This window comes from Bacillus sp. CGMCC 1.60114 (assembly GCF_042676365.1).
GTDB lineage: Bacteria > Bacillota > Bacilli > Bacillales > Bacillaceae_G > Bacillus_A > Bacillus_A rhizoplanae_A.
In genome coordinates this window covers 1,885-116,604 of sequence record NZ_JBHTHG010000119.1, presented here as the reverse complement: position 1 = coordinate 116,604, position 114,720 = coordinate 1,885, and the positions used below count along the sequence as shown (strand labels likewise).

118 protein-coding genes, 1 tRNA gene, 6 pseudogenes, 6 riboswitches and 2 other annotated features (1 of these 133 only partly in view) are annotated in these 114,720 nt (G+C 36.0%); of the genes and pseudogenes, 51 read left to right on the top strand and 74 right to left on the bottom strand.

Annotation, left to right across the window (positions count from 1 at the left end):
• A protein-coding gene (locus tag ACFQZ1_RS26120) for an NADPH-dependent FMN reductase (RefSeq protein WP_377885103.1) crosses the window boundary here: on the top strand, positions 1-466 show its 3' portion. Its footprint begins 80 nt before the window's first position; only the last 466 of its 546 coding nucleotides appear in the window; the start codon falls outside the window, past its left edge; it ends in the stop codon at positions 464-466.
• Positions 467-551: 85 nt separating this feature from the next.
• A complete protein-coding gene (locus tag ACFQZ1_RS26115; RefSeq protein ID WP_377885102.1) occupies positions 552-1,166 on the top strand; it encodes a DNA-3-methyladenine glycosylase in 615 nt (204 codons plus the stop codon).
• 44 nt (positions 1,167-1,210) lie between these two features.
• On the opposite strand, the gene ACFQZ1_RS26110 is transcribed toward ACFQZ1_RS26115, so the two are convergent.
• Positions 1,211-1,561, bottom strand: coding sequence for a YlbF/YmcA family competence regulator (locus ACFQZ1_RS26110; RefSeq protein WP_377885100.1), 351 nt, complete (start codon positions 1,559-1,561; stop codon positions 1,211-1,213).
• Between the two features lie 479 nt (positions 1,562-2,040).
• Positions 2,041-2,353: pseudogene (locus ACFQZ1_RS26105) on the bottom strand (DUF445 family protein); the annotation flags it as partial.
• A 140-nt stretch (positions 2,354-2,493) separates the two neighbouring features.
• Here ACFQZ1_RS26105 and ACFQZ1_RS26100 point away from each other — a divergent pair.
• A complete protein-coding gene (locus ACFQZ1_RS26100; protein ID WP_377885099.1) occupies positions 2,494-3,561 on the top strand; it encodes a YheC/YheD family protein in 1,068 nt (355 codons plus the stop codon).
• 50 nt (positions 3,562-3,611) lie between these two features.
• Here ACFQZ1_RS26100 and ACFQZ1_RS26095 read toward each other — a convergent pair whose 3' ends face one another.
• Positions 3,612-3,857, bottom strand: a complete 246-nt coding sequence (locus tag ACFQZ1_RS26095) for a hypothetical protein (protein WP_377885098.1) — start codon at positions 3,855-3,857, stop codon at positions 3,612-3,614.
• Between the two features lie 53 nt (positions 3,858-3,910).
• Positions 3,911-4,105, bottom strand: coding sequence for an alpha/beta-type small acid-soluble spore protein (locus tag ACFQZ1_RS26090; RefSeq protein ID WP_377885096.1), 195 nt, complete (start codon positions 4,103-4,105; stop codon positions 3,911-3,913).
• A gap of 254 nt (positions 4,106-4,359) precedes the next feature.
• On the opposite strand from ACFQZ1_RS26090, the gene ACFQZ1_RS26085 reads away from it, so the two are divergent.
• Positions 4,360-4,560 carry an alpha/beta-type small acid-soluble spore protein gene (locus tag ACFQZ1_RS26085; protein ID WP_377885095.1) on the top strand — a complete coding sequence of 67 codons (201 nt, stop codon included), beginning with the start codon at positions 4,360-4,362 and terminating at the stop codon, positions 4,558-4,560.
• Between the two features lie 49 nt (positions 4,561-4,609).
• Here the strand turns inward: ACFQZ1_RS26085 and ACFQZ1_RS26080 are convergent, their stop codons facing one another.
• From ACFQZ1_RS26080 to ACFQZ1_RS26060, 5 genes are all read right to left on the bottom strand, one after another.
• Positions 4,610-5,344 (bottom strand): amino acid ABC transporter ATP-binding protein, encoded by a 735-nt coding sequence (locus tag ACFQZ1_RS26080; protein WP_377885094.1) that lies wholly within the window; start codon positions 5,342-5,344, stop codon positions 4,610-4,612.
• A 27-nt stretch (positions 5,345-5,371) separates the two neighbouring features.
• Positions 5,372-6,073, bottom strand: coding sequence for an amino acid ABC transporter permease (locus ACFQZ1_RS26075; protein ID WP_377885093.1), 702 nt, complete (start codon positions 6,071-6,073; stop codon positions 5,372-5,374).
• Positions 6,060-6,866 (bottom strand): amino acid ABC transporter substrate-binding protein, encoded by an 807-nt coding sequence (locus tag ACFQZ1_RS26070; RefSeq protein WP_377885092.1) that lies wholly within the window; start codon positions 6,864-6,866, stop codon positions 6,060-6,062. The genes ACFQZ1_RS26075 and ACFQZ1_RS26070 overlap by 14 nt, the downstream gene beginning before the upstream one ends.
• Before the next feature lie 479 nt (positions 6,867-7,345).
• Positions 7,346-9,346 (bottom strand): ABC transporter ATP-binding protein, encoded by a 2,001-nt coding sequence (locus ACFQZ1_RS26065; protein WP_377885091.1) that lies wholly within the window; start codon positions 9,344-9,346, stop codon positions 7,346-7,348.
• Positions 9,343-11,097, bottom strand: coding sequence for an ABC transporter ATP-binding protein (locus tag ACFQZ1_RS26060; RefSeq protein ID WP_377885090.1), 1,755 nt, complete (start codon positions 11,095-11,097; stop codon positions 9,343-9,345). The genes ACFQZ1_RS26065 and ACFQZ1_RS26060 overlap by 4 nt, the downstream gene beginning before the upstream one ends.
• 753 nt (positions 11,098-11,850) lie before the next feature.
• Here ACFQZ1_RS26060 and ACFQZ1_RS26055 point away from each other — a divergent pair.
• Entirely contained in the window at positions 11,851-12,021 is a 171-nt protein-coding gene (locus ACFQZ1_RS26055; protein ID WP_377885089.1) for a hypothetical protein, read from the top strand.
• Between the two features lie 374 nt (positions 12,022-12,395).
• Positions 12,396-12,581 (top strand): hypothetical protein, encoded by a 186-nt coding sequence (locus ACFQZ1_RS26050; protein WP_377885088.1) that lies wholly within the window; start codon positions 12,396-12,398, stop codon positions 12,579-12,581.
• A gap of 62 nt (positions 12,582-12,643) precedes the next feature.
• Here ACFQZ1_RS26050 and ACFQZ1_RS26045 read toward each other — a convergent pair whose 3' ends face one another.
• A complete protein-coding gene (locus ACFQZ1_RS26045; protein WP_377885087.1) occupies positions 12,644-13,018 on the bottom strand; it encodes a hypothetical protein in 375 nt (124 codons plus the stop codon).
• Positions 13,019-13,456: 438 nt separating this feature from the next.
• Positions 13,457-13,636, top strand: a riboswitch (Lysine riboswitch).
• Between the two features lie 132 nt (positions 13,637-13,768).
• On the opposite strand from ACFQZ1_RS26045, the gene ACFQZ1_RS26040 reads away from it, so the two are divergent.
• On the top strand, positions 13,769-15,181 hold the full coding sequence (locus ACFQZ1_RS26040; protein ID WP_377885086.1) for an amino acid permease: 1,413 nt from the start codon (positions 13,769-13,771) through the stop codon (positions 15,179-15,181).
• Positions 15,182-15,265: 84 nt separating this feature from the next.
• Positions 15,266-16,378 carry an ABC transporter permease gene (locus ACFQZ1_RS26035; protein WP_377885085.1) on the top strand — a complete coding sequence of 371 codons (1,113 nt, stop codon included), beginning with the start codon at positions 15,266-15,268 and terminating at the stop codon, positions 16,376-16,378.
• Between the two features lie 87 nt (positions 16,379-16,465).
• On the opposite strand, the gene ACFQZ1_RS26030 is transcribed toward ACFQZ1_RS26035, so the two are convergent.
• The 3 genes from ACFQZ1_RS26030 to ACFQZ1_RS26020 form a co-directional block, all read right to left on the bottom strand.
• Positions 16,466-17,236 (bottom strand): NADH dehydrogenase subunit, encoded by a 771-nt coding sequence (locus tag ACFQZ1_RS26030; protein WP_377885084.1) that lies wholly within the window; start codon positions 17,234-17,236, stop codon positions 16,466-16,468.
• A gap of 1 nt (position 17,237) precedes the next feature.
• Positions 17,238-17,567, bottom strand: a complete 330-nt coding sequence (locus ACFQZ1_RS26025) for a PadR family transcriptional regulator (protein ID WP_377885083.1) — start codon at positions 17,565-17,567, stop codon at positions 17,238-17,240.
• Positions 17,568-18,043: 476 nt separating this feature from the next.
• The gene (locus ACFQZ1_RS26020; RefSeq protein ID WP_377885082.1) at positions 18,044-18,880 is read right to left on the bottom strand and encodes an alpha/beta fold hydrolase; all 837 of its coding nucleotides are present in this window, start codon (positions 18,878-18,880) and stop codon (positions 18,044-18,046) included.
• A gap of 516 nt (positions 18,881-19,396) precedes the next feature.
• Here ACFQZ1_RS26020 and ycaC point away from each other — a divergent pair.
• The 4 genes from ycaC (at position 19,397) to ACFQZ1_RS26000 (ending at position 23,302) form a co-directional block, all read left to right on the top strand.
• Positions 19,397-20,041 (top strand): isochorismate family cysteine hydrolase YcaC, encoded by a 645-nt coding sequence (gene ycaC, locus ACFQZ1_RS26015; protein WP_098308570.1) that lies wholly within the window; start codon positions 19,397-19,399, stop codon positions 20,039-20,041.
• Between the two features lie 177 nt (positions 20,042-20,218).
• Complete coding sequence (locus ACFQZ1_RS26010; protein WP_377885081.1) at positions 20,219-20,863, top strand: hydrolase; 645 nt, start codon at positions 20,219-20,221, stop codon at positions 20,861-20,863.
• On the top strand, positions 20,860-21,453 hold the full coding sequence (locus tag ACFQZ1_RS26005) for an antibiotic biosynthesis monooxygenase (RefSeq protein ID WP_377885080.1): 594 nt from the start codon (positions 20,860-20,862) through the stop codon (positions 21,451-21,453). Before ACFQZ1_RS26010 ends, ACFQZ1_RS26005 begins: the two co-directional genes overlap by 4 nt.
• Before the next feature lie 13 nt (positions 21,454-21,466).
• On the top strand, positions 21,467-23,302 hold the full coding sequence (locus ACFQZ1_RS26000) for an amidohydrolase (protein ID WP_377885079.1): 1,836 nt from the start codon (positions 21,467-21,469) through the stop codon (positions 23,300-23,302).
• A 219-nt stretch (positions 23,303-23,521) separates the two neighbouring features.
• Here the strand turns inward: ACFQZ1_RS26000 and ACFQZ1_RS25995 are convergent.
• From ACFQZ1_RS25995 to ACFQZ1_RS25980, 4 genes and pseudogenes are all read right to left on the bottom strand, one after another.
• Positions 23,522-23,789, bottom strand: a pseudogene (locus ACFQZ1_RS25995) (DDE-type integrase/transposase/recombinase); the annotation flags it as partial.
• Positions 23,790-23,853: 64 nt separating this feature from the next.
• On the bottom strand, positions 23,854-24,732 hold the full coding sequence (locus tag ACFQZ1_RS25990) for a LysR family transcriptional regulator (RefSeq protein ID WP_377885078.1): 879 nt from the start codon (positions 24,730-24,732) through the stop codon (positions 23,854-23,856).
• A 53-nt stretch (positions 24,733-24,785) separates the two neighbouring features.
• Positions 24,786-24,995, bottom strand: a pseudogene (locus tag ACFQZ1_RS25985) (DMT family transporter); the annotation flags it as partial.
• 445 nt (positions 24,996-25,440) lie between these two features.
• Positions 25,441-25,887, bottom strand: a complete 447-nt coding sequence (locus ACFQZ1_RS25980) for a MarR family winged helix-turn-helix transcriptional regulator (protein ID WP_377885077.1) — start codon at positions 25,885-25,887, stop codon at positions 25,441-25,443.
• Positions 25,888-26,658: 771 nt separating this feature from the next.
• On the opposite strand from ACFQZ1_RS25980, the gene ACFQZ1_RS25975 reads away from it, so the two are divergent.
• The gene (locus ACFQZ1_RS25975; RefSeq protein WP_377885076.1) at positions 26,659-27,231 is read left to right on the top strand and encodes a manganese efflux pump; all 573 of its coding nucleotides are present in this window, start codon (positions 26,659-26,661) and stop codon (positions 27,229-27,231) included.
• Between the two features lie 129 nt (positions 27,232-27,360).
• On the opposite strand, the gene ACFQZ1_RS25970 is transcribed toward ACFQZ1_RS25975, so the two are convergent.
• From ACFQZ1_RS25970 to ACFQZ1_RS25960, 3 genes are all read right to left on the bottom strand, one after another.
• The gene (locus tag ACFQZ1_RS25970) at positions 27,361-27,897 is read right to left on the bottom strand and encodes a GNAT family N-acetyltransferase (protein WP_377885075.1); all 537 of its coding nucleotides are present in this window, start codon (positions 27,895-27,897) and stop codon (positions 27,361-27,363) included.
• Between the two features lie 94 nt (positions 27,898-27,991).
• Positions 27,992-28,537 carry a GNAT family N-acetyltransferase gene (locus tag ACFQZ1_RS25965; protein WP_377885074.1) on the bottom strand — a complete coding sequence of 182 codons (546 nt, stop codon included), beginning with the start codon at positions 28,535-28,537 and terminating at the stop codon, positions 27,992-27,994.
• Positions 28,538-28,612: 75 nt separating this feature from the next.
• Entirely contained in the window at positions 28,613-29,872 is a 1,260-nt protein-coding gene (locus ACFQZ1_RS25960) for an MDR family MFS transporter (RefSeq protein ID WP_377885073.1), read from the bottom strand.
• A 105-nt stretch (positions 29,873-29,977) separates the two neighbouring features.
• Here ACFQZ1_RS25960 and ACFQZ1_RS25955 point away from each other — a divergent pair, with 105 nt between their 5' ends.
• Positions 29,978-31,714, top strand: a complete 1,737-nt coding sequence (locus ACFQZ1_RS25955) for an SgrR family transcriptional regulator (RefSeq protein ID WP_377885072.1) — start codon at positions 29,978-29,980, stop codon at positions 31,712-31,714.
• 6 nt (positions 31,715-31,720) lie between these two features.
• Here the strand turns inward: ACFQZ1_RS25955 and ACFQZ1_RS25950 are convergent, their stop codons facing one another.
• Entirely contained in the window at positions 31,721-32,218 is a 498-nt protein-coding gene (locus tag ACFQZ1_RS25950) for an Lrp/AsnC family transcriptional regulator (RefSeq protein ID WP_377885071.1), read from the bottom strand.
• Positions 32,219-32,498: 280 nt separating this feature from the next.
• Between ACFQZ1_RS25950 and ACFQZ1_RS25945 the strand changes: the two genes are divergently transcribed.
• Positions 32,499-33,428, top strand: a complete 930-nt coding sequence (locus ACFQZ1_RS25945; protein ID WP_377885070.1) for a DMT family transporter — start codon at positions 32,499-32,501, stop codon at positions 33,426-33,428.
• 115 nt (positions 33,429-33,543) lie between these two features.
• On the opposite strand, the gene ACFQZ1_RS25940 is transcribed toward ACFQZ1_RS25945, so the two are convergent.
• Positions 33,544-33,906 (bottom strand): MerR family transcriptional regulator, encoded by a 363-nt coding sequence (locus ACFQZ1_RS25940; protein ID WP_377885069.1) that lies wholly within the window; start codon positions 33,904-33,906, stop codon positions 33,544-33,546.
• 112 nt (positions 33,907-34,018) lie between these two features.
• On the opposite strand from ACFQZ1_RS25940, the gene ACFQZ1_RS25935 reads away from it, so the two are divergent.
• Positions 34,019-34,780 (top strand): SDR family NAD(P)-dependent oxidoreductase, encoded by a 762-nt coding sequence (locus ACFQZ1_RS25935; protein ID WP_377885067.1) that lies wholly within the window; start codon positions 34,019-34,021, stop codon positions 34,778-34,780.
• A gap of 262 nt (positions 34,781-35,042) precedes the next feature.
• On the opposite strand, the gene ACFQZ1_RS25930 is transcribed toward ACFQZ1_RS25935, so the two are convergent.
• Entirely contained in the window at positions 35,043-35,696 is a 654-nt protein-coding gene (locus ACFQZ1_RS25930) for an MBL fold metallo-hydrolase (RefSeq protein WP_377885066.1), read from the bottom strand.
• 560 nt (positions 35,697-36,256) lie between these two features.
• Entirely contained in the window at positions 36,257-37,384 is a 1,128-nt protein-coding gene (locus ACFQZ1_RS25925; RefSeq protein WP_377885065.1) for a cation:proton antiporter, read from the bottom strand.
• 315 nt (positions 37,385-37,699) lie between these two features.
• Between ACFQZ1_RS25925 and bcaP the strand changes: the two genes are divergently transcribed.
• A complete protein-coding gene (bcaP, locus tag ACFQZ1_RS25920; RefSeq protein ID WP_377885063.1) occupies positions 37,700-39,103 on the top strand; it encodes a branched-chain amino acid transporter BcaP in 1,404 nt (467 codons plus the stop codon).
• Positions 39,104-39,193: 90 nt separating this feature from the next.
• Here the strand turns inward: bcaP and ACFQZ1_RS25915 are convergent, their stop codons facing one another.
• The 3 genes from ACFQZ1_RS25915 to ACFQZ1_RS25905 all read right to left on the bottom strand — a co-directional run bounded on the left by ACFQZ1_RS25915 (position 39,194) and on the right by ACFQZ1_RS25905 (position 40,375).
• Positions 39,194-39,397, bottom strand: a complete 204-nt coding sequence (locus ACFQZ1_RS25915) for a hypothetical protein (RefSeq protein WP_377885062.1) — start codon at positions 39,395-39,397, stop codon at positions 39,194-39,196.
• An 85-nt stretch (positions 39,398-39,482) separates the two neighbouring features.
• The gene (locus ACFQZ1_RS25910; RefSeq protein WP_377885061.1) at positions 39,483-40,085 is read right to left on the bottom strand and encodes a DedA family protein; all 603 of its coding nucleotides are present in this window, start codon (positions 40,083-40,085) and stop codon (positions 39,483-39,485) included.
• Positions 40,086-40,096: 11 nt separating this feature from the next.
• Positions 40,097-40,375 (bottom strand): YkvA family protein, encoded by a 279-nt coding sequence (locus tag ACFQZ1_RS25905; RefSeq protein ID WP_377885060.1) that lies wholly within the window; start codon positions 40,373-40,375, stop codon positions 40,097-40,099.
• Positions 40,376-40,833: 458 nt separating this feature from the next.
• Here ACFQZ1_RS25905 and ku point away from each other — a divergent pair, with 458 nt between their 5' ends.
• Entirely contained in the window at positions 40,834-41,655 is an 822-nt protein-coding gene (gene ku / locus ACFQZ1_RS25900; RefSeq protein WP_377885059.1) for a non-homologous end joining protein Ku, read from the top strand.
• A gap of 90 nt (positions 41,656-41,745) precedes the next feature.
• On the opposite strand, the gene ACFQZ1_RS25895 is transcribed toward ku, so the two are convergent.
• Together ACFQZ1_RS25895 and ACFQZ1_RS25890 are read right to left on the bottom strand one after the other, a co-directional pair.
• Complete coding sequence (locus ACFQZ1_RS25895) at positions 41,746-42,525, bottom strand: DUF2935 domain-containing protein (protein ID WP_377885058.1); 780 nt, start codon at positions 42,523-42,525, stop codon at positions 41,746-41,748.
• A 94-nt stretch (positions 42,526-42,619) separates the two neighbouring features.
• Positions 42,620-43,009, bottom strand: a complete 390-nt coding sequence (locus ACFQZ1_RS25890) for a VOC family protein (protein ID WP_377885057.1) — start codon at positions 43,007-43,009, stop codon at positions 42,620-42,622.
• Between the two features lie 107 nt (positions 43,010-43,116).
• Between ACFQZ1_RS25890 and ACFQZ1_RS25885 the strand changes: the two genes are divergently transcribed.
• Genes ACFQZ1_RS25885 through cotJC form a run of 3 tightly spaced genes read left to right on the top strand, consistent with a single transcriptional unit; the run spans position 43,117 to position 44,186 of the window.
• Complete coding sequence (locus ACFQZ1_RS25885; protein WP_098308201.1) at positions 43,117-43,332, top strand: spore coat associated protein CotJA; 216 nt, start codon at positions 43,117-43,119, stop codon at positions 43,330-43,332.
• A gap of 20 nt (positions 43,333-43,352) precedes the next feature.
• Positions 43,353-43,604 (top strand): spore coat protein CotJB, encoded by a 252-nt coding sequence (locus ACFQZ1_RS25880; RefSeq protein WP_377885167.1) that lies wholly within the window; start codon positions 43,353-43,355, stop codon positions 43,602-43,604.
• A gap of 12 nt (positions 43,605-43,616) precedes the next feature.
• Positions 43,617-44,186 (top strand): spore coat protein CotJC, encoded by a 570-nt coding sequence (cotJC, locus tag ACFQZ1_RS25875; RefSeq protein ID WP_377885056.1) that lies wholly within the window; start codon positions 43,617-43,619, stop codon positions 44,184-44,186.
• A gap of 272 nt (positions 44,187-44,458) precedes the next feature.
• Here the strand turns inward: cotJC and trpB are convergent, their stop codons facing one another.
• Complete coding sequence (gene trpB / locus ACFQZ1_RS25870; protein ID WP_377885055.1) at positions 44,459-45,655, bottom strand: tryptophan synthase subunit beta; 1,197 nt, start codon at positions 45,653-45,655, stop codon at positions 44,459-44,461.
• 86 nt (positions 45,656-45,741) lie between these two features.
• Positions 45,742-46,006, bottom strand: a binding site (T-box leader).
• 262 nt (positions 46,007-46,268) lie between these two features.
• Here trpB and ACFQZ1_RS25865 point away from each other — a divergent pair.
• The 3 genes from ACFQZ1_RS25865 (at position 46,269) to ACFQZ1_RS25855 (ending at position 49,058) form a co-directional block, all read left to right on the top strand.
• Positions 46,269-46,859 (top strand): DUF2441 domain-containing protein, encoded by a 591-nt coding sequence (locus ACFQZ1_RS25865; protein ID WP_377885054.1) that lies wholly within the window; start codon positions 46,269-46,271, stop codon positions 46,857-46,859.
• A gap of 184 nt (positions 46,860-47,043) precedes the next feature.
• Positions 47,044-47,300, top strand: a binding site (T-box leader).
• A gap of 55 nt (positions 47,301-47,355) precedes the next feature.
• Positions 47,356-48,714, top strand: a complete 1,359-nt coding sequence (locus ACFQZ1_RS25860; RefSeq protein ID WP_377885053.1) for an amino acid permease — start codon at positions 47,356-47,358, stop codon at positions 48,712-48,714.
• Between the two features lie 215 nt (positions 48,715-48,929).
• A complete protein-coding gene (locus tag ACFQZ1_RS25855) occupies positions 48,930-49,058 on the top strand; it encodes a hypothetical protein (RefSeq protein ID WP_377885052.1) in 129 nt (42 codons plus the stop codon).
• A gap of 16 nt (positions 49,059-49,074) precedes the next feature.
• On the opposite strand, the gene ACFQZ1_RS25850 is transcribed toward ACFQZ1_RS25855, so the two are convergent.
• Positions 49,075-50,064: an ABC transporter permease gene (locus ACFQZ1_RS25850; RefSeq protein WP_377885051.1), complete on the bottom strand. Its 990-nt coding sequence runs from the start codon at positions 50,062-50,064 to the stop codon at positions 49,075-49,077.
• Position 50,065: 1 nt separating this feature from the next.
• On the bottom strand, positions 50,066-50,962 hold the full coding sequence (locus tag ACFQZ1_RS25845) for an ABC transporter permease subunit (RefSeq protein WP_377885050.1): 897 nt from the start codon (positions 50,960-50,962) through the stop codon (positions 50,066-50,068).
• A 256-nt stretch (positions 50,963-51,218) separates the two neighbouring features.
• Here ACFQZ1_RS25845 and ACFQZ1_RS25840 point away from each other — a divergent pair, with 256 nt between their 5' ends.
• Positions 51,219-52,349, top strand: a complete 1,131-nt coding sequence (locus ACFQZ1_RS25840; RefSeq protein ID WP_377885048.1) for an LCP family protein — start codon at positions 51,219-51,221, stop codon at positions 52,347-52,349.
• 102 nt (positions 52,350-52,451) lie between these two features.
• Here the strand turns inward: ACFQZ1_RS25840 and ACFQZ1_RS25835 are convergent, their stop codons facing one another.
• The 10 genes from ACFQZ1_RS25835 to cdr all read right to left on the bottom strand — a co-directional run bounded on the left by ACFQZ1_RS25835 (position 52,452) and on the right by cdr (position 61,056).
• On the bottom strand, positions 52,452-53,903 hold the full coding sequence (locus ACFQZ1_RS25835; protein ID WP_377885047.1) for an RNA-guided endonuclease InsQ/TnpB family protein: 1,452 nt from the start codon (positions 53,901-53,903) through the stop codon (positions 52,452-52,454).
• 295 nt (positions 53,904-54,198) lie between these two features.
• Entirely contained in the window at positions 54,199-54,978 is a 780-nt protein-coding gene (locus ACFQZ1_RS25830) for a sulfite exporter TauE/SafE family protein (RefSeq protein ID WP_377885166.1), read from the bottom strand.
• A 113-nt stretch (positions 54,979-55,091) separates the two neighbouring features.
• Positions 55,092-55,571, bottom strand: a complete 480-nt coding sequence (locus ACFQZ1_RS25825; RefSeq protein ID WP_377885046.1) for a DsrE/DsrF/DrsH-like family protein — start codon at positions 55,569-55,571, stop codon at positions 55,092-55,094.
• Positions 55,572-55,679: 108 nt separating this feature from the next.
• Entirely contained in the window at positions 55,680-55,976 is a 297-nt protein-coding gene (locus ACFQZ1_RS25820) for a rhodanese-like domain-containing protein (protein WP_377885045.1), read from the bottom strand.
• Between the two features lie 16 nt (positions 55,977-55,992).
• Complete coding sequence (locus ACFQZ1_RS25815) at positions 55,993-56,361, bottom strand: rhodanese-like domain-containing protein (RefSeq protein WP_377885044.1); 369 nt, start codon at positions 56,359-56,361, stop codon at positions 55,993-55,995.
• Positions 56,362-56,824: 463 nt separating this feature from the next.
• Positions 56,825-57,052, bottom strand: a complete 228-nt coding sequence (locus tag ACFQZ1_RS25810) for a sulfurtransferase TusA family protein (RefSeq protein WP_377885043.1) — start codon at positions 57,050-57,052, stop codon at positions 56,825-56,827.
• 69 nt (positions 57,053-57,121) lie between these two features.
• Positions 57,122-58,252 (bottom strand): MBL fold metallo-hydrolase, encoded by a 1,131-nt coding sequence (locus ACFQZ1_RS25805; RefSeq protein WP_377885042.1) that lies wholly within the window; start codon positions 58,250-58,252, stop codon positions 57,122-57,124.
• Between the two features lie 48 nt (positions 58,253-58,300).
• Complete coding sequence (locus tag ACFQZ1_RS25800) at positions 58,301-58,870, bottom strand: sulfurtransferase TusA family protein (protein WP_377885041.1); 570 nt, start codon at positions 58,868-58,870, stop codon at positions 58,301-58,303.
• A gap of 87 nt (positions 58,871-58,957) precedes the next feature.
• Entirely contained in the window at positions 58,958-59,221 is a 264-nt protein-coding gene (locus ACFQZ1_RS25795; RefSeq protein ID WP_035432943.1) for a metal-sensitive transcriptional regulator, read from the bottom strand.
• Positions 59,222-59,391: 170 nt separating this feature from the next.
• A complete protein-coding gene (gene cdr / locus ACFQZ1_RS25790) occupies positions 59,392-61,056 on the bottom strand; it encodes a CoA-disulfide reductase (RefSeq protein WP_377885040.1) in 1,665 nt (554 codons plus the stop codon).
• A gap of 250 nt (positions 61,057-61,306) precedes the next feature.
• On the opposite strand from cdr, the gene ACFQZ1_RS25785 reads away from it, so the two are divergent.
• The 6 genes from ACFQZ1_RS25785 (at position 61,307) to ACFQZ1_RS25760 (ending at position 67,114) form a co-directional block, all read left to right on the top strand.
• Positions 61,307-63,523 carry an MMPL family transporter gene (locus tag ACFQZ1_RS25785; RefSeq protein ID WP_377885165.1) on the top strand — a complete coding sequence of 739 codons (2,217 nt, stop codon included), beginning with the start codon at positions 61,307-61,309 and terminating at the stop codon, positions 63,521-63,523.
• A 212-nt stretch (positions 63,524-63,735) separates the two neighbouring features.
• Entirely contained in the window at positions 63,736-64,809 is a 1,074-nt protein-coding gene (locus ACFQZ1_RS25780; RefSeq protein WP_377885039.1) for an ABC transporter permease, read from the top strand.
• Positions 64,809-65,522, top strand: a complete 714-nt coding sequence (locus ACFQZ1_RS25775; protein ID WP_377885038.1) for an ABC transporter ATP-binding protein — start codon at positions 64,809-64,811, stop codon at positions 65,520-65,522. Before ACFQZ1_RS25780 ends, ACFQZ1_RS25775 begins: the two co-directional genes overlap by 1 nt.
• 226 nt (positions 65,523-65,748) lie before the next feature.
• The gene (locus ACFQZ1_RS25770; protein ID WP_377885164.1) at positions 65,749-66,117 is read left to right on the top strand and encodes an HsmA family protein; all 369 of its coding nucleotides are present in this window, start codon (positions 65,749-65,751) and stop codon (positions 66,115-66,117) included.
• 73 nt (positions 66,118-66,190) lie between these two features.
• On the top strand, positions 66,191-66,589 hold the full coding sequence (locus ACFQZ1_RS25765; RefSeq protein WP_377885037.1) for a DUF2871 domain-containing protein: 399 nt from the start codon (positions 66,191-66,193) through the stop codon (positions 66,587-66,589).
• Between the two features lie 42 nt (positions 66,590-66,631).
• A complete protein-coding gene (locus ACFQZ1_RS25760) occupies positions 66,632-67,114 on the top strand; it encodes a CcdC family protein (protein ID WP_377885036.1) in 483 nt (160 codons plus the stop codon).
• Between the two features lie 314 nt (positions 67,115-67,428).
• On the opposite strand, the gene ACFQZ1_RS25755 is transcribed toward ACFQZ1_RS25760, so the two are convergent.
• Complete coding sequence (locus tag ACFQZ1_RS25755; RefSeq protein ID WP_377885035.1) at positions 67,429-68,163, bottom strand: MerR family transcriptional regulator; 735 nt, start codon at positions 68,161-68,163, stop codon at positions 67,429-67,431.
• Between the two features lie 473 nt (positions 68,164-68,636).
• Between ACFQZ1_RS25755 and ACFQZ1_RS25750 the strand changes: the two genes are divergently transcribed.
• The gene (locus tag ACFQZ1_RS25750; protein ID WP_377885034.1) at positions 68,637-69,839 is read left to right on the top strand and encodes a macrolide family glycosyltransferase; all 1,203 of its coding nucleotides are present in this window, start codon (positions 68,637-68,639) and stop codon (positions 69,837-69,839) included.
• Between the two features lie 54 nt (positions 69,840-69,893).
• Here ACFQZ1_RS25750 and ACFQZ1_RS25745 read toward each other — a convergent pair whose 3' ends face one another.
• The gene (locus tag ACFQZ1_RS25745; RefSeq protein WP_377885033.1) at positions 69,894-71,309 is read right to left on the bottom strand and encodes a SpoVR family protein; all 1,416 of its coding nucleotides are present in this window, start codon (positions 71,307-71,309) and stop codon (positions 69,894-69,896) included.
• Between the two features lie 159 nt (positions 71,310-71,468).
• Between ACFQZ1_RS25745 and ACFQZ1_RS25740 the strand changes: the two genes are divergently transcribed.
• The gene (locus ACFQZ1_RS25740; RefSeq protein WP_377885032.1) at positions 71,469-71,810 is read left to right on the top strand and encodes a DUF952 domain-containing protein; all 342 of its coding nucleotides are present in this window, start codon (positions 71,469-71,471) and stop codon (positions 71,808-71,810) included.
• A 41-nt stretch (positions 71,811-71,851) separates the two neighbouring features.
• On the opposite strand, the gene ACFQZ1_RS25735 is transcribed toward ACFQZ1_RS25740, so the two are convergent.
• The 3 genes from ACFQZ1_RS25735 to ACFQZ1_RS25725 form a co-directional block, all read right to left on the bottom strand.
• Complete coding sequence (locus ACFQZ1_RS25735; RefSeq protein WP_377885031.1) at positions 71,852-72,412, bottom strand: nitroreductase family protein; 561 nt, start codon at positions 72,410-72,412, stop codon at positions 71,852-71,854.
• A 172-nt stretch (positions 72,413-72,584) separates the two neighbouring features.
• Positions 72,585-73,991, bottom strand: coding sequence for a sensor histidine kinase (locus ACFQZ1_RS25730; RefSeq protein ID WP_377885030.1), 1,407 nt, complete (start codon positions 73,989-73,991; stop codon positions 72,585-72,587).
• Complete coding sequence (locus ACFQZ1_RS25725; protein WP_377885163.1) at positions 73,978-74,664, bottom strand: winged helix-turn-helix domain-containing protein; 687 nt, start codon at positions 74,662-74,664, stop codon at positions 73,978-73,980. The genes ACFQZ1_RS25730 and ACFQZ1_RS25725 overlap by 14 nt, the downstream gene beginning before the upstream one ends.
• 183 nt (positions 74,665-74,847) lie before the next feature.
• Here ACFQZ1_RS25725 and ACFQZ1_RS25720 point away from each other — a divergent pair, with 183 nt between their 5' ends.
• The 5 genes from ACFQZ1_RS25720 to ACFQZ1_RS25700 all read left to right on the top strand — a co-directional run bounded on the left by ACFQZ1_RS25720 (position 74,848) and on the right by ACFQZ1_RS25700 (position 80,077).
• The gene (locus tag ACFQZ1_RS25720) at positions 74,848-75,480 is read left to right on the top strand and encodes a hypothetical protein (protein WP_377885029.1); all 633 of its coding nucleotides are present in this window, start codon (positions 74,848-74,850) and stop codon (positions 75,478-75,480) included.
• A 264-nt stretch (positions 75,481-75,744) separates the two neighbouring features.
• Positions 75,745-77,271 (top strand): spore germination protein, encoded by a 1,527-nt coding sequence (locus ACFQZ1_RS25715; protein ID WP_377885028.1) that lies wholly within the window; start codon positions 75,745-75,747, stop codon positions 77,269-77,271.
• Positions 77,268-78,350 carry a Ger(x)C family spore germination protein gene (locus tag ACFQZ1_RS25710; RefSeq protein WP_377885027.1) on the top strand — a complete coding sequence of 361 codons (1,083 nt, stop codon included), beginning with the start codon at positions 77,268-77,270 and terminating at the stop codon, positions 78,348-78,350. The genes ACFQZ1_RS25715 and ACFQZ1_RS25710 overlap by 4 nt, the downstream gene beginning before the upstream one ends.
• Before the next feature lie 13 nt (positions 78,351-78,363).
• Complete coding sequence (locus ACFQZ1_RS25705) at positions 78,364-79,455, top strand: GerAB/ArcD/ProY family transporter (protein WP_377885026.1); 1,092 nt, start codon at positions 78,364-78,366, stop codon at positions 79,453-79,455.
• 58 nt (positions 79,456-79,513) lie between these two features.
• Complete coding sequence (locus ACFQZ1_RS25700) at positions 79,514-80,077, top strand: PCYCGC motif-containing (lipo)protein (protein WP_377885025.1); 564 nt, start codon at positions 79,514-79,516, stop codon at positions 80,075-80,077.
• Between the two features lie 47 nt (positions 80,078-80,124).
• On the opposite strand, the gene ACFQZ1_RS25695 is transcribed toward ACFQZ1_RS25700, so the two are convergent.
• Positions 80,125-80,289, bottom strand: coding sequence for a hypothetical protein (locus ACFQZ1_RS25695; protein WP_377885024.1), 165 nt, complete (start codon positions 80,287-80,289; stop codon positions 80,125-80,127).
• A gap of 288 nt (positions 80,290-80,577) precedes the next feature.
• Between ACFQZ1_RS25695 and ACFQZ1_RS25690 the strand changes: the two genes are divergently transcribed.
• The 6 genes and pseudogenes from ACFQZ1_RS25690 to ACFQZ1_RS25665 all read left to right on the top strand — a co-directional run.
• On the top strand, positions 80,578-80,835 hold the full coding sequence (locus tag ACFQZ1_RS25690) for a YhdB family protein (RefSeq protein WP_377885023.1): 258 nt from the start codon (positions 80,578-80,580) through the stop codon (positions 80,833-80,835).
• A 177-nt stretch (positions 80,836-81,012) separates the two neighbouring features.
• The gene (locus tag ACFQZ1_RS25685) at positions 81,013-81,912 is read left to right on the top strand and encodes an LCP family protein (protein ID WP_377885022.1); all 900 of its coding nucleotides are present in this window, start codon (positions 81,013-81,015) and stop codon (positions 81,910-81,912) included.
• Positions 81,913-82,078: 166 nt separating this feature from the next.
• Positions 82,079-82,510 (top strand): disulfide formation protein C, encoded by a 432-nt coding sequence (locus tag ACFQZ1_RS25680; protein ID WP_377885021.1) that lies wholly within the window; start codon positions 82,079-82,081, stop codon positions 82,508-82,510.
• Complete coding sequence (locus ACFQZ1_RS25675) at positions 82,510-82,926, top strand: thioredoxin family protein (protein WP_377885020.1); 417 nt, start codon at positions 82,510-82,512, stop codon at positions 82,924-82,926. Before ACFQZ1_RS25680 ends, ACFQZ1_RS25675 begins: the two co-directional genes overlap by 1 nt.
• A gap of 74 nt (positions 82,927-83,000) precedes the next feature.
• A complete protein-coding gene (locus ACFQZ1_RS25670) occupies positions 83,001-83,216 on the top strand; it encodes a DUF1540 domain-containing protein (protein WP_377885019.1) in 216 nt (71 codons plus the stop codon).
• A 96-nt stretch (positions 83,217-83,312) separates the two neighbouring features.
• A pseudogene (locus ACFQZ1_RS25665) lies at positions 83,313-83,576 on the top strand (PfkB family carbohydrate kinase); the annotation flags it as partial.
• Between the two features lie 37 nt (positions 83,577-83,613).
• Here ACFQZ1_RS25665 and ACFQZ1_RS25660 read toward each other — a convergent pair.
• Positions 83,614-85,065, bottom strand: a pseudogene (locus ACFQZ1_RS25660) (RNA-guided endonuclease InsQ/TnpB family protein).
• Between the two features lie 169 nt (positions 85,066-85,234).
• Between ACFQZ1_RS25660 and ACFQZ1_RS25655 the strand changes: the two are divergent.
• Positions 85,235-85,555: pseudogene (locus ACFQZ1_RS25655) on the top strand (PfkB family carbohydrate kinase); the annotation flags it as partial.
• 10 nt (positions 85,556-85,565) lie between these two features.
• Here the strand turns inward: ACFQZ1_RS25655 and ACFQZ1_RS25650 are convergent.
• From ACFQZ1_RS25650 to ACFQZ1_RS25640, 3 genes are all read right to left on the bottom strand, one after another.
• A complete protein-coding gene (locus ACFQZ1_RS25650) occupies positions 85,566-85,838 on the bottom strand; it encodes a hypothetical protein (RefSeq protein WP_377885018.1) in 273 nt (90 codons plus the stop codon).
• Positions 85,839-85,925: 87 nt separating this feature from the next.
• Positions 85,926-86,699, bottom strand: coding sequence for a L,D-transpeptidase (locus ACFQZ1_RS25645; protein WP_377885017.1), 774 nt, complete (start codon positions 86,697-86,699; stop codon positions 85,926-85,928).
• A gap of 392 nt (positions 86,700-87,091) precedes the next feature.
• Positions 87,092-87,961: an SDR family oxidoreductase gene (locus ACFQZ1_RS25640; protein WP_377885016.1), complete on the bottom strand. Its 870-nt coding sequence runs from the start codon at positions 87,959-87,961 to the stop codon at positions 87,092-87,094.
• Positions 87,962-88,193: 232 nt separating this feature from the next.
• Between ACFQZ1_RS25640 and ACFQZ1_RS25635 the strand changes: the two genes are divergently transcribed.
• The 4 genes from ACFQZ1_RS25635 to ACFQZ1_RS25620 all read left to right on the top strand — a co-directional run bounded on the left by ACFQZ1_RS25635 (position 88,194) and on the right by ACFQZ1_RS25620 (position 93,368).
• Positions 88,194-89,495, top strand: a complete 1,302-nt coding sequence (locus ACFQZ1_RS25635; protein ID WP_377885015.1) for an NCS2 family permease — start codon at positions 88,194-88,196, stop codon at positions 89,493-89,495.
• Between the two features lie 89 nt (positions 89,496-89,584).
• A riboswitch (SAM riboswitch) is annotated at positions 89,585-89,690 on the top strand.
• Positions 89,691-89,780: 90 nt separating this feature from the next.
• A complete protein-coding gene (locus tag ACFQZ1_RS25630) occupies positions 89,781-90,893 on the top strand; it encodes a sugar ABC transporter substrate-binding protein (protein ID WP_377885014.1) in 1,113 nt (370 codons plus the stop codon).
• Positions 90,890-92,374 (top strand): sugar ABC transporter ATP-binding protein, encoded by a 1,485-nt coding sequence (locus tag ACFQZ1_RS25625; RefSeq protein WP_377885162.1) that lies wholly within the window; start codon positions 90,890-90,892, stop codon positions 92,372-92,374. Before ACFQZ1_RS25630 ends, ACFQZ1_RS25625 begins: the two co-directional genes overlap by 4 nt.
• A complete protein-coding gene (locus ACFQZ1_RS25620) occupies positions 92,358-93,368 on the top strand; it encodes an ABC transporter permease (RefSeq protein ID WP_377885013.1) in 1,011 nt (336 codons plus the stop codon). Before ACFQZ1_RS25625 ends, ACFQZ1_RS25620 begins: the two co-directional genes overlap by 17 nt.
• 38 nt (positions 93,369-93,406) lie before the next feature.
• On the opposite strand, the gene ACFQZ1_RS25615 is transcribed toward ACFQZ1_RS25620, so the two are convergent.
• The 19 genes from ACFQZ1_RS25615 to tenA all read right to left on the bottom strand — a co-directional run bounded on the left by ACFQZ1_RS25615 (position 93,407) and on the right by tenA (position 109,559).
• On the bottom strand, positions 93,407-94,261 hold the full coding sequence (locus ACFQZ1_RS25615) for a patatin-like phospholipase family protein (RefSeq protein ID WP_377885012.1): 855 nt from the start codon (positions 94,259-94,261) through the stop codon (positions 93,407-93,409).
• Between the two features lie 157 nt (positions 94,262-94,418).
• Positions 94,419-95,564, bottom strand: a complete 1,146-nt coding sequence (kdpDN, locus tag ACFQZ1_RS25610) for a KdpD-like non-kinase potassium sensor (protein ID WP_377885011.1) — start codon at positions 95,562-95,564, stop codon at positions 94,419-94,421.
• Between the two features lie 215 nt (positions 95,565-95,779).
• Positions 95,780-96,361 (bottom strand): K(+)-transporting ATPase subunit C, encoded by a 582-nt coding sequence (gene kdpC, locus ACFQZ1_RS25605; protein ID WP_377885010.1) that lies wholly within the window; start codon positions 96,359-96,361, stop codon positions 95,780-95,782.
• A gap of 18 nt (positions 96,362-96,379) precedes the next feature.
• On the bottom strand, positions 96,380-98,479 hold the full coding sequence (gene kdpB / locus ACFQZ1_RS25600; protein ID WP_377885009.1) for a potassium-transporting ATPase subunit KdpB: 2,100 nt from the start codon (positions 98,477-98,479) through the stop codon (positions 96,380-96,382).
• Positions 98,480-98,492: 13 nt separating this feature from the next.
• Positions 98,493-100,160: a potassium-transporting ATPase subunit KdpA gene (kdpA, locus tag ACFQZ1_RS25595; RefSeq protein WP_377885008.1), complete on the bottom strand. Its 1,668-nt coding sequence runs from the start codon at positions 100,158-100,160 to the stop codon at positions 98,493-98,495.
• Positions 100,161-100,179: 19 nt separating this feature from the next.
• Positions 100,180-100,260, bottom strand: coding sequence for a K(+)-transporting ATPase subunit F (gene kdpF / locus ACFQZ1_RS25590; protein ID WP_336483473.1), 81 nt, complete (start codon positions 100,258-100,260; stop codon positions 100,180-100,182).
• On the bottom strand, positions 100,260-100,361 hold the full coding sequence (locus ACFQZ1_RS25585; protein WP_377885007.1) for a signal peptide protein: 102 nt from the start codon (positions 100,359-100,361) through the stop codon (positions 100,260-100,262). The genes kdpF and ACFQZ1_RS25585 overlap by 1 nt, the downstream gene beginning before the upstream one ends.
• 98 nt (positions 100,362-100,459) lie before the next feature.
• Positions 100,460-100,603: riboswitch (cyclic di-AMP (ydaO/yuaA leader) on the bottom strand.
• Between the two features lie 240 nt (positions 100,604-100,843).
• A complete protein-coding gene (locus ACFQZ1_RS25580) occupies positions 100,844-101,080 on the bottom strand; it encodes a hypothetical protein (protein ID WP_377885006.1) in 237 nt (78 codons plus the stop codon).
• Between the two features lie 17 nt (positions 101,081-101,097).
• Positions 101,098-101,499 (bottom strand): hypothetical protein, encoded by a 402-nt coding sequence (locus ACFQZ1_RS25575; RefSeq protein WP_377885005.1) that lies wholly within the window; start codon positions 101,497-101,499, stop codon positions 101,098-101,100.
• A 93-nt stretch (positions 101,500-101,592) separates the two neighbouring features.
• Positions 101,593-101,739, bottom strand: a riboswitch (cyclic di-AMP (ydaO/yuaA leader).
• A gap of 95 nt (positions 101,740-101,834) precedes the next feature.
• On the bottom strand, positions 101,835-102,647 hold the full coding sequence (thiD, locus tag ACFQZ1_RS25570; RefSeq protein ID WP_377885004.1) for a bifunctional hydroxymethylpyrimidine kinase/phosphomethylpyrimidine kinase: 813 nt from the start codon (positions 102,645-102,647) through the stop codon (positions 101,835-101,837).
• Positions 102,648-102,661: 14 nt separating this feature from the next.
• The gene (locus ACFQZ1_RS25565; RefSeq protein WP_377885003.1) at positions 102,662-103,681 is read right to left on the bottom strand and encodes a thiazole biosynthesis adenylyltransferase ThiF; all 1,020 of its coding nucleotides are present in this window, start codon (positions 103,679-103,681) and stop codon (positions 102,662-102,664) included.
• Positions 103,674-104,444 (bottom strand): thiazole synthase, encoded by a 771-nt coding sequence (locus ACFQZ1_RS25560; RefSeq protein WP_377885002.1) that lies wholly within the window; start codon positions 104,442-104,444, stop codon positions 103,674-103,676. Before ACFQZ1_RS25560 ends, ACFQZ1_RS25565 begins: the two co-directional genes overlap by 8 nt.
• Before the next feature lie 2 nt (positions 104,445-104,446).
• Positions 104,447-104,650: a sulfur carrier protein ThiS gene (thiS, locus tag ACFQZ1_RS25555; RefSeq protein WP_377885001.1), complete on the bottom strand. Its 204-nt coding sequence runs from the start codon at positions 104,648-104,650 to the stop codon at positions 104,447-104,449.
• 15 nt (positions 104,651-104,665) lie between these two features.
• Entirely contained in the window at positions 104,666-105,775 is a 1,110-nt protein-coding gene (gene thiO / locus ACFQZ1_RS25550) for a glycine oxidase ThiO (RefSeq protein WP_377885000.1), read from the bottom strand.
• A complete protein-coding gene (gene tenI, locus ACFQZ1_RS25545; protein ID WP_377884999.1) occupies positions 105,759-106,388 on the bottom strand; it encodes a thiazole tautomerase TenI in 630 nt (209 codons plus the stop codon). Before tenI ends, thiO begins: the two co-directional genes overlap by 17 nt.
• Positions 106,389-106,398: 10 nt before the next feature.
• Positions 106,399-107,400, bottom strand: a complete 1,002-nt coding sequence (locus ACFQZ1_RS25540; RefSeq protein ID WP_377884998.1) for an ABC transporter substrate-binding protein — start codon at positions 107,398-107,400, stop codon at positions 106,399-106,401.
• A complete protein-coding gene (locus ACFQZ1_RS25535; RefSeq protein ID WP_377884997.1) occupies positions 107,397-108,149 on the bottom strand; it encodes an ABC transporter permease in 753 nt (250 codons plus the stop codon). Before ACFQZ1_RS25535 ends, ACFQZ1_RS25540 begins: the two co-directional genes overlap by 4 nt.
• Positions 108,146-108,895, bottom strand: a complete 750-nt coding sequence (locus tag ACFQZ1_RS25530) for an ABC transporter ATP-binding protein (RefSeq protein ID WP_377884996.1) — start codon at positions 108,893-108,895, stop codon at positions 108,146-108,148. Before ACFQZ1_RS25530 ends, ACFQZ1_RS25535 begins: the two co-directional genes overlap by 4 nt.
• Positions 108,864-109,559, bottom strand: coding sequence for a thiaminase II (tenA, locus tag ACFQZ1_RS25525; RefSeq protein WP_377884994.1), 696 nt, complete (start codon positions 109,557-109,559; stop codon positions 108,864-108,866). The genes ACFQZ1_RS25530 and tenA overlap by 32 nt, the downstream gene beginning before the upstream one ends.
• A gap of 81 nt (positions 109,560-109,640) precedes the next feature.
• Positions 109,641-109,741: riboswitch (TPP riboswitch) on the bottom strand.
• Positions 109,742-109,800: 59 nt separating this feature from the next.
• Positions 109,801-109,908, bottom strand: a riboswitch (TPP riboswitch).
• Between the two features lie 409 nt (positions 109,909-110,317).
• On the opposite strand from tenA, the gene ACFQZ1_RS25520 reads away from it, so the two are divergent.
• Together ACFQZ1_RS25520 and ACFQZ1_RS25515 are read left to right on the top strand one after the other, a co-directional pair.
• Entirely contained in the window at positions 110,318-111,484 is a 1,167-nt protein-coding gene (locus ACFQZ1_RS25520) for an SH3 domain-containing protein (RefSeq protein ID WP_377884993.1), read from the top strand.
• Positions 111,485-111,490: 6 nt separating this feature from the next.
• The gene (locus ACFQZ1_RS25515) at positions 111,491-111,826 is read left to right on the top strand and encodes a hypothetical protein (protein ID WP_377884992.1); all 336 of its coding nucleotides are present in this window, start codon (positions 111,491-111,493) and stop codon (positions 111,824-111,826) included.
• 318 nt (positions 111,827-112,144) lie between these two features.
• On the opposite strand, the gene ACFQZ1_RS25510 is transcribed toward ACFQZ1_RS25515, so the two are convergent.
• The 3 genes from ACFQZ1_RS25510 to ACFQZ1_RS25500 all read right to left on the bottom strand — a co-directional run bounded on the left by ACFQZ1_RS25510 (position 112,145) and on the right by ACFQZ1_RS25500 (position 114,720).
• Entirely contained in the window at positions 112,145-113,296 is a 1,152-nt protein-coding gene (locus ACFQZ1_RS25510; protein ID WP_377884991.1) for a DUF3965 domain-containing protein, read from the bottom strand.
• Between the two features lie 315 nt (positions 113,297-113,611).
• The gene (locus ACFQZ1_RS25505; RefSeq protein ID WP_377884990.1) at positions 113,612-114,031 is read right to left on the bottom strand and encodes a CBS domain-containing protein; all 420 of its coding nucleotides are present in this window, start codon (positions 114,029-114,031) and stop codon (positions 113,612-113,614) included.
• A 617-nt stretch (positions 114,032-114,648) separates the two neighbouring features.
• Positions 114,649-114,720, bottom strand: a tRNA-Glu gene (locus tag ACFQZ1_RS25500).

Here is a 114,720-nt window from a genome sequence, read left to right as displayed (position 1 = left end):
AGCAGCGTTTATTCCCGAAAATATTGATTATAATATTTATAACGGAATACAAGAACTTCCTCATTTTAATCCAGATATTGATCGCATTCAGGCACCAACTGCTGTTGAAGACTTTCGAAAGACACTAGCTGAAGCGCATGCACTCATTATCTGCACCCCAGAGTATGCAAAGGGTGTACCTGGAGTCTTGAAAAATGCATTAGAATGGCTTGTCTCATCAGCTGAACTTTACAAAAAACCAGTGGCTGTTATAACAGCTTCTCCATCAATTACCAGCGGAGACAAGGCACATGAATCTTTACTACTTACACTAGGTATGCTGGATGTTACTATTGTTCAAAATGGATCGGTTCTCATTCCATCTGTTGGAACTAAATTTAATAATGATGCTACAGTCACAGATGAAGAAACAAAGCAAGACCTTATTTCTCTCATCCATGGTATACTGCAAGAATTACATGATTGATTTATAAAACAATTCATTTTAAGCAGCATCCATATGAAAGGATGCTGCTTTACTCATTTAAAGTCTTACGAAAGGAATTTGCTAAATGAAATGGCCACTTTCTTGGTATGAAGGTGATACACTAGATGTCGCGAAGCGATTGCTTGGACACAAACTCGTTCACGTTGTTAATGGAGTAAAACGAAGCGGAATCATTGTAGAAGTAGAAGCCTATAAAGGACCTGATGATAAAGCAGCACATAGCTATGGAGGTCGCCGCACAGAACGAACGGAAATTATGTACGAGTCTCCTGGCCACGCTTATGTATATCTTATTTATGGTATGTATCATTGCTTCAATGTAATTACAGCACCAGAAGGTACACCGCAAGGAGTACTAATTCGGGCATTAGAACCAGTAGAAGGTATTGAAGATATGAAGCAAGCAAGATACGGGAAAACAGATATTACAAAATCGCAGTTCAAAAACTTAACAAATGGACCTGGTAAGCTATGCAAAGCAATGGGAATTACGTTAGAGCAAAAAGGACTGCTGCTCACAAGTGATGAGTTATATGTTGAACGGGTTACTGAAGACCATCACCTTTCTCATACATACGACATTACTGCAGGTCCCCGCATTAATATTGATTACGCAGAAGAAGCGGTGCACTATCCGTGGCGCTTTTACTTTGAAGGTCATCCCTTTGTTTCTAAATGAAAAAAGCACTTCCTAGTTCATTAGGAAGTGCCTCTTTCTTATGATTACATGAATGCGTTATATAAGTCTTCAAGCGGCTTCATGATGATTTTATTTAAATCGCCGATTAAGACATTCAGACGTTGCTCTGCTTGCATTAAGTTTGTGATTTTTACATTTTGTTGTACTAATGCTACAACTGCTTGCGCCTTTTGATTGTCTTCTTCTGTTAATTGCTCACCTTGCATCATTTTTTGTTGAAGCTCCATTTGCATCATACGGAAACGATCAAATAATTGTTTCGCCTCTGCATCTGCTTGTACTTCTGCATAACTTACTTTTAATGCTTGAAAATCTGGATTTTCTGTAATTACTGTTTGTAGTTCATAAGCAACATCATGCATGTTTTTTGCCATTATATATATCCTCCTTGCAATGTGATTCAATATCACATTGTTTATATGTTTTCTGCCCTTACATACTCTTCTTACGATATCAGACTATGTAGGATATGTGAAGTAAATTCCCTTTATGACATTATAATTAATGAAAACTCCCGCCACTTATCTCCTTCAGATCTTGAAGTGGGGGGTTTCTTGTCAATTTTCCGATAAAGTGAAACTTTAATCAGTGGGGGTTTTCTTCATCCCCTACTGATTATCAGCCTTCACCAATCGGGCGCATGCCAGCAGTTTATCTCCCACCTAACTTCTTTAGAAAAGCGGAAGCGGCTCGCTCAGAATCGCAGGGCGTTGGGGCACCCGACAGAGAGGCGCTTTTTGCCTCGTCCGAGGGGGCGAAACGACCGGAGATTCTAGTCGCTAGAGCTGGACAATGCTTTCACTGAATTTTAAGGTGGGAGTATTACTGCCCGCGAATAGCGGGATAAACCACATACAGTCTGTTCCACTTTCACAAAGGAAAGAATACTTTTCACAACAGCTTCTTTTGAAATGAATGCTTCTACTTCCTTCACTTCACGCTGTTTCAGCTTTCCCATTCCTTTCTCATGACATCAGATAGTAATTCCTTCTTCCCATCTTGTTGTAAAAACTGAATAACTTCTGGCTGCAACCGGTCGACTAAACTTACATTACCTAAGAACATACCAACTAAATGTAATAATGTACCACGTGATGCAAAAAATCATCAATCATTTTAGCGAGACGTTGTTTTCCTTCTGGACTTTCAAAGAAACTAACTGCTCTACAATGCTCTATCAAACGAGGTACTAGCTCTCTATCAAAAATATTATTCATTAGATTCGAAGCAGTTGGTATAAGACACATTTCTTTGAATATTACTCAATTAGATACATGTTTAACGCTATATAAAAGGAGGTTTTTTTATGGTTCTTGGACTTTTAACGTCCCGTTTCCATCATGAGAGAGAGTTCTACACAGAAATTGCAAAGCGTGCACGCGCCCATCATATTGTTGTTGTACAGTTTACTCCCTTTAGCATCGACCCAAAAACAGAGCATGTCAACGGACTTCTCTATGATACCGATAAACAAGATTGGGTAGAGCAGCAATTCATGATTCCATCTCGTATATACAATCGATGCTCATACAAAGATGAAAAAAATGTTAAAAAAGCACTTCCTATCATAAATTGGCTTCATAGCCGCCCGGAAACAATATTTTTAAATAACGATCTTCCAAATGATATAAATGTGTATGAAGTTCTTACAAAAAACAAACAACTAGCACCATATGTACCTGTAATAAAACAAGCAAGTAAAATAACCACGTTACAGCTATTACAAACAAAAAAAGATGTGATTATAAAGCCTTTGCATTCATTTTCAAAACAAAATATGTACCACATTTTTTATCGAGATCGCACATTTCACGTTACTACATTAGAACGAAATCGCTTTCCAACAAAATCATTCCAAACAAAAGATACATTTTTATCTTGGTTACAATCATTACTTCAAACACGTGATTATACAGTACAGCCTATATTGCCTCAGTCAACATCTCCTGTTCATATTCGATCTATTTTACAAAAGAATAGCGAAGGTACATGGGAAGAAAAAGCAAAAGTGATTCCAATAGACAACACGCCTTACTCTTTCTTATTTCCTCTTACAGAGCAAACAAGGTTTACTGCATTTAAAAATTTGCAACATCGCTTATCAAAAATTGATTTTACATTATTACAGGATAGTCTACACGTTATTACGAAAGAAACACCTCGAACTTTAGAAAATGCCTTTTCTCACCTATTTGAATTAGAGCTCTCTCTTGTATTGGATGCAACTGGTGCTGTTTGGTTATACCAAGTAGATGCAAAACCTACTTATACACCCTTTATTCAACATAATACGGATTTTGCTGAAAAAGTGTACACAGCACCTCTTCGCTATTATCAATCATTACTTTCTTCCAAAAAGAAACAGGAACTGTAAGCTGAAGATGTAAAATAAAAATCCGTCTCAACTTTTGCTGAGACGGATTTTTATATAAGCTGTACAACTACTTCTGTTTGTTTTTCACATATAGGACAATATAAAAGATGAAGGCAATATTGCTGTGAATGATGCGGGGATAATCCATCCACTTCCTCTAGCAGTTCTTGATCCATATAGGCACTATATGGACCGAGATAATCAACCGTTTTCCCGTAATCTTCAAGTGCACTCGTGCAAGTAGGACAAGTATACGCTTTATATTCTAATGCATTACAAAGCGGACATATCGCCATTTTGATTCCTCCAAAAAAGGGACGGTATTCCCGTCCCCTATAGCCATTTTGATTTATTTTTGGAAACCACCTAAATGTTGCTCTGCATAAGATACAAGACGTTTTGTAATTTCACCGCCAACAGATCCGTTTGCGCGTGATGTTGCATCTGGGCCAAGTTGTACGCCAAACTCAGTTGCGATTTCATACTTCATTTGATCTAAAGCAGCTTGTGCACCAGGAACTGCAAGACTATTGTTTCTAGCCATGTTATATCACCTCCTTGTATTGGTGTATTCATAGTATGTAAAAGCGTATTATTTCTATGCAAACAAGACATTTGTAATTTTTGGCATTATTTAATTTTACAAATTTTACAAACTAATATTTCGCATATCTTTCTACGTATCATCCATACTATGATTACAATCACTCCACACGATGGATTAGCGCCAAACGGGGCGAATCTGGTTCAACTCCAGCTAATCCAACCAAAACACTCACTCTAAGGAGGATATTTTCTATGACAAACCAAAGTTCTAATCAACTAGTAGTACCTGGTGCAACTGCTGCAATCGACCAAATGAAATATGAGATTGCAACTGAATTTGGAGTAACATTAGGTGCTGATGCAACAGCTCGTGCAAATGGTTCAGTAGGTGGAGAAATTACAAAGCGTTTAGTAGCAATGGCTGAACAAAGCCTTGGCGGATTCCAAAAATAAATATATATGGCAAAAAGGTCTCAAGCATCGCTTGAGACCTTTCTATTTTCTACTGTAGCATTTGTAAAAATCTCTTTGTCCGTTCTTCTTTCGGATGTACCAGTACTTCTTCTGGTGTGCCTTGTTCAACAATCACACCGCCATCCATAAAAATAACACGATTCGCAATTTGATGAGCAAAACGCATCTCATGCGTTACAATTACCATCGTCATTCCTTCTTTGGCAAGCTCTCTCATTACCTTTAGCACTTCTTGCACAAGTTCAGGGTCAAGCGCTGATGTCGGTTCATCAAATAAAATCACTTGCGGCTCCATCGCAAGCGCGCGTGCAATACCTACGCGCTGCTGTTGTCCACCTGAAAGCTGAAATGGATATAAATCCATCTTATCACCGAGTCCAACTTTTCTAAGAAAATACTCCGCTTTTTCTTTTGCCTTCTCTTTTGAAACTTTCTTAACAGTTACAAGGCCTTCCATCACATTTTCAAGTGCTGTAAAATGCGGGAATAAATTGTGATGCTGAAATACCATACCCGTTTGCGTGCGCAACTGCACAATATCGCGCTTTGTCACCTTTTTCGAAAAATCGAGTGTTTCATCACCGATACGAATTACACCGCTATTAGGGGTTTCTAATACGTTTAGACAACGAAGGAATGTTGTCTTACCAGAACCAGAAGGTCCAATAATAACAACAACTTCACCCTTTTCTACTTCCATATCAATATGCTGCAGGACGGTGTTATCACCGAAACTTTTTTGTAAATGTTGAATTGAAATCATGTAAACCAAAACTCCTTTTAGCAAGGATTATTTTAAAGTATAACGCTCTGTTCGTTTTTCAAGAATTTGCTGCACAATAGATAATAAGAAACAAATTACCCAATACATCAGTCCCGCTTCTGTATACACAACCAAGAATTCATAGTTTGTCGCTGCAATTTCCTGCGCTTTCCGAAACATTTCTGTTACTAAAATTAATGACGCAAGTGATGTATCTTTAATCAAACTAATAAATGTATTGGAAAGAGGCGGAATCGAAACACGTGTTGCCTGCGGTAAAATAACGCGGCGCAGCGCTTGCGAGTACGACATACCAATTGTATACGAAGCTTCCCATTGCCCTTTCGGAATCGATAAAATAGCAGCTCGAATAATTTCTGAAGCGTACGCTCCGACACTTAACGAAAAACCAATGATCGCTGCTGGAAAGGAATTAATTGTAATTCCTATTGTCGGAAGTCCATAAAAAATAATAAATAACTGAACAAGAAGCGGTGTACCGCGAATAATAGATACATAGATGCGTGCAATCCATTCTAATACGCGATTTCCAGAAATGCGGCATAGTGCTGTTAACGTTGCTAACACTAAACCAATTGCAAATGAAATCAATGTCAGCGGTATCGTATCAGAAATAGCACCCTTCAGCATAGGCATGAAGGATGCTTTTGTTATATCAACCCAAACAGAAAACCGATCTAAATCAAATATAGCATTACTTAGATACATCTTTACCAAACCATTTCTTCGAAATTTTGTCGTAAGTGCCGTCTTTTTTCATATCATCTAACGCTTTATTTACTTCAGCAACAAGTTTGTCGCTACCTTTACGGAACATCAATCCGCTTTGTGATGCTTCTTTTTCTGTATCAACAATTTTTACTGTTGCATCCGGTTTTGTTTTTAAATAGTTTAATACAGATAAACGATCATTAATTGTTAAATCAACACGACCAGATTTTAATAATTCAACCGCTTGGTTAAAGCCTTCTACACCAACGATTTCCGCACCATTTTTCTTCGCAATGTCAGTAAAGTTACTTGTTAAAGATTGTGCTGCTTTTAAGCCTTTTACATCTTCGAATTTCGCTGGTTTGTCTTTATCTTTCGGAATGACAAGTACTGCTGAAGAAGATACGTATGGTTTAGAGAAATCATATTTCTTTTGGCGATCTTCGCGAATCCCAACTTCGTTTGCAATCATGTCAACACGCTTTGCGTCAAGCGAAGCAAATAAGCTATCCCATTGTGTTTCTTTAAATACTGGTTTCACGCCAAGGCGCTTTGCTACTTCTTCTGCAATCTCAACATCAAACCCTGTTAATTTTCCACTCTCATCATGGAATGTGAACGGCGGATATGTACCTTCTGTTCCAACAACAATCTGTCCGCTCTTTTTAATTTGATCTAATGCATCTTGGCTAGGGCCCTGCGCTGTATTATCTTTTGTTTGTTTTCCGCAACCTGCTACAACTCCCACAACCAATAATGCAAGTACGAAAAATGAAAGTATTTTTTTCATAATGACAATCCTCCAAGTATTCTGATAGGAATTTAAGAACAATATTGATTATTGTATTCAATCTTGCGATATTTTTCAATCAAAATGTTCTCAATTAGTGTATCCTATTCGTTCAAAATCAAACAAATACATGGATAAATGTAGGAATGAAGTTTTATTTAGAGAGGATTCTGAAGCAAAATAGCTAATATACAGCACAATTATTTGGTATGTTTTTACAAATATTATATTATGAAAACGAGAGATTCATGAAGCATACCCCTACAAAAAAAGAACTTGCCAGGGCGGCAAGTTCTTCAAGAATCTAACGCACAATATCCAATCATTCCACATAACAACAAAAAGAAAGCAATGTTAAAGGTAACCGATAATTCCTCCATTTGTATTCCCCCTTTATCAAAAAAATATCATATCGACAAAGGAAGAATACATCCTACTTATAAACATTGTTTTAAATTTTTCTGAACATTCTATGAACTCTACGCACTTTGACTACCTGCAATTTGCGTTTTATACATTTCATAATAACGCCCCTTCTTGGCTATCAACTCTTCATGTGAACCTTTCTCAAGGATTGTTCCGCGGTCCAGTACAATAATTTGATCGGCACTTTTAATCGTTGATAACCGGTGGGCAATAATAAATGTTGTTCGCCCTTTTTTCACAACTTCAAGCGCCTGTTGAATCATTGCTTCTGTTTCTGTATCAATACTGGATGTTGCTTCATCCAAAATTAAAATGGCTGGATTAAATGCAAGTGCGCGTGCGAAGGAAATAAGCTGCCGTTCACCTGCTGAAAGCGTACTCCCTTTTTCCGTTACTTCTTCGTCGATGTTGTTTGCAAAACGTTCCGCCCCAACATCACGCAGCGCCTTCACAATTTGTTCCTTCGAAATTCGTTCTTGCTCTAAACTCACATTTGAAGCAACAGTCCCTGTAAATAGGAACGGGTCTTGCAGTACAATTCCCATATGCTCACGAAGCGCTTGTTTTGAAATGTCCTTTATATCGTATCCATCAATTATGATGTTCCCTTTTCGAAATTCGTAAAACTGAAAGAGTACATTCATAATCGAACTTTTTCCTGATCCGGTATGACCAACTAACGCAACCGTTTCTCCTTGCTTCGCTTCAAAGGAAATGTTTCGCAGAACTTCATCTTTCCCGTTATAAGAAAACGAAACATTATTAAAACGAACATTTCCTCGTAAACGCGGGATATGCTCCTCCTGCACCGCTTCTCCCTTTTCATCTAACAATTCAAACACACGCTCTGCGGCCACGCGCGCTTGCTCTAGATTCGCTAACTGATTCACCATGTTTGTAATTGGTGAAAATAATCGTGTTAAATAATCGACGAACGCGTATAGTACACCTAATGAAATCATCCCTGCTGCACTTAATGAGGCACCGCCAAAATACCAAATCACACCTGTAAACGCGATATTACGAAGCACCCCTACTAAGTTGTGAGAAGTCGCTGCATTTAAACTTAAAATTTTATTTTGATACATATAATACTCTTCATTTAGCTGTTCAAATTCCTGTTTTACCGCACGTTCTTGACGAAACGCTTGAATCACAGGCATTCCTTGAATTGATTCATTGACCGTTCCATTAATATCTGATAAACGCGAGCGCATTTTATGATTGTATCCAGACGCATACTTACGGTAAAAAATAGCCCACACGCATAAAATCGGAATAAGGATTAAACACATGAGCGCAAGCTTCACATCTAATAAGAATAAGGCAATGAAAATACCAATAATGTAAATAAAGCTAGAAAAGAATGTCGACAATACTGTTACATAAAACTCTCGAATTGCCTCCGTATCATTTGTCACACGAGAAACAATTTTCCCCGCTGGCAAATGATCAAAATAGCGAATCGGCAATGTTTGAATGTGAGAAAATACTTCTTCCCGCATGAGTTGAATAATTTTATTCGCTGCTTTTTGCAAATAAAATTGTTTCCCGTATGCAAAAAGAGATACAACAACTAAGAGAGCCAAATAACCACTCCCCAGTAAGAATAGCCGTTTTATTTCTGGTTGATAAAACGAAAAGATTTCCTTACCTGTAAGTTTAGTTCCTTTATATACTTGCGTTGCCTTTCCTTTCTGAATCGTAATCATATTCCCTTTCACAGAGCGTGTTCCTTCAAATGAAAGTTTTTTAGGTATAAAATAATAATCACGACCAATTTGAATAATGCGAACTTCTTTTCCTTTCTGTTCTCCTGCTTCAAATCGATCGCCTCGTTTATACCAAACACCGTTATAAAAAACAGCGTCTTCTCCTTTTATCGTTTCATACCACGGTTTTTCAATGCCAACAATATGTTCATCAATCATCGTTTTCGCAACAAACGGCCCAGCTAATTCAGCAATAACAAAAATAAACAACATCGCTAAAGCCACTCCAATCGTTGCTTTTACTTTCATCGCATATTGAAATAATCGTTTTCCAACGCTCATATTCTCACCTCACCTTCTATTTCTTCTCCCTGTTGCCTTTCAAACTGCTCTGTATACCAGCCGCCCTTTTGAATAAGCATGTTATGCGTTCCTTCTTCAATGATTTCCCCATCATCCATCACGAGAATCCAATCAGCATGCTCTACAGCGGACAGACGATGCGTTGTAATAATTGTTGTTTTATCACTGCGCTCTTTCCGAATATTTTCAATGATTGCAGCTTCTGTTCTCGCATCAACTGCTGATAACGAATCATCTAAAATTAAAATTTCCGGCTTTTGAATTACTGCTCGTGCAATGGAAATACGCTGTTTTTGGCCTCCTGATAGCGATACACCTTTTTCCCCAACAAGTGTTTCCAATCCATCTGGCAAAAACTCTAAGTCTTTCTTGAAAGCAGCAATTTCAATTGCCTTTTGCAGCTCCTCTTCACTTGCTTCTCGGTTACCGAATAAAATATTTTCCCGTGCTGTTTTCGAAAAAAGGATGTGTTCTTGCGGAACATATCCAACCCAACCTAACACATCATCAATGTGTATATTTTGAAGTGATACACCGGATACTGTGATTTCCCCTGTTCCTAATGGATACTGACGAAGAAGCTGCCGAACGAGCGTTGTTTTCCCACTTCCCGTTTTTCCAACAATCCCAAGTGTTTCTCCTCTATTTAACGAGAACGATACGTTTTTCAAATTTAATTTAGAAGATGTTGGATACGAAAAGAATACATCTTCAAAATCAATACAGTCTGGCTGATGCAGACGTAATGGTTTCTTTACATTTTTTACATCTTGCTTATACGCTAACGTTTCGTTTACTCGATCAAGTGAAGCATTCCCGCGCTGCATCACGTTAATAAGCTCACCAATCGCAAACATCGGCCAAATCATCATGCCAAGGTACACATTAAACGATACAAGCTCCCCAAGGGTTACCTCATTTTGAAATACTAAAAACGCTCCGTACACAAGACCGATTAAATAACTCATCCCAACGAGCATTTTTACGGTCGGTTGAAAAAGCGAATCAATTTTTGCGACTTTCATATTCTTTGCATACACATCTGTTGCTAACGTACGAAAGCGCTTCTCATCTTCTTTTTCCTGTACATATGCGCGAACCACACGTACACCTGCAATCGACTCCAGCACTTTATCGTTCATAGCTCCAAAAGAATCTTGAGCAACTGTGAAGCGCTCGTGTAATTTCTTTCCATAAGCACTCACTGCATACGCCATAATCGGAAGCGGCAATAAAGCAGCGAATGTTAACTTCCAACTAATCGAAAACCCCATCATAAGCACAATTGTGAGCATATATAAACTCGAATCAACGAGCGTTAAAATACCAAATCCGGCTGTCATGGCAATGGCTTTTAAATCATTTGTTGCCCTTGCCATTAAGTCACCTGTACGGTTTTTCTGATAAAAAGTTGGCGTCATCTTCAGCAAATGCCCCATAAATTTGGAACGCATCGTTTTTTCAAGCACAAATGCGCCGCCAAATAAATGATATTGCCATACATAAGAAAGTACATAACCCGCAGTTGCTGCACCAAGTAACATCCCTACATACTTCATAATCCCGGCGTTTGTTAAATCTCCGGCTTTTATATCATCAATTGCCAATCCAATTAACTTTGGCGGAATAATCTCGACCACATTGACAATAAGTAAACAACAAATGGCAATGCTGTACCTTTTCCAATGCGTCTTAAAAAACCACGTTAATTTTTGTAATACAGAAAACAATATAACCTCTCCCTTCTCATTGTTGTGTAAACATAGGCTCGTTATCCACTATCCAGCGTCTCCGTTTTTACCATTCGCACCTCATACTTTTCCATCGTCATTCCTTCCTTTCTCAAACTGATTTATTTATTGAAACTATACAAATGTATAGAAACAATCTAAAAAAAGAGACAAAAAAAGCATACCGTCGCTTTGACGATATGCGAAAAACGCATAAAAGCGCACGTCACGACACACGCAACGTACGCTTTCCTTTTCAATTAAAAAGAAGCGCTATTTGTCCGTAGAGGTTGCGTGATGATATTTATTGTTTTCATTGTGTAAAACGCCTAAGTTAATCATATTTACAATTACAATCATCACGCACACCTCCTTCTTCTTTTATTTTCCATTTTTAATTTTATAACTTTAAAGACTTTTCTGTCAATTATTTTTTCATTTTTATGGAAAATAATTTTTAAGCAAAAAACTTCCCAGAAATCACTTTCAGAAACATCTCATTTAATTTTTTTCAAACCTCGGACGATCACCTTATCCCTCACTCTTACAAATCACTATTTTTATGAGGGCTTATTGAAGAAAGATCTAGTCATAAAAGTCTTGAATCTATGACGCATGAAAAGTAACAGTATTAAATTTAATGTAATCTATAAATGTAAGTAGAAAATAGTTGCTAGCACTACATTTCCTCAACACAAACTCTCTATCATTTTCATATACTATATTAACTTCTGAAAGAGAGGAGGCGTAACATTGAACGGCTTAACAGAAGGCGACAAAATCCGTGTCTTTTCAGCTGGACGTGAAATTGACGGCCAAGGTGTTTTCCTTCGTATAGAAAATAACTTCTTAATCTGGGTTGACAATCATGCTAATATAAACATCACAAGCTTAGATACAATTAGCATCCGTAAAGTTTCCTAATCACTTATAAAATGTTCTAAACGATGAGTCTATATCAAAAGAAGTTATATAAAACCTTTTTGAATAAGCTCTTGTTTTATAATACGTTTTATACTTTTTATATGACTAATGGTGAAATACAAAACATTCACCATAGCAAATGGCTCTGTTCAGATTAACGGATGCATAAGGTATTCGTAAGAATCTTGAATCTATGCCACATGAGAAAATAACAGGATTGAATTTACTGTAACTCTATAAAGGTGAGTAGAAAGTATTTCTACTCACCTTTATATTTTATAAAAATAGTTTCTAGCACTACCTTTCACACACACACACTCTCTCTACCTTTTTCATATATATATATTAACTTCTGATAGAGAGGTGGTGGTCACATGGCATTAACATTAAACGGCTTAACAGAAGGCGACAAAATCCGTGTCTTTTCAGCTGGACGTGAAATTGACGGCCAAGGTGTTTTCATCCGCATAGAAAACAACAATTTCTTAATCTGGGTTGACAGTCATGCTAATATAAACATCACAAGCTTAGATACAATTAGCATTCGTAAAATTACCTAATCACCCATAAAGTGTTCTAAATTAGCTTCTAGCATAGAATAACAGGGTCTATTCAGAAAGAGTTATATCCCCTCTTTTTGAATAGATTCTTTTTTTATAATACGTCGTACACTATTTATATGACTAATGGTTAAATCATAGTCTACGTTAATCCAATATAACCATTCGTTTGTACACTCAATAAAGATACCCTCCGTACTCGTCTCCCCTTCTAGTACTTCAATCTTATCTCCTAATGAAAATAAAGGCGGCAACGCACTCTTTTCTGTTTTTTCACTTAAATCCCTTTGTATGTTATAGAGTAATCTCATACATCGTTCTAAAGAAGCTGCGAGCTCTTCATTTTGCTTTTTTAACTCTTCTATCGGATCCGGCTTTTGGCACCTATAAACTTCCTTCCCACATATAAAACAGTTTCTCTTAAACCAGCTCTCCATCCGCTATCCCTCTTTATCCCGCTATTCGCGGGCAGTAGACCCCCACCTCAAGATTCAGAGAAAAGCGACGAAGATAGGCGGGGGAAACTGCCCGTAAAAGCCCGATTGGTTCAACTAACCATCAGTGGGGATGAAGAAGACCCCCACTGATGGAAGTTTCACTTTACCTCACTACTTATGGACAGTAAAACTTCCACCAAATTTTTAAGGAAATAGAGCTAGCCACCAGTAAAGAACGAAAAAAACTTATCAATGACAGCTTTGCTTTATACCTCATTTCATATACATATTATATGTTGCGAAGCCTTAAGTTGTTTCATTATCGTGAACATACCCATTCTCATAATAATCTGATTATGTTTATTTGCATTGACGAATAAAAAGTCATTTGTTACCCTTGATTATGTTAACTTTATACATAAATCCTCATTCGTATCTCGGTGAGGTAGAGGTTGCAATTATTAATAGTATGATTTAGGAGATGTGTGGCATCGCGGATCAAATCAAAAAGGAATAGTTGCCGAAGCAAGAAGCATCCACAGCGCTTTCTTGCTGGGACTGCATTGAATAAGTGCAGGACTGTCACAGGCTTTTTGCTTGTGGAGAGCTATCGAGAGGTATGTCCGTGGGTTTCTTAATAAGATTGAAAAGCGCGTGAACATATACGCGCTTTTTTGTTTTGTTTGGAACTTCAAACACATACATATCTCCGCGCTTGACTTGGTTATACTAATTTTGGAGGTAGTTTCTATGCAACAAAAAAAATGGGGCTTTTGGGTACTTACTGCATTTGTAGTTGGGAATATGGTTGGAGCTGGTATTTTCATGGTTCCAAGTACATTAGCACAAACAGCTAGCCCTCTTGGTGTTACATTAGCTTGGTTAACAACAGGATTTGGCGTATTAATGTTAGCTCTTGTTTTCGGTAATTTAGCAATTCGTCGCCCTGATTTAACAACAGGTCCGCAAAGTCATGCTTATGCACTCTTTTCTTCACAAAAAACGAAAAAAATGGCAGGTTTTAGCATCGTATGGGGTTACTGGGTTGCAAACTGGGCAAGTAACGTAGCCATCATTACATCATTTGCTGGTTATTTATCACTCTTTTTCCCAATTATGAAAGATACTCACGTATTATTTTCAATTGGAACTTTCGATATTGAAGTTGGAAAATTAATTACGTTCTCCATTTGCACGATTTTATTATGGGGTACACATATGATTTTGACGAATGGCATAAGCGGTGCCGGTAAATTAAACTTTTTAGCAACAACAACGAAAATAACAGGATTCCTTCTTTTCATCATTGTGACATTATTTGCCTTCCAAGCTTCTAAACTTGGGCAATGGTATACACCGATTATTGATAAAGAAGGCGTTTCACACGGACTGCTATCACAAGTAAACTTAGCAGCATTAACAACACTTTGGGCATTTATCGGTATTGAGTCAGCTGTATTATTATCAAATCGTGCTGTTTCACCAAAAATCGTAAAACGTGCAACTGTTACCGGTTTGTTGTTAACAGTTGGTATCTACTTAGGAATTACTATCTTAACAATGGGTGTTCTTCATATAGATAAACTACAAGCATCTGAACGACCATTAGCAGATGCATTAACTGCAGTAATGGGTCATAACGGCGGAAAATTAATGGCGCTGCTTGCACTTACTTCTCTCTTTGGATCCATTCTTGGTTGGGTTCTATTAAGCTCAGAAGTACCATATCAAGCAGCAAAAGAAGGATTCTTCCCATCCTTCTTCACAAAAACCAATAAAAAAGGAAGCCCGATTCATTCGCTTCGTTTAACAAATATTATGTCGCAAGTGTTCCTATTCTCAACGCTATCCGGGACAATTGCCCAGGCGTATACATTTGTTATTACTGTTTCAACACTTGCCTATTTAATCCCATACCTCGTTTCTCCAATCTTCCAGCTGAAGCTTGTTGTAACAGGTGAAACATACGAAAACCAAAAAGGTTCTCGTATAGCAGATGGAATCATTGCTGCTATTGCTCTTATTTATTCATTATGGGTTATTAAAACTGGCTCTTCTGATATGAAAACATTCCTGCTTGGCATTGGTTTATTTGTAGTTGGCTTTGCTTTCTACCCATTAATGAAACGTGACGAGAAAAAAGATAAAAAGCAAGTTGCCTAATGAAAGGTAACTTGCTTTTTATCTTTTTAACGGGTAGCAAGAATCCCCTCCTTATGTTTACAATGAAAAAAAGGAGTGATCTAAGTGACAATCGAAACACTTTGGAATGATCGTTTTCAGCAACATCTAAAAAAAATCACGATGTACTTTGCACGCATTGCAAGCAGTCTAGTTTATAGCTTCCTTTTCCTTCTTGGTATAGGCGGCTATTATTATGCAAAATTTCTTCGTTCATTTCCATCTGAGTCTGTTGCATTAATCATTGTGACAATTTTACTTACGGTTATACTCACTCGTTCTCCAATTCGAACATTTTTACAGAAACCAGATATCCTATATTTATTGCCAATAGAAGAAAAACTCGCATATTATTTTAAACGCTCTCTTTTGTACAGTTATATCATTCAGCTCTTTCCATTATTATGTGTAGTACTCATCATTACACCTCTTGCCCAGCAATCATTACATACAACTCCTGCTTTTTTATGCGGAGCCTTTATCATTCTTGCTTTTATAAAGTGGTGGAATATGTACATACATTGGACATATAGAAAAAACGAATTCGCTTCACACTGGTTGCTTATCAGGATATGCTGTAATGCGGCCATTACATATACAATGTTTCAATTCACTTCCATTATGATCGTAGGAAGTATACTCCTTTTCATCACTTTCTTATTTTTATATACGATGAACAAACGAAAACGACACATTCATTGGGAATATTTAATAGACCAAGAAGAAAAAATGGACATGCACTTTTATCAATTTGTTCATTTCTTTACGGATGTGCCGCAAGTAAAACAGCAAGTAAAGCAAAGAAAATGGCTCACTACTTGGATTGAACGGATCCTGTATAAAAAACGATCTCCTTTTTTATATTTGTATAGTTTATCCTTTTTACGCGCGAACGGTTACCTTGGCCTCTACATACGATTGACCGTAGTAGGAAGCATTGTTTTATACTACATTCCTACGTTCATCGGAAAGGGAATCATCACATTATGCATCCTATACATATCTGCTTTACAACTTCGTGCCTTTTGGAATTATTTTTCGGGAAATAGTATTGTAGCATTGTATCCAATTTCGCTTATAGAACGAAAACACGCTTTTATAAAGCTGAGATCTCTAGTAACTTTCATACAATTGATATTTTTTTTAATGGTCATTTTCCTCAAAATACAGTTTACTTAAAAATAACAATCGTCTAGAATTCTCACAATAAATGCAAAGAATCCATTTTGATCAAAATGGATTCTCATATATATCCTGACTTCTATACTATTCAATGGTTGTATGATTTTTCGCTTTTCTGTAGAAATAGACTCCTAAAAAAACGCCTACGATGACACAACCAATAATTGTTACAGTAATATACCGTGGGTCTTTATTTATTTCACTCGGAATAATTCGCTTTAAGATTGGATCAATACACATTGTTAATGCTACAACTATCGTAATCCACGATTTTGTATACAGTGCAAAAAGAACAAAAATAAGAATACATATGGCAGCAATCACATAATTTTGCATTGTCGTTGCTACAAAATAATCTGTATCGAATTGTCCATCCATCCAAAAAAAGAATACTAACCATCCTCCAATGGCGATGAAATTAGCTAACAGTACAAGAAATAGTGACTTTTTTGTAGATGGATACACTTTAGGAATTCCTTTGAATAGTGTAATTGCAAATACAGCAAGAGCTAAAAATAACGGTAATGATCCAAATAATAATATATTTTGTGAAACATGAAACTGCCCCCGTATAGCTGGGGGGAAGCACATATAAGCAACAATAGCTAAAACTGCTAAAGGAATGATTTTCATCAACCCTTCTTTATCTACAGGCAATTCTTTTCCAATATTCTTCATGTGCTGTTTACGACTTGCCCCAATAATATGCTCTACACTCTTCCCTCGTTTTTCAACTTCCGTTAAATGAATTTCTAGCTCGTCTACAATTTCATTTATATCTTCATCTTTTTTTCCTCGTTGTAATAAATACATTCTGAGTTCAACTAAAAATTGCTCAGACTTCGTTGATAACATGTTAATTTCCCCCTTTATTAATCACATTTTCAACAGATAGTTTTAAATCGTTCCAACGCTCTTTAAAACTCTCCAATTCTTTCTCTCCTAATTCTGACAAAAGATAGTACTTTCGTTTTGGGCCAGCGGTCGACTCCCTTAATACGCTTGTCAGCAATCCTTCTTTTTGCATACGTAATAATAAGGGATAAATTGTTCCTTCGCTAAAGGAATGAAAACCATAACTATGTAATTTCTCCGTTAATTCGTAACCGTATATTTCTCCTTCTTGAATAATGGCTAAAATGCAGCCTTCGAGAATGCCCTTTAGCATTTGCGTTGAATCAGCCATTTCATCTCCCCTTTTTCATACATGCTTCTCTATAACTTGTAATACAAGGTAAATACATATACTAATAACTTGCAATGCAAGTGTTATAACCATAAATTAACATACACTAACTTGTAATGCAAGATATGGAAATGTAAGTTTCATAAAAACATCCCTTTTTTATAAAGGATTTTATTAAAGTTACGTTCTTACTACTAGGGGTCACTATACATGCCCATCAAGCCAAGAAAACAAGTCGCTCCCAAAACGAAAAAACGTTATTCTCTCTGTAGAAATATACAGGAAGAATAGCGTTTTTTGACCTCTTCTATTAAATGTGCACGCTATGTTTACACATGATGTGATGGCTTATATTAACCCTTTAATTACTTATGATAAAAGTTGATATTTAAGAGTGTAACTGATCGCTTACCAACAACCTTTTCAGAGAAGGTAAAATGCTCCTCTTCTATCAGTTAACAACTATTCATTTGTAATCAGTCCTTTAAAAATGATAGCAGTGCTTCATTAAATTCTTTAGCATGTGTTGCATTTAACCCATGTGGACCACCCTTTATTAAAGCTACCTTAGAATTAGGAATTGCTTCATGTGTTAGCTTCCCACTATATTCAAATGGAACAGTTGCATCTGAATCACCATGAATAACAAGGGTAGGTATATTAAACTTGGCTAAATCTCCTCTGAAGTCCGTTTTGCTGAAAGCAGCGATACAATCTAGTGTTCCTTTAGGCGATGCACCTGCTGCAATATCTCTATTGTAAAGCCGGAATGGTTCACTGACTAAGTCAGTTCGATCTCCAGCAGCAAAAAATCCTCTCGTAAACTCATCAAGAAATGCTAGGCGATCATTTTTTACTCCATTTTCAAACCCTTGAATTGCTGCATCGTCTAATACTCCCTCAGGATGATCTGCTGACTTGTAAAGAAATGGTGGTACAGCTCCTGCAAATACAGCCTTCTCTACTCTATTTGTTCCATAGTTTCCGATATAGCGAGCTACTTCTCCACCACCCATTGAAAATCCGACCAGTGTGACATCTTGGAGATCCATATGCTCTAGTAACAGATGTAAATCAGTAGCAAACGTATCATAGTCATAACCGTTCCATGGCTGAGAAGATTTCCCGAACCCTCGACGGTCATAAGTTATGACTCTGTATCCAGCCTCAACGAGAGCAGGAACTTGGTATTCCCAAGATCGACCACTTAATGGCCAACCGTGAATTAATACTACTGGCTTCCCTGTACCATGATCCTCATAATATAGCTCAATGGGTGTTTGATTTTCGGTTCCTACAGTAATTTTTGCCATTCTTCTACCTCCAAAAAATATTCTAATATATATCCTTTTCTTCAATAATCCGGATGAATCTCGTAACCTATTTATGCACGTTTATGTTGTGGATTCTAAGCATGAAACTCTATTGTTCCGATGAATTCATTTTCTGTTTTTGTAACAATTCCCCATCTAATACCTTTTTCATCATGAAATAATTGCTGAACATTCCTCATATTCAATTCTAATAACAAAAATAGGTGACTATCAATATTGTTCTATCTATAGAATGTATAGGTAAAACCAATCAATTTTATGGTAAAAATAACTATAGTTACCATCTATACAAATTATAGATAATTTAGAATTGATTAATGAATTGGTTTTCAAATACTATAAATTTGTATAGCGCTTCATGTTCTGTGAATGCTGCTATAATTAATATTAACGGTCAGTTTAGTTATAAACTAATCGTAACAAACGAAGAAATTTATGATACTATTCCACTGTTTAAACTTTCTTCGATTACTTAATTTTTAGGAGGAATACATAATGTCTGATCTCTATTCTCGTATTAACAAAGATGATGCTGTCGTTCTTTTAGTAGATCATCAAACTGGTCTTATGTCCGGACTAGTACGTGACTATGGTGTTGATGAATTCAAGAACAATGTTTTAGCTCTTGCTCACACTGCTAAGTTTTTTGATTTACCAGTTATTTTAACAACAAGCTTTGAAAACGGACCTAACGGACCTTTAATGCAAGAATTGGTTGATCTCTTTCCTCACGCGCCAAAAATAGCTCGACCTGGACAAATTAACGCATGGGATAATGATGATTTTGTAAAAGCAATCGAAGAAACTGGAAAAAAACAACTTATCATCGCGGGCGTAGTTACGGATGTTTGCGTTGCTTTCCCGGCACTTTCCGCTATAAAAGCTGGATATGAAGTATTTGCTGTTACTGATGCTTCAGGAACTTTCAGTAAACAAGTTGCAGATGCTGCCAATACGCGTATGGCACATAGTGGCGTGCAACTTATGAACTGGTTTAGCGTAGCGTGCGAATTACAACGCGATTGGCGCAACGATGTCGAAGGTTTTGGCAATTTGCTTGCTAGTAATCTTCCAGGTTATCAAAATATAATTGGAAGCTATATGGGAGCTCAGCGAGATCTTAGTAAACAAAATGCATAAATTTATTCCTAAGAAATAGCTATAAATCACTTTTTTTTAAAGTGGATAGTATAAATTTAGCGCTGATTTAATCAGCGCTCCCTTTTAAATTAAGAAGTATAGCAAGCTTTTATTTTTACGATTACAGCTTAAATTAACAGAAAATATAATTGTTTCAAAAAAAAGGAGTGTTTTATTATGAGTAATTTAGAATTGTTAACCCCGGAGAACAGTGCATTAATTTTGATCGATTTTCAGCCTCAAATGACTTTTGGGGTTGCAAGCATTGACAGACAAACATTGATTAATAACGTTATGCTGCTTGCTAAATCAGCAAAAGCTTTTAACGTACCTACCATTCTTACTACAGTTGAAACACGCAGCTTTTCTGGTTATTTTTGGCCACAAATTCTTGACATACTCCCAAACCATGAAATTATAGAACGTAGTTCAATGAACTCTTGGGAAGATCCAAAATTTGTTGAGGCAGTTAAAGCAACAGGTAGAAAGAAATTGATATTTGCAGCACTTTGGACTGAAGTTTGCCTTGCATTCCCTGTGCTTGAAGCAATTAAAGCTGGCTATGAAGTTTATGCAGTTGATGATGCTTCAGGTGGTACTAGTTTGACAGCACATAATGCTGCTATGCGTCGTGTAGAACAAGCTGGAGCAATCCCAGTGACAGCAATTCAAGTTTTACTTGAATACCAACGTGATTGGGCACGCAAAGACACTTATGATGCTGTTATGGAAATTGTAAAAGAACACACTGGCGCTTATGGTCAAGGCGTGGAATACGCATATACTATGGTACATGGCGCGCTTCCAAGCAGAAAAATATGAAACAAGAAAGAGTAACTGTCGGAGAAACTCATACAGGGAACACGATGGATGCTGGCGGTGCAGTAACAACGATTGTTACATGGAAAATTCAAGAAGGTAGAGAAAAACAGTTTGAAACATGGAGACATGAAATCGAAGCTGCCGCTACTAAATTTCCAGGGCATTTAGGCGTAAATCTAATAGTCCCCAATAACGGATCCAGGGAGTATACTGTTATTTTTCGCTTTGATACGTATGAACATCTACGCGCTTGGCAAGAATCAGATATTCGTCGAGATTTGTTAAAAAAGGCAGAACAATTTCAAGCTACTAATCCAACTTACAAAACTGAAAGCAGTTTGGCTTATTGGTTTGTTACTCCGAAAACGCCAGTTCCACCGCCAAAATGGAAAATGTCTATTGTTACCCTTCTGGGTGTATGGCCTCTTAGCATGTTGGTTCCTAAAGTGATAGGACCTATTATAAAAAATATGAATCCTATTATGTCAGCTTTTTTTGTTTCTGTATGTATAGTGTCCTTACTATCATGGGTAGTCATGCCGATTCTCGGTAAAACATTTCATCCATGGTTACAGAATAATAGAAAGTAGATGAGGTGTGAACATGAATTTACCGGATATGATCTTATATAACGGAAAAATCACTACCCTTGACCCATCTCAACCTGAGGTATCGGCTATCGCCATAACTGATGGTTTAGTCACTGCAGTGGGTGGAGATGAGCTTCTTGATAGTGCCACAGAAAAAACCCAAAAAATAGACCTTAAAAGAAAGAGAGCTATTCCGGGCTTGAATGACTCTCATATACACGTTATTCGTGGAGGTCTTCATTATAATATGGAATTGCGCTGGGAAGGTGTGCCATCACTTGCTATTGCTCTGGAAATGCTCAGAGAGCAGGCAAGGCGTACACCTGCTCCTCAGTGGGTAAGAGTAGTTGGAGGTTGGTCTGAATTTCAATTTAAAGAGAGACGGATGCCAACTTTGGAAGAGATTAATGCTGTTTCTGAAGACACGCCTGTCTTTGTGCTACATCTTTACGATAGAGCACTTGTAAATCGTGCAGGGCTGCGTGCACTGGGATACACAAAAGATACCCCAGACCCTCCAGGCTGTTTAATTGAGCGGGATAAACGAGGTAATCCAACGGGGCTTTTAATTGCCAATCCTAACGCTTCTATTCTTTATTCAAGTTTGGGTAGAGCTCCAGTACTTAATTTTGACGACCAGATTAACTCAACTCGCCATTTTATGCGCGAATTAAATAGATTAGGTATTACAAGTGCCATTGACGCAGGTGGTGGGTTCCAAAATTATCCTGATGATTACAAAGTTGTTGAACATTTAGCCGAGAAGGAACAATTAACTTTGCGTATTGCGTATAATCTATTTACGCAAAATCCAAATCATGAATATGAAGACTTTGCTTCATGGGCAAAAATTGTTTCTCCGGGTCAAGGAAATGATAAGTATAAAATGAATGGTGCCGGAGAAATGTTAGTATTCTCGGCAGCCGATTTTGAAAAATTTCAAATGCCGCGGCCCGAACTAGCTACGGTGATGGAAGCTGACTTAAAGAAAGTAATTTCTCTATTGGTGGAAAACCGTTGGCCATTCCGTTTACATGCAACTTATGACGAGTCAATAACACGTTTCTTAAATGTTTTTGAGGAAGTCAACAGAGAAATTCCTTTTAATGGTCTACGCTGGTGGTTTGATCATGCAGAAACAATCTCAGATCGTAGTATGGAACGTGTTAAGGCTTTAAATGGCGGTATCGCCATCCAAGACCGCATGGCTTTCCAAGGTGAATACTTTGTTGATTTATACGGAAAAGAAGCTGCAAAGCGTACTCCTCCGATTTATCGTATGCTAGACCTGGGTATACCTGTTGGCGCCGGTAGTGATGCAACCAGGGTTTCCAGCTATAACCCTTGGGTTGCTCTTTACTGGATGGTTACCGGAAAAACCATTGGTGGTCTTTCGATATACGATGAAAAAAATAAACTTGACAGAAAAGTAGCCCTGGAACTATATTCCAAAGGAAGTGCGTGGTTCTCTGGTGATGAAGGTAAAAAGGGAACCCTTGCAGTAGGTCAGTTTGCTGATATTGCTGTATTGTCTGCTGACTACTTTACTGTGCCGGAAGAAGAAATCAAAGACCTTGAATCATTACTCACCATTATGGGTGGGCAGGTTGTTTATGGAAATGATGAATTTAAAAATTTGTCACCTGAATTGCCGCCAGCATCACCTGATTGGGCACCGACGGGAGTTTATGGTTATGGTGGTGCTAACCTAGCCCACAATATACTTTCTCACGATGCCCATGATCACAAGTTACATAGTTGCAGTAACCCTCTCCATCAACACACTCATACCGTAATAGGAAAAGATGGAACTAAATGGGGTATTGGTTGTACTTGTTTTGCTTTCTAAGTCAGAACCACCGGTCTAATGCCGGTGGTTTTTTTCTACAATAAGGGTTTGTGGTCGAGGACGGACCCAAATAGTAATGGTATTAAGATCATAATGGTAATATGGGTTCTGGTGCAAATAATATGTAGATTCGAAATAGCGGTGTATTCCTAAAGGAATCGTATCTTATGCTGCATGTCCAAACAATTGATGGATGAATTCTTTTTGGTTTTGGACAGACTAGTCTCGTAAATCAATCTGTTCTTTTTTAATCATATGCATGACTGCTAATCTCAAAATAATAGATGTAGCCGTGTCAAAAGACTTGAATCTTAACATTGGAAGAACCCGGCTCTTAATAAAATGAGGAACAGGCGCATATGAAAAGATACTTGACTGATTTGATTTTTCCATTTTTCCTTAAATAAAAGTCAATGGTATTCCCTTTTGAATCGACTGCACCATACATATACATCCACTGCCCCTTGACTTTAATATAGGTCTCATCTCAAGATTTATAGATTATTTTCAATTTCCCTGAAATTTCCGCACTAGAATCATTATTGTTTTTATTATACTGATGCTTTTTCAGGATCATTTAACTTCTGCATAAAGATACGTGCTGCAAAACTTAAAAATTTATCATCAAAGTGAATAAGATTAATATCTTGACTTGGTGTTGGATCAACAATACGAACTATGCTCAAGGAATCATTATTAACATAATCAACCAGTGAGAGTGGTATTATAGCAACCCCATGTCCATTGCATACAAGACTCAATAGAGAAATAGAAGATTTTGTTTCTATATTTGCTTCAGATAAAGATAACCCTAAATTTTCACAATATATCTTAATTGATTCACGACAACTGCTTGAAATCATTATTCTACTCAGCCCTACTAATTCTCGAAAAGAAACAAATGATTTTTCATTCAAAGGATGATTTTTTGGAATGACAAGGACGAGCTCTTCGCTATACAAAAGTGTGCTTGTTAATGTGTCTGGAGTTTGAAAACTACGTGTGATCCCTATATCAATATTTTTTTCAACGATTTGATTTACAGCAACTTCTGATTCTATAATTTTTACTAAGATGTTGGGATAATGTTGTTGAAATTGCGTAATATAAGGTGTTAAATAGGTGAGGTCCTCTAATAACCCTCCTATAGTAATCACACCTCTTTTCACACCCTTTAATTCAAAGATCTCATTATGAACCTCGTCAAATAGCTGCATGATAAATTTACCTTTATCAAATAGTAACTTACCTGCTTCTGTAATTTTGATACCTCTTCCAACTCGATGAAATAAAGGTGTATCAAGTTCACCTTCTAACACACGTATTTGTTGACTTAAAGTCGGCTGTGAAATACCTAAAACTTCCGCAGCTTTAGTAAAACTACCATTATTACAAACTTGAATAAAATACTCTAAATGACGTAATTCCATTCTTGGCACCCACTCTCAGCTTTTATTAAAGATTCACTCTTAAAAGAACACTTAGCCCCTGCACTATATAAGTAGAGCGGGATTCCTTTATGAATCTTAATTTTTAATTTCCTCACTAGTAAAATGATAATAACCGCAATCAATCCAACAATGTGAACAAGAACGCTGGCTTTATAGTTTCCTATAACTTCTGATAAAATGCCGTTTAATGGGATTATAAGTGCGATGAGAGCACCAATAAGTGCGGAAAATAATTTATACATACCGCTTCTCCCTTGCATTTTTAAGGTTAATTTATCATGATTGGATTAACGAGTATTATGACATATGTCATAATACAGAAGAGATTTGGGTAATTTATGAAAAAAATATATGATTCAAAGAAGTTAGACGAGTATATTCAAAAGAATAATATTGAAGATTTTTTTAGTCATGACATAAAATCTGTGATGGTGTAGCTTTAAAATTAAGTTTGATCAAAAATGTTCGATAATCAGCTTTATGAAAGATTCACACCTAAAAAAACACTATGTATACGTTGGCATAACAACTATCTTTCTTACTTATACTAATTGTAATCCCATGATTTCTTCATTTTGGATACCATTACATGTACTATATTTATTGATTTCCCCCTCCTGTTTATTTACTTTTATTTAATTTATATTTAAATAGGATATTACTAATTCGAGATATATGTTCAAAAATTTATAGTTCTTGCGCATAATATCCTAATTTTTTCAACTGTTCGATTATCACTTTTTTCTCACCAAAGTCCAAACCACCGAATATTTGCCGAATCGCCTCTTTATGTTGAGGGAAAATAGTATCCATCAATTCAATACCTTCTGAAGTAATTGACGCATACGTGACACGGCGGTCTTTAGGACATGGTTTTCGTATTAAGAACCTCTTCTTTTCCAACTTATCAACTACATACGTGATACTGCTACTTGCAAGTAATATTTTGTCTCCAATTTTTTGTATAGGCTGATCGCCTTTATTGTATAGTAACTCAAGAACTGCAAATTCAGTTGGATTAAGTCCATAACTTTTTATATCTTCTTCAATACGCTTTGTGATTGACTGTACTGCTCGTGATAATATAACAAATAGCTTTAAAGATAAATTCTCATCATTATTAATCACACTCATAATCACCAATCCTTTGTAAAATATTTCTAATTCGAGATTTATTATATGATCGTCAAAATATTATGTCAATAATTCATTTTAGTTTTATCAAACCACTTATAATTTATTTCTCAACATGAGAGGTATGGAATCGTAATAAATAAACTGGTAATATATGGACATCTCAATTGCGTTATTTCTTTTAAAGAGAGCTTGTTTTCTGACACAAGCTCTTTTTTTATCATAGTCTACATAGAATTCAGACATATTTTACATGGTGAGTTTTGTACTCTTACAGCGATAGAGACCACCGAAGAATCGAGGAGCACTTTTTGAATCTATACCTTACCGATAAACTGGGTTTCCAACCATATTAATGAATTGGATAGTGTGAATTTAGAGAGTATCGAGGAGCATTATATTATATGGATACAAATTTATCTTAAGTTGATGGGCATGTGTTTTGGCCCCTACTAGAGGAAAGTAGACTTTTTGCTCATTTCATTGTTCTAAAAAAAGCAAAAGTATATATTTCTACTTCATAAGCCAAATGGTTTACGAAATTCCCCATTCTTATTTAAATCAGCTATATGGCTACTATCGCAAGACTGCGCATAGTAGTCTTTTTCTATTTTTCTAGGCACCAATTCCATAAACCCTTCATATAGTAAGAACAGATTTATTCCTCGGTAAAACGCCGCCGCAATATTTAGGGGAATGGAAAAAAGAAGTTCAGTGGGAGATAAAAAAACCACTTATGAAAGTTTTACTTTATTTTTTGGAGGTTTTCCTATGCATTGGTTATCTATTTTACTTATCGGAATTGGAGCAAATTTAGATAATTTAGGAATTGGTTTATCTCTTGGAATGAAAAAAATGCGCATTACAGTAATGGCTAATCTCTTTATTGCTATTATCTCTATGTGCGCGGTATACCTTTCCGTTATAGCTGGTTCATTTATTTCGCAATATATCTCTAAAGATGCCGCAAATATAAGCGGCTGCATTCTCCTTATTGGTCTAGGTGCATGGACTATCTTATCTGAATACTTATCACGCCCCTCGCCTGTGCTTCAAAATCCAGAACAAGTAGACAAAGATGATAATCATACAATTTCTTGGAAAGAATCTTTTTACTTAGGAATTATTTTATCTCTTAATTGCATTACGATGGGTTTTGGCGGTGGAATGAGCGGACTTTCTCCCATTTGGACTGCAGTATCTGTTGGATTTTTTTCATTCGTTTCCATTATGATTGGTTCGCAGTCTGGATATAAGCTGTCACAAACATTCATTGGCAAATACTCAAATGTTTTATCTGGCCTTTTACTTATTGTAATTGGTGTATATGAATTCTTTGCATAACCAAAAATTCTATATTGGACTTATCGTAGAAACGAAATAAAAAGAATCCATTTTAGTCAAAATGGATTCTTTTTATTTCGAACATTGCCGAAGGGTCTTTATTTTCTGCCGGGGCGCCGATATCTTTGCTTAAAAAGCAGTAGTTGGAAGTAAGGAGTAAACATTCGTATCATATGGAACATTATTTTGATACATATAATTTCTAAGAACGCCTTCTTTTTGGAAGCCTAATTTTGTTAGTAATACATTAGATGTTTTATTTTCTGTAAAAACAACTGCTCCAATACGAGTTAATTCAAGCTCAGTAAATCCATGTGATATAACCTTTAAAACTGCTTCAGTGGCATACCCTTTCCCCCAGTGCTCAGGTAAAAGTGCATAAGCGATTTCAGCTCGCTTATGTTCAGAAGACCAATCATGAAATCCAATCGTTCCAATAATCCCTTCTGTTTCTTTTCCTTCAATTCCCCATTTTATTCCTCGTTTTTCTTTGTAGTTATTTGAAAAATTCCTAATTATATTTTTCACCTGTTCTAGATCTGTTAATGGATTTTGCCCATAGTAACGTAATACATCTTCATTCGAAAAGCAATTCAATATCCCTTGTGCATCATCTTCTATTAACTCTCTCAAAATTAATCTTTCTGTTTCTAGTATAGGAAACATTCTTCCACTCCTTTTTATCTACCTTTAACATCTGTATATATCATTTTAGAATTAGCGCTTCTATTTTTGTGTGCTACACTTATCACGATATAGTTTATCCATTAAACCTCCCCATCAAAATAGTATTATAGTAATTTCCATCCGATAGCATTTTGTCATTTTTCAAGATACCCTCTACTTCAAAACCGTATCTTTCATAAAGACTTTTCGCTTTCTTGTTCGTTTCAAGAACATTCAAAGTGATTTTCTTAATTCCATGTGAATCTGCCCAATTGACGGATTCTTTTAAAAGGTTCTTTCCAATGCCATATCCCCAATACTCTTGTAATACGCACACGCCGAATTCTACTTTATGAGATGTTCTTTTCAATTTGTTTCCTTCACACCTTGAAAAACCTACAATTCTTCCATTCACTTCGACTACTAAAAATAGATTACTAATACTGTCTGTATCCTCTTTAATGATCTTTTTAAACCCAGCTTCATCTATGTATGCTTCGCCTTTTTCTCTATCTAAATTTTCTGTTTCGCCATCTATTTGTAATCGTATTTCAGATAAATTTTTTGCATCTTCTTCCATTGCAGACCTAATCGTATAACGTATATTACGAATATAAAATTCTTTTGAGCTAATCTTCATTACAATTACCTCCTATCCTAACTATTTAACACCTTTTAAGAAAGCTGCTTGTCCTCAAAACAAGCAGCCTTCTCATTACCCTATCTTCTCTACTTTCGCCCCTTGACGATGATACATATCAACTGCTTTTTTAAATAAGAGAATACTGCTTATCCCTATTAAACAGTACAAGATGCTCATTCCCCAAGAAGGAATAACGGAACCGATCATAATGCCGAGCGTTCCAACCATCTTCGCAATTTGAAAGACCATGCCGTTAATCGCCATATAGGAACTTCTCGCATCGTCCCTTGCCATATCTGCCCGAATAGACTGACTTACTGGAACATACATCATCTCTCCAATTGTTTGGAACAAACCTGCTAGTAATAGAATCCATAAACTATTACTTGCTCCGAATAGCGTAAATCCAATCGTATATATAAATAAACCTGTATAAAGTACTTTCCGGTCCTGAAAGTGATTCATGATTTTCACAACAAGAGCCGAAAATAAAACAACTAATACTGTATTCTCAGTAGAGATCCAGCTTAGCATTCGAATACCTGTTAAATCAAAGTGATTTCCGTTCCATAGTGAAAATGTCATTGTTTCAAATTCTTTCTGCAAACGGACTCCAATATAATTGTTAATTTGAAACTCTAATGATAATGCGCATATGCTTGCCAAACACAATACGATAAATGCTCGGTCTTTTACGACAACTCGATAATTATTTACCATATCTTTTAATACGTTTTTCTTTTCTGCTTTCTTTTGAACTACATATACTTCTTCCATATAAACTGTAATTAAATACAGTGTTAGTAATGCAATACCTGTCAGCAGCATAAATAATTGGAATCGATAGTGTTCAAAAAGAAGTCCACCGAAAATTGCACCAATGGCGATAGATAAATTGATTGCCCAGTAATTAATGCTGTACATCATTTTTCGGTTTTCCGGTGTACTTACATCAATTAACATTGCTTCTGTTGCTGGGTTCATCACGCCAGAACCGATGCTATTTATAAGTAAAAATACAAATGTGAGCCAAGGTGAATCTATATAATCTGAGTTTACCACTCCCATACAAGCAATAGAAATCACTTGAATCACTTGGCCAATAATCATGACCTTTTTCCGCCCTAATGTATCGGCAATATAGCCTCCATATAAACCAACGATAAGTGATGCAATTACATTTAATAACAATAAGAACCCCGCTAATGCAGCCCCTAATTTTATGGAAAAATAAATCGCCATAAACGGAAAAATCATCGTTCCTACTGTCCGAGTTAAAAAGGATGTAATAATTCTAATTTTAATGTTGCGATGCATAGACCAAAATCCCATCTGTTTCCCCCTCCTTCTGTTTCTTCATTTTACTTTGAAAAAGTGGAAGAAAAAGGTTAAAATATTCTGAAGAGTTTCCCCTTTTAGAAAAAGGAGATGTATAACATGAAAATTATGGACCACTATATTCGGCTAAGACTTTCCTTTCCAAATGAACAACATATTCAAAATAGTCTCCAAGAATTGGCTGCCATTCTATTTTGCAGTACAAAAAATGTGAAGATTTTACTTAAAAAAATGAGTGAAGAAAAACTGATTGAATGGATACCAGGAAGAGGCCGTGGAAATAAAACGGAAATTCACTTTCTTCATACATTTGTAGAAGCGATTTTACCGCATGTTGAAGAACTTTTAAAAAATGAGAAGTTAAAAGAAGTATTTCTTTTACTAAAAGAACCGCTTCCTTTCTTACTTCGAGAAAAAGTAGAGAACCAATTAAATACTTATTTTGGATATACAACTTCAAACGATCTGTATGATGTGTTAAAAATTCCATATAAACGAAAATTACTGCCGATTGATCCGGCATTTGCGACCGTGACAACCGAATGTCACCTTATTAGTCAAATCGTTGACACATTGGTAAGATATAACGAGGAAACAGATTCATTCGAGTCGCATTTAGCACATACGTGGGAAATTAGCGAAGATCAATTGACGTGGACATTTTATTTACGAAAAGGGGTTCGTTTCCACCACGGCAAAACGTTATCGGGAAAAGATGTTATCTTCTCCTTTGAAAGGGTGCAAAACATTCACTCTCCTTTTGATTGGTTGACAGAGGAAATCGAAAAAATAGAAACCCCCTCTCCACTACAGGTTACCTTTCATTTACAAAAACCGAATCGCTTTTTTCTGCATTACGTAAGTTCCGTACAATTGGCTATTTTACCGCACGATGTAATTGTACAAAATCACAATTATATCGGTACAGGGCCTTTCAAAATCAAAAGTTTCACTGAAGATAATATTATTTTAGAAGCATTTCCCGATTATTTTAAAGAACGGGCACTGCTGGATCGAATTGAATTTTGGCTCGTTCCAGAACAGTCCAACATACAAACAAATTATGTATTACCGAATACGAGATGTGAAGAAGAAAAAGCGGTGGAAACAGAAGAAATCGGCTGTATATACGCAGCGTTTAATTTTCAAAAAGACGGTCCGCAGCATGATATTTACTTCCGAAAAGCATGGGCAGAAATAATGGACCCTACATCATTAATTCAAGACCTCGGCGGGAAACGTACGATGCCAGCTTATAGCTTCTTTCCTGATAAGAGCCGAACAATGTATAAAGAAACATCTTTATCTAAGGCAAAAGAATATTTACAACAAAGTACGTATAACGGAGAGATGATACACATTTACTTCTTTGCATTTAAAGATGGTGAACATGATGCTATATGGTTACAAAAACGTTGCGAACCACTTGGCATACGTTTACAGCTGCACCCATTTCCAATCACCGATTACTTTAACGAAGATATTACAAAACAAGCTGATATCATTTTAACAGGAGAAGTTCTCGATGCAGATCTTGAGATGGCCTTTTTACATATATTCAAAAATAAAAGCTGTTTTGTTCATCGATTTAGACATCCACATCTTCAAAAACAAATTGATAAACTGCTAGATCAATTTGTAGCAGAACCAAGTAAAAAAGAACGGTACAACTTAATATATGAAATAGAAAAAATTCTTAGTGATCAATACCTTCTTGTCTTTTACTATCATGTCTTAAAAAGAAGAAGTTTCCCTTCCTCTTTGCAAAATGTCACCATTGATTCTTTCGGATGGACAGACTTTGCAAAACTGTGGATTCGTCCCCATACACAATAGGCGGAGCTAAACAGCTCCGCCATCTTTTTCGCTCTGCAGAGGCAATACAGTAGAATACTTAATTTCTCGCAGTGCTAAACTCGTTTGAATTCTCGTAATACCGAGCATATTTAATTTACGAATAAAACGTTCCAGCTCGCTTCGATCTCGGTGTACAACTTTTAAAATATAATCATACTCCCCCGTTAAGCAATGACATTCCAATACTTCTGGCATTTCGTGCATAGCCTTCTCTAACACTTCTAGCTTCTCCGCTTGATGAATATTTGTACTCACAAAAATAAAGCATAATAAACCAAATCCAAGTTTCTCTTGATTTAAAATCGCTACTTGCCGATTAATGAATCCTTCGCTTTCTAATCGTTTCACCCGTGCATGTGTAGCTGGCGGTGAAAGATTAACGCGGCGTGCAACTTCAGCGTTACTCAGCTGTCCTTCTTGTTGCAGCACATCTAAAATTTGTATATCTAAATCATCTAACCCCTTACGAAATACATGTTCCATTTCCAATCTCCTTTTTTACAACAAACGATTCTTCACCAAAACATATAACAACTGTACTTAAAATGAATAAAATTCTGCAAAATAACACAACAACTTTACATTATTTCGAATTTTATTAATTATACAAAATAACATATATGACAAACAAGAAAAATGCTACAATTTACATAGTTTAAAGTATATACATCATACCACCGTGCACAGTGGTTATCTTTCATCAAACGGGCAATGCGCAAGCCTTGTTGATCAAGATTATTTCTTGTAAAAGGAGCTCATTCATATGCCTTATGTTATTTTATTACTCATCACAAGCTTATTGTGGGGCGGAAATTTCGTAGTAGGAAAGTCTCTTGTCGGGCACGCTTCCCCTATGACACTTACTACTCTTCGGTGGATTATTGCAGTCATTTGTCTGTTCCCAATTGTATGGTTAAAAGAAAAGAAACTTTTTCCACCGAAAGATGCAATTCTCCCTTTATTTCTTATGGGGGTTACTGGCGTTGTTTTCTTTAACATTTTTCAGTTTTGGGCGTTAGAACATACATCAGCAACAAATGTTGGTCTTATTTCTACATTAAATACGATTTCTATCGCTGTTTGTTCAGCTCTATTTTTAAAAGAAAAAATTAATGTATTTCAAATTACATCTATGATTGTCTCACTTTTTGGCGTTACTCTTGTTCTTTCAAAAGGGAAAATAGATACACTACTTTCCTTACATTTTAATATAGGTGATTTGTGGATGATGGCCGCGGTATGCGTATGGGGAATCTATTCAGTTTGCAGCAGATGGGCAACGAAAAAGACGACACCAATGATGTCCACCTTATATTCTGGTATCTTTGGTATCATCATACTAGCTCCCTTTAACATCTCTCATTTTACTATTTCAAATATGGACGCTTCATTCTTAGGATCCATTATGTATACAGGCGTTATCTCAACTGTGTTATGTATGGTTTTTTGGAATATCGGTGTTCAAAAATTAGGTGCGACTACTTCAGGTATTTTTTTAAATTTCAATCCTATTTTCACTGCTATTTTAGCGTTTCTATTATTAGGTGAACAAATGACGTGGATGCAAGTTGCAGGAAGTGTGATTGTTATTGCAGGGTGTTATTTATTCTCACACTTTAAATCTAAAACAGTTCCTAAACAAAAATATACAACTCCGCAGCATACAAGTACTAACGTTGCACGTAGTAGCTAAAATATTGAATATATCAAAGAAATCCCGCCGCTTCTCTTTAAAGAATGAAGCAACGGGATTTCTAATTATATAGAGCGCAATACACTTAATTTATTTTCTCTTATAGAACCTGCATCTAATCTTGTTTACTGATGAAATCTTTGTAAGCGGAAATTTTATACTCAAGCATCTCATCCGCAGCTTTTAACGTTCTGATTTGTTCCTTAATAGAGTGTTTGTGTTCTTCTAAAAGGTTCAATCGCTCTGTTGTGGTATGGTCTCCTTCTAAAACTAATGAAGCATACTTCTTTAGTTTCGCGATGGGCATTTGTGTTTCTTTTAACTTGATAACAAATTGCAGCCATTTCATATGCGAGTCGTTATATCGTCTGTCTCCACTGGCATCACGAACGGGAATTATAATTTTTTCCTTTTCGTAATACCGCAATGTATGCGTGCTTATCCCTAACATTTTAGCCACTTCACCAATAGTGTGCATAAAAACCCCCCACATTAATTTCCTCTTGACTTAGAGTTCACTCTAATCAGTATAATCAGCTCATAGTTCTTTCACAATAAAATTAAATGAATAAAATTCAGGAGGAATTTATATGAAATATACAGTTATTACAGGTGCAAGTTCAGGAATCGGGTATGAAACGGCTCTTGCTTTTGCGGCTCGTGGAAAAAACTTAATCCTAGCAGCACGCAGAACAGAGGAATTAGAAAAATTAAAATCAAAAGTGGCTGATATTAACGCAGATCTGGATGTTGTCATTCGAACTGTTGATCTATCTGTTACTGCAAATGTTTATGAATTCTACGAAAGTCTTCAGGATTATCAGATTGAGACTTGGATCAACAATGCTGGGTTTGGAAACTTTGCTTCCGTTGGGGAACAGAATTTAAATAAAATTGAGAAGATGCTTCACTTGAATATTGAAGCCTTAACTGTTCTATCCTCTCTTTATGTACGTGACTATGCAAATATTGAAGGAACGCAACTCATCAATATTTCTTCTGGAGGAGGATACGTGATTGTTGCCGATGCTGTGACCTATTGTGCGACAAAGTTCTATGTAAGTGCCTTTACAGAAGGTCTAGCACAAGAATTGAAAGAAAAAGGAGCAGCCATGCAAGCAAAAGTATTGGCTCCTGCTGCAACTGAAACTGAATTTGCTAAACGTTCTTTGGATGCGGATGAGTTTACTTATAAAGGAGCCGTTCCAAAATTTCATACTGCAAAAGAAATGGCCGGATTTATGTTAGATCTTTACGATAGCGAGAAGGTACTTGGAATTGTCGATGGAGAAACGTATGAATTCGAATTAAGAAATCCAATTTATCCGTATGTGACGCGGACAAGAAAATAGTTTTTAAAAATCACCGATTTCCGGTATGTTAAGGTGTAGCTTTAAAAGAAAGTTTGATTAATTTGATGGTAATAACCTTAATAAAAGAGAAAATATAAAGAGCATGTTATTGAAAAAAGATTGTTCAAAGCATGCTCTTATTTAATGTAATTAGGAATTTTCTTTATAAAAATAGAGCTACCTAAAAGGAACAACTACTCTTCAACCTTCACACTGTTTAATAACAACGCCTCAATAAATGATAATTTATTATTAATATCCTCTATAATTTTTGGATCTGCTCATTAATATTTACCTTACTTAATCCTCCGTGGTAACAAACCACGGATTCAATATCTAGGTCTAAATATTTCTTCAAAGACTGTCGAGCAACCTTTATATCCAAAGTGGTTGGAACATGAATCCCCTCCAGCGTTCCGTTTACACTATACATCGAATCCCCAGCAACAAGCGTTTTACTTTGCTTCAAATATAAACTGATATGGCCAGGAGTATGCCCTGGAGTATGGATAATAAGAATCCCTCCACAATACGGCAGTTCTTGACCGTCAATCAAGGTATCATCCACTTTTCCCTTCGGTGGATTCTCTATGTGTCCATCTTTCAAAAGAGGCAAATCCCCCTGGATATAAGGCTTATCTAGTTCGTGAGCATAAACTTTAATATTACTTCCACAATTCTGCAATATTTCAGGAAGACTGCCTATATGATCTATATCCTGATGCGTCAAAATCACGACTTTTAGTTTATCAAACGACACGCCTACCTTATCCATTGCTACGTGTAAATCTTCAATTTGTCCAGGGAATCCAGTGTCTATTAAAACAGCCATTTCCTGATCCCATAAAAGGATTGGATGAATAATATTCCCATGAAATTCAAGGTGCAGCATCTCTACTCCGTTAGAAATTTCCATAACTTTAGTCTCCTTTATAATTAGATTTTATTGCTGCCAAAGAACGAGTTTAATTACACAAGAAGATTGGAAAAATAAAGTGAAACTTCCGTCAGTGGGGGTTTTCTTCATCCCCCACTGACGGTTAGTTGAACCAATCGGGCTTTTACGGGCAGTTATCCCCCACCTATCTTCCTTACTTCTCTCTGAATCTTGAGGTGGGGGTCTTACTGCCCGTTAATGCGGGATAAAGCTAATCTTGTACTTAAAGTACTATTTTTACTTAGTTCATTAATTATGCATTATTGTACTAACCATCTTCATTATTTGAACAGCTTAAAGATTCAATTTATTTTTAATAAACCCTTTTTCTATTCAAAAAAATCGCCTGACTGCTGAACAAGAAAAATCCTGTATTAAAATACAGGATTTTTGATCAATCTTTTTTTAAATTATCAAACCTTCTTATAAACGATCAGGCTTTTTTATAAATGACCGAACTTTAATTCAAATCCACATAAGAAGTCGGTGATTCTTATTACGGGTAATGACAAGGGTGCTGTCATTACCCCTATACACTCTCACACAAAATACTTCTTCAACAAAGGCGGCGTAATAATCGTCGTCAAAATAACAACAATCACAATCGACGTAAAATTCTCTTTCGCTAACAGGTTTGCAGTCAATCCATTTGAAGCAATAATGAGTGCCACTTCTCCCCTTGATACCATTCCCGCTCCAATACTAATCGAGGATCGTAAATCAAATCCCGTTAATCTTGCTCCGAGTCCTGAACCGACTAATTTTGTTACTATAGCAATAATGGTCATTATGACAATGAACCATATTTGGTTTCCTAATCCTTGAAAGGTAATTTCCATTCCGATACTAACGAAAAAGATGGGAACGAAAATCGCATACGCAATTGGTTCAATTTTATGTTCTACTTCATGCTTATATGAAGTTTGTGAAATTGCGATTCCGGCAGCGAATGCCCCAATAATTCCGGCAATCCCCATGATTTCACTGTAATAAGCAAATGAAAAACAAATAATGAGCGCTGCACTAATTAACGACTCTGAAACACGAAGCGGTGACAATATCCTCATAATAAAAGGGACACCTTTCCAGCTAATTAGAAAAATCGTAACAAAAAAGATGATTTTCTTCGCGATTACGAGCGTTACACTCACATCTTGTGAACCGAGAAAACTCATCACAAATGCTAACAATATAACAACGATCACATCATCAAATACAGCAGCTCCTAAAATCGTTGTGCTTTCTCTCGTATTCATTTTTCCAAGATCTCGCAATGTTTGAACGGAAATACTAACAGACGTAGCGCAAAGAAGTAGTCCTAAAAAAATCGCCTGTGCCTGTACCATTCCAAATAAAAGGCCCGCAACATATCCTCCAATAAACGGAAAGATAATTCCACCGATTGCTACAGCAAAGGATGATGTAAGATTGCGGTTTAATTCCTCTAAATCTGTTTCAAGCCCTGCCATAAACATAAGAAGCAATACACCAATTGCACTTAATTCATCAATAAGCTCAGAACTATTAATAATGCCAAACATAGCTGGGCCAATAACAATTCCAATAATTAATTTTCCTAATACAGCTGGTTGTCCAAGCCGAACACTAATATCACCAGCAAGTTTGGTGCAAAGTAAAATAACGACAAGTTCAAAATAAAATAGCATAGCTATCTTCTCCTATATAAAAATGCATTAATTTCTTACAATAGTGTTTGCTTAAACGTGTCGTTTTATTTGTTACACTTTTTATTGACGAAATATTCTGAATTATGATAAATTTACTAATGAAATTACATATTTATCCTAAAAATAACGTACAACTGCACCATTCTCCATTTTATTTATACATAATACTATTTCTACTCTCTACTTAGTGCTTTAAGGGGCTACGTTCAAACTTAGCGGTTGTATCTATTTATCCCGTACTAACGGGCAGTAAGACCCCACTGATGATTAACCTTATAGGGAGGAGATTCAAATTTGAAAACACTTTTACGAAAGAAACCCCTTACGACCGAAGCACCACGGCAACTCAATCGAACATTAAGTGCCCTTGATTTAACCTTTTTAGGAATTGGAGCTGTTATTGGAACAGGTATTTTCGTTTTAACCGGTATTGTTGCTGCAAAGCACGCTGGTCCTGGTATTATGCTATCCTTTCTACTCGCTGCCTTTACATGTGCATGCGTCGCTTTTTGCTATGCTGAGTTTTCATCTTCTATCCCAATTTCAGGAAGTGTTTATACATATGCTTATATGACGGTTGGGGAAATTGTTGCTTTCATCATCGGCTGGTGTTTAATGCTTGAATATTTGCTCGCAGTTGCTGCCGTTTCCGTCGGCTGGTCTGGTTACTTACAATCTCTACTGCTCGGATTTGGAATAAAACTCCCGGCTATAATCGCCTCTGCCCCTGGGATAGGAAAAGGAGGCATCATTGATTTACCAGCTGTCCTCATTATACTTTTTATTACAGCATTATTAAGTAGAGGGATACGTGAAAGTGCCCGCATAAATAACATCATGGTATTAATCAAATTGGCTGTTATCATCGCTTTTATTGTTGCTGGCGCAAAATATGTAAAACCAGCAAACTGGACACCATTTCTGCCATTTGGTTATGACGGGATTATTGCAGGAGCTGCAACTGTATTCTTTGCCTTCTTAGGCTTTGACGCTATCGCAACTGCTGCCGAAGAAACAAAGAAACCGCAGCGCGACTTACCAATTGGAATTATCGGTTCTCTTCTTATTTGTACCGCACTATATATAATTGTTTCCGTTGTATTAACAGGTATGGTGCCTTATACACAATTAGACGTGCCAGATCCAGTTGCTTATGCCTTAAGGTTTGTCGGTGAAGACACGACCGCTAGTTTGCTGGCAGTAGGAGCAATGACCGGAATGACAACTGTTATTCTCGTCGTTATGTATGGACAAGTACGTGTCTCATATGCGATGAGCCGCGATGGATTATTGCCAAAAGCGTTATCTCGCGTAAATGAAAAATTCAAAATCCCTTTAGTAAACACATGGATTATGGGGATCGCTGCTGCTGCACTTGCTGGTTTATTAGATCTACATATACTTGCAAATCTTGTAAGCATCGGCACATTAACAGCATTCACGTTCGTTTGCATTGCGGTACTTATTTTACGAAAAACACATCCAAACTTACCGAGAGCATTCCGTGTTCCATTCGTTCCTATTTTACCAATCGTTGCAATTTGCTGTTGTCTATACTTAATGTTTAACCTTTCAAAAGAAACATGGATTGGCTTTGGTATATGGTTAACAATCGGTTTATGCGTATACTTTTTCTATTCGAAACGAAACAGTAATCTACTTATTGCCAAAACGGATGATGAAAAAAAAGAAGCGTAAAAAAGAAAGCTCGCTACTTCTAGCGAGCTTTCTTTTATGTTCCAATAACTGTTCAATTTACGTAATCAATCACCGGTTAGAAGGTGCACTTTATTTTTGTTCTTCCTTCCTCTTTTTCCAAGTTTCAATACTTTCAAAGAAAAAGTTAATAAACAACGCTCCTAGTCCCGCTAATATAAAAGTGATTAAAAAAAGAACCCACAGGCTTTTCTCTTGCAAATATTTATATCCGACTAGGAGCACAACAATAATCCATATATATTCAAGAATTCTTTTTATCGTTTTTTTCGACATCTAATCCGCTCCTTATAAACAATATCTATTCTATTTTAACATACCTCTTCTTTTTTAAAGAACGGTCATGTCTAGAGTCCCCATATCAATATTCTGTTCTACTTTTCTTCTTAACCATTTTGGAAATAACCATTCCAATCATAAAAACAAAAACAACACCTAATATAGGCAACATATACTGATCCACCATAGCGCCAGCCTTCTGCCAATGCGGCCCAAGCTTCATTCCAGCATAAATATAAAGGGTGGTTACCGGTACCATCGCCACAAATGTGTAGATTGTAAACTGCACAATATTCATTTTCGCCATTCCGCATGGAATCGAAATAAGTGTGCGTACACCTGGAACAAATCGTCCTGTAAATGCTACCACGTGGCCATATTTTGCAAAGAAATCATCCGCTTTTTGTATTTGTTCTTCTTTAATGAAAAAATACTTTCCATATTTGAGTAATAGCGGACGGCCTCCGTAATATCCTAGGGCATACAATGTTAATGGTCCTGTTGTTCCTCCAATTGTTCCCGCTAAAACCGCAATCCAAAAAGTCATATCACCTTCATATACCCAATATCCAACGAGCGGTAATACAATCTCAGCAGGAACAAATTCAAACGTTAAAGCAAAAATAACGCCAAAATAAGAGAATTGCTTTAAGTAATGAATAAAATCTAAAATAAGCTGCTCCATCTACCTTTCTCCTATTCTGCTAATCCATATTTATCCTGCAAATGAACAGGTGCCATCTTGACAATGCGCTGCATAATAAACAGAATCACCGCTACATCATCCAGCACACCAAAAAACAATAAAAAGTCTGGAATGATATCGAATGGAAACATAACATATCCACATAAAAATAAGATAGAAAGTACCTTTTTCTTAAATTCCACATCCTTTGATGTAAAGAATTCATATAAAAACGGAATGAATTTACGAACTTGGAAGATTAGACGTATTCTTTTCCACAACTTTCTCATATTCCTTCTCCTCTCTCGGTCTCCTATTACAGCATACAAAAAGGACCTTTACCAAAATGGTAAAGGTCCTAAAAAGACAATAAGGGGCCTCTACCACGTCTGGTAAAGGTCTCACTAACAACATAGTGTTGCTAATAAAGCCGAGGGTTTCTCCCTGTAATGACGACTTTATTATTAAAGTTACTCCCCTTTATACACGTAATTTTATAAGGTCATCTTAAAAGGTTTAATAGAAAATGTCAATGCTTTCTATCACTGCATTAGTTGAAACTTTGATGAATGAAATGCTTATTATCTATTCATGCGTTATTACTTAGTTTTCAAACTGCAAAAAGAAAAAGATAGCGAATCATACTGTCTACTGAAGCGCCTATGTATAAGAAACCTCCATCGCTAGCATAATATGTATATTCATTTTCCTTACATAACAATAATCCTATATAAAGGAGGATACTCTTGTGCATACAATTTGGAAAGGCTCTCTCTCACTTGGGTTATTAAAGATCGGGATTAAATTGTATAGTGCAGTAGAAGAAAAAGATGTTAAGTTACTACACCTGCACAAAGATTGTCTCACCCCTATTAAATATAAAAAGATTGCTCCCGATTGTTCAGATGAAGAAGTAGAAGAAGCAGAAATTGTGAAAGCTTACGAATACGAACCTCATAAATATATTATTTTAGAAGAACAAGAATTAAATGATTTGAAAAAAGAACATGAATTACGAGCAATCAGCATTCTTTCATTTGTTCAAAAGGATGAGGTAGATTCTATTTTTTTCGATCGTTCTTATTTTATTGGTCCTACTCCAGGTTCAGAAAAGGCATATTTATTATTAAAAGAAGCTCTTGAACGAACAAATAAATTAGGGCTTGTCCATATTTCCCTTCGTCAAAAACAACATTTAGCAATCATCCGTAATTTTCATCAAGGATTAATGCTGCAAACGATTCACTACTCGGATGAAATAAGAAAAGTAGAAAATATTCCAAATCTACCGAAACATGAAGAAACACCTTTGCAAAAACAAGAGCTCGTTGCTGCAATGAATCTCATTCACCACCTGACAACTCCCTTTACACCGGAAGAATATACAGATGAATATAGAGAAGCCCTCCTTGACCTCATTGAAGAAAAAATAGAACATGACGAAAAAACCGAAACAATTTTCCAATCTAAAAATATTGTAGATATCATGGCAACATTAAACGCTAGTATTGAACAAACAAAACAACGATCTAAACAAAAGAGCAAGCCCAACAAACGAAAAGCAAAATAAAGTGAAACTTCCATCAGTGGGGAACTTTATTTTACACTGATGGAAATTTCACTATCCAGAAGTAGCGGAATAAATCAGCTTTTCGTACTTCTAAAAAGGAGTACACTTAGGAATCTCTATCCCTGAAGATTGTGCAAGTTTTAACAGGTAATAACACTCTTCCCTTGCCATATGATCTGCCATTCTCGCCGAAAACGAACTTAACACTTGTTCCGATAACTCTAGTTCTTCTAATTCATGAAGAAAACGTGAAAATAAGGTAATCTCTAACGAGACATCTTTTGTAAATTTCTTTAAGGCTGGAAAAGATGTTAATTCTGACCGTAAATAACCAGTCATTTCAACTGCTTTTATATAAAATTGTTCAAAATGCTTTTCGTACGCTTGGCTTTTTTCTTTTAAACGCTTCTCAACAAGATCTAGTTCGCCAGAAATGGCCCCTGCATGACCAGCTGCATCTATTAACCATACGAGATGATAATGTAATTCGTGAAAAAGAGGAGGCACTTTACCCTCCATCAAGTTTTTAAGTACTGTTATGTATTCTTCTACTTCATTAACCATATGATTAAGAAATGTAGGGGGTAGATGAATGACGATTTTCCCTTCCAATTGTTTACGAATAATATGCAATTTAAAATTCCTGATTTCATTTGCAGCTTCATTCGCTTCTTTTGCGAATGCAATCAGGTTGGCAGTCTGAAGTTTCGTTGACAACTCACCAAATTTTTGCTCAAAATACATTGCCTTTTGAATTTCTTCCTTTTCCTTTGGGGCTAAACCATCTACCAAAAAGTGCGCGTGATCTCCTAAAACTCTTAACCAAAATTTATGCTCAAATAAGGCACTTTCTTCATAAGCTCGATCCACCACATTCTCCTCCTCGCAGCAAACATTCTCTATTATATATATTCATCAAGCTTTTTCGTATGTGTACCCGAGACAGAAAAAGCCCTAGAAGATGTTAAGCTAAATTTTCACTCTTCAATTGTGCTTCCAGCTGAATCATATGTTGATCTGGATCATAAACAGAGAGCACTTTTTTTCCCTCTACATAATCTTCCATTTCTGAATACATTACATGGTAGTAATCTAACTTTTTAAGTAGATTTTCCACCTCACACAATTGCATATTCACTTCTATTTTTGGAAAAATTCCTTCTTCATTCACCGCTTGTTTTCTTTTATTTACAATACAACAAATTCGCACAGATCCAACATCATACCATACCCCTGGCAAGTCTAATTGAGGACGCTGTCTACTAGGCTCAAAACCTAATATCCCCTCATAAAAATATAATGTTTTCTTCAAATCTCTTACCTCTAATAAAACAGAATGTACAACCTTGTCCACAATCCAGCCCCCTTTCTCACCTATTAGTTGTTGTATATGAGTCATAAATAGTAATTATGTTCGAATACAATACATAATATCAGTGTTCCGCAAAGGGGGTGTATGCATTGGATAAATCTGTGAAATCGTATGTACCATTTCATGGCCCTAATGACCCATGTCCACCAATCGGAAAAAAATACTACTTTACTCCACCACATTTATATATGGGATTCCAACCACCAAATTTACCGCAATTCCCGCCCAATGAAGCATTAAAAAAAGGGACTTTGTGGCCTGCTTTATATGATTACTATGAAAATCCATATAAGAAAGGACGGTGAGAAAAATCGTGGCTCAACAAATGCCAGATGAATTTTATAAGTGGATGGAAGAACTGCAGGAACTCGATTTTGTATTAGTAGAGCTCACTTTGTATTTAGATACCCATCCTGATGATGTTGCATCAATTAAACAATTTAATGACTTTTCCTATAAACGTAGATTACAAAAACAAAAAATAGAAGAAAAATATGGTCCTCTTCAACAATATGGAAATAGTTATTCAAATGCACCTTGGGAATGGAATAAAGGGCCATGGCCTTGGCAAATGTAAAGGAGCAAACATATGTGGATATATGAAAAAAAATTACAATACCCTGTGAAAGTAAGTACTTGTAATCCAAAACTTGCGAAATTTTTAATTGAACAATACGGCGGTGCCGATGGTGAATTAGCTGCCGCATTACGCTACTTAAATCAACGCTACACAATTCCAGACAAAGTTGTCGGTTTATTAACGGATATTGGAACAGAAGAATTTGCACACCTCGAAATGATTGCGACAATGGTGTATAAATTGACCAAGGATGCCACACCTGATCAAATGAAAGAGGCCGGACTTGATGCTCATTATGCTGACCATGATAGCGCCATTTTCTATCACAATGCTGCAGGCGCTCCTTTTACAGCAACATACATACAAGCAAAAGGTGACCCTATTGCAGATTTATACGAAGATATTGCTGCGGAAGAAAAAGCGAGGGCAACCTATCAATGGCTAATTAATATGTCTGACGATCCTGATATAAATGATGGATTACGTTTTCTACGAGAACGTGAGATTGTTCACTCCCTACGCTTTCGAGAAGCAGTCGAAATTTTAAAAGAAGAACGAGATCGACAAATTTATTTTTAAAATGTAACTATGCACATACTATTTATAGTCTGTGCATTCTTTATCCCGCATTAACGAGCAGTAAGCCCCCCCACCTCTAGATTCAGAGAAAAGCAAAGAAAATAGTTTGGGGATAACTGCTGGCACGCGCCCGATTGGTGAGAGCTTTCCATCAGTGGGGATAAGGCTCCCCCACTGATGGAAGTTTCACTTTACCTTAAAATCTTTTATACTATATGTGCTTTGTTATTTTACGAAAGTATTTCGTTGTACCAGAACGAGATACTTTCTTTTTATTTTTCATTTTTATTTGCTAATTCAAAAACTTGGTGAACGTCTTTATCGCCACGACCAGATAAGTTTACAATAATCGTTTGCTCTTTCGATAAAGTAGATGCAAGTTTCATCGCGTACGCTACGGCATGTGAACTTTCAAGTGCAGGAATAATTCCCTCTACTTTTGATAACGCATGAAATGCTGCTAATGCCTCATCATCTGTAATAGATACATATTCTGCACGGCCCGTATCTTTATAATAACTATGTTCAGGACCAACTCCTTGATAGTCTAAACCAGCTGCAATGGAATGCGCCTCAGCAATGTCACCATTCTCATCTTTCATCATATAACATTTAAAGCCATGAATAACTCCCGGCTCTCCCGCTGTTAACGGCGCAGCATGCAGACCTGTTTCAATTCCTTTTCCTCCTGGTTCAACACCAACCATTTTTACTTCTACATCATTATAAAATGGTGCAAATAAACCGATGGCATTACTGCCGCCGCCTACACATGCAACGATATAATCCGGAAGACGATCTTCTTTTTCAAGATGTTGTTGTTTCGCCTCGTATCCAATTACAGATTGAAAATGACGAACAATCGTTGGATACGGATGCGGACCTAATGCAGAACCTAACAAATAAAATGTATTTTCATAATGAGTTGCATAATCTACTAAAGCAGCATCCACAGCTTCTTTTAACGTGCGTCCTCCTTCTTGCACAGCAACCACTTTAGCGCCCAGTAATTCCATGCGAAATACATTTAATGCTTGACGCTCTGTATCTAAACCACCCATATAAACCGTACAATCTATGCCAAACATCGCGCATGCTGTAGCTGTGGCAACTCCATGTTGCCCAGCTCCTGTTTCAGCAATAACTCGCTTCGCTCCCATACGCTTTGCCAATAATATTTGTCCAATTACGTTATTAATTTTATGTGCACCTGTATGATTTAAATCTTCACGCTTTAAATAAATTTTGGCACCACCTAACTGCTCACTTAAGCGCTTCGCATAATATAACGGATTTGGACGCCCTACATACTCCTTTAAATAGTATTGAAATTCCGTTATAAATTCTGGGTCATCTTTGTACATCTCAAATGCCTCTTCTAAATGCTGTAATGCTTTCTGTAATGGTTCTGGTACAAAGCTTCCTCCATATTCTCCAAAGAAGCCCTCTTTTGCTTGTAATAATTCCATCTTTTTATCCTTCCTTTCAAAGTAAAAACGATGAGAATTTGAGCAATTTTGAGCAATAAAAAAGCCCTCTACATACCTATTGGTATGTAGAGGGCGATATATTACGATACCGTGGTGCCACCTCTATTGATCTTCTATCCTACTAGAATAAAAGAATCCACTTTTATTGGATACGGAATGTCACATTCGATATCCTCATCCTTGTAACGGCGGAACCCGGGTCGCATACTCCAACTGTTTCAACGTACCTCTCGTAAGTCCATTCCCTATGATCTGTCGTACTGGTTCACACCATTCCCAGCTCTCTGCAACGCCTCAATTATAGGTACTCCTCTTACTCATCGATTTTTACTATTTAGATTTGATTTTGATTATATATAGCTTGTAATGCATTGTCAATTAAAACCGAATGACAAGAATCTACATTATTTCAAAATAATAATAGTTCTCGCAATTCGAATACAGCTGGTAAGATAATTTATTTTTTATAAAATTGTTTTCTTAAAGATTGTTGGTTTTAACAAATGTTTTATAACAATAGTATAATTGAAATAAATGGTAATCAATATAGCATCAAACCATTTGCGACTACTCATGAAATAGGAGGCAGATTATGAAAGAGAACGAATTGTATGCTTATCATATTGTTACTAGAAAAAAAATGAGTCTTGGGCAGATAATCAACTTTGACAAGAGCCAAAACAATACCTTATATCGTTTCTTCTTTGAGAGAGAACAATTGAATTCAAAAGGCGAAGACTTTATTCAAATCTTTCAAGGTCATTATACAAATGAAGGCTTGAACTTGAATAAAGAAGATTCCGAAGTAGCTATTAAGTATATAGACCAAACAATCAGAGCTATTAGAGAAGTGATAGTAGAAATGGTTAGACTGCAAGAATATCCTGAATATCCTTCAAGATTGTCTTGCTTATACGCTGCGAAAAGCTATGAAGACGCATTGAAATGGAAAGAGTTATTTGACTCTTACAATCGTAAAGTTTTGCAGATTGTTAAACTACGAGTTATTGGGAATTCTTTTGAGGGAGATGGAAACCTTTTACCAAAGGAAGATGGAAGTCCTTTCTCTCAAAAAATTGAACAAGCTAGAGAATATTGGATGGGTAATGTAAAAACCGAGCTTCCTGAGCTATTGATTAACGGAAAAATTGAAGTGATAGAAATTATTAATGATTTCTCATAAGCCAGTAAATTATCTTGAAGACAATTTAAAATATACAAGTCCTAAATCCTTCTTACAATGTGAGAGTTCCTTTATTTACCTTTAATTTTGAAGTATATAAAATTTCATAAAATTCTTGACATCTAAATTTTCTTTCTATATATTAATCCATAACATTAACAAAACATCTTATAAGACAGATAGAATAAACACAATGATTAGGAGTAGTAGAAGGATTCTCATGATGCACAGAGAGCTGTGGGGTGGTGGAACACAGTCACATGAAACTTCGAACTCGCCTAGGAGTGGAAAGGCTGAACAAAGTAGGATATGTTAGGCTTTTACGGTTGATTTACGTTATAAAATTTAGCATGAATAATGTGCAAAAAGCTGGATTTCCCTGTATGTGAGGAAGTCAATAAGAGTGGTACCGCGGTAGGTTCTAGGCCCATCGTCTCTTCAAAGAGATGATGGGCCTTTTTATATATTTACAACATAGAGAGGAAGGGAAAATCATATGACAAATAAACAAGAAAGTTTAACACGTACAATAACAGCGCGCCATATTATGATGATGGCCCTAGGCGGGACTATAGGAGCTGGCCTGTTTAAAGGAAGTAGTACAGCTATCGATATGGCAGGACCATCGGTAATTATTGCCTATTTATTTGGAGGAATAATCTTAATGTTTGTCATGAAAGGCATGGCTCACATGGCATTAGAAAATCGACAAGCTAGAACATTTCGAGATTTAATTCAACCCGTTCTAGGTAAATATGCAGGATATTTTTTAGATTGGATTTATTGGAAAATGTGGGTACTAAATATAGCTGCAGAATCATTAGTAGCAGCTACATTCCTTCAATATTGGTTTCCAAATATACAAATTTGGATTTTAGCTTTCATCGTTTCTATCGCTGTTACTATAGTAAATTTATTTTCAGTGAAACTATTCGCAGAAACAGAATATTGGCTTGCCTTATTAAAAATTACTGTCATTGTATTATTTATCATATTTGGTTTTATCGTACTATTCGTTCCATTTCAAACTCATACTGCAATAGGATTTTCTAATCTATCATCACACGGTGGATTTTTTCCAAACGGTATGCATGGATTAATTTCAGCTATGCTAGTCGTAATATATTCATATGGTGGTGCCGAAATGATAGGTGTCACTTTAGCGGAAACCAAAAATCCAGAAAAAGCTATACCAAAGGCTGTAAGAGGAACACTAATTCGAATTATTTCTTTTTACATTTTACCTTTCTTTATCATAGTCAGTTTGATTCCATGGAATCAAGTAAATGGGGTTCCAGAGAGTCCGTTTGTAATGGTATTTAAAGCTATAGGAATTCCATATGCGGATCACATTATGAATGCAATTATCCTATTAGCAATTATCTCTTCCATGAATGCTGGATTATACGCATCTTCACGCATCGTATATACACAAGCACAAGATGGACAACTTCCAAAAATATTTACAAAGTTGTCTCGAAAAAAAGTCCCTGTTTATGCAATCCTAGCTTGTACATCTTCTTTATATGTAGGGGTGCTTGTCTCTTTATTCGCCGGAAGCAAAACGTTTAACTATTTAATGGGGTCTCTTGCGTATACAGTATTATGCATTTGGATTATTATTACGCTAGCGTATTTGAAAATTCGTGTGCAACAATGGAAACAAAATACCTATTCAGCTCGCTATTTTCCTTATACAACATTCGTATCTCTTTTGATTTTAATTTCCATATTAGTAAGTGTAGTTGCTACTACTTCTATAATGGTAACAATTATTACATTTGGTATTTATTTATTGATTACCTTGATTTATTTCAAAGCTTCTTCTCGTTTCGCCATGAAACAAGCTGCTTAATGGAGTGGATGTTCCCCGTCAAGGAGCAAAATTCTATTTCATGTTCAAATTAGAATTTTAGCCGAGCGAATAGAAACTGAGAAAAAAGACATTTAGAAGGAGACTCATGCACCTGGAAACAGAACATATATTCCGTTTTGATCATATTGGTTATCAACAATTTGTTCAAATTTCAAATGACTTCTGTGGTATCGAATTCAGAGGTGGTTGTTCTTGTGCAGGTACGTATGATCCTTTCATATAAATTCACGAAAACAGAAACGAATAGCGAGAAAACATGCAAAAGCAGCTGGATTCATCCAGCTGCTTTTTTTTCACTTTCTACAAATGGCCTTCCTCATTAACAGCACAGTACTGCATTCACATCGTATGCTTAAACGCGAACAATTCTTCTGTTGCTATAGGTTGTTTCTCTTCTCTCTTCTCCTGTTTTGTACTCTCTCCTAGCTTTGCCTTCATTGCTGCATCCTGTATACATTTTACGATTATATTTCCTGAAAAAATGGTTAGTCCAAAACACGTGATAGGTACAAGTGGAATCCACGGATGAACTGTTAAAGACCGAAAATAGAATCCAATTAACCCCGACCATTCATGAGTATATGAATCCACTCCCTCATAAAAAATAACAGTTCCTCCAAAGAATAACCCTAATATACCGAGATGTAGCAAAATAATAAGTGTTTGCACAAATTGCTGCATAAATACAATCACAAAAGTCGAATACAAATGTGGAAAAGCATGTTTCATGATAATATGTCGTTTACTGCCCCCTAGAATTCTAGCAGCATCAATAAATTCTTCTGTTAATAACTTACGAATTTCATTGGCAATGTATAAAGAAATTGTTGGAACCGCCAGCGCGGTTAATAAAATAATTTCAAATGAAGCTCGTTCAAAAAAGGTAGAAGTTGCTTCACCATTGTTAAATGGAAGCGCATAACGTAGTAAAAAATCCGCAATCATAATCATTGGAATGATTGCAAAACTATCAAAAAAAGCTTCTAATTTTGTAAATCCCCGCTTTACGTATGTTCCAAGAAAAACACCGAAACAGATGCCAAATGCTATACGTAATAACGCAATAAGTACAGATACACCGATTGTCCACTTCGCACCTTCAATGACTAAATGTAATAAATCAAATCCTTCGCGATTTGTTCCAAGCCAAAATTGAAATGAAGGCGGAAATGGAGGTACTTCAGGTGTTCCGTCTTTACTAAACTGAATGGAAACTCTTCGAATATGCCCATCATTAAAAAGCGTGTTTCCAACGCTTAATATAACGAATATAACAATAAATGACACACTCATCCAAAACCGTTTATCACGCTTCATATATTGCCACATCTTATAGCCTCTCTTTCATTGCATTTGGAACGAAATAATGAAACAGCTTAAAAATAATAAAAATAGGTATGTAAAGAAGCAATAAACTCATTGTAAAAACAGGAATACCGGCTGCAAAATTAACATTTGTGGCTTCCCTTACAAATACAAACATGCCATACGTATTAAACATCCATTCAATAATGTACAAATTTGATAGCATAAACCAAATATTTGTTTTTGCAAAAAAGAGCGTGCTTAATAATACATTACGTAATACATGATGATTTAAAATATGGAGCTTATCTAATCCTTTTGCCTTTGCAAACAGTACATAATCTTTTTCAAGTTCTGTTTCAAAACGCAGTAATAATAGTTTTACAAACATAATTGTTGTCGGTACACTTAAACAAATGATTGGTAATCCTCGAATAGATTGCTCTCCAATCCCCGAAATACTTACAGCTAAAATACCTGTTTGCTTAAAAATCCAAATGACAAAAATTTGCGAGCCAATGATGAAAAGAATATCCGGAATAGATTCAAGAAAGAGTAAAAATGATTTGATTTTTTCTTGAACACTCGTACTGCTGCGTAAAATAATATAAACAATTAGAAAAGCAATCAAAAGTGAAATGAAAAAAGAAGCTAAAAAGATAATCATCGTTTCTTTATAATGGACAAATAATTGGGGAAATAGCGGTCTTGGCTGCGGATCTTTACTAATTGGTAAGTACGTCATCGAGGACATATGTAATAAATTATTACACACCATTTTTACCGTCTCTATATATTTATGAAAATCTATTTTTAATCCTTGAAATAAACCAGGCAACGCTCCTAAGCAAATAATTCCGATAACCGATAAGGCGAACTGCACAATCACTTCCGAACTATGTAGAAAAACCTTCTTTACCATACCTCTTCTCCCATCCGTTTTCTTCCATTTTATATACAGTTTTTGTAATTGTAAATATTTTCTGGAAATTAATATTTTAAAGTCATCGGCTCTCAAATATCTAAATAACTACTTTTGGGACAGATTTTTTATAAAAAATAGATCGAAAATTCATAAATTGTAAATAACCTGTAATATTCTTTCTTATAACAAAGAATTATAATTAATTGATGTAAGCGTTGCACTAGCTTCAATTATTGATGAAGGAGTATACAAAATGGACACACAACCAAATTTACGTGAACATAAGCATAAAAAAAAGTATAAAAATCTAAAAATTGTTGCATTTGTTCTTGTATTCTTTTTAATTATCGGGGGAGGTTACACTTGGTTTTTAGTGAATAAGGCATCTTCTGCTGTTCGAAATGCCTCTCATGATTTAGCGCGTGGTGATAAATCTGCATTACGTGAACAAGCTGTCAAACCCATTTCTAATAACGTATCTGTTTTAATTATGGGTATTGATGAAAATCAAGGACGCGAAAAAGAGTACTCTGGCTCATTTCATACAGATGCGCTGCTACTCGCAACTTTTAATAAAGATAGCAAAACAGTAAAACTAGTAAGTATTCCACGTGATACATACTCGTATCTTCCAATAGAAAAGAAAAAAGATAAAATTGCACATGCATATGCATTTGGTTCTGTGAAAAATGGAAAAGATGGTGGCCCTCAAGCTACTATTGATGCAGTAGAAAAACTATTTAATGTTCCTGTCGATTATTTTGTAAAGTTTAACTTTAAATCTTTCATTAAAGTTGTCGATGATTTAGGGGGAATCGACATAGATGTACCCGTTACATTTACAGAACAAGATAGTAATGATACAGCTGGTGCCATACATCTCGAGAAAGGATACCAGCATCTAAATGGAGAACAAGCTCTTGCCTTAGCAAGAACGCGCAAAATTGATAGCGATGCTATGCGCGGTCAACGTCAACAGCTTGTTATTGAAGCTACTGTAAAAAAACTAGCGAGTGCTGGTTCCATAACAAAAGTAGGAAAAATCATTGATGATATTAATGGGGATTTTAAAACAAACTTCTCATTTGATGACATGTTATCATTCTACAAATATGGTATAGGTTCTTCAATTACAAAAGAACAACTAGCCGGCGAAGACTGCTATATGGCAGAGGATAAAATCTGTAAACCTACTTATGCTCCAAAACATACGTATTACTACATGCCTGATCAAAAAAGTATAAAAGACATAACAAAACAGCTCCGTGATCACCTTGGACTTCCTGCTGATACAAAGCCTGTAGTACAAGAAGAAACGGAAGATGATCAACAATCATCATCCAAGAGTAAAACAAAAACAACCAAATCAACCGATAACAATTAATGCGATAGATAGGTCCTATGAAAATAGGGCTTATTTTTTATGAAAACTCCCGCCACTTATCTCCTTCGGATCTTGGAAGTGGGGGTTTCTCGTATATCACCTTCAAAAGATGCTTAACACGAGTGGAGTTGACACAGCTGCCTGATGGCACAACCCCTCTATTCCATCGACAAACGCCTTTGGAACTGCTTTTTTTAAGATATTATAGGAACCATTCACATCTGCGTTCATTAGTTTGTTCTCTTTCGTACGATACAAGCCACGTTTGATCCGTTTTCCACTGAATACAGGGATGTCTTTCTCACCGTAAGTGGGGATATCATCATTGTCTAGAAAGGAGGCCTTGCTTGTATATGATTCTTCCACGACTTGTACAGTAATACCCTGTCGATGCGCCTTATATGTGATCATTTCAATGAGTAGATTATGCGGGATATGGCAAAAGGATTGATTTTGTCGTTTTCCCATATCACTGTTTTGTTTCCATGATGTATTTTTCCCAATCACAATCATAGAGATTTCCTGTTGAATCGCCATCTGAACAATGTGGTAACTGATTTTGTGAAAGAAATCTTTGATTTTGAGAAACCGTTTTTCATGAAGCCTCTCTAAACGCTTTGATTTGTGTGATCCTTCTTTTAGTTCTTTTCCATGACGAAGAATCCCCAGTAAATAAGCCTTTTGCTTGTTGTAGTATTGATTAATGCTTTTGATGACATTGCCCTTTACTAACACAGGTATGGTTCCTGTATTCGTTGTGATGGTTGCAATGTTATTGATCCCTAAGTCAATACTCATATAGCGATTATTATCGACATGCTCAGGTGCTGTCTCAGATTGTTCTGTCACAATTTCAACTTTAAACTTCCCGTAAGCAGGAGAAACGCGTACCTCTTTTAGATTTTCGATATGCCCAAACAATTTACCGATATTTAACTTTATACTTGTTTTTGGAAAACGAATGTATTTATCTTGGAGTTTACACACTTGATTTGTGAATACAATTTCTTTTATAGATGATTTAATGTATTTTGGAATGCGAGGTCTGCCAGTAAAAGTAGAAGGACGTTTCTTGTATGCCTTGATGGAAGCAAAGAATGATTTCCAGTTTTGATAGAGTTTTTTCATGACCGCTTGATTCGTTTGTGCTGGTAAGTTCATATAATCTTGTTGTTTCATTGTTTTAAACAAACAATCCAGAAAGTTATAGGATAGAAACGATTTCTCTTTTGTCGGTAATGTAAACAAGTTACATTTTATGTCTTTCTGTTCTTTAATAGGTTTTTCTTTCTGTTTTTGTACACGTTTTTGATACGCACGAAGTTGATTTTCATTCATGACTTCAATATGCGCTTGTAATGTATGAAGAACTTCTTGTTGAAGTGGCTGTAATGGTTTCTCCGTACATAAGGCCGTATACACTTGGCGAATGTAGAAGTTTGTTATATTGTAGAGGTTTTTTGCGTTTTGACACATTTCTAGGAAGTAAGAGTATAACTTATGACCTTTTTTGATCCAAATTTGATAGGTTGCATATTCTTTTTCCTTTGTCATCATGTTCACCTTCTTCTTTCCTTCATAATACTACAAAATAGCCAAAAAGAACATACATTCGCCATGCCACAAAAATATTTTTACTAATGCGATGGCAATTCGTCTCCACCTTAAACTGGGCTATGCCCTATACGTTTTGAAAATGGAGTTTTCTTGCCAATTTTTCGATAAACAAAAAAAGCCGCTAGTCTCTTAACGGCTCTTCCCCGTACTTCTCATTCACCATCTTGCAATTTTATCCCGCATTAACATGCAGTAGGACTCCCGCCTCAAGATTCAGAGAAAAACGAAGAAATTACAACAGCATATCCATCCAAATTTTAACCGATGTTGCAACAATTAATATCGCTAATATCCACTGTAATACTTTTTGATTCAGTTTTTTACCGACACTCGCTCCGATAGGCGATGCAAGTAAACTTGCAATGGCAATGATAATCGACGGAAATACAACCATTTGTCCCGTAGAAATTTTTCCAACCATAATACCTATAGACGAAATAAAAGTAATCGCCAATGAAGTCGCGATTGTCATACGTGTAGGCAATTTGAGGATGACAAGCATAATAGGTACTAAAAGAAAAGCTCCTCCTGCTCCAACAACCCCTGAAGCAGAACCTACAATAAAAGCTAAAATACTAGCTAACCATTTATTATACGTGAGTTCCTCTACAGATAAATCGTCACGATTCTTTTTCGGCGCAAACATCATAATGGCTGCAATTGTAGCTAAAATCGCATACACAACATTTACTTGATTCTCATCTAATACTTTTGAACCGAGACTCCCTATAAAACTTCCTACTAAAATGCTCGTTCCCATATATAACACTAATGTCTTATTTATATAACCACTTTTACGATACGCCCATACACCTGCAAAAGTCGCAAAAAGCACTTGTACAGCTGTAATTCCACTTACTTCATGTGCCGTATACCCAGCAAATCCTAATAACGCTGGAATATACAAAATCATGGGATAGTTAATAATGGCACCGCCAATACCGACCATTCCTGAAATAAATGAACCAATAAAACCAATGATAAAGAGCACAATGATAAAGCCAAGGCTCATGTGCATTCTTCCCCCCCTTTTGAAAAGAAGGTATCCTATTCATAGAATACCCTAATCAATTTCTTTATTTCGATACGTACAACTACCCATTAGGGATTTAAAAGGGGTTGAATTTAAATAAACAAGTTCACATTTCCTTCAGACGCATCCGCTAAATATGCTGCTACTCCTGCAAATTCGACATCTTCCATAATTTCTTCTTCTTTTAGTCCTAATAAATCCACTGTCATTTGACAAGCGACTAGCTTTATTCCTTGTTCTTTCGCCATCTCAATTAAATCTGGCAGTGGCATTGCATTATGTTTTTTCATGACATGCTTAATCATTTTCGGTCCCATGCCTGCAAAATTCATTTTCGATAACCCCATCTTATCTGCAGCACGGGGCATCATCTTTCCAAACATTTTCTCTAAGAAATTTTTCTTTACTTTTATCGGCTCATCTTTACGAAGCGCATTCAATCCCCAAAATGTATGGAAAATGGTTACTTCTTGATCATACGCCGCTGCACCATTTGCGATAATATACGCTGCCATCGCTTTATCGTAATCTCCGCTAAATAACACAATTGTTGTTTTTTTCTTTTGTTCCATATTGACTCCTCCTATTATTACTTATACCCGTATAGGTAATTAAAAAATCCGTACAAAGTCCTTTCACAACTGAAAGGACTTTCTATCTTCTGTTCATCTATTTCATAACTACTCTGTTTTCCCTTCCCAAGCCAACATACCACCATTCATATTGATAACTTGGAAACCATGACTTTCTAAAAATTGAACTGCTCGCGAGCTTCTGCCACCAGAGCGACATACAATCACGTACTCTTTATTTTTATCTAACTCATGCATACGAAACTCTAATAAGCCAAGGGGAATATGAAGCACTCCTGGAATTTTCCCTTCAGCAACTTCTTCTACCTCACGCACATCAATCATGTTTACCGTTTCATTACTCATAAGTTTATGTTCTAATTTTTTCGCAGTAATTTCTCTCATTTTTCATACATCCTCCTTAGCTCCAAGCGTTCATACCGCCTGAAACATTTACAATGTGTTTGAATCCCAGTTTCTTTAATAATTTTGTTGCTTGTTTACTTCTCATTCCACTCTGGCAAATTACAATTACTTCTTTGTTTTTATCTAAGCTATTTGCTTTTTGTACTAGTTCATTTAATGGAATGTTACGAAAACCTTGAATGTGACTACCTCTAAATTCCCCTGGTGTACGAACATCAATCAATTGTTTATTTTTATTCTTCATCTCGCTTTTTAGTTCTTTTCCGCTTATATTCTTTACTCCCTTAACTGGTAAAAAACGAGAAACAATAAACCAAGAAATAAGTGTAATAAAAACGATGTTCAATACTGCATTCGTACTCATACAACATACCCTCCAATCCTTTGTCGTTCACTTTATCTACACGTACATCTTGTTAAACTATAACTTTGTATATGAAAGCCTTTCTTTCTCAAAAAACGTATACTCAAATTTCGATCTAACCTATTATTGACAATAAGATGAATCGGTCTATCTGGAATCTCATGATAATATCTTGCCAAATATGCATACGGTATTTGAATAGACCCGAGAATGCTTTCCTGATTACTTTCATTGTAGTCACGTGAATCTAAAACAACTCCATTACCACGTTTTATAGCTTTAAAGTTTGAAATGCATGGAACACCAAAAATGGGGAAATAGCGTCTAAAAAGTATACGGACAAAAACAATTGTTAATACACTACCTATATAAAACATGTTTATCATTATCCCCCCATTTTTAAATTCATTTCGCTCCATGCATTTTTCAAAAATACATTTAAATCCGTAATAAGTCTTTTTTCTTATGCTTTTTTAATCCAGAACTTTAAAACTCCCTCTTCTTCAACATGTTGTAATACTTCGTGTCCACCTACTTGTGCCCATGCTGGAATATCTTTTATAGCACCTTTATCTGTTAAATGAACTTCGAGAATCTCTCCAGACTGCAAAGCATCCACTGCTTTTTTTGTTCTTACGATTGGCATTGGACATGCTAAACCTTTTGCATCTAATACTTGTTTTACATTCATTTTATATACCTCCAGTAGTATGTTTCATTTTAAATTTGTTTCCTAATAGAAGATAACTAGAATCTCATGTTACTCATGAACCGCACAGCGATTTGGTCCTATTTCCATTTCACGTTGTTCTTCTTCATTTGGATTGATTTTCCCCATATTCGTTTGACGAATTTCTTGATATGCATTCGGCTGTGGTGGTAAGTTTTCTGTGACTGTTTTACGAAACTCTGCCTCATCCTCAATATTTAATCCTGCATTCTGTACAAATAACTCTTTCAATTTTGCGCTAACTATGCCTTGTTCATCCAGTTCACCCACTTTAGAATAATGAGCTGGTAAAACAATTAATTCTTGAGATAATTCTTTGTAACGTTTATATAAAGTAGTACGTAAATCACTTACCCAGTCTTCTGCCTTACCCGCAAGATCTGGGCGACCGATGGAATCTACAAATAAAATATCACCTGATAGAAGATAAGAATCATCTACGATAAATGACGTACTTCCAATTGTATGACCTGGTGAATAAATTGCTTGAATGTCAATTTTTGTTGTTCCAACTGTAATGACAGTTCCTTCTACAAGCGGCTCATAAGAAAATACGACCTCTTCTGCATCTTTTGGTGGTAACCAATACGTACCGTTTACCTTCTCAGCTAACTTACGACCGCCAGAAATATGATCGGCATGTAAATGTGTATCTAAAACATTCGTAATCACAACACCTTGTTCTTTCGCAAAACTTTCATAAGCTTCGATTGTGCGTACAGAATCAATCACTGCCGCTTCACCATTCGAAACAACCATATACGATAAACAACCTTTTCCGACGCGGTTAAATTGATAAATGCTACCGCCATCTTTTAAATTACCTACTTTAATTGGTTTAACATACTCACTCCAAGCTTTCATACCACCAACTAAATAATAGACATTCTCTATGCCAGCTTCTACGAGTTGTTCAGCAACAAACATAGAAGATCCTTCTTTCGCACATACAACAAGAATATCTTGATTTTTTGGCAATTCAGCCAAAATACCGTCTACACCTTCTAATAAATCAAAGTATGGCTTATTAATAGACGCTACTTGCTTTCCTTCGATTTTCCAATCCGCATAATCAGCTTCATTACGAACATCTAAAATAAACAGTTCTTCAAACAACACCTTCTCAGCAACATCTTTCGCTTGTAATCCTACAACACCCATTACCTTACCCCCTATGGTATATTTTCATTTAAAAAAATAAAAAACTCTTTATTCTTGCTCCAAAGTCCCTTGCCACTGCGACATACCAGGGACTACATTTTTCACATTCAAGAAACCTTGTTTTTCTAATAACTGACATGCTAAATCACTACGGTTACCTGTGCGGCAAATGACATAAATCGATTTTGTTTTATTAAGCTCACTCCACCTTTCTTCTAAATCACCTAACGCAATTAATACAGCTGATGGAATGTGACCAAAAGCAAATTCAGCTGGTTCCCGTACATCCAACACAATGCATTCTTCTTGAGATGCTAATTTATTTTGTAGTTCTTCATTTGTCATTGTATGAGGATATTTAACATCTTCCTTCATTTCCTCTTGACGTGCTTTTCGTAAATAATGCTTCAAAACACCGTTCTCGTCTTTCGTACCGAGATATTGATGTCCTACATTTTTCGCCCAAGCTTGAATATCAGCTATTGAGCCTTTATCTGTCGCTTCCACTCCAATGACTTGCCCTGCTTCTAGTGTGTCCATTGCTTTCTTCGTCCGAACAATTGGCATCGGGCATGCTAAACCTTTGCAATCCAAAGTAGTATTCACTTTTATACTCATGTTTCCTTCCTCCTGAAACTATTATTATACACATACCTGTATGGGTATATTAAAATTATTTTTAAAATCTGTCAATAAATTGACAGATTATCTACTTTTTACAAGTAGTTGTACAGCCTCTTTGATTACATCTTCATTAGATGTATCACCTTTTTCAAACTGCTCGCGAAGGCATTTTTCTAAATTCGTTCCGACAATTAATCCAATCGTACGATCCATCGCAGAACGTGATGCAGTCAATTGTGTGATCACTTCTTTACAATCTTTTCCTTCTTCCATCATGCGAAGTACACCGCGAATTTGTCCTTCAATTCGCTTCAAACGATTTTTCATATCTTGACCATATTCCAATGTATAAGCACCTCCATACTTTCATTTGTTTTATGTTAAAAGTAAAGTGTTTATTTAACCTTATACACGTATATTATACCCTAGAGGGTATTTTGTAAACCCCTCTTTTTTTATTTTTTTGTGATAACGCCCTCTTAAATTTGCAAGGACGTTATCATTTATCATAAATACTAGCGCTCAACACGACTTGGCAAAGCAGTCGCATACAATTTAAAACCACCGTCTACATTCTTTGCTGCATACCCATTTTCCATTAAAATACGTGCTGCTACGTAACCTCTCATGCCAAGTTGACATGTAATATAAATTTCTTGATTTGTTGGAATTTCATGCAGTCGATCACGCAATTCATCCAATGGAATATTCACAGATCCTTTTATAATTCCTTGTTTTAATTCATGCGGTTCCCGCACATCAATTAAATACCCGCCTTTTTCAACGATGCCATCAATTTCATGCCATTGCACTGTATCAACAAGTCCCTCAATCATATTGCTTGCTGCATACCCCACCATGTTTACAGGATCTTTAGCAGAAGAATACGGCGGAGCGTATGCTAATTCTAAATCAGGTAAATCCATAACCTTCAATTTTGCTTTCATTGCCGTTGCAATGACATCGATTCGTTTATCTACACCACCCTGGCCTACAGCTTGTGCTCCATAAATTTCTCCCGTTTCTTTGTTAAAGATGAGCTTTAGTAAGATCGGATAGGCATTTGGATAATACCCCGCATGAGAGTTTGCTTGTACATGAACTACCTCATAGGGTATCTCTAAGCGTTGTAATACTTTTTCATTTACTCCTGTTGAAGCCACTGTCATTTCAAATACTTTAGCAATGGATGTACCCATTGTTCCTTTATATATAGACTCTGCATGGCCATGAACAATATCCGCTAATAGACGCCCTTGACGATTTGCCGGCGATGCAAGTGGAATCATTGTTTCCGTTTCCGTAACAAAATCTTTTACTTCAATCGCATCTCCAATCGCATAGATAGACGGATCAGAAGTTTGCAGCGTTTCATTTACTTTAATTGTACCTCGAACTCCTAATTCCAATCCTGCATCTTTGGCTAAACTGCTTTCAGGTTGGACACCGATAGAAAGAATAATCATATCCGTATGAATTTTTGTACCGCTTTTCAAACGAATAATTTTCCCATCTTCTTCAAAAGCATCTACCCCATCTTCTAAAATGAGCTGAACGCCATGCTTTGTCATATGTTCATGCACGTATGCTGCCATTTCGTAATCAATTGGCGGCATTACTTGATTGTTCATTTCAACAAGTGTTACATCAACACCTCTTTCTCTCAAGTTTTCAGCCATCTCAACGCCGATAAAGCCCCCGCCAATTACAGTTGCATGACGTGGTTTATTTTCATCGATATATCCTTTCATACGATCTGTATCAGGTACATTTCGTAATGTAAATAACGCTTTCGCTGCTTCAATGCCTGGAATTGGTGGAACCATCGGCTTAGAACCAGGTGAAAGAATTAAAACATCATAAGATTCTTCGTAAGTTTCATTTGTGACTACATTTTTCACAACAATTGTTTTTTCTTCTTTATTAATTTTTATTACTTCGCTTAAAATGCGAATATCTAAATTAAAACGCTTTGACATTTTTTCAACTGTTTGTACTAACAATTTTTGTCTTTCTTGAATGACTCCGCCGATATAATAAGGCAGTCCACAGTTTGCAAACGAAATATACTCTCCGCGCTCAAACATAATAATCTCATCATCTTCACTTAAACGACGAAGACGCGCTGCCACTGATGCTCCGCCAGCAACCCCGCCAACTACAAGAATTTTTTTACTCATCCTTCTTTTCCTCCTTACATATATGGTTCAATCATTCTTACTCCCTAATTACTTATACCCCTATAGGTATATAATAAACATAAAAAAACATTTAAGCAACATTTCAAGCTCAATATTTCCATTTGTTCACAAAATAGAAACAAAGTGAAGAACTAATTATCGACATAATTTTTGTAATATTCCGTTCATATTCCGTTCATATTTCTATTCTAAAATTTTCCTGAAATTAAAAAAGGAGGTTACATATGTGATGAATCGTCCTTTATCCAAACTTGCTCGTTTTATAAGTAGTCCAAAAGGTGCCAAAATAGTTTTAATCGGCTGGATTCTTGCTATTGGCGTTTTAAGTTTCATCGCACCATCAGCCAAAAAATACGCAACAAGCAGTGGCGAAGGAAGCATACATGAAGATACGCCATCTGCTGTAGCGCAAAAGATATTAGACGAACAATTTCTATCCAAAGATGGTGCCGTCGCCCTCTTTGTTTTTCATGGAAAAAACGCCATCACTGAGGCCGAGCGCGCAAAAATTTCAGAAATTAGCAAGTGGCTTTCTTCAGATGATAAACCAAAAAATGTCGCAAGTTCCTTACCATTTCATAAGCTTCCAAAAGCCACACAAGATAAAATGTTCTCCAAAGATAACACGACTATTCTTTTAAATGTTGCCCTGACAAAAGGTTTAGAATCAGATCAAATTTATGAGACATTAGATCAAATTCGAAACCATGTAAAACAAATGGATATCGGTGACTTAAAGCTTGAGATTACAGGTCCAGCTGGAATTGCAGCGGATACGATTACGCTGTTCAAAAATGCTGACTTCGTATTAATGTTTGCAACAATCGGATTAATTCTCATTATATTAATCATCATTTATCGCTCCCCATTGCTCGCTGTCATTCCATTAATCATTGCCGGTATCGTATATGAAGTAGTCGATCGCATTTTAGGATTAGCAGGCCAAAATGGATGGTTCGTCGTTGAAAAACAAGCTCTTTCCATTATGATGATTCTGCTCTTTGCTGTTTTGACAGATTATTGTTTATTCATCTTAGCTCGTTATAAAGAAGAGCTAAAAAAGACGAGTTCGAAGTACGATGCGATGCAAGCTGCATTAACGCAAGTAATGGAACCTATTTTATTCAGCGGCGGAACAGTGCTGGTTGCGATGCTTACATTGTTCTTTGCTGTTTTTAATGCATATCATAACTTTGCCCCAGTATTTTCAGTTGCCATGGTGTTCATTCTTCTTGGAGGCATCACACTCATTCCCGCTCTATTTGCACTAGTAGGTCGAAAAGCATTTTGGCCTTTCATTCCAAAAGTAGCCGAAAAAGAAGAAAAGTTAAGCGGCTTCTGGACAAATGTAGGCACTTTTGTAAAGAAAAAGCCTTCCATCACAGCAAGTATACTGTTAATTATGCTCATTCTTGCTTCACTGAACGTTGGATCTATGAAATATTCATTTAATTTAATGAAGTCATTTCCAAATGACATTTCATCGCGGCAAGGTTTTGAAATTTTAGAGGAAAACTTTCCACCAGGACAATTAGCACCTGTGACTGTCATTTTAAAATCAGACAAAGAAATTGTACTGGATCAATCCTTTCTTGATAAATTAGCTTCATTATCAAACGCAATGAAAAAACTAGATGGGATAAACACCGTCACACCGGAAATCACTTCCGCATTAGCGGCACCCAATGCGAATTTGCCAAAAAATTTCTTATCAGAAGAAAAGCATGCCATCAGACTACAATTGACTTTGCAAGACAACCCATACGATAAAGCAGCTTTAAATACAATAAGTACGCTCCAGGGCAATAGTAAGGACTTGTTAACAAAAAGCGGCTTCGATTCAGAGCAATATTCATTGCATTATAGCGGGCAAACAGCACAGCAATTAGATGTGCAATCTTTAAATCAAAAAGATACGATCGTGACGTTCTCGCTCATTTCCCTTTTCATTCTCATTATGCTGACATATCAATCACGATCTATCATTATCGCGTTCACTATGATGATAACAATGTTACTTTCTTATTCAGCAACGCTAGGACTAGGTTGGATGATCTTTCATTATATTTTAGGTTACGACTCGATTAGCTATCGTCTACCTGTCTACACCTTTGTTTTTCTCATTGCATTAGGGGTGGACTATAATATTATGCTCGTATCCCGAATCAAAGAAGAGGCGCAAAAGTATGAATGGAAAGAAGCTGTGGCACGCGGGGTTGCCTTAACAGGAGGCGTCATTTCATCAGCTGGTATTATACTCGCAGCTACATTCGGCGTACTCATTACGCAACCACTTCAGGAACTCTTTCTGTTCGGTTTGACAATGACAATGGGAATTTTAATTGATACGTTCCTTGTTCGTGGTATGCTGCTCCCTTCGATTCTAATTTTTTTCAAACCAAACCGTTCTAAGCAAATTTCTTCAATTCCAACAGATTTGAAATAACCTAATGGTTCATCGTTTTAACCATCAGTGGCGGAGCAATAACAGTTAAGAGTGAATTAGGAAAAGGCACTACCTTCTCTATTTACCTTCCGAAATAATAAGAAGAGTCTATATAACCTATAGACTCTTCTTTTGTAATCTTTTGTTCATATTCCGTTCATATTTCCTCTTTATGATAAGAGCATAGAACGAAACAAGGAGGAATGGACGTAATGTTTTTAGCACTTAAAGAATTAAAACAATCAAAATTACGATACGGATTAATCGGTACAATTATGATACTTTTATCATTTCTTGTACTTATCATATCAGGTTTAGCAAATGGGTTATCTCATGATAATGCCTCTTCCATTATCGAAATGAAAGCAGACAAGTTTGTAGTATCAAGTGATGCCGAGGGTAAATTATTACGCTCTCAAATTAAGAAAGACGACGTAGATAAAGTATTAGCACAAGTTGATGAAAAAGATGCGGTTCCAATGCATCTTAAAATGACGTCATTTGAAAAAGAAGGAAGTTCAAAGAAAGTTGACGCTGCTATTTTTGCAAGTAAACAAGATTCATTCATTGCCCCAAAAGTGATTGAAGGGAAAAACAGCGCTTTAGCAGACGATGAAATCGTTGCTGATGAATCCATCAAAGAAAAAGGTATAAAGCTTGGAGATAAGCTAGTAGATCCTATTTCTAAGAAAACTTTCAAAGTTGTCGGTTTTACAGAAAATCAAATGTTTAGCCATACACCAGTTGTTCATATGAATGAAAATGTATGGAGCGCTATTTCACTGCCAAATGAAAAAGATTACAGTATCATCGCTCTAAATACTGATAAAAAAATCGATAATACAGATAATGTAAAAATTGTTGATAAAAAAGAAGTACTTCAAGGTATTCCAGGTTATAAAGAAGAACAAGGAACGTTAACGATGATTATTGCGTTTTTACTTGTAATTTCAGCATTATTAATCGGTGTTTTCTTCTATGTTATTACATTACAAAAAACACACCAATTAGGCGTATTAAAAGCAATCGGAACAAAAAACTCATATTTAGCAGGTAATTTAGTTGTACAATCTATCTTCTTATCTGGTGTTGCTCTTGTAATCGGCATTGGCTTAATCCTTGCAGTGGAAACTGTTTTACCAGCCGGCATGCCATTCTTATTAACAACAACAACAATCGCGCAATATTCAGGTATCTTTATCTTAATTAGTATATTCGGTACACTAATTTCTCTATATCAAGTATTGAAAGTAGATGCACTAGAAGCAATCGGAGGTGGAATGTAATGGTAACAGAAGTGAAATGGGATAACCCAGCGTCATTATTAAAGCTTGAACAAGTAAGTAAAGTATATGGCGAAGGAGATACAGAAGTAACTGCCCTGCATCCAATTACATTAGATGTAAAAGAAGGCGAATTTATCGGTATTGTTGGTCCATCAGGTTCAGGAAAAAGTACATTGCTTTCCATTGCGGGTGCACTTCTCTCCCCTTCAAAAGGAAACATTTATATTTCTGATCAAAACGTAACGAATTTATCTGAAAAAGAGATGACAAGTATTCGTTTAGAAAAAATTGGATTCATATTCCAATTCGCAAATCTTGTACCTTTCTTATCGGTTAAAGAACAACTTTTATATATCGCTAAGTTAAAGGGAGAAAATAAAAAAGAAGCTGACAAGTTTGCAACTGAATTACTGAAAACATTTGGATTATCACATCGAATGAATCATTATCCAAATCAACTTTCAGGCGGTGAAAAACAACGTGTAGCCATTGCTCGTGCTTTTATGAATAATCCAGATTTAATTTTAGCCGATGAACCTACTGCTAGTCTTGATTCAAAACGTGCTAGAGAAGTAGTTGAATTAATGAAGCAGGAAGTTAAGAAAAAGAAAAAAGCAGCCATTATGATTACACACGATGAAAAAATGCTTGATGTATGTGATCGAATTTTAACACTTCGAGATGGAAAATTACTAAAAAACAACGAAATTTAAAAGCAAATGTTAAATTAGAGAAACTTTCTTATCCCCTTATTTGACTAGGGAATAAGAAAGTTTTCTTTCATTTAAAATACACCTTCACTTTTTATTTACATCATAATACAATTCTAATATAATGATTAAGCAAATTTTTATGTAATATTGCGTTCATATTCTATTCATAATTCTCATGTAACATGCTTTATATAAAGCAAATGATTCTTAGGAAGGAATGATGAACGTGTTAGCATCTGCTATTACATGTATTACAGCTGCACTCATTTTTTATACAATCGGAGTATGGAGTGAAAAATTTCAAAAAACATTAAAACCTTGGCATGTCATTATTTTTTGGCTTGGATTAGTATGTGATACGCTCGGAACCACATTAATGGAGAAAATGGCTTCAGCAGGATCTCTCCTCAGCTTTCACGGAATAACAGGCTTATCAGCAATTTTACTTATGCTATTCCATGCTGTTTGGGCAACGGTTGTGTTAATAAGAAAAGATAGAAAAATGATGACAACATTCCACACACTAAGCGTTATCGTATGGTTCATTTGGTTAATCCCATATATTTCTGGCCTCATATACGGAATGACAAGGTAGCTTTCAAACACGGCTTTTAACATGGCTTTATTCCCAAAAATAAACATTGCCAATACTACCTTAGGAGGTTATTATGAAAAAGTTATATAATGCATCTTTTATCTATTTAATTATCGGTTTATTTTCCGGTGTATTTGCAAGAGAATATGCAAAAGCGCAGGGAATTCAAGGCACTACTCTGCTGAACCTTTTGCACACACATATATTAGTTCTTGGCTTTTTGTTCTTTTTAATTGCCTTTGCATTATCAAAATCATTTGCATTCCATGAAGCAAAAAGTTTTAACGCATGGTTCATCGTTTATAATATAGCATTGATTTCAACAGTTTCTTCAATGGCAGCCCGTGGATTTCTACAAATAAATGGAACTGATTTTAAGGGGTTAAGCCATATAGCAGGAACGTCTCATACTCTCATTGGCATTGCACTAGTTTGGTTTATGATTCTATTAAAAAAATCATTCAAAGGATAAGCCGTAAATTATAATATTTCCGCTAAATAGGAGGAAAAACATATGAACTTAGCTGTTATAATGAGTATTGTTGCTCTTTGCATGGCTATTGGAATGATGATCATTCGCTTAAAATCAGCAAAGAAACCTGTATCATTAAAAAAAATTATACTCCCACCGATTTTTATGAGTACCGGAGCATGTATGTACATCTTACCGGAATTCCGATTAACAACATCAGAAATTTGGGAAGCAGTTATCGTTGGTTTATTTTTCTCTATTTTTCTTATTAAAACATCAAAATTTGAAATACGCGGACAAGACATCTATTTAATACCTTCTAAAGCATTTATAGTTATTTTAGTCGGTTTACTTGCTGTCCGCATCGGTATGAAAGAATACTTAAGTCAATCAATTGATTTAGGACAATTAAGCGGTATGTTCTTCTTACTTGCTTTTGCGATGATTGTATCTTGGAGAATTGGAATGTATCGTTCATTTATGAAATTGCAAAAGGAAATGGATTTTGTAAGTAAGAGTGCTTAATTAAAAAAGCGCATCTCTAAATAACGTGAGTCTGGTATTGTACCGGGCTCACGTTATTTATTTTCTATAGTGTTCGGCTTCCCTAGCGACCTTTACACACACTTCCGATGTAAAAAACCAAGAGTACTACTACTTACGAGCTGTAGTATTGCTCTTTAAAGTTGCTTAAATATTGATAAATACAATAGTAAATGCCCCCAAATAAAGTTTTTCAAGTCTAAGAGATTATTCAATACTCCCGTTCGATTGGGCAAAAAGAAAAAGTCGTAGTTATACAAATGCTTACGACTTTTTCTGTGATAATAAAGATGAATTTAACTGTGTGACACAGCATCCTTGATGTAGTCAGAAAGCTGTTTATCAATCTTATCTATTCCTAATTTCTCTCCCACTTCAGGATTTTCTTTATAATAACGTTCAGCTGCTTTGGAGATTTCAGGATCCTTAAAAGTCAACCTATTGAGGAGCTCACTCCATTGTTTTGCTAATTGTGCTACGTCTAGGTTTTCGGGTGGTGTTCCTTTCTCATATTCCATTCGTATCTTTGCAGTTATTTCAGCCCATTCACTTACACATTGTTTTCTTTCCTCTAGTCCCATTTGTTTGAACATCTTATCTTGTTGCTCTTGGGTAAAATAGTTTTCTTTACTCATATTAATCACCTCAATTAAATTTATAAATTGTTCTGCGCTCACTTCTCGTTGACTGTTAAGCAACTCATATATTCTTTCCAACCGACTGCACAATTGGTCTTGTATCCGAATGAACTCTTTTACACTTTCTAGCTGTACTTTTATAACTTCGGCCGGATTTAAATTTGGATCTTCTATCATTTCTTTAATCTGACCTAAACCAAAACCTAATTGTTTAAGTGACATAATTTGTTGCAGTTTGGCAATATCTGTTTCAGTGTAAATCCTATGTCCCTTATCAGATGATTCCGAGGGAGAAAACAATCCCATCTTGTCATAATGATGGAGCATCCGTACCGTAAGTCCAGTTTGTTTAGCTAATTCTCCAACTTTCCAAGTTTTTTTATTCAGAATCAACCCCTCATTTCGTACGAAGTAATTTCACCGGTAAAATTACTATACAACCTGACATCGTGTTAGGTTCAAGTCTCTTTTTAAAACTTTTTTGTTGTTTATATTCATAACAGTTTTCATGAAAAAGATGCCTTCCTATTGAAGAGTCACATCCAAATTTAGGATTATTGGCGACTGAAAAAAACATTACTTTATTAGTTTTTAAATAACAAGAACAACCGAAAACTATGGACTTAGATTAGCAGTTGTTAAAAGAATAATCGATTTGCACTTCGTGGATCGTATAGAAAAGAAAGAAACAACGTTTAAAGTAAAAAAATGAAGTTATTAGTTATGAAAAATTTATTTTTTAACATACGTTAGGTCACATAGAGGACACACAACTATCGTATTCTGATACTTGTAATTGAGTTGAGCAATGATGTAGGACAGTGATCCGTACTATTACAGAACATTTTACCTAAGGAGTGATTATAATGGCACGTGTTTTATTTATTAATGGTGGATCAGAAGGACATATCAATCCAACAATTGGTGTTGTACAAGAGCTTATTGCACGCGGAGAAGAGGTAGTGTACTTCACAATAGAAGCTTTTCGGGAGCGTATCGAGAAAACGGGAGCTACTGTACGAACATTTGATGACCAAAAATTTATACAAGCCTTTATCTCAGGTGGAAGAAATTATTTATCCGAAAGAATCAACGGTCTTTTACATACGGCGGATATCGTTATACCTAGCGTTCTTGAACAGATTCAGGGAGAACATTTTGATTATATCATTCACGATTCTATGTTTGGCTGTGGACGTTTACTTTCTCAAATTCTAAAGCTCCCTGCAATTAATTCGTGTACATCTTTTGCTCAGACTGAAATGTCATTTAAAAAAATGTTAGAACATCTTTCGCAAAATATCCCAACGGAAATTGCTAAAAGGATAAATAATGATTTTCAAAACCTAACAACAAAAATGAAAGAAAAATATGGTGTTGAAATCACTTCTCCTTATGAAGTTTTTTGTAACCCTGCACCAATTACAATCGTTTATACAACTAGAGAATTTCAACCTTTTGGAGAAACATTTGACGAAACATACAAATTTGTAGGTCCATCCATCTCTTCACGATTAACGCAAGAAAACTTCGACCTTACTACAATCAAGGAAAAAAGCCCAATTTATATTTCACTGGGTACTGTCTTTAATCAAGCAATTGATTTCTATAAGCTTTGTTTTAAGGCATTTGAGAACACTGATCATACCGTTGTCATGTCTATTGGGAAAAAAGTTCAAATATCTGATTTAGGGGATATTCCTAAAAACTTCATTGTAAAAAATTATGTTCCACAAACCGAAGTACTAAAACACTCTAAATTATTTATCACACATGGTGGAATGAACAGTACCCATGAAGGTCTCTATTACGAGATTCCGCTAATTGTAATCCCACAAAGCGCGGATCAGCCTTTTGTTGCTCAAAGAGTTGCTAATATCGGAGCAGGTATCAATTTAAGCATGCACAGTCTGAGCGCTGACCAACTCCGTGAAACTGCGGACCAAGTATTACACAATCCTTCTTTCCTAAAGGCTGTTGGCAACATTAGTGAATCCTTTCAAAAATCGGGCGGGTATCACCAAGCTGTTGATGAGATTTTTGAATTTAAAAGTAAATATGATATATAAATACTTTTCTCCTACACTGCCAACAAAAAAAAGCCGCTGGTTCTCCAGCGGCTCTCACACATACTTCCGATGCACCATCTTCCCATCATAAGAAAATACAACACTTTTATTTTCCACAATTGACTCCATATGCACTGTTCTTCCCCATAATTGATGAATGTACGGCAATACTTTCTCTAAATATTTCAGGTCCAGTTCAATTCCTTCATAACAATGCTTAATGTACAATTCTCCGTTCTTTAGATGGTCTCCATCTTCAACAACTAAATACGGAAATCCACCATTTGTCCTCATATTCACTAACTGATCCCGAACATTTTCCCAATCTTTATCGACGACTTTATAATCCTTCCCTTGCCGCTGGAATAAGTACATATCTTCCCGCATAACAAGTTCTTTGTTTAAGTAATTTCGGAGGAACGATACGTCCCATTCAATTTCGCGTACTTCAAAGATTTTCTCTCTTCCTGAGTTTGGTTTTGCGCCTCGGCGTATCATTTCTTCTGTCGGATTATCGTAACGCTCTTCAATATCTTCGAAAATTTTGATGCCGAGATAGTACGGGTTAATACTTGTTTTTGATGGCTGTACAACCCCCGCGTTTAGTTTTGCAAATTCTATTGCTTCATCTGAGCTTAAGTCCATTTCACGAAGGATGCGTTGATGCCAATACGACGCCCAGCCCTCGTTCATGATTTTCGTTTCAAGTTGTGGCCAGAAATACAGCATTTCCTCACGCATCATCGTTAAAATATCACGCTGCCACTCTTCTAATTCGCGGCTATATTCTTCAATAAAAAGAAGTAAATCTTTTTCTGGTTGCGGAGGAATTTTTCTTTTCTTCCGTACATTAGGTAATTCTCGTTTCTTATTTCGATTCTCTAAATTCCATAAATCATCGTACGGCGTGGCAGCCCTCTTTATTTCTTCCTCTTCTTGATCATCCGCACTCCATGCAAGCTTCGGCCTCATAAGTGAAGGATCAATGTGCTCTTGAATAGCTAGCACAGCATCTAAAAAAGTTTCTACTTCTTTTTTTCCGTATTTATGTTCATAATTTTTAACTCGCTCTGCAGTTGCCGCCATACTTTCAACCATATCGCGTTTCGTATTAGAGAAACGAATATTGTTTTTAAAGAAATCACAATGTGCCAATACGTGAGCGACAATAAGTTTATTTTGAATCAATGAATTTGTATCGAGCAAAAAGGCATAACATGGATCGGAGTTAATAACGAGCTCATATATTTTACTGAGTCCTAAATCATAGTGAAGTTTCATCTTATAAAATTGCTTCCCAAAGCTCCAATGTGAAAAACGCGTTGGCATACCATATGCACCAAATGTATAAATAATATCAGCTGGACAAATTTCATAGCGCATCGGATAAAAATCTAATCCAAACCCTGTCGCAATTTCCGTAATTTCTGCAATTGCATATTGTAATGCTTTGTCCTCACTACTTCTCATCTCTGTTCCCTCCTTACACGTTCCCTTATGAAAGTGTATGAGGAAAAACAAGCTTTCATGAAGATTAAAGAAATTACATCCATTTATTTTGCTTACAATTACCTTGCAAAACATGTAAAATTCCCTTTAGAGAACATTCATGACAAAGGGGACAATCTTATGAATACAATTATCAAAGTTATGACACTGCAAGCATGGGAAAATGCAAAAGAAAAAGGAGTAATTACCGAACCTTCCTTACAGGATGAGGGATTCATTCACTGCTCATTTCTCAATCAATCATTACAAGTTGCTCATAAACATTTTGCAGCAGAATCGTCTATTGTATTTTTAACAATTGATTCAGAACGTGTACAAGCAGAAATTAAGTACGAATTAGCTGCAAACGGGGAACATTATCCACATATTTTTGGTGTTATACATACGAGTGCGATCACAAGCGTTCATACGTTAACTCAACATAAAGATGGAACTTTTACACTTCCAGCAGAACTTATATAACAAAGAAGGATGCTTACAATTTAATAAGCATCCTTCTTTCATTACCCTTCAATAATCTCTAACTTCTCCGTAATTAGTGTACGCTCTTTGCCTTCTGGAGCTTTATCAAAATACCCAACATGTAAAATACCAACAATTCGTTGTCCTTTCGTTAAACCAATTGCCTTCATGAAAGCAGGGTTGTAAATAAGCCCGCCAGTTTTCCAAACAACACCTAATTGACGTTCCCAAGCTAGGAGCTGGAAGTTTTGCATAAATGCACATACAGCGGCATAATCTTCATCACGCTGCGCTTGGCGTGGATCTTCATCCATATAAACAACAATTTGAGCTGGCGTACTCATAAAACGTTCCGTTAACATTTTTCCGCGTTTTTCTCTTTCTTCTGGTGAAAAAGAGTTTAAAACAGCGTCTACAAATTTTTTACGGCCATCTCCCATAAATAATTTACATTTCCATGGCTCGCGATGCTGATGATTCGGTGCCCATGTTGCATGATTTAATAGTTCGATTAATAATTCCTTTTCTACTGATTTATTTGTAAAGGTACGAATAGACCTTCTTTCTTTAATAACATTTGCAATGGAAGTATAAGTTGTCATATATTCCTCTCCCTCATAACTTTATATCTATATGTATATGCTAATTGTTGATAAAGATTATCAATATCAATTATAGTATAGTTTCCTCATATAAATCAATATTTAATATAAAAAAACAAATGCCCCAATTTCAGTAAAATAAAAAAATCGCCCTACTTAGTAAGACGATTTTTCATCGTGGAAAACATATGATAAACGTTGTTCCTTTACCTTGTTCACTCTTTACTTCAATCGTTCCATTATGCAACTTCACAAGTTCTTTTACAATCGATAATCCTAGGCCAAATTCACCATAACTATTTGTCCTAGATGTATCAGCTTTATAAAAGCGTGACCATATTGCAGATACTTCTTCTCGGTCCATCCCAATACCCGTATCTTCAATTTCAATAATGGTCATTTGCCTTTCTTCTTTTCCTCGTAACATAATTGTTCCATTCTCGGTAAATTGTAGACTATTTTTTGTGATGTTCAGCAAAATTTGCAGCAGCCGGTCATAGTCAGCATAAACAAATAAACTAGCAGGAACATGAATCCGAATTGTATTCCCCTTCTCCTTTGCTTGCAGTTCCAATTGTTCACTAATTACTTCAAAGACTTCCTTTACTTCAATCTCTTCTTTTTGAAGTGTGATTTCATTAGAAAGAATCTTTTCGTAGTCTAATGTTTCATTAACAAGGCGAATGAGTCGTTTCGTTTCTTGTTCCATCATCTCAAAGCAGCGCTGCTTTTTCTCCTCCGGAATGAGGTCATTTTTCATTCCTTCTACTAAACCATTAATTGTCGTCAGCGGTGTTTTTAATTCATGTGAAACGTCAGCAATAAATTGCCGCTTTCGCTTTTCTAAACGATTGATTTCTGTCTGTGCTTTATGAAGCTGCTGTGCCATATTGTTAAAATCATCTCCGAGCAAGCCAATTTCATCATATTGGCCAATAGGAATATGCACATCATACTGACCTTTTGCAATCATTGCGGTTGCGTGGCGAAGACGCTGCACCCGCCTTACTAAAGAGCGTGAGAAAAAAATACTGACCACTAGCACAATTAAAAATGTAACACCTGCTGCAATTAATAAATAACGATTTAATTCCTTAATAATTTCAAGTGTGCTGTGAATGGGAGCTGTTAACATCACACCACCTTGCAGTTCACCATCTCTCACATATGGAATCGCAACAATTGATACAGGTTGTTCAAATTTTTTCACGTCTCGTTTTATTTTCAATGTTTCACCATGTTGAATCTTCTTCCATTCTGCCTCACTTAACAATGGTTTTTTCTTTACCCGAACTGGTGATTGTATAATTTCTCCCTTTTCATTAAAGATAAAAAACTTCGTGTCACACGCATGCAATAGACTAGAGAAATGTTTCAATTTCACAACATGAACATTCATTTCCTTTTTCTCAAGCTCATCAATAATTTTAGTCCCATAAGAAGTCAGCTCTTCTACCTTTGTCTCGTAAGCAAGATTTTTAGCTAAACTTAAAAACATGACACTTAATAAAATAAATGCAACAAGTAAAATAAAAATGTAACTAAACAATAGCTTATAAAAATACTTAATCCTTTTCACAGCCAGCTACCACTTCATCAAATTTATAACCAACGCCCCAAACCGTATGAATCCACATATGTGAGTCAGTGCTAATTTTTTTACGAAGCCGTTTAATATGTACATCCACCGTTCGTTCATCCCCGTAAAATTGATATCCCCAAATGCGTTCTAAGAGCTGTTCCCTTCGAAATACTTGGCGTGGGTGCTTCGTGAAAAAAACGAGCAACTCAAACTCTTTTGGCGTTAAATTTTCCACTTTTTCACCGTCTAAAAATACTTCTCTTGTTTCTTCATTAATATGAAAATGATTGATTTCGTTTTTTACCTGTTTTTTTGATAAACGGCGTACAACCGCCTTCATCCTTGCGATTAACGTAAGCGGACTAAACGGCTTCGTTACATAATCATCTGCCCCGATTTCTAATCCTAGCACTTGATCGGCTTCACTATCTTTTGCTGTTAACATGATAATAGGAACATCACTGCTTTCTCGTATTTTTTGACATAGTTTTATACCATCCATGCCTGGAATCATCCAATCTACAATAAGCAAATCCCAATCTTTCTTTTGAAACAATGAATATGCTTCTAAACCATCTGCGACAAATGTTGCTTGAAAGTCTTCTTTCATAAAAAACATTTCAAGCATTGAACACACGCTCTCATTATCCTCTACAATTAATACATGCATCGCAGCATCTTCTCCATTCATTGAGATCTTTTTCTCCATTTTAAAACTCTTATCTTATGGAAACAACTTTCTATTTCTCTTTTCTTTCTTACAAATAAAAACATAATTTGTTCATAGTTTTGTCATAATTTTTGGATAAGCTATATAACGCAAGCAGTTTACTACTTATAGGAGTGATAAAACATGAAGAAAAAGTTAGTAACAGGAATGTTAGCGTTATCATTATTATGCGGAGCAACATCGCTAACGGCATACGCTTCTACCGATACCTCGCAATCAGAACCAAAACAAGAAACGAAACAAGTAGCGAAACACCACAAATTCATTTCTGAAGAACAATACAAATCACTAATAGAAAAAGGATATAAAAAACATGAAATTTGGAAAGCGGCACGTATCGCAAAGCTAAGTGGAAAAGATATTAATGCTGTATTAGAGTACTATAAACAAAAGCATACATGGAAAGAAACTGCGCAGCACTTTGGCGTTGATCCAAAGAAACTTCATAAATTTCATAAACATCATATGAGCAAAGAAATGGAAGGAAAACTGTTACAAAAAGTAGCAGAGATGCAAAAATCTACTCCGGATCAAGTGAAACAAACAATGCGCGACTATGAAGTATCTTTATTCCATCTTGCTGTACTGAACATTATTTCACAAAAAAGCGGCACACCATTAAATGATGTATTAAAAATGAAAAAAGACGGTATGCATGTAAAACAAATTGCTGAAAAATTAAATGTCAAAAAAGAAGATATTAAAACAGAAATGAAAAAATTAAAAGCATCGCTGAAAATGGAAAAGGCAAAATAAATAAAAAGAAGGAAGAGGCAACTACATGCTTCTTCCTTCTTTTTATACAATCACAATTTAATGGTCATTCTCCTTATATGCCAAGTACATATCTTCGAAAGCTACCTTCTAGCTTTTAACAAGATGATGTTTCTTTTCCTCTACTATCAATGCGGAAACATATGGAATATCCCAACCTACTTTTCACATATTTCTCCGTATAATTCTACATTTATTTCTAAAAACTAACAAAGGTATTTTCTAAACCGGAAAGAGGTGAACCCTATGTTTCGTTTACCGTTCGGAAAAAAAGAAAAAAAACAACAAAAGAGTAACAAAAATAATTGTTCCATACCAGAATTTATTGAAACAATGAAGCAATCGATGGATTTTCTGCATTTTAGCATAACGGACGATGAGAATTTACGTATATTTTATATCAAATCCGTATCAGAAGAACTTGTACTAAAACGTTTTATTCTTTCTCCTATAAAAGAACAGCTAGCAAACATTGAAAAAATAGAAGATTTATCTAATATTGTTCCGATTGAAGAAATTATCTTATCTCCTTCTATAGAGGAAATTCGTGAAAAATTATTAGGTGGATTTATATTAATACAACTTCGAAATGTCTCACAAAAGGATGATTATGCTCTAATTCGTGCCGAAAGTACAGTTCCAGGCAGTCGTATATATAATGATACTGAAAATGAATATAGTGTGATTGGACCGAAAGTTGGATTTGTTGAAAGTCTCGATGTCAATCTTCATTTATTGAGAAAAAGCGTTGTAACAGAAAATCTTATCTTTAAAGAAGTTACAGTTGGATCTATATCAAAAACACAGCTCGTTGTTGGTTATATCGAAGGAATTACAAATGAACAACATGTCAACACTGTAGTGCAAAGATTGCAGGATACTGATTTTGATGTTTCATTTGACGCAACATTAGTTGAACAACTCATTAGTGATAATAGTAATTCATTCTTTCCGCTTCTGCTATCTACAGAGCGCCTAGATCGCGCTATATACGCATTAATATGTGGGCAAGTAATCATTGTAACAAATGGTTCTCCTTATATTTTGGCTGGCCCAACAAATTTATTTGATTTCTTTATTTCACCAGAAGATTATTATTTACCGTGGATTATTGGATCATTTTTTCGTTTTATTCGATTTTTCGGAGCTTTATTCTCTATTTTTTCTTCAGCGATTTATACAGCTGTTTTAACATATCATTATCAAATGATTCCAACAGATCTAGTAGGCCCTATTGTTTTCTCTAGAGCAAACGTACCTTTTCCGCCTGTATTAGAAGTTCTTTTTTTAGAAATCACGATTGAATTATTACGAGAAGCGGGAGCACGCTTACCGCCAAAGATTGGACAAACGCTTGGTATCGTCGGTGGCATTGTCATTGGGCAAGCAACAGTGGAGGCTGCTTTGACAAGTACAATTTTGCTCATTGCCGTTGCTCTATCAGCACTCGCTGCTTTTACAACCCCAACAATTAAAATGTCTAATACGATTCGTATCCTGCGATTTCCACTTATTATATTAGCTGGTATGATGGGTGGTCTCGGTTTAATAATTGGTTTTACTTTTATTTTGGCTCACTTAATTCATTTAAAATCGCTTGGTTCACCTTACTTATTACCGCTTTATCCATTTAGGGGGATTGATTCATCGGAAGCATTTGTCCGCTATCCATTCAGTATGTCAGCAAAGCGCCCTTCTTACCTCCGACCAAAATCGAACTGGCGCTTTAATCCAATGAAAGCAAAAACAAAACAGAATGGTGACAAAACATGAGAAACTTTTTCTTTCCATTCCTTATATGCTTACTATTTTTTCTTTCTAGTTGTGCACAATCACAAATTGTAGATGAAATGCGAATTGTTCATACTGTTGGATTTGATTTAACGAAAGATAACAAATTTAAAGGAACTATTATATACCCTGTTTACAATCTTGGAAAAAATAAAACCCCAAAAACTTTATCATCAGTCGGACGCTCAGGAGAAGTAATTGCAGCTAATTTAGCTGCAAAATCTCCTCACAAGCTAGTAGTAGGCCAAACACGAATGATTGTATTTGGATCAAATTTAAGTAAACAGGGAATTTCAAATATCATTGGAAATTTGCAACGCGATCCGAATATTGGACGAGATGTACAAATTGCATTTGTAGATGGCACAGCAGAACAATTACTAAAACATACGGTAAAAAACGGATCTCTATATTTATCAGAACTAATTGATCAAAATGTTGCAAACGAAAGTATACCGAAAACAAATTTACACGTTTTTCTATATAGTTATTTCTCATTTGGATGTGATCCTTTTCTTCCCTATATCCGAATAGACGGTGAAGATTCTGCTTCTCTTCAAGGCCTTGTATTTTTAAAAAAAGATAAAATTATGATGTATACGAATACTGAAGACTCATTTTTAATTAAATTAGTCATAAATCCAACTAAAAATGGACGATACGAAGTGAATATACAAAGAGGAAAAAATAAGGGTGTTGCTGTCATTCACAGCTTATCGGGAAATAGCACCTATCATATTACAGATAACAATTCTTCACCTAAAGTAGAAATTAAAGTGACACTAAATGGTTTAATTAAAGATTTCCCTAGCTGGATTAATTTAGAAAACCCTAAAAGTATTTCTTATATTGAAGCACAATTACAAGAAAATATTGAGAAGCATTTAACGGCACTCATCAATCAATTTCAAAATAAAAACATAGATCCACTTGGAATTCGTGATCAAATTAAAAGTCGCTCTAGAAAATGGAGTATAAAACAACTTTCAAACATGTATCCATCTATAGATGTTTCTGTAAAAGCAAAAGTCAACATTGTACAATCTGGAATTGGAGAATGAGGAGGAGAAAAAAATGAATCTACATAGCAAAGAATTTACGTTTTCTCCTTATTTTACGTTTTTTTTAATTCACTCTCTTCAAATAGGAGTAGGAATTTTAGGCTTTCAGCGTATTATTATTAAACATGCTGGCTATGATGCTTGGATTTCCATTATTATCATGGGAGTCATTACACATTTCGTTTTATTTTGCATGCTTAAAATGCTTGAAAAAGATAATGATTTAATTAACATTCATACTACATGCTTCGGAAAATGGCTAGGTAAAGTCTTTACAATATTCTTTATGATATATTACGGACTATCTTGTCTTACTATTTTTCGAACATATATTGAAGTTGTTCAAGTATGGGTATTTCCTACTATAAAATTATGGCAAGTTGGGCTTCTTATTTTATGCGTTGTGTACTACATTTTAAGCGGAGGATTTCGCTCTATAACAGGCATATGCTTTTGGGGCGTTATCTTACCTCTTTTAATACTTTCCTTTTTCGTTTTCCCACTTAAATACGCTCATTTCCGCAATATTTTACCTGTTTTCACTCACTCTTTTTCCGATATTATGCGATCGGCAAAGCAGGCTTCGTTAGAATTTCTAGGATTTGAAACATTGCTTATGTTTTATCCACTTATTGAAAAAGGAAAAAGCGTAAAGCGGTGGGCACATTTTAGTATTTTTTTTACAACCTTGCTATATGTGCTTGTAGCCTTGCTATCATTTGTCTATTTCAGCGAAGGCCTGCTGCAGCACACAGTATGGGGGACATTAACGATGTTCAAAATCATTAAAATCCCTTTTATTCAGCGATTTGAATACGTGATTATCTTCCTTTGGTTTCTCATCATTTTACCGAATCTTTGCTTAACAATATGGGCTTCTTGCCAAGCTGCACGCCGTTCTTTTCAATTACCATTTAAGGTTGCTTTTCCAATATTTATTGGAATCATTTATATTAGCTCCTTATTTTTTATGAACCGTGAATCCATCAACACATTAAATACTTATACTTCTAAAATGGGATTGTATTTAATATATGTTTATATACCTGTCCTTTTTGTTTGGCACTATTTTTGTTATCGGTTGAAAAATAACACTTCCTCATAGGAAACAACTGGGAAGTTTGTTACAATTTTAGTAAAATTAAAGTAAAGGAGAAATATTGATGAAAAAGCCGCTTTTATTATGCAGCATGACAGGAATACTTGCCTTTACAATGATAGGCTGCACGAATACTGAAGATAAACAGTCAGCAAAAGAAACAAGTTCTTCCACTTCATCACATGAACATAAACAACCAGCAAAAGAAACAAGTTCCTCCACTTCACCACATGAACATCACCAAGAACAAAGGGATATCGCCGAAACAACAAAAGGAATCGATACACTCCCTTCTTTTTTATCTGGACATGATGCGCAAATAAAACAAGTTTATGCTGTAGCAGCAAAACACGCTGAATTACTTCAATGGATTCCATGCTACTGCGGATGCGGTGAAAGTGTCGGGCATAAAAGCAATAAAGACTGTTTCATTCGTGAAATCAAAAAAAATGGTCAAGTTGTTTGGGATTCTCATGCAACAACTTGTGTAAATTGTCTACAGATTGCATTAGACGCGGCAAGATTACAAGACAAAGGGAAATCACCACTTGAAATTCGAAACTACATTGACAGCAAATATAAAGAAGGATATGCGAAACCAACACCTACCCCAATGCCAAAAGAATAAAGTGAAACTTTCACAGTAATCCTATACGCGAAGCAAGCTTTTATAGGTCATTTTGCTTCATGATGTATTAAAATATTTCCCATTTGAATGAAAGAAAAACGAGGGAGATAATCCCTCGTTTTTTCTTTAAAATCACTATCTATTTCGTAAGAATACCATCTCTGAAGTGAAGTTCCAACTGTATCATCTGCATCTTTTATACAAAATGTCATGTTTTTCGCACCCGATTTCATATTACCCAAAGCGACTATTTCTTGAAATACTGTTTTGGAAACCGTTAATATTAACATAATATCTTAATATATAATTACATATAGAAAGTTTAATATCCTGCAACTACGCCAAAAATACAAAAAATAGATGCTCATATTTTATTATTAAAGTGTACATTCATTAATTCCTCCTCTTTTTACCATAACATTCTGTTAACAAATTCTTTCAAGTGTATTTCTTCTTCTCTGTCACACACTATATATAACTCCTCACTAAGGAGGTACAAAATGCACACATACACCGACTACGATAAAGCTCTCTATTACACGTATTGCTGTAATTGGGAGAAGCTGCTTGTACTTATGGTACAAACAGAAGATGAGCTGTTTTCGAAACGAATTGAACACTTTCTACATGCTTATCAATACGGTAAAGATTTATCAGAAGTTGATCAAAAACTCCAACTTTTGTTTCAATATATTGATCATGCCACGCAAAAAACATATACAGAACAAGCAGAGCAAGCGGAACAAGTTCATATGTAAATAAAGTGAGACTTCCATCGGCGGGAGGCTTCATCCCCCACTGATGGAAAGCTCTCACCAATCAGGCTTTTACTACCATAAAACGCTATCCCTATGCACCGGGATAGCGTCTTTGTATATTTTTCCAGTCCACTGTTCATAATACATAATGAATATTAAGTAGACGGACGTGATCATGTGAAAAAGCACATTTACTTATTTTTACTTATTGCATTGTTTATGCTTGGCTGTCAAAAATCCGCAAAACAAAATAATCCTGAAAACTTCCAACCATTTCAAGGAGCTAAAAACGAGCAAGGAACAATTAACGTGCTACTTATCGGAAATGATTCACGCGGAGAAAAACAAGCTAGAGCTGATACAATCATGATTGCACAATACAATAAAAAAGAAAAAAGTGTAAAACTCGCTTCTATTATGCGGGATAGCTATGTAGAAATTCCTAACTATGATAAAAAATATAATAAAATCAATGCTTCCTACTATTATGGAGGTCCTGAATTATTACGAAAAACCATTCAACATAACTTCGGAATTGATGTTTCACATTACGTTACAATCGACTTTGCGGCATTTGAAAAAATTGTAGATACCGTCGCTCCAGAAGGAATTGCCGTGAATGTAACACAAGCAATCATCGATGACATGGGATTACAATTACAACCCGGATCCCAACGACTACATGGAAAAGAATTATTAAAATACGCACGTTTCCGTCATGATGCTGAAAGTGATTTTGGACGTGTACAACGCCAACAAGAAGTACTACAGGCTCTGCAAAAAACCTTTACTGAAAAAGTTCAATCCGTAGACGGTGTATTTCAATTACCCACGGTAATACAAGACCTTCTCCCTTATATCCATACTAGTATGGATACTCAAACATTATTTTCACTCGGCAGCAACGTTTTATTCCATCCTATTGAAAAGATGGAAACGATGCGAATTCCAGTGGCAAATGGATATGAAGAAAAAACATACGAGCATGCTGGGGCAGTATTACAGCTTCACCCACAAAAAAATAAAGAAGCCATTCAAAAATTTTTTATCGATTCAACGAAAGCTGTTAATCATTAATTTTGCTCGTTACAATCAAGTAAAAACAAGGTGTACATCACCTTGTTTTTTTATTTCCAAGTTTTCATCGCAAAAAACTTTTATTATGTTGAATGTTTTCTCTTTCTTTTCCACTCCTCCTCGTACTATAATTTTGTATGTAACTATTATAAGAGAGGTATAAAGAATGGATCGCGAAAAAAAACAAGAAACTTTGTTATTTACGGCTTGGGGAACTTCGTTTATCGCTACACTCGGAAGCTTATATTTTTCCGAAATTATGAAATTTGAACCATGTACATTATGTTGGTACCAACGTATTTTTATGTATCCATTTGTGTTACTACTTGGCATTGCAGTTGCACGCAAAGATTACCGCATTGCCACATATGCCTTACCAATTGCAAGCATCGGTGCCTGTATATCGCTATATCATTATGCCCTTCAAAAGATACCTGCTCTCTCAGCAGCTGGAGCAGTATGTGGGCGAGTTCCTTGTACAGGAGAGTATATTAATTGGTTTGGCTTTATCACAATTCCATTTCTAGCACTAACTGCTTTTGTAATTATCTCTATTTGCAGTTTCCTTTTACTAAAAACAAATAAGGAGATGAAATAATGAAAAAAATGTTTCTTTTTGGCGGCATTGTCGTCGCTTTATTAATCGCTATTTTTGCAGTAACAAATGCTGAACAAAAACAAGAAAATGCAACAGACTACTATACGAATAAAATTTCTTTAGAAGATCTCCGAAAAAATGTAACAGAAAAGAAAGATCAAACAATTTACTTCTATCAAACAGATTGTCCACATTGTAAAAGAGTATCGCCAATTGTCATTCCAATGGCAAAAGATATGAACATTGATATGAAAGTTATCGACTTAGAAAATGAACCAAACGCTGTGTGGGATGAATTTAAAATTACAGGTACACCAACGATTATTCGCTTTAAAGAAGGAAAAGAAGTAAGCCGCATTGAGGGAGAAGAGTCAAAAGACAAGTTCAAAGAATGGTTTACAGCAAACAAGAAGTAACAAGAAAAGGAAACTTCCTTTATACATGAAGTGGGTACAAAAATCTCACACTACTTGTATAAGGAGGGGATCCTATGCCAGAAGTACGATGTTCTGTCTCCAACTGCTCATTTTGGGGACAAGGTAACTTTTGTCAAGCAAATACCATCCTCGTTCAACCTGACTCTCAAGAATCTATACAATCAGCGGACGAGTCATTTACAAATACAATATTATCTGGACAAGCGATAGAAAGCTCGGCAACAACGAGTGTAGAAACATGTTGCCATACCTTTCAACCAAGATACTAAACAACTGCCCATCTCACACTGCATGAGATGGGCTTTCTTTTTTCTCTTTTTCCTTCCATACTATATATAAAAGAAAATCAGTTAGGAGCAAATGAGATGAAACAAGTTTTCTGTATTGGGGAATTATTAATTGATTTTGTTTGTCGTGATTCAAACGTATCATTAATAAATGGAATTAGATTCGAAAAGAAAGCGGGCGGAGCGCCTGCAAATGTCGCTGCAGCCATTACAAAGTTAGGTGGAAAAGCTGCTTTTATGGGATAAGTCGGAAATGATCCATTTGGAGAATTTCTAGAAAAAACTTTACGAGATGCAGATGTGGATACATCTATGCTTATGAAAACTCCCGCCACTTATCTCCTTCGGATCTTGAAGTGGGGGTTTCTCGTGTATCACTTCAAGAGATTCTTAACACGAGTGGAGTTGACACAGCTGCCTGATGGCACAACCCCTCTATTCCATCGGCAAACGCCTTTGGAACTGCTTTTTTTAAGATGTTATAGGAACCATTCACATCTGCGTTTAGTAATTTGTTCTCTTTCGTACGATACAAGCCACGTGTGATCCGTTTTCCACTGAACTCAGGAATATCTTCCTCACCGTAAGTTGGGATTGCATCATTGTTTAGAAAGGATGCTTTACTTGTATACGATTCTTCTACAACTCGTACAAGAATACCTTTTCATTTTGCCTTATAGGTGATCATTTCAATGAGTAGATTATGCGGGATATGGCAGAACGATTGATTCTGTTGTTTTCCCATATCACTGCTTTGTTTCCATGATGTATTTTTCCCAATCACAATCATAGAGAGTTCTTGTTGAACCGCCATCTGAACAATGTGGTAACTCATTTTGTGGAAGATATCTTTTATTTTGAGAAACCGTTTTTCATGAAGCCTTTCTAAACGCTTTGATGTATGTGGTCCTTCTTTTGGTTCTTTTCCATGACGAAGAATACCCAGTAAATAAGCCTTTTGCTTGTTGTAATATTGATTGATGCTTTTGATGACATTGCCCTTTACTAACACAGGAGTGGCCCCTGTATTCGTTATGATAGTTGCAATGTTATTGATCCCTAAATCAATACTCATGTAGCGATGGTTGTCTACATGCTTAGGTGCTGGCTCAGATTGTTCAGTCACAATTTCCACCTTAAACTTCCCATAAGCAGGAGAAACACGTACCTCTTTGAGACTACCAATCCGCCCAAACAATTTACCAATATTTAATTTTATGCTTGTTTTCGGAAAACGAATGTACTTCTCTTGGAGTTTACATACTTGATTCGTGAATACAATTTCTTTCATAGATGATTTGATATATTTTGGAATGCGAGGTCTGCCCGTAAAAGTGGAAGGATGTTTCTGATATGCTTTCATAGAAGCGAAGAATGATTTCCAATTTTGATACAACTTCTTCATAACTGCTTGATTGGTTTGCGCTGGCAAATTCATATAATCTTGTTGCTTCATTGTTTTAAACAAACAATCTAAAAAGTTATACGATAGAAACGATTTCTCTTTTGTCGGGAATGTAAACAAGTTACATTTTACATCTTTCTGTTCTTTCACAAGTTTTTCTTTTTGTTTTTGCACGCGTTTTTGATACGCATACAGTTGATTTTCATTCATGATTTCAATATGTGCTTGCAATGTACGAAGAACTTCTTGTTGAAGCGGCTGTAATGGCTTTTCATTACGTAAGGCCGTATAAACTTGGCGAATATAGAAGTTTGTTGTATTGTAGAGATTTTTTGCATTTTGACACATTTCCATGAAGTATACGTACAATTTATGACCTTTCTTGATCCAAATTTGATAGGTTGCATATTCTTTTTCTTTTGTCATCATGTTCACCTCCTTCTTTTCTTCATGATACTACAAAACAGCTGAAAAGAACATACGTTCGTAATATAACGAAAATATTTTTACAAATGCGATGACAATTCATCTCTACCTTAAACTGGGCTATGCCCTACTCGTTTTGAAGATGGAGTTTTCTTGCCAATTTTCCGATAAAGCTGCTGAAGTATTATTATCATACGGAGCAAAAGCTATTGCCATTACACTTGGAGAACGAGGTACACTTCTTACAACAAATGAGACTCAAACTATTATTCCATCCATTAAGGTACAACAAGTCGATACAACTGGTGCCGGTGATACTTTTGTCGGTGCAATGCTGTATCAATTCGCAAAAGAAGAACGCGTTCATATAGATTTTACAAAATTACAACAATATATATCATTTGCAAACAAAGTTGGTGCACTTACTTGCACAAATTACGGAGCAATTTCTTCACTCCCAACACTTGAAGATATAAAAGCGTATTACTAATCGTACGCTTTTATATCAAAATAACCCCCTGTTTCCAGGTAGCATGCATCATTGAAATATATACAATAACAATAAAAACCGTACCAAATAATGTAATCCATCGATATAGACTATCTTCACATTCTCTTGCCTCAACAAATGCCCATACAAATCCCATTAACAATAATAAGTCTATATATGGAATGTATATAGAAAAAATAAATGAAACATACAAATATATAACAAATAAACAAAGTGTAATTAAAAAAATTTTAAACGCAAATTGACTGTCTCCATTTTGCATAGCCTATCCCCCCTCAGCTTTACAATATTATATTCAGAGGGGAATTTTGTTGCGTAAAAAAAGGATACCCTGCCCCAGCGGTACCCTTTACTCCACTTCATATTTTCGTTTGTATATATTACTCAGTACAGAGTATGGAATTTGTTCATATCTTACCGTTGTCTCTTTTTCATCCATAATATATAAATTATTCCCTACATAATAAAGCCCGTTCTTTCCTTGCGAATATACAGGATATACTTCATTCGGTAGTACAGTTTTAATTTCAGTAAATTGCCCGTTCGGCTCCTGCCAATATATTTTTGTTTGGTCTATCGTCGTAATCTTACCAATTTGCTCTTCCTCTAAAGCATGCCCATTCCAGCTAACAACTCGGTATCCAAATTGATGTGCTGCATATTCAGGAGATGTATGAAAATGAGCAATAATTACCTTCGTTTGTAATGGAGTGCGTTCATACAACCATTCAATATCACGATTATACATGCGAATACATCCATTTGACTTGCGGCTGCCAATCGACCATTCACGATTTGTCCCATGAATCCCATATTGATTTTTATTTATGCCCATCCACCTAGTGCCGAGTGGATTATTTGGTGAACCACCCGGAATATTTTTTCTATGATATGCTTTATTTTTATATTTATTAATAACGCAAAATGTTCCTTCTGGTGTAGGGGTGTTCATACTTCCTGTTGTGACAGGAAAAGTTCGCACATAATTTCCGTCTTCGAAAAAAGATAATTGGTTTGTTGCTAGATTTATTAGTAATAAATGATCTCTCTCCGCAGCAAAAGTAATTGGTACGCATAAAAAAAAGAAAAGAAATAAAAATGTAAGGGAACATGCCTTTTTCATCAATGTCACCTCCACATTCCCCTCAAAATCTCACCATAAAACACTATGGTTCATTTAGTTTTTACTATAAATTCAATTCTTATGAACAGTACTACAAAATAGCTGTTCCTCATTTCATTAATGAGAGCTAACCTTAAAGGCGCGTAGATGCCTTAAAGAGTTAGTCTTTTTTTACGTGTCCTCAAAGATATCGGCGGTTCGACAGAATATAAAGTGAAACTTCCAGCAGTGGCGCTTTTCTCACTGATGGAAAGCTCTCACCAATCGGGCGTTTACGGGCAGTTTTCTTCCTTGTTCTTCTCCATTCTTTACTGCTCGGAAATAGCAAGATAAAGACCTTTCGATCATGTTCGGCATGCGAGTAGTCGGGGTGCTAGCTAGTCCTATGCCATCTAACCGTTTATAATAACACCGCCATTAACATGAAGCATTTGTCCAGAAACATAAGTAGAATCATCAGAAGCTAAATATACATATGCCGGTGCTAACTCAGATGGTTGTCCCGGCCGTTTCATTGGTACATTGCTTCCAAATTCCGATACTTTTTTCTTATCAAAACTTGACGGGATTAGTGGTGTCCAAATTGGACCTGGTGCAACTCCGTTAACACGAATACCTTTTGGAGCCAGCGATTTTGCCAATGAACGTGTAAAGGAGACAATCGCACCTTTTGTTGCTGAATAATCAATGAGCTGCTCATTTCCTTCGTATGCCGTAATGGAAGCAGTATTCACAATTACATCACCTTGTTTTAAATGAGCAAGTGCAGCTTTTGTTATATAAAAATACGAGAAGATATTAACTCGAAATGTCTTTTCCAGCTGCTCTGCTGTAATTTGCTCTAAACCTTGCTGTGGATATTGCTGAGCAACATTATTCACAACAATATTTAAACCTCCCAATTGTTTTGCAGCCTCCGCTACAACTTGCTGACAATGCTGTTCATCACTTACATCTCCCGGAAATAAAAAACATTGTGCACCTTGCCCTTCTACCCAACGCTTCGTTTCTTCTGCATCTTCATGTTCATCTAAATAAGCAATTGCTATATTCGCACCTTCTTTTGCAAAAGCGATAGCTACTGCTCGGCCAATTCCGCTATCTCCCCCTGTAATAAGTGCATATTTCCCTTGCAACTTCCCGCTCCCTTTATACTTCTCATCTATACATTTTGGGCGTGGATTCATGATTTTCTCAATTCCCGGCTGCCTCTCTTGATGTTGCGGGGGCAATGTTTTCTTTGGTTGTTCTTGTTGTGTCATACAGAAAAACCTCCTTATCATATCTCTTTCTTATGATGTGCCAAATCAAAAAATATACTTATTCTTACAAAAGCGAAATATATGTACAAAAAAGACGTTTAATATTCGAAATTTCAACATAAAATACAGAGAAATATGAAGTTTTTTATGTAAACCTCTTGCAAAAAAACAAAATAACGAATATTATATATAACTGTTGTGAAAATTATTCGTGAAAAGAAAGGATGTTTTTATGTTTAACCTTTCAAAACATCAAACTTCTATTAAAACTGAAATTATGGCTGGTATTATTACCTTCTTAACAATGGCATATATTATTGTCGTAAACCCAGTCATCCTTGGTGATGCAGGCGTTCCATTTGAACAAGCATTTACAGCGACAATCATTGCTGCTGTTGTCGGAACATTATTTATGGCATTCTTTGCAAATTTACCAATTGCACTTGCACCAGGAATGGGATTAAATGCTTATTTTGCTTACTCTGTTGTAAAAACTCATGAAGGTATGACATATGCAATTGCTTTCTCTGCTGTATTCGTAGCAGGTATAATTTTAATTTTGCTATCATTAACTTCTTTCCGTACAAAATTAATGGAAGCTATTCCTGAAAACTTAAAACATGCAATTACAGCTGGTATCGGTTTATTTATCGCATTTATCGGCTTACGTCTGACAGGCATCGTTGCGAAACATCCCTCAAATTTAGTTGGGCTTGGAGATCTTCACTCTCCGCCTGTTTTACTTGCATTGGCTGGACTTGGTATTACATTAGTACTTATGTCTTTAAACATAAATGGGGCATTATTTATCGGTATGTTATTAACAGGAATTATCGCATATTTTACTGGACAATTAACATTTTCAAACGGAATTACATCTCTGCCAGGTTTACCTGAAGGCGTGATTGTTTCCAATCCAATTACAGCATTTTCTGACGTTATTAACTATGGATTATACGGTGTTGTCTTCTCGCTCCTCCTTGTAACATTATTCGATACAACAGGTACATTACTTGGAGTTGCACAGCAAGGCGGGTTTATGAAAGATGGTAAACTTCCAAAATCCGGTCGTGCCCTTCTTTCAGATTCTATCTCAGCAACGATTGGCTCAATGTTCGGTACAACACCAACGACTGCTTATATCGAATCTTCTGCTGGTGTTGCTGCCGGTGGTCGTACAGGTTTAACAACACTAACTGTTGCGATATTATTTGCAGTAGCTGCATTCTTCGGCCCGCTTGTCGGCGCAGTATCTGGTGTTGCCGCAATTACAGCTCCATCATTAATTATTGTTGGTAGTTTAATGATGGGCGCAGTTCGTCATATTGATTGGGATGCATTTGATGAAGCTTTCCCAGCATTTTTAGTTATTTTAACCATGCCGCTTACATCAAGCATTGCAACAGGTATTGCGCTCGGCTTCATTTCATACCCGCTTATGAAAATGGCAAAAGGGCAATTCCGTGCAGTTCATCCGCTTTTATACGTATTCGGTATTTTATTCGCTTATCAGTTAGTATTCATACCACATTAAGCTTCCTCTTTATGAGGAAGTTTTTTTATAAAAAATGTTTGACACCTATATAGAAATGTGGAATAATTCGAACTAGTTAAATATTTGATGTCTTATCAAGAGCAGGTGGAGGGATGAGCCCTATGAAACCCGGCAACCGACCCATAATGGGCACGGTGCTAATTCTTACAACACATATGTGTTGAGAGATAAGAGAACGATGATAAGGCGTCTTTTCGATGAAAAGACGTTTTTTTATTTCCTCTCCCTCCCCGCTCTTGTATGTAAATCGGGGAGGGATTTTTCATGAAGAAATTATGTTCAATCTTATTAATTATTCTGCTATTCACATTAACAGCCTGTAAAAGTGAACAAGATGCTGTTTCTTCTCAAACTCAACAAACAGCTACAAAAGAAACAACTTCAAAACAAGAGAATTCACAAACGGAAATTCCAAAAAAAGTACAAAAACCTTTAAAAGTTGCTTTAATTATGCAAATGTCTATTGGCACTTTCTCTTCTCAATATATTGAAGGAGTAAAAAAACAAATTGAACAATTCGGCGGAAGCGTTCAAGTGTACAACTCCGATAACGATTTAGCAAAGATGGCTGCCAATTTAGATGCTGCTATTAACGCAAAAGTAGATGGAATTTTAATTGATCACGGGCGCTCTGAAGCATTAAAACAAGGTGTAGAAAAAGCATTACAAGCAAACATCCCCGTCGTAGCATTCGATAACGATTTACGTTTACCTGGTGTTACTGTTATTGATCAAGATGACTATAGCCTCGCATGGAAATCATTAAAAACATTAGCTGAAGATTTAAATGGAAAAGGAAACATTGCCGTTGTATGGGTTGGCGGATTTGCCCCTATGGAACACCGCAGCGTCATTATCGATGCCTTTTACAAACGTTACCCAAACATAAAAGAAGTAGCTCGCTTTGGTACAGCTAGTAACAATACCGCTCTAGATACGCAAGCACAAGTAGAAGCATTGCTGAAAAAATATCCAAAAAAAGGAGAATTAGATGCTATTTTTGCCGCTTGGGATGAATTTGCAAAAGGTGCAGTAAAAGCACTAGAACAAGCGGGCCGAACAGATATAAAAGTATACGGTATTGATTTAAGCAACGAAGATTTACAACTAATGCAAAAGCCAGCTTCTCCATGGGTCGCAACAGCTGCCACAGATCCAGCTGAAGTAGGAAAAGTACAAGTACGCTTCTTATACCAAAAGATTGCAGGAGAACATACGCCAGATATTTATTCATTAGAACCACATCTTGTAAAGAAAACGAATTTACCTACAGAAAGTGTAGCAATGGAACAGTTATCAAAATACATAAATGGCTGGGGCAACTCAAAAGATGCTTACTCACCTTGGATGAATAAATTAGAAAAGGAGAAAAAATAATGACATTTTCACTCCAAAACATTGCACATCATTATACAGATGTTCCGGTATTACAAGATGTTTCTATGACGATTAAAAAAGGACAAATACACGCGTTACTAGGAATGAATGGAGCAGGAAAAAGTACTTTATTAAAAATTGCAACCGGAGAAATCACTCCGGTTGCTGGAAAACTTCTCATCGATGAGAAAGTAGTCTCTTTTTCTTCACCACGAGACGCAAAAAAACATGGCATTGCTTTCGTAACACAAGAAGTTGATCACGGATTGGTTCCAAATTTGTCTGTACTAGAAAATGTACTCCTTGATTATTTAGCAATGCAAAACAAAACATTTTTTTCAAAATCAAAACTCGTACAGCTTGCAGAACATTATTTGCATGCTGTACATATTGATCTGAATGTATGGAAAGACATTTCAAATTGTTCTTTACACGAAAAACAATTGCTTCTCATTGCTCGTGCCCTATCAAATAAGGCAGCTTTTCTCTTATTAGATGAACCTACTTCTTCACTTGGTCCAAAAGAAGCAGCAAACTTCGGTAATTTATTACAACAATTAAAGGCACAAGGAATTGGAATTGTTTTAATTTCTCATCGCATTTCAGAAATTCGGCAATATGCAGATGTTGTAACTGTATTACGAGACGGAAAAGTCGCACTATCTGAAGCCACTTCTGCAATTACCGACCAACAAATTGTTGAAGCGATGACAGGAAAACAAATGACAATGCATGCAAATACACAAAGCAAATTAGAAACACCATATATATTTCAAGCAGACAATCTTTATGTATATCGGAATCGTCCTCCTCTTTCCCTTCACATTCGCAAGGGGGAAACAGTTGTTATATATGGGTTAATAGGCAGCGGGAAAACGACTCTTGCAGAAACATTATTTGGTGCTCGCCACTCTTATGTAGCAGAAATTAATAAACAAAACATAAAAATTAAAACTCCGCGTGATGCCATTCAAGCAAAGATTGCGCTCGTACCCGAAGAACGAAGAAAACAAGGGTTATTTTTATCGGAAAGCATTACAGATCATTTAAATTTACATCAATCCGGCTGGAAACAATTACGTTCAGAAAGAGCTCATACAGAAGCAGCCATTTCTTCATTTCGTATTTCGCCAAACGATCCAAATGCATTTGTGCATTCACTTAGCGGGGGCAATCAACAAAAAGTTTCTATAGCAAAATGGATCGGATTTACACCAAACATATTTCTTTTTGATGAACCAACAAAAGGAGTAGACGTCGCTGCAAAACAAGATATCTTTCGATTTATTAAACAAATCACAGCAGCTGGTAGCTCGATTATATATTTCACTGGAGAACAAGATGAAGCATTACAAATCGCAGATCGCATTCTTGTATTAGCAAACGGAGAATTTATAGGAGAATATCGTCCACATGAACTATCTCCAGAACAACTTTTACATCTATCTGAAGGGAGCCATTCCATTGAATCTAGTTCATGAAACAAAATCAAAAAAGCAACTTATATCTACTAATCTTTTCTATCAATTTAGTACAATTGCTATTATTATAGGTGTTACTATTTTCTTTTCAATTGTAAATGATTCTTTCTTAACTTATAAAAATATTAGTGATATTTTACGCTCTGTTTCTATTGTTACATTACTTGCCATCGGAGTTACATTTACATTAATTGTTGACGGTTTCGATTTATCAGTTGGATCAACAGCTAGCTTAGCCACAATTGCTTCTGCAGCATGTCTTGTTTTATACAGACAGGAATTGTTACTTACACTACTAATCCCCATTTGCTGTGGGGTATTAGTTGGATTACTAAATGCATTACTCATTATCCGTATTAAACTACCTGATTTACTTGCTACATTAAGTGTGATGTACATTGTTAACGGAATTCACCTAACATTTTCAAAAGGCTCTTCTATTTATGAAGGAATGCCTAGCACGAACGGAACTGCTTCCGGACATTTTATTCCTTCTTTTTTATTTATTGGCCAAGGTTCTATCGCAAGTGTCCCGGTTCCTGTAATAATTATGCTTATCACTGTACTAGCTTCATATTTATTTTTAGAAAAAACAACGTATGGACGCTTCTTTTATATGACAGGCGGAAACCGTGAAGCTGCTCGATTAGCCGGGATTCCTACAGATCGTTACCGTTTATACGCCTATATGATCAGTGGGCTTCTCGCTTCTATTGGCGGCATCGTTCTTAGCAGCCGTATTGGGACTGGTCAAGTATCAGCTGGTGCACCGCTATTAATGGATGCTGTCGCTGCCGCTTATATTGGCTATGCAATGTTCGGTGCAAAAAAACCGAACGTAATTGGAACTTTTCTTGGCTCTATTCTAATTGGTATTATTTTAAATGGTTTAACAATGATGAATGTTCCTTATTATGCTCAAGATATTGTAAAAGGAAGTATCCTCGTTGCTGCTCTTGCTTTTTCATTTACTAAAAAGAAGATTTCTCGCTAAAACAAAGGGTGACTCCTATAAAATTGAGTCACCCTTTGTTATTTAGCAAGAAATTGCATTAAATCTTCATACGTTTTCTCAGCATCTTGAAATCCTTGCTCGTACAAGCGCTGTAATTTTTCTGGATTCTTCTCCATACGATCCACTTCTAATTGTTCTGTCGGACGAATAACGAATATATTCCCAGCTGCTTCTTCTTTTTCAATATAATGAAGTGTCTCATTATATATTTCGTAACGAGCTAGCATTGTGTTTACTAAATTAGGATATCTTTTATACGCTTTAGTTGCAATCCAGCCAAATTTTGATTTTTTCTTCGCATAACCTTTATTTCTTGTTAAAACAACAACTGACTTTTGATAACCATCTACCTGTGCCTTCCGAACAGGAATTGGATCTGAAATTCCGCCATCCAATAGCTTTTTCCCGCCAAATTCTACAACAGGTGCTACAAATGGCAATGAACTTGATGCCTGTAATAATGTTAATGCTTCTTTCTGAGTACGTCCTTTTTCAAAATAAACAGGCTGTCCAGTTTCACAATCCGTCGCTCCTACAAGCAAACGCTGTTCCGTATTAAAATAGGTTTCAAAATCAAATGGAACATGCTGCATTGGGATTTCACGAAAAATAAAGTCCATATCAAACAGCTGACGCTTTCTCCACAAGTTTTTATACGATAAATATCTTGGATGCGTCACATATTCAATGTTCACTGTTTTATTTCTTTCTTTTTGTCTTGAAAGATACGACGCTGCATTACATGCACCTGCCGATACACCAACCACATATGGAAAATATAAATCGTTTTCCATAAAGTACTCCAATACACCCGCTGTATATACACCACGCATACCGCCACCTTCTAATACTAAACCCGTATTTTCAAGCATCGCTCTCTCTCCTCGTTCTATATATGCTTATTAACTATTCACATTGTTAAATATCTCTTTCTATTATATATAAAATTTTTAAGAAACCATATTCAGACGACTTACAGAATAGAAAAAATCGTATTCATATACATGAATACGATTTTTTTGGCATACTCTATCCCCGCTGATCTGCCACAATATGAATATCAATATTCGTCGTCTGTCTCATAATCTCATTTACAATCGAACCTTTTCGAATTTCTTCCCATCTTGTTCTTGCCGATTGACCGAGCAAAATTTGCGTTACCTGTAATTGTTTTGCAACTTGAATAATCGTATCAGCAGGCTTATTTCCTTTGGCCTCTTCTAATAAAAATGTAGCATCAAACTGGCTCGTTAAAGCCTTCCATTCGGCAATAACCTGTTTCTTTGCTTCTGATAAAGATTCAATATTTTCTCTTTCTACATTTAATACATATAACTCCGCATTTAAACGGTTTGCCATACGCCAGCCTCTACGAATGAGCTTTTCTGCTGTGGAACTATATTGGACGCAAACGAGAATTTTTTCTTTCACTCCAATTGGTTCTTCAGCAAATTGACTAATTTTCTCATCCATATCATCTGCAACTTCTCGAAGTGACAGCTCACGGAGCGCACCTAAATTATTAAGGGTAAAAAAATGATTTAAGCTGCGTTGAATTTTTTCTTCCTTATATATCTTTCCATCCATCAATCGTTTTCTAAGTACTTCCGGTGTTACATCTACAAGCTGAATTTCATTTGCCTTTTGTAATATAAAATCAGGAATGCGCTCCCTTACTTTCACTCCTGTAATTTGTTCTACAATATCATGAACGCTTTCCAAATGCTGAATATTAAATGCAGATAGAACATCAATACCAGCATCCAATAATTCTTCCACATCCATATAACGTTTTTTATGTTTAGAGCCTGGAATATTCGTATGAGCCAATTCATCGACAATGACAACTTGCGGTGCCCGTTTTATAATTGCTTCAACATTAAGCTCTTGAAATACCTTTCCTTTATAATGAATTTCTTTTAAAGGAACAGCTTCTAAATCAGCAATAGCATCGTCTGTTTCTTTTCGTCCATGAGTTTCAATTAAACCAATAACAACATCAATGCCTTCTTTTCGCATCTCTCTCGCATCAAAAAGCATTTTATAACTTTTTCCCACTCCGGGAGCTGCTCCGACATACAGCTTTAATTTCCCTCGATTCAGTTGCCGAATATATTCTAAATATTCTTCTGGTGTACGCCTTTGGAACGTTGGCTTATAGTCATCTGCATACATCACAAATTCCCCCTACCCCTACCAAATAATGCTACCCCAATCCCTTAGATTGAGGTAGCATTGTTACTATCCCGCATTAACGGGCAGTAAGATCCCCCACCTTAGATTCAGAGAAAAGCGAAGAAGATAGGTGGGGAATAACTGCCCGTAAAAGCCCGATTGGTTCAACTAACCATCAGTGTGGGATAAAGCCCCCCACTAATGGAAGTTTCACTTTATCTCATCATTTTTTGTAATTCTAGATTTAGCTTTAATACATTGACACGATCTTCACCAAATAGTCCGAGTGCTTTTCCTTCTGTTTGAGATTCAATAAGCTTATTAATTCTCTCTTTCGGAATATTCGTTATTTTAGAGATGCGATCTACTTGTGCGTAAGCTGCTTGTGGACTAATATCAGGATCTAATCCTGAACCGGAATTCGTTACTAAATCCATCGGAACCTCTGAAACAGGAACTGTTGGATTTTCCTTCTTCCAATTTTCTACACTCTCTTCTACACGTTTTAATAAATCTGGATTAGATGGTGCATAGTTATTAGATCCGGATGCTTCTGCTTTATATTCTATACTAGACACACGTCCATGAAAATAACGTGGATCTGTAAAATTTTGACCAATTAATTTTGAACCAATCACTTCATTTTTTTCATTATATATGAGACTTCCGTTCGCATTATCTTTCATAACCGCTTGTGCAATTCCTGTGACAAGTAATGGATATACAAGCCCGCACACAATAAGAAACGTAAAGGTTATACGAATGACAGGTGAAAGTATCTTTTGTTTTTCCAACATTTTCATTTCCCCTTTTCCTTAAATGAACAGCCCTACAATCATGTCAATCAGCTTAATACCAATGAATGGAACAATCATTCCACCAAGTCCATAGATAAGTAAATTACGTCCTAACAATGCATTAGAGCTCATCGGTTTATAAGCAATTCCTCTCATCGCTAACGGAATAAGCAGCGGGATAATAATCGCGTTAAAAATAAGCGCTGATAAAATGGCTGATAACGGTGAATGTAATTTCATAACATTCAAAGCTTCCATTTGTGGAATTGCCAATGTAAACATTGCTGGAATAATCGCAAAGTATTTAGCAATATCATTGGCGATACTAAATGTTGTTAATGCACCGCGTGTCATTAATAGCTGCTTACCAATTCCTACAACCTCAATAATTTTCGTTGGGTTTGAATCTAAGTCAATCATATTTGCTGCTTCTTTTGCTGCTGCAGTACCGCTATTCATCGCCAGACCAACATCCGCCTGTGCTAAGGCCGGTGCATCATTTGTACCATCACCAGTCATGGCAACAAGCTTTCCTTTTTCTTGCTCTGCTTTTATTACTGCAATTTTATCTTCCGGCTTACATTCTGCTACAAATTCATCCACACCTGCTTCTTTTGCAATTGTTGCGGCAGTAAGTGGATTATCACCTGTACACATTACTGTTTTAATTCCCATTTGACGAAGCTGTTCAAATCGTTCGCGCATACCTGGTTTGACAGTATCTTTTAAATAAATTAATCCGTAAATACGATTATTCGCTGCAACTGCAAGTGGTGTACCACCTTCTTTTGCAATTAAATCAGCTTTTTGATTTAAGTCTTTCGGAATTGTACCGCCTTGTGATTGTACCCATTCAAGTACAGCACCAACTGCACCTTTTCGTACTTTTGTACCATCTACTAAGTCAACACCGCTCATTCGTGTCTCGGCTTTAAATGGAACAAACTCACCTTGCTCAGCAAGTGTACTGTTATAAGAGAATGCTTTTGATTGTACGTATTCAATAACCGAACGTCCTTCTGGTGTTTCATCTAACACGGAGCTAAGCGCTGCCCATTTTGCAACTTGTTCAATTGTTTCATTTCCCACTGGCAAAAGCGTGTGCGCCATACGATTACCGAATGTAATCGTACCTGTTTTATCTAAAATAATTGTATTAATATCACCCGCTGCTTCAACTGCTTTACCACTCATTGCTAAAACGTTAAACTTCGTTACACGGTCCATACCTGCAATCCCAATTGCGGATAACAAACCACCAATTGTTGTTGGAATTAAACAAACAAGAAGTGCAACTAGTATAGACGTATCAATTTGAAAACCAAGATAATTCGTAAAGATTGGTAACGTAACAACAACGATTAAGAAAATAAGTGTTAAACTCGTTAATACAGTGTTCAGAGCAATTTCATTTGGTGTTTTTTGACGAGATGCTCCTTCTACTAAAGAAATCATTTTATCTAAGAAAGATTCACCAGGATTACTCGTAATTTGAATTGTAATTTCATCACTAACAACGATCGTACCACCTGTAACGGAGCAAAAATCACCGCCAGCCTCTTTCATAACTGGTGCAGATTCCCCTGTAATAGCTGATTCATCAACAGATGCTAATCCGCGAATAACTTCCCCGTCACTTGGAATCATTTCGCCTTGCTTTACAATAACAACGTCGCCTTTTCTCAGTTCAGTTGCTGAAACTTGAACAACATTTCCATTCTCTCTTATTACATTTGCAAATACATCTTTTTTAGATTGTTTTAACGAATCAGCTTGCGCTTTTCCCCGTCCTTCTGCCAATGCTTCTGCAAAATTAGCAAACAAGACAGTGAATAATAGAATAAGAGAAACCGTTATATTGAACCACCCTGGTATATTTTTAGATACATTCGGTAGAAATGATAAAATCAACGTTAGGAAAAATCCAATTTCCACCACGAACATAATAGGATTTTTCACCATAACTCGCGGATCCAATTTTACAAACGCTTCTTTTATGGCATGTGTAATAATGTCATGATCCATTGTTTTTGCTTGTCTTACTTCATCTTCTGCTCCCATTTTTGGTGATGCAATCGATTGATTTGGTTGTTTATCTTTTACCACTACAGGTTTCATCATTTACCCTCCATTACTTCAATGTAAGAAATTCTGCGATTGGCCCTAACACTAACATTGGGAAGAACGTCAATGCTCCAACAATTACGATTGTTCCAATGAAAATGCCCCCAAATAAACTATTATCTGTACGGAATGTTCCGATTGTTTCTGGTACTACCTTTTTCTCTTTTAATGAAGACGCTACAGCCAACATTGTAATTAAGCTGAAATAACGTCCCAAGAACATCACGATACCAGTCGTAATATTCCAAAATGCTGTGTTGTCTCCTAAACCTTCAAAACCTGAACCATTATTCGCAGCCGAGGAAGTATACTCATATACAACTTGTGTTAAGCCATGAAATCCTGAATTCGAAATCGCATCTGTTCCTAAATGAGTTGAAAATGCCAACGCTGAAAATCCTAAAATAAGTAAAGGATGAAATAGTATTGTTACCGCAATCAATTTCATTTCCTTGCCTTCAATCTTTTTCCCTAAAAATTCTGGTGTACGTCCAACCATTAATCCCGATATAAAGACAGCGATCATTGCGTACATAATAATATTGACAAAACCTGCGCCAACTCCGCCAAACACTGTGTTTAACATCATATTTACAAGTGGTACCAATCCACCAATTGGCGTTAACGTATCATGCATGGTATCAACAGCACCTGTTTCCGCTGCAGTTGTTACAGTAGCATACAGTGAAGAAAATACTGTTCCAAATCGAACTTCTTTCCCTTCCATACTGCCTTGATTATGCTGCATACCCATTTGATTTAACGCTGGATTTCCATGTAATTCTGCCGTCACAATTGTTGCAAATCCCATTAAAAACACAATGAATAGAGAAGCGAAAAGAACACGTCCTTGTTTTTTATTCCCAACCATTCTTCCATACGTAAATGGTAAAGCTGTTGGTAACAGCATCATCAGCATCATTTGTAAAATGTTACTTATTTGACCTGGGTTTTCAAATGGATGCGCCGAATTTGCTCCGAAAAATCCTCCGCCATTGTTTCCTAATTCCTTAATAGAAACGAAAGAAGCAACTGGACCACGTAATATGCTTTGTTTTGCCCCTTCAATTGTATGAGCTGTAACGGCTCCGTCCAACGTTTGCGGTACACCAAGAGCAACGAAAACCAACGCAGCCACAAACGCGATTGGAAGAAAAACCCTTGTTAAAGCACGTATAAAATCTACGAAGAAGTTCCCAAGTTCCTTACCTGCTAACCCTCTTATAAAAGCCATTACAAGCGCTAATGTTGTTGCTGGCGCTGTGAACATTAAAAACGTAATCGCGATTAATTGTGATAAGTACGATAAACCATTCTCGCCGCTATAATGCTGTAAATTTGTATCTGCCATAAAACTAATAGCTGTATTAAAAGCAAGCGTAGGCTCCATGCCTTTAACATGAGCTGGATTTAATGGCAGCACGCCTTGTAAGCGAAATATGAAATATACGACAACAATCATAAAACCATTAAGAGCAACTAATGATAGTGCGTATTGCTTCCAACTCTGGTTATAAGGCTTAATACCCGAGATTTTGAAGATGATTTTTTCAACAGGGCCAAATATCTTGTCTAATTTACGATTCCCTTGGAACGCCTTCTCTAAATAAATCCCCATTGGTTTTGCAACAAGAACAAATAATAGCATTGTAATCAAAACTGCAATCCAAACCATAATAAACGCTTCCCCCTAATTAAAACTTTTCTGGATTTAGTAACGCATAAACTAAGTACACAGTAAGTGCGGCAACAATAATAAATACTGCAATACTCATTACTTCTTCCCTTCCTTCACAACATGATCCGACCATCTTGCAAGAGCAATCATTGATCCAACTAACACGATTAAAATCCCTATCATAGCGATATCTAACATTATCCATCCCTCACTAAATGTAAAATTTTACCATTAAGAGCATAAAAAAGAACACTGAGGATCTACTCAGTGTTCGAAAATGAACAACACAAAAGTAAACCTCCTCTCCAAACGCTTACGAGGTTAGCTGTCGGATTCGGGCCTAAAGAGTAGCCCTACTTTCGTCATGAAAGATTCACCCCAAGTGACAATGCACAAAATTGGTTCCCCCGCTCCATTTCTGGACTCAGCGATATCAGGTTGTTTTTTGGAAATTTTATGAACAATTTATGAAAGTAAATATACTCCTCTAAATTTCACTTGTAAAGAGGTGAAATAGCTAAAATATGAAAATATAAGACCTGTTAAACGCTTACATTAATGGAAAATACTCTTTTATCATCCTTTTTCTTTTGTTTTCTTCTTTTTTCATGAAATAGACATTCTTTTGCAAATTTAAAACAAAAAGGTTATCTCAATACATGAGATAACCTTCAAAATAATTAATCTAAATCATGAAAAAACGAACGTAAATTACGCCCCCTAACATATACTTGCACTAATTCTGCATGTTGTTTTTCATATTCGATAATGTCTTGCTCTAAATATAAACAAATATCTTCTGGTGGAAGAATTACAGATGGCTTCGGAAAAATTGGATCATATTCAACTAGCTCATGTACTCGTTCTAATGATAGAGCCCAGCGCGTTGCTAAATCACGACAAAGGAATATTTTCATATTCGTTTCCTCCGCTCCTACTCTAAAATCAAAAACGAAATGTTATCACAAGTTGTAAACACTACTAAGTTAGCTCCAATGGCTTCATAGAGGTGCTTTCGATATTGTTTATTTCGCGTGACAACCGTAATAGGTGCATGAAAAGAAAAGTGAATACGCTCCGCAAAAAAACTAATTGTGGATAATTCATCTCCTAGCAAAATCACTCTTTTAATTCCTTTACACATTTTTACAATTATTCTTGCATCATTTGGACAGCAATACGCTTGCTGAAATCCACAAGCTTTCACTTCATTAACCATATGCTCATTCTCTGTGAAAATGATTATTTTACTTTGTAAAGGCGCTAAACTTTGTAAACTCTTAATTTTTTCCGCTTCTCCTACACAAATGAGTGTGTACTCTTTCTCCTCATCCATGTATTTCATCCTCCCCGTCTAAAATAATTTTAAATTATGTTATTAAAATTATTTTAGACTAGTCGGACCGATGAATTGATGTATTCATTTGCATCATCCTCCCTCAATACGCTTACGGAGTTAGCTGTCGGATTCGGGCTTTGAGAGTAGCCCTACTTTCTCTAAGAAAGATTCACCCCTAGTGACAATGCACAAAATTGGTTCCTCCGCTCCAGATTCTGGATTAAGCGTTCTAGAAAAATAGATTCTGGCTGATATAGTACTCCTAATTTTGGAAAAAGTAAACAAGAAAAAAGCCAGTTTTTTCAACTGGCTTCCCTAAATAAAGTACATATTTATACATTTATACTTCTACGTCCATAAGCAAAATGATTCGTTGGTCCGTGTCCACTACCAATGTTCAGTTCGTCTTCAATTGCTATACTAATAAAATATTTCGCTTCACGAACCGCTTCTTCAATCTCATAACCTTTTGCTAATCCTGCCGTTACAGCTGCGGCAAATGTACATCCGCTTCCGTGTGTTTGCGTAGAATCTATGCGTTCACTTCTGTACTCAACAAATGTGCTGCCATCAAACAATAAGTCTATTACTTCATTTCCTTGATATGCGGCATGCCCGCCTTTCATAACAACAAACTTTGCACCTAAATTATGCAATACTTTCGCAGCTTCTTTACTATCTTCAATCGTATGAATCTTCATTCCTGTTAACACTTCTGCTTCTGGAACATTTGGAGTAATTACCGTTGCAAGGGGCAATAAATATTCTTTTAATGCAGCAACAGCTTCTTGTTGTAGTAAAGATGCTCCGCCTTTTGCAATCATAACAGGATCTAACACAATATTATTCCACGAAAATGATTTAATGTTTTCAGCTACGATTTTAATAATTTCACTACTAAATAACATGCCAAGTTTTACTGCATCTGGCGTTAAATCCGCGCCGATAGAATGTAACTGTTCTTGAATACCTTCCACTGGAACAGGATATACTCCTTGTACGCCAAGTGTATTTTGTGCAGTAATCGCTGTAATTGCAGTCATTCCATACACACCGAGCTCTTGAAACGTTTTTAAATCAGCTTGAATACCTGCACCGCCGCCGCTATCAGAGCCAGCAATTGTTAATGCTTTATTCACTTTCATTGCACTCACCCTTTTTAACCAAAGTAACGATGGTAAATTGTTTTTGCTTCTGCAATATCTTTTGTGCCATGTACAAGCACACGGCCGTCTTGAAATGCTACTAACCGTTTATCATCAACAGAAAACGATAATAAATACGGATTAACTGTTAAATCCATTACACGATCTTGCAGCAGATTTTTATACATAGAAAGATCGAACTGTTCTTTATATGGCGGACGAATTTGCACTGTATTTCTGCCGCATAAAACAGCTGTCTTAGAAGTATTTTCTTTACTTAAATACGGATAAACTGCTTCCTCTCCGCATGATAAACATTGTTTTTTTCTCAATTTCTGTACATTCATACATGAATATTCATTTTTCCATACATCAAATGAAACGAGTCCATCGCGAAGGGCTTCATAATCCCCTACTAAAATCTTTAATGCCTCTGCAATTTGATGCGATACAACGATTGATACAGCAGGTGAAATAATCCCTGCTGTATCACATGTCGCTCCGCCAAGCGGAATAGATTCTAGTAAACAAGATAAACATGGTGTCTTTCCGGGTAAAATTGTATAAGAAAGACCGTAACTACCGACACAGGCTCCATAAATCCATGGCACTGAATGTTTTTGTGATATATCATTTACAATAAAACGGGTCTCAAAATTATCTGTTGCATCGATAATAAGATCTACACCTGTAACAAGTTCCTCTAGTTCCTCTGCTGTTACATCTTGTACGTAAGCTTCTACAACTACACCGCTATTAATAGCCTGTAAGCGGCGCTTTGCTGCCACTGCTTTCGGTAAATTATTTTGTACATCTTCCTCACAATATAACTGTTGGCGCTGCAAATTACTCCAATCAATGTAATCGCGATCAACAATCGTCACTTTGCCAACTCCAGCGCGAACAAGCATCTCTGCATTTGCACTACCAAGCGCTCCTGCACCGATAATGAATACATGTTTTTCTCTTATTTTTTGCTGTCCTTCTTCTCCAATTGGAGAAAACAACACTTGACGGGAATATCGACTATTCAAGAATACTCATTCCTTCTAACGGGCTACTTGCAGTTGCACAGCGCTTACGTGCAATACGTCCTGCTTCAAAACCTAATCGACCTGCATGAATACCAAGTTTCATTGCTTCTGCCATTTTCACAGGATCCTTCGCTCCAGAAACAGCTGTATTCAATAAAACACCATCTGCGCCTAATTCCATCGCAAACGCTGCGTCAGCTGGACTACCGATACCAGCATCAACAATAACTGGAACAGTTGCTTGCTCAATAATAAAGCTTAAATTTAACGGATTTACAATACCAAGACCAGAACCGATTGGTGATGCACCTGGCATAATTGCATGAACACCTAATTCTTGTAATTTACGTGCTAACACAACATCATCAGACGTATACGGCAGAACAATAAACCCTTCTTTTAATAACATTTCGGATGCTTTTAACGTTTCGACTGGATCTGGCAATAACGTTTTATCATCACCGATTACTTCTACTTTAATCATGTCACATAATCCTGATGCTTTTGCTAGTTTCGCAATGCGCACTGCTTCTTCTGCTGTTTTTGCCCCTGCTGTATTTGGAAGAAGTGTATACTTTGTTACATCAATTTTTTCTAGTAAATTCGGTTGCTCTGCATCAAAAATATCCATACGACGCACAGCAAATGTTAAAATTTCTGCTTCTGATACTTCAATTGCTTTTTTCTGTACATCAAAATCAGAAAATTTCCCTGTTCCTAATAACAGTCTAGAATGAAAAGTAAATGGTCCAATCTTTAACATAATCAACCGCCTCCTACGAATGTTACAATTTCAATTTGATCTCCATCAAAAACAGATGTATCTTGATGATCATCCTTTTGTAAAATGTCTTGATTGCGTTCTACAACAACAATTTTCATCTCTAACCCTAAATGAGCAAGCAAATCAGCTACCGTTTTAACTTCACTTGGCACCTCTACTTGCCTACCGTTAATTTTTAAGTTCAATCTTTCATCCCCTTACTAAATAGATTGTGAAAGCAATGAATCTAGTAAACGATTATCTTGCTTTCCGTCTATAAGATCAGCCATATATTGACCCGAAACTGGACTTAATAAAATTCCATTTCGATAATGGCCAGTACAAGCATATAAACCCGTAATTTCTTCATGCATACCGATATACGGCATACTATGATTTGATTGTGGACGTAATCCTGCCCATGCACTTTCCCATTCTGCTTCTTTTAATGCTGGAAGGATACTATAAGCACGCTCTAATATAGAAGTAATACTTTCTGGACGTACGGCTTTGTTATATGTATGAGGTTTCATTGTTGCCCCAATGACATAACGTCCACCGCGTTTTGGTGCAATATAAAATCGCTCCTGAAAAATAGGGGCTTGTAGTAGCGGCTTACGACTGCGCACCGCAACAACCTCACCTTTAACAGGGTATGTCCCCCACTCACTATGAAAATATCCTAGTAATTTTGTACTCCATGAACCTCCAGCAATTACTACTTTTTCACATGAGATTGTTCCTTCTGTTGTAAATAATCCTGTTACTTGATTATCCTTAATTTGAATATCAAACACTTCAGTTTCTTCATATATATCCGTTCCAGATATCGCAGCAGAGTGGGCAAATGCTTTTGTCAGCTCAGGTGCGATTACATGGCCATCTTTTGGATGATATACCGCTCCAATAATAGAAGAGGATAAACATGGTTCCTTTTCGCGCAGCTCTTCACCTGAAATAAAATGTGACTCCTCTCCTGTCTCCTGCTGCCATTTCATAATATGAAGAAGCCGTGCGCACTCTTCTTCATTTTGAGCAATGCGATAAATTCCTTTTTCTTCATAGCCTATATCAATTCCGGTTTTCTCACGTAATACACTTGCAAGCTGTGGAAACATCGCGCGGCTTTGCCTACCTAATTCAAACAGCGGATCGTATTCATCCCATTCTGCCTGTACACCTAGTAACCCGGCGGCTGCTTTAGAAGCTTCAGAAGCAATCTTTTGTTTTTCAATGATGGCAACTTTATAACCTCTTTCAGCAAGAAAATGTGCAACTGAACTTCCGATTACACCGCCTCCAACGATGGCAACATCATATATTTTTTTCATGATTTCTCGCCCACTTTCGTATCATTTCCTTATATAACTTCGCTTGCTCATTCGGTTTTACTGCACTTAAAATTCCGGACATAATTGCAATACCAGTGGCCCCGGTGCCAAGTACTTCTGCAGTATTATCAGGAGTAATCCCTCCAATAGCAGTAATCGGGATTGTTAAATGTTTTGCTATTTCTGTAATTTCTTCTAATCCTCTTGGCGGGACCCCTTTTTTGGAGTTTGTTTGAAACAAATGTCCATACATAAGAGAATCCGCACCGCTTTTAAAAGCAGCAATAGCTTCTTCAAGTGAATGAACAGAATAACCAACATGTAAATAAGAAAACTTTTCTTTTACAAATCTTATATCAGCGCTGCGATAGCCAAGCTGTACACGTCTAATATTTAATAAAATTGCAATATCAATTCGATCATTGATTACAAGCTTAGAAGGAGGAAAACCCTTATTTAAGAGCTTTTCCACACCTTCATACAACTCCTTCGTACTTTTCTCCCGCTCACGAATGTGCAAATAATCTATTTCACTTTCAATATCAGTTGCTATATTTGCTAGCTCTTCAAATGACATACGACCATTTGATATGACGTGAAGCTCATCTTTCATATACATTCGCCTACTTTAAAATGTTTTCAAACAACTCGTTTGCCGGAACAATTTCTTTTGCCATTCCTTTTTCTTTCAACCACTTATTTTGTTTTTCCCATGAATCTGCTGTATCTGATAAGAATGGTTCATCTTTTGTTTCCATTTTATCCAATAAAATTTTCATACTTTCTTTTTCAACTTCTGGAATCAGCGGGAAATTTTCTTTTTCTTGATGGTTTAATAAAATGTTTAATGCTTCATCTGGATTTTTCTTCGTAAACTCATAACCTTTATTCGCCCCGCGTAAAAAGGCTTGCAATGTCGCCTTATCTTTCTTCAATGTTTTATCGCCTGTTACAAATACAAGTTCATGATAATTTGGTACACCGTAATCTGCTGGATTGAAATATGCTGGTTCATAACCTTCATGACGCATTACTGGTACTTCATGATTAATATATGCGCCTGTAACAGCATCTACTTTTTTCGTAGTAAGGGCCGGTACTAAATCAAAGCCAACATCAACTACTTTTACGTTATCTGGATTTCCACCATCTTCTTTAATCATCGTTTTTAAATACTCTTCACTTAACGGTGTTCCTGAATACCCAACCGTTTTTCCTTCTAAATCTTTTGGCGAAGAAATGCCAGCTGATTTTAGCGACACAACATGATTTAAAGGTGAACGAACAACTGCCCCGATAGATTTCACCGGAATGTTTTCATTTGCTCTAGCAATAACCACATCCGGCTGATAGTATAATCCAACCGTTACTTTTCCTGCCGCAGCTAACGTTAATGGATCAGTTGGATTTGAAGGAAATTTAACATTTACCTTTATACCTTCTTCTTTAAAATAACCTTTTTCAATTGCCGCATAAATAAAGCTATGCACTGCATTTGGATACCAATCAAGCATTACGGTTACTTCTTTTTCACCTTTCTTCTTTTCTGATGCCGAGTTGCTAGAACACCCTGCAATCATCGCAATTAATAAAGTAAACACAAAAATGCGTTTTAATAATTTCATGAATGCTTCCTCCAACTAATAAACTTCTTCTCTAATATAGAAATGAATAATACAAAGAAAATAGCAAGTAATGACAATAAGACAATTGGTGCAAATACACCTGCACCATCCATTTGTGTCATCATTCGTTTACTAAAATAACCAAGTCCCGCTTGCGCCCCAAGCCATTCTCCCATTGCTGCCCCAATAACACTGAATGGCACAGCCACCTTCAAAGCAGAGAAAAAATATGGGAGTGCGGATGGCAATTTTAATTTTAAGAAAATGTCTTTTTTTGTTGCACCATATGTAATCAAAAGCTCTTCCCATTCCTTTTTCGTACTGCGGAGGCCATCATACGTATTCACCGCAATTGGGAAGAACGTAATAAGTACTGTGACAACAACCTTACTCCAAATAGAGTAGCCAAACCATAAAACAAATAACGGTGCCAAAGCTGTAATTGGAATTGTTTGTGAAGCAACTAATAATGGATAAAATGCTTTCTCAGCAAATGAGCTCATACTCATCATCATTGCTAAACTAACACCTAATACAACGGAAATGACAATACCGATAACTGTAACAGAAAGAGTTGCTGGTAAATGCACTGTAAGCAATATATCCCGCAAATCCCATATTTTTCGAACAATGGCACTTGGGGAGGGTAAAATGTACATTTCATCAAGAATCCTCGCTCCTACTTCCCAACCGATAAGAAAAATAGCAGTAACAATAAAAGCTGGAACATAGTCTACAATTCTTTTCATACAAGTACCTGCCGTTGTAACATCCCAATGAGCTCATCTTTTAACGCCAACATTTCCGGGCGATGCAAATCCATTCGAGATCGTTCTTGTCCAAGAGGTACAATCCGTTCTGTCAATGATGTAATGGGCTGCTCTGTTACGATAAAAATACGATTGGAAAGATAAAGCGCTTCCTCAACATCATGTGTAATAAATACAATCGTTTTTTGCCAATGCTTCCATTGTTCAAACAACCACTCCTGCAGAGATGCTTTCGTCAATGCATCGAGTGCACTAAATGGTTCATCTAATAGTAAAAGATCACCGCCCGTTAACAACGTACGAATAAAAGATACACGTTGACGCATTCCACCTGATAAATCTTTTGGCTGTTTATTTTCATACCCTTGCAGTCCAAACTGCTCCAATAATTTTTGTGCTTGCATTTGTGCTTCTTTTTTCTTCACACCTTGACATTCAAGAGGCAATGCTGCATTTTCGATAATCGTTCGCCATGGAAGTAACATATCTTTTTGTGGCATATATCCAACAGGGTGATTCGTTTCTCCTATTACATCAACAGTGCCCTCGTTTGCTTTCTCGAGCCCTGTAATGAGCCGAAACAATGTACTTTTCCCGCAGCCACTCGGACCAATAATACTAACGAATTCTCCTTGTTGTACTGCAGCATCAAGATTCGCTATAATCTGCTTCTCATCATAATGAAAGGAAACATTATGAAATTGTAGTATGTTCTTGCTCCTCAAAACCCCACATCTCCTTACGATATGCCATATCCCAGAATAAATATTCAAAACGACTGGAATATAAGAAGATTTCTTCTAAACGATTTAATTCTTCTTCTGTTTTCCCAATTGTAATTTCATTAAATAGATCAATTAACCATACACAAAGATTTCCGTATTCTTCAGAGCTATACCCTTGAATCCATTCACCAAAAAATTCGTGGTCGCGTGCTCCTGGAATATCATTTAAACGCTTTCCAATTTCCCAATAACTCCACATACACGGAAGCAACGCTGCAATTAACTCAGCAAGTGTACCGTTCTGTGATACGGACATCATATAGTTTGTATATGCTAGATTCATAGCAGATGGCTTTGCTAATTCCATTTCTTCAACAGAAATTCCTAAACGCTTTGCGTATTGTTTATGAATCGTCATTTCTCCATTTAAAATCCCATCGATTTGTTCAGCAAACTTCGCCATTACTTTTGGGTTTGTTGCTTTTACAACACCGATTGCATATAATTTTGCGTAATCTAACAAATACAAATAATCTTGAACAATATAATATTGAAATCTATCTTTCTCTAACGTTCCATCTCCCATACCCGTTACAAATGGATGATTATGGCTCTTCTCCCAAATAGGTTGTACCTTTTCAAATAACCTTTCACAAAATGTCATCTATATTTCCCCTTCCTATATATTTCTCCAAATAAAAAACCACTTCTATATAAGAAGTGGCCACAGCAAACAAAAAAACTTCATTTGTTGTTTCCACTTCCCTACGCTAGTATCACCTAGATCAGGTTATAAGGGTTAAGGTTTCTACCTCTCTCAGCTTTCAAGCACCCCTAGTGGTGTTCTATTAAATTTTCAATAAAAAATCCCCGTTTCTATGCATAAAGAAACGGGGACGTTATTTACATCGTCCAAATTGCTTCCCTACGCTAGCATCATCTAGATCAGGTTCAAGGGTCAAAGACTACGGTCTTACTCTCAGCTAGCAACACTAGCTCCCCTAGCATTATATTCATTTAACATAGTCAGTATACCATCGCCATATCTCATGGGCAACTCTTTTAAGTTATAAAGTCAAATTTCCATATGTGTTAATTTTAATCCAAAAATGGTCAATTAAACCAAAATACGTCTTATGGGAAGCTTTTCCTCTTAAAACATCTCCTTAAAATATCAATATTTTGAGCGGAATACAGCATCATTCTCTATGTGTTTTGTAAATTTAGAAAAACGCAAATTTCTTTTATCTATTTTCATAATACTAATAAATCTGCTATCCTTTTATTATATGACTTTATAGCTAAAAAAATGTTCATATATTTTTTTTAGTATTACATTTCTATGCACACAAGACAAATTTAATATTGTTATATTATAATTAAGAGTATAACAAATTATTACATAAGGAGGTCTCTAGTTATATGAACATGAAAACCGCAGCAATAACAGCAGCTACTGTCGCAGTCGCTTCTATGCTCCCATCTATGACAGATTCCACTGTACAAACTGTAGCAGCAGAGCAAAAACCAAAAACAAAAATTGGTTATGTAAAAACGAATACATTACAAATGTATTCTAGTCCTAAAGCAACAGATTCTGTTATTGAAAACAGTGTACGTGATACTCCCGTTACAATTCTTGAAACAACAGACGAATGGTATAAAATTCAAACTCAAAATAAAACTGGCTATGTTAAAAAGGAAGCAATTTCTTTAACAAAACCAAGTAATGGTAAGCAACAATATATCGTTAATGCAGATGCATTAAACGTTCGCTCTGAACCAAATACACAATCTGAAATTATTGATGTATTACCAAATGGGAAATTTGTTACTGTTCAAGAAGAAGAAAATGGATGGTATAAAATTATACATAACGGGACAAATGGCTATGTAAAGAAAGAGTTTTTATCTAACGGAACTCAGCCACTAGTAAAAGGAGTTACTGTACAAGGCGGAAGCTCTTATTATGTTGCTACCCCAGCATTAAAAGTACGCAGCGGTGCTGGTACAAATACTGCTGTTATCGGCTCTTTAAAGAATGGAACACAGGTACAAGTCGTTGGACAGGTTGGCACATGGTATAAAATTCGATTCGGATCAGGATATGGCTATGTCGCACAACAATATATACTACAAGGACAACAGAAACAACAACAACAGCAACAAAAACAAGCTAAACCAGCTATTCCAGCTGTCTTTAAATATCCGGCTCAAGGAAAAATAAGCTCAGAATTTGACGTACGTTGGGGACAAATGCACTATGGCGTAGACATTGCATCAACAGGAAATGTTCCAATTCAAGCTGCTGCACCTGGCACTGTTGTTAAGTCTTATTATTCTACAAGCTATGGAAATGTTGTATTTGTTGCCCATTATATAAACGGGAATTTATATACAACTGTATATGCTCATATGAAAAATCGTGCGGTTAAAGTGGGCGATAAAGTAGCAACGGGTCAATTGCTCGGTTATATGGGAAATACAGGACATTCATATGGCCAACACTTACATTTTGAATTGCATAATGGAGAATGGAATTTTGAAAAAACAAATGCAGTAAATCCGCTTCCTTTCCTAGTTAGGTGATGGAAGATGACACGTAATATTCCATTAATTATTGAGTATTTAGCATTTTTCGGTTTAATTTGTTGTTTATTAATTTACAATACAAACATTGTATTTTTAAGCATCACTATTGCATTTGTTGCTTGTGAAGTGCTGATGGAAGTATTCAAAATTCGATTAAAACGACATATTTCACACATATATACTGCACTGTTCATTATAAGCTCCTTAATAACAAACATTATTTTTACTGGCCTACATGCCGCCGCAATTTTTCCGGTATTCTTTATGACTATTCTTCTTATTGTATCTCAATATATATATGTTCCAGAACATCGTAAACATCAATATCAAGAAACATAGAAAGAGGGAAAATGGTGCAACGCTTCTCCATAGCTAGTCTAACAAAATCTTTTTTGGACTCATATGAAAGAATGAATGAATTTTTTGGTATTAAAGAGAATAGAAATAGCCAATTCCTTTTATATGGCATGATTTGTCTCATAATAATTGCTTTTTGTATTTACTATTAAATAAGGATTCCACATAAAGTGGAATCCTTATTTGTATTCTACGCCATTTCTTTTTATTTACTAGATAAAGTATACTTTCTCAAAAAACGAACTTTATTAGTTCACTTAACCATTAGTTAAAAAGCACTAGATTAGTAGAAAATTCACTTTAGCCGCATGCATATTGTTCATAAATAAAACTCAAGTTATATTTTTGCTCTAAATTCATACGCTGCTCATCACTACACCAGTAAAATAAAATGTCGTGTATTGACGCATAGCGCTTATTCTTTAAAAATTGCTTGATAAAGGAAGGAAAACAATTCAGCAATTGTATAAATATATAATGGCGTAGTAGTTCCTCTTTATATCCTATTCCTTTACATATATACATGAGTTCCTCACAATAATATACATGCTGTGGAACTTGAATCATTTCGAAAAATGGAACATATGATAATAATTTTCCAATAAAATGCTCATATTTTTTCATAAATTCAAATGACATATATTCCATTATTTCTTTTATAACAAATAAATAATCATCAACATGAGTTGTCTTTAATGGATTAAGATGATCTGATATTTGTGCAATCACCGCATGCTGACATGCTACAACAGCTCGGCTTGGTTCATAATATGTTAAGAAATCAGTGCATTTTCTATATTTTTTCAATAAATCTAGTGTGTATAAATCATAAATGTATGTATTACAATATATCGCTAAACCCATTAAATTTTCATCTAATTGCTCTTTTGATAATGTCTTTGCTTGCTTACAAAGATATAGAAGCATAAATTCAAACATTTCTTTATGTGACAAAAGTACCTTATACTTTTCAATACACTCTACATTAAATTTTATTCTTTCCCAAATAAAGTAATCATTGCTTTCTAGCTCAGCAACTTTTTGTTTTATTATTAAATAATTCCAAGCAACTACTTGTGTAAACACATCCCATGATTCATACTCTAGAGATGTTTGTACGAATTCTTCTAATCCTTCGGCAACCATAAAACGATACGCCTCTTGATACCACCCTACTTCTTGACATAAACGAACAATTCGAACTAAAGTTGGCATTTCATCTTTATGAAACTTTGGTAAATCATGTAATCTTTTCATTCCATATAAAATAAAAGGAATTAAATTTTCTTTCTTGTAGAATTCTTTTTCTTTCCAAGCCAAAATAGTTCGTTCTTTCCCTTCCCCCTTTGGACGCTCTGGTATAAGCAAAGAGAATAAATCTGCGAAATTTTCCGGCTCTTCATACGCATCCGTAACCAAATTCCAATTAGGTTCGGTTTGCATAAACGTCATATAATTCCCCCCCCGTTTTCTATATGTATGATAAAATACTTATATTTCAATCTACATTAATAATATTACTATATTCAAAATAATATATAATACTTATATTTATTAGTATACCATTTTTTTCATATGATAATAGTTGTTAACAAAAATTTCAAAGGTAATTTACACAAAGTGAAACTTCCATTAGTGGGTTTTGTCATCACCCACTAATGGAAAGCTCTCACCAATTGGGCTTATCCCACATCTATCTGTCTTGAAGTGAGAGTCTTACTGCCCCAAAATAGCGGAATAAAGCACAACATAAAATATTTCTATTGTTTACTTTGTATCCTCTGATATTTCACTTAAGGCAACACCCGCTTGATCATCTGCATACTGAGTTGTTGCTAAATCACCAAGTGATAACATTCCAACAATTTGACCATGCTCAATTACCGGCAATCTTCTGATTTGGTAACGTGCCATTAACTCTGACGCTTTTTCAACAACGTCATCAGGAGACACAGAAACAATTTGGGTTGTCATAATATTTGTAATTTGATTAGAACCTGGATGTTTTTCTGCAATCCCTCTCACAACTAAATCACGGTCTGTTACGAGACCAATAACTTGGTCATTCTCTACAACAGGAATCATTCCTATATCTTCTTCTTTCATTTTCACAGCCGCTTCATATACATTATCTAATGGTGTACAATATACAATATTTGTGCTCATCAATTCTCTAACAGTTGTCATAAGTATATACCCTCCTTTACAAACTTTAGCCTTTCCCATTCTCCTTATTTCCATTCACTCTTCCTGGAAAAATGAACGTAATACAATACACTCTCTGTAAAAACAAAGGAATTTGTTCTTTACTAACGTCGGAGAATTGTCTAAATAGCACCAGCTAAGCTTAGAAATTAGACTTTTAGTCACTGTTCATAGAACTACAAACTAAATGGGTATTCTTAAATATGACAATCCATCTGAGAGAATTAAAATTGATAAGAGAAAATATTGATTTTATCCATCAGTGTAGTGAAAATAATCAATTGATAAAACATAAATAATACTATGTTTTTTTCTAATTACACAAAATGATACAAAATCCTTTATTAATTTACAATAAAAAATAAACTTGCTACTAAAATAAAGGAAAATTCTCATCAATAGGATTTTTTTCATATCTCACTAATTGGGCTCTTATGGATAGTTTCTTTGACTCCTCTGAGTCTTAAGGTAAATTTAGATATAATAAATAGGATAAACATGTTTGTAAGGAGATTATAATCAAGGAAGTAATCATAGTTTGATACAACAAAGAAATTTCAAATAAAAAAGAGTCAGCACGTTGCTGACTCTTTTTTTAGTGACCCGTACGGGATTCGAACCCGTGTTACCGCCGTGAAAGGGCGGTGTCTTAACCACTTGACCAACGGGCC

What these genes read in the sequence shown, in the direction of transcription:
- ACFQZ1_RS25615 (WP_377885012.1), bottom strand. Translation starts at nt 94,261, where the DNA reads ATGCTTGAAAATACGGGTTTAGTATTAGAAGGTGGCGGTATGCGTGGT.
- ACFQZ1_RS25850 (WP_377885051.1), bottom strand. Translation starts at nt 50,064, where the DNA reads ATGTGGCAATATATGAAGCGTGATAAACGGTTTTGGATGAGTGTGTCA.
- ACFQZ1_RS25695 (WP_377885024.1), bottom strand. Translation starts at nt 80,289, where the DNA reads ATGACATTTTGTATAAAAGATGCAGATGATACAGTTGGAACTTCACTT.
- ACFQZ1_RS25690 (WP_377885023.1), top strand. Translation starts at nt 80,578, where the DNA reads ATGCACACATACACCGACTACGATAAAGCTCTCTATTACACGTATTGC.
- ACFQZ1_RS25950 (WP_377885071.1), bottom strand. Translation starts at nt 32,218, where the DNA reads ATGGAACATGTATTTCGTAAGGGGTTAGATGATTTAGATATACAAATT.
- ACFQZ1_RS25815 (WP_377885044.1), bottom strand. Translation starts at nt 56,361, where the DNA reads ATGAGTACGAATGCAGTATTGAACATCGTTTTTATTACACTTATTTCT.
- ACFQZ1_RS26115 (WP_377885102.1), top strand. Translation starts at nt 552, where the DNA reads ATGAAATGGCCACTTTCTTGGTATGAAGGTGATACACTAGATGTCGCG.
- ACFQZ1_RS25820 (WP_377885045.1), bottom strand. Translation starts at nt 55,976, where the DNA reads ATGAGAGAAATTACTGCGAAAAAATTAGAACATAAACTTATGAGTAAT.
- ACFQZ1_RS25670 (WP_377885019.1), top strand. Translation starts at nt 83,001, where the DNA reads ATGCCAGAAGTACGATGTTCTGTCTCCAACTGCTCATTTTGGGGACAA.
- ACFQZ1_RS25910 (WP_377885061.1), bottom strand. Translation starts at nt 40,085, where the DNA reads ATGGAGCAGCTTATTTTAGATTTTATTCATTACTTAAAGCAATTCTCT.
- ACFQZ1_RS25535 (WP_377884997.1), bottom strand. Translation starts at nt 108,149, where the DNA reads ATGAAAAGAATTGTAGACTATGTTCCAGCTTTTATTGTTACTGCTATT.
- ACFQZ1_RS25990 (WP_377885078.1), bottom strand. Translation starts at nt 24,732, where the DNA reads ATGGAATTACGTCATTTAGAGTATTTTATTCAAGTTTGTAATAATGGT.
- ACFQZ1_RS26005 (WP_377885080.1), top strand. Translation starts at nt 20,860, where the DNA reads ATGAAACAAGAAAGAGTAACTGTCGGAGAAACTCATACAGGGAACACG.
- ACFQZ1_RS25785 (WP_377885165.1), top strand. Translation starts at nt 61,307, where the DNA reads ATGAATCGTCCTTTATCCAAACTTGCTCGTTTTATAAGTAGTCCAAAA.
- ACFQZ1_RS25765 (WP_377885037.1), top strand. Translation starts at nt 66,191, where the DNA reads ATGAAAAAGTTATATAATGCATCTTTTATCTATTTAATTATCGGTTTA.
- ACFQZ1_RS25830 (WP_377885166.1), bottom strand. Translation starts at nt 54,978, where the DNA reads ATGAGCCTTGGCTTTATCATTGTGCTCTTTATCATTGGTTTTATTGGT.
- ACFQZ1_RS25675 (WP_377885020.1), top strand. Translation starts at nt 82,510, where the DNA reads ATGAAAAAAATGTTTCTTTTTGGCGGCATTGTCGTCGCTTTATTAATC.
- ACFQZ1_RS25700 (WP_377885025.1), top strand. Translation starts at nt 79,514, where the DNA reads ATGAAAAAGCCGCTTTTATTATGCAGCATGACAGGAATACTTGCCTTT.
- ACFQZ1_RS25960 (WP_377885073.1), bottom strand. Translation starts at nt 29,872, where the DNA reads ATGGGATTTTGGTCTATGCATCGCAACATTAAAATTAGAATTATTACA.
- ACFQZ1_RS25520 (WP_377884993.1), top strand. Translation starts at nt 110,318, where the DNA reads ATGAACATGAAAACCGCAGCAATAACAGCAGCTACTGTCGCAGTCGCT.
- thiO (WP_377885000.1), bottom strand. Translation starts at nt 105,775, where the DNA reads ATGAAAAAAATATATGATGTTGCCATCGTTGGAGGCGGTGTAATCGGA.
- ACFQZ1_RS25930 (WP_377885066.1), bottom strand. Translation starts at nt 35,696, where the DNA reads ATGGAAATTTCTAACGGAGTAGAGATGCTGCACCTTGAATTTCATGGG.
- ACFQZ1_RS26090 (WP_377885096.1), bottom strand. Translation starts at nt 4,105, where the DNA reads ATGGCTAGAAACAATAGTCTTGCAGTTCCTGGTGCACAAGCTGCTTTA.
- ACFQZ1_RS26110 (WP_377885100.1), bottom strand. Translation starts at nt 1,561, where the DNA reads ATGGCAAAAAACATGCATGATGTTGCTTATGAACTACAAACAGTAATT.
- ACFQZ1_RS25575 (WP_377885005.1), bottom strand. Translation starts at nt 101,499, where the DNA reads ATGGATGAGGAGAAAGAGTACACACTCATTTGTGTAGGAGAAGCGGAA.
- ACFQZ1_RS25680 (WP_377885021.1), top strand. Translation starts at nt 82,079, where the DNA reads ATGGATCGCGAAAAAAAACAAGAAACTTTGTTATTTACGGCTTGGGGA.
- ACFQZ1_RS25580 (WP_377885006.1), bottom strand. Translation starts at nt 101,080, where the DNA reads ATGAAAATATTCCTTTGTCGTGATTTAGCAACGCGCTGGGCTCTATCA.
- ACFQZ1_RS25940 (WP_377885069.1), bottom strand. Translation starts at nt 33,906, where the DNA reads ATGCACACTATTGGTGAAGTGGCTAAAATGTTAGGGATAAGCACGCAT.
- ACFQZ1_RS25630 (WP_377885014.1), top strand. Translation starts at nt 89,781, where the DNA reads ATGAAGAAATTATGTTCAATCTTATTAATTATTCTGCTATTCACATTA.
- ACFQZ1_RS26010 (WP_377885081.1), top strand. Translation starts at nt 20,219, where the DNA reads ATGAGTAATTTAGAATTGTTAACCCCGGAGAACAGTGCATTAATTTTG.
- ACFQZ1_RS25650 (WP_377885018.1), bottom strand. Translation starts at nt 85,838, where the DNA reads ATGCAAAATGGAGACAGTCAATTTGCGTTTAAAATTTTTTTAATTACA.
- ACFQZ1_RS25915 (WP_377885062.1), bottom strand. Translation starts at nt 39,397, where the DNA reads ATGTCGAAAAAAACGATAAAAAGAATTCTTGAATATATATGGATTATT.
- kdpF (WP_336483473.1), bottom strand. Translation starts at nt 100,260, where the DNA reads ATGAGTATTGCAGTATTTATTATTGTTGCCGCACTTACTGTGTACTTA.
- ACFQZ1_RS25515 (WP_377884992.1), top strand. Translation starts at nt 111,491, where the DNA reads ATGACACGTAATATTCCATTAATTATTGAGTATTTAGCATTTTTCGGT.
- ACFQZ1_RS26030 (WP_377885084.1), bottom strand. Translation starts at nt 17,236, where the DNA reads ATGTTATCAACGAAGTCTGAGCAATTTTTAGTTGAACTCAGAATGTAT.
- ACFQZ1_RS25715 (WP_377885028.1), top strand. Translation starts at nt 75,745, where the DNA reads ATGTTTCGTTTACCGTTCGGAAAAAAAGAAAAAAAACAACAAAAGAGT.
- ACFQZ1_RS26000 (WP_377885079.1), top strand. Translation starts at nt 21,467, where the DNA reads ATGAATTTACCGGATATGATCTTATATAACGGAAAAATCACTACCCTT.
- ACFQZ1_RS25750 (WP_377885034.1), top strand. Translation starts at nt 68,637, where the DNA reads ATGGCACGTGTTTTATTTATTAATGGTGGATCAGAAGGACATATCAAT.
- ACFQZ1_RS25865 (WP_377885054.1), top strand. Translation starts at nt 46,269, where the DNA reads ATGAAAGAGAACGAATTGTATGCTTATCATATTGTTACTAGAAAAAAA.
- ACFQZ1_RS25945 (WP_377885070.1), top strand. Translation starts at nt 32,499, where the DNA reads ATGCCTTATGTTATTTTATTACTCATCACAAGCTTATTGTGGGGCGGA.
- ACFQZ1_RS25955 (WP_377885072.1), top strand. Translation starts at nt 29,978, where the DNA reads ATGAAAATTATGGACCACTATATTCGGCTAAGACTTTCCTTTCCAAAT.
- ACFQZ1_RS25705 (WP_377885026.1), top strand. Translation starts at nt 78,364, where the DNA reads ATGAATCTACATAGCAAAGAATTTACGTTTTCTCCTTATTTTACGTTT.
- ACFQZ1_RS25640 (WP_377885016.1), bottom strand. Translation starts at nt 87,961, where the DNA reads ATGACACAACAAGAACAACCAAAGAAAACATTGCCCCCGCAACATCAA.
- cotJC (WP_377885056.1), top strand. Translation starts at nt 43,617, where the DNA reads ATGTGGATATATGAAAAAAAATTACAATACCCTGTGAAAGTAAGTACT.
- trpB (WP_377885055.1), bottom strand. Translation starts at nt 45,655, where the DNA reads ATGGAATTATTACAAGCAAAAGAGGGCTTCTTTGGAGAATATGGAGGA.
- ACFQZ1_RS25725 (WP_377885163.1), bottom strand. Translation starts at nt 74,664, where the DNA reads ATGCATGTATTAATTGTAGAGGATAATGAGAGCGTGTGTTCAATGCTT.
- ACFQZ1_RS26020 (WP_377885082.1), bottom strand. Translation starts at nt 18,880, where the DNA reads ATGGCAAAAATTACTGTAGGAACCGAAAATCAAACACCCATTGAGCTA.
- ACFQZ1_RS25905 (WP_377885060.1), bottom strand. Translation starts at nt 40,375, where the DNA reads ATGAGAAAGTTGTGGAAAAGAATACGTCTAATCTTCCAAGTTCGTAAA.
- ACFQZ1_RS25800 (WP_377885041.1), bottom strand. Translation starts at nt 58,870, where the DNA reads ATGAGTATAAAAGTGAATACTACTTTGGATTGCAAAGGTTTAGCATGC.
- ACFQZ1_RS25880 (WP_377885167.1), top strand. Translation starts at nt 43,353, where the DNA reads ATGCCAGATGAATTTTATAAGTGGATGGAAGAACTGCAGGAACTCGAT.
- ACFQZ1_RS25860 (WP_377885053.1), top strand. Translation starts at nt 47,356, where the DNA reads ATGACAAATAAACAAGAAAGTTTAACACGTACAATAACAGCGCGCCAT.
- ACFQZ1_RS25840 (WP_377885048.1), top strand. Translation starts at nt 51,219, where the DNA reads ATGGACACACAACCAAATTTACGTGAACATAAGCATAAAAAAAAGTAT.
- kdpC (WP_377885010.1), bottom strand. Translation starts at nt 96,361, where the DNA reads ATGTTGGAAAAACAAAAGATACTTTCACCTGTCATTCGTATAACCTTT.
- ACFQZ1_RS25645 (WP_377885017.1), bottom strand. Translation starts at nt 86,699, where the DNA reads ATGAAAAAGGCATGTTCCCTTACATTTTTATTTCTTTTCTTTTTTTTA.
- ACFQZ1_RS25810 (WP_377885043.1), bottom strand. Translation starts at nt 57,052, where the DNA reads ATGAATGTAAAACAAGTATTAGATGCAAAAGGTTTAGCATGTCCAATG.
- ACFQZ1_RS25735 (WP_377885031.1), bottom strand. Translation starts at nt 72,412, where the DNA reads ATGACAACTTATACTTCCATTGCAAATGTTATTAAAGAAAGAAGGTCT.
- ACFQZ1_RS25720 (WP_377885029.1), top strand. Translation starts at nt 74,848, where the DNA reads ATGAAGAAAAAGTTAGTAACAGGAATGTTAGCGTTATCATTATTATGC.
- ACFQZ1_RS25970 (WP_377885075.1), bottom strand. Translation starts at nt 27,897, where the DNA reads ATGTTTCCTATACTAGAAACAGAAAGATTAATTTTGAGAGAGTTAATA.
- ACFQZ1_RS26040 (WP_377885086.1), top strand. Translation starts at nt 13,769, where the DNA reads ATGCAACAAAAAAAATGGGGCTTTTGGGTACTTACTGCATTTGTAGTT.
- ACFQZ1_RS25780 (WP_377885039.1), top strand. Translation starts at nt 63,736, where the DNA reads ATGTTTTTAGCACTTAAAGAATTAAAACAATCAAAATTACGATACGGA.
- ACFQZ1_RS25740 (WP_377885032.1), top strand. Translation starts at nt 71,469, where the DNA reads ATGAATACAATTATCAAAGTTATGACACTGCAAGCATGGGAAAATGCA.
- ACFQZ1_RS25635 (WP_377885015.1), top strand. Translation starts at nt 88,194, where the DNA reads ATGTTTAACCTTTCAAAACATCAAACTTCTATTAAAACTGAAATTATG.
- ACFQZ1_RS26095 (WP_377885098.1), bottom strand. Translation starts at nt 3,857, where the DNA reads ATGGCGATATGTCCGCTTTGTAATGCATTAGAATATAAAGCGTATACT.
- ACFQZ1_RS26025 (WP_377885083.1), bottom strand. Translation starts at nt 17,567, where the DNA reads ATGGCTGATTCAACGCAAATGCTAAAGGGCATTCTCGAAGGCTGCATT.
- kdpB (WP_377885009.1), bottom strand. Translation starts at nt 98,479, where the DNA reads ATGAAACCTGTAGTGGTAAAAGATAAACAACCAAATCAATCGATTGCA.
- ACFQZ1_RS25935 (WP_377885067.1), top strand. Translation starts at nt 34,019, where the DNA reads ATGAAATATACAGTTATTACAGGTGCAAGTTCAGGAATCGGGTATGAA.
- cdr (WP_377885040.1), bottom strand. Translation starts at nt 61,056, where the DNA reads ATGAGTAAAAAAATTCTTGTAGTTGGCGGGGTTGCTGGCGGAGCATCA.
- ACFQZ1_RS25965 (WP_377885074.1), bottom strand. Translation starts at nt 28,537, where the DNA reads ATGAAGATTAGCTCAAAAGAATTTTATATTCGTAATATACGTTATACG.
- tenI (WP_377884999.1), bottom strand. Translation starts at nt 106,388, where the DNA reads ATGAAAGATGAGCTTCACGTCATATCAAATGGTCGTATGTCATTTGAA.
- ACFQZ1_RS25835 (WP_377885047.1), bottom strand. Translation starts at nt 53,903, where the DNA reads ATGACAAAGGAAAAAGAATATGCAACCTATCAAATTTGGATCAAAAAA.
- thiD (WP_377885004.1), bottom strand. Translation starts at nt 102,647, where the DNA reads ATGAAAGTGAATAAAGCATTAACAATTGCTGGCTCTGATAGCGGCGGC.
- ACFQZ1_RS25585 (WP_377885007.1), bottom strand. Translation starts at nt 100,361, where the DNA reads ATGTTAGATATCGCTATGATAGGGATTTTAATCGTGTTAGTTGGATCA.
- ACFQZ1_RS25560 (WP_377885002.1), bottom strand. Translation starts at nt 104,444, where the DNA reads ATGTTAAAGATTGGACCATTTACTTTTCATTCTAGACTGTTATTAGGA.
- ACFQZ1_RS25505 (WP_377884990.1), bottom strand. Translation starts at nt 114,031, where the DNA reads ATGACAACTGTTAGAGAATTGATGAGCACAAATATTGTATATTGTACA.
- ACFQZ1_RS25975 (WP_377885076.1), top strand. Translation starts at nt 26,659, where the DNA reads ATGCATTGGTTATCTATTTTACTTATCGGAATTGGAGCAAATTTAGAT.
- ACFQZ1_RS25710 (WP_377885027.1), top strand. Translation starts at nt 77,268, where the DNA reads ATGAGAAACTTTTTCTTTCCATTCCTTATATGCTTACTATTTTTTCTT.
- ACFQZ1_RS25510 (WP_377884991.1), bottom strand. Translation starts at nt 113,296, where the DNA reads ATGACGTTTATGCAAACCGAACCTAATTGGAATTTGGTTACGGATGCG.
- ACFQZ1_RS25925 (WP_377885065.1), bottom strand. Translation starts at nt 37,384, where the DNA reads ATGCTATTTTATTTTGAACTTGTCGTTATTTTACTTTGCACCAAACTT.
- ycaC (WP_098308570.1), top strand. Translation starts at nt 19,397, where the DNA reads ATGTCTGATCTCTATTCTCGTATTAACAAAGATGATGCTGTCGTTCTT.
- kdpA (WP_377885008.1), bottom strand. Translation starts at nt 100,160, where the DNA reads ATGGTTTGGATTGCAGTTTTGATTACAATGCTATTATTTGTTCTTGTT.
- ACFQZ1_RS26045 (WP_377885087.1), bottom strand. Translation starts at nt 13,018, where the DNA reads ATGGAGAGCTGGTTTAAGAGAAACTGTTTTATATGTGGGAAGGAAGTT.
- ACFQZ1_RS26075 (WP_377885093.1), bottom strand. Translation starts at nt 6,073, where the DNA reads ATGTATCTAAGTAATGCTATATTTGATTTAGATCGGTTTTCTGTTTGG.
- ACFQZ1_RS25775 (WP_377885038.1), top strand. Translation starts at nt 64,809, where the DNA reads ATGGTAACAGAAGTGAAATGGGATAACCCAGCGTCATTATTAAAGCTT.
- kdpDN (WP_377885011.1), bottom strand. Translation starts at nt 95,564, where the DNA reads ATGTATGCAGATGACTATAAGCCAACGTTCCAAAGGCGTACACCAGAA.
- ACFQZ1_RS25805 (WP_377885042.1), bottom strand. Translation starts at nt 58,252, where the DNA reads ATGGGTGTTGTAGGATTACAAGCGAAAGATGTTGCTGAGAAGGTGTTG.
- ACFQZ1_RS26065 (WP_377885091.1), bottom strand. Translation starts at nt 9,346, where the DNA reads ATGAGCGTTGGAAAACGATTATTTCAATATGCGATGAAAGTAAAAGCA.
- ACFQZ1_RS25825 (WP_377885046.1), bottom strand. Translation starts at nt 55,571, where the DNA reads ATGGAACAAAAGAAAAAAACAACAATTGTGTTATTTAGCGGAGATTAC.
- ACFQZ1_RS26085 (WP_377885095.1), top strand. Translation starts at nt 4,360, where the DNA reads ATGACAAACCAAAGTTCTAATCAACTAGTAGTACCTGGTGCAACTGCT.
- ACFQZ1_RS25845 (WP_377885050.1), bottom strand. Translation starts at nt 50,962, where the DNA reads ATGGTAAAGAAGGTTTTTCTACATAGTTCGGAAGTGATTGTGCAGTTC.
- ACFQZ1_RS26100 (WP_377885099.1), top strand. Translation starts at nt 2,494, where the DNA reads ATGGTTCTTGGACTTTTAACGTCCCGTTTCCATCATGAGAGAGAGTTC.
- ACFQZ1_RS25745 (WP_377885033.1), bottom strand. Translation starts at nt 71,309, where the DNA reads ATGAGAAGTAGTGAGGACAAAGCATTACAATATGCAATTGCAGAAATT.
- tenA (WP_377884994.1), bottom strand. Translation starts at nt 109,559, where the DNA reads ATGACATTTTGTGAAAGGTTATTTGAAAAGGTACAACCTATTTGGGAG.
- ACFQZ1_RS25980 (WP_377885077.1), bottom strand. Translation starts at nt 25,887, where the DNA reads ATGAGTGTGATTAATAATGATGAGAATTTATCTTTAAAGCTATTTGTT.
- ACFQZ1_RS26080 (WP_377885094.1), bottom strand. Translation starts at nt 5,344, where the DNA reads ATGATTTCAATTCAACATTTACAAAAAAGTTTCGGTGATAACACCGTC.
- ACFQZ1_RS26050 (WP_377885088.1), top strand. Translation starts at nt 12,396, where the DNA reads ATGGCATTAACATTAAACGGCTTAACAGAAGGCGACAAAATCCGTGTC.
- ACFQZ1_RS26070 (WP_377885092.1), bottom strand. Translation starts at nt 6,866, where the DNA reads ATGAAAAAAATACTTTCATTTTTCGTACTTGCATTATTGGTTGTGGGA.
- ACFQZ1_RS25760 (WP_377885036.1), top strand. Translation starts at nt 66,632, where the DNA reads ATGAACTTAGCTGTTATAATGAGTATTGTTGCTCTTTGCATGGCTATT.
- ACFQZ1_RS25540 (WP_377884998.1), bottom strand. Translation starts at nt 107,400, where the DNA reads ATGAAATTATTAAAACGCATTTTTGTGTTTACTTTATTAATTGCGATG.